Source organism: Rickettsia endosymbiont of Thecocarcelia acutangulata, from assembly GCF_964263195.1.
Taxonomy (GTDB): Bacteria; Pseudomonadota; Alphaproteobacteria; order Rickettsiales; family Rickettsiaceae; genus Rickettsia; species Rickettsia felis.
The window spans coordinates 1,209,028-1,324,370 of record NZ_OZ181652.1 but is presented as its reverse complement, the minus strand read 5'-3'; the positions used below and the strand labels follow the sequence as shown (position 1 = coordinate 1,324,370).

Here is a 115,343-nt window from a genome sequence, read left to right as displayed (position 1 = left end):
AGATGACACAAAATATATTGACGATATAACCACTAAGGTTATGTATACTAAAAAACAAGAATATGTAAATACAGATTTTCTTCCTAAAATTTCAGAAATAATGAATAAATTTAAGATAGATAAAGGACGTACAAATCTTTATTTAAAACAAATAAAAGCTGGAATAGAAGCAAAGCTTCTAGCAAGCAATAATCAAACTACTACTAAACCCTTTACTAAGCATTCTAGAACAACTACAAATACTGCAGGAACATCTTCGGGGGTTCCTTTTGACATAGGTAGAACAAAACCAGAGACAAAATCATTCGACTTTAAAGGATCAATACATAGTCTTCTAAATAGTAAACAGCAGGATCAATTAAGCAAGACTGAACAACACTTAAAACAGCAAATAAAATTAGAAGAAAATAAAGAAGAGTTTAAGGAAATTTTAACAAAAAATCTTATAGACGCATTACTATTTGCAGAACAGAGTAATTTAGGTAATTCTTTTAAACAGGAAGCTATCTCTAATATTGACTTAAGTAAGGATATAAGCAGGATATTATTTACTGTTGATGATAAAGGCAATAGAACAATATTAAATACAATATTAACTACTACTCCAGAACACAAAGATGAACTTATTAAGCAAGCTCAACACCATGCCATACAAACTTTACCAACATCTATATCTGATAAAGACGTTAGTGACAAAAAAAAATTAACGCTTGCAACACTGGCTGCAACAGAAGATAAAAAAGTACTAGAAGAAGCATTAGATAACTGGCTGAGTAATAACGGATATAAACGCAAGCCGGAAGTAAAGTCTTTAATCTCTATACTTTTATCTGATGAAACCACATTAAAAGCAGGAATAGATAAAATTTTTGAGTTACCTGTAGAAAACAATGTTAATAATAATTCAAATAAAGGTCAAAATGGCATTCCTGTTCCTCCTCCACCCCCACCTCTGTTAAATGGAACACCGACTTCTACAGCTTTTAATAATTCAAATCCTAATCATAAATTTGATTTAAAAAATTTTGAAGCTACATATCCTAGATTATATAAATCGTATAATGAATTTATTCAAAATACAACTTCAGCAAGTCAAAGTCAGGCAACCACAACGTCTAATAATATACCTGATACTAAGGCTAAAATGGGGGAATCACTTGAATTACTTAAACAGAAAGTTGCTAAGCAGAATGAGGTAATAGGCTTGATACGTAATGAAGTAACAAAATTGTATAACTTTTCTCCTAAAACTTTTGTAAATTTATTTAACACTGAGAACGAAGAGATTATCAAGAAAATTGAACAAATTGCTAAAAGAGAGGATATACAAAAAATACTTCAAGATAATGATATAAAAATAACATCTACTTTTGTAAGTAAGATTTTTAATGAATCGTTAGAACAAACGAAACAACGTCTTCATTCATCTAATATAATAAATGCAAAACAATATAAAAGGATTGAACGATATGCAAACAAACAAGAATGCGTAGCAGAATTCTTAAGAATTACAAATCCTCTAGAGCAATTAAAGTTTGCTAATAAATATATAAATATTCTTGGACAAAGTACCTTTAATGGTAAACTTAATGAATTAACAGAAAACTCTAATAGGTTAACATCCTCACAAAAAATTAATTTTGTACTTCAAGGGTATCAAGAATTAACTAGGGAAATTCCTACTGCTACAGCTAATTTAAATAAATTAAAACAAAATATTTTAGAAAAAATTGAAATTCAACAATTAATCGCAAATAAGGATATAAGCCGAAAAGATTTATTGGATATACTAAATAATAAAAATCCTGAGTTATTAAAATCACTTCTTGAAGCTAAGGTTATTTTAGAAGAGAATAAACTTAATAATTCAGCTAACGAAGTTGATTTAAAGGAAATTATACCTTTTCTTAATTATTTAACTTCAGAGCAATTAACAAGCTTAATTAATAGAATAACTATAGAAGGAGTAAAAACAGTACTTAAGGCTAAATGGGAGCAAAAAAATAAAACCGTATCTAATAATACTGAAAAGCCGCTTATTTATAATAACGGTATTCCAATGCCTCCACCTCCGCCGCCTCTTAATAGCGGTACTCCAATGCGTCCCCCGATTCCTAATGGCAATAGTAACTTTAGAACTAATGATTATCTAATTAGCATGGGTTATACACAGGAATTTATAGATAGAATGGATAAGGTAAAACCTAACAATAATTTTGGTAAAAAGAAAAATCATAATTATAAAGCTAAGGATTTTAAATCTAATGTAGGAAAAAATTATTATGAATCTACTTCAAAATTAGGAGGAACAGATATATTACTAACTGATTCACAAAAGTTAGAGAATGCTATTAAAAAAGAAGTATTAGCAAAATACATAGAAGAACCAAATAGAGATATGCAAGATGATTCTCTTTTAAAACAAGCATTTGAAGAAAAATTTTACTATGCTGAAGATAAAAATACAAAAGTAATTCCTAAACCCTCTGAAGTAAATTTTGATCCAAACTTCATAGGACCAAGAACCGAAGTAGGACAAGAGATATACGAACTTTATGAACAAGAATTTCTAAAACTTGCAAGAGATCCGGTATTTATTGAGTATGTAAAAAACAATAATAATACACAAAAAGATGAAAGAGAATTATTAATAAGCTTTATTGAACAAATAGAGTCTAAACGTCCTGAACTAGAACAAAAATACGGTAGTGAGGTTCAACCGGAAAATAGTAACAACGAAAAGAAAGTAGGACGTTTAAATATGAAACAATTCCAATCATTGTTTCAGCAAGAAAACGAAGCGACAAATGACGAATCTTCAACAAAGGATGATACACAACCTGAAGATAGTAATAAAAAGTCAGAGAAATCCGATTCAGAAACCGCTTTATCACCGAGGTTATTGAGTTCTAACGATAGCAAAAATGATAAATCATCAGATAATAAAAAATCACTTCTAGCCTTAAGATCTAGTGATGAAGAAGATAAAGGATATGAAACTGAGAAAGAATTAGAAGAAAGCAATAATACAACTGAAGAAGAATCAAAAAAAGATATAGCTTTAGAAAGCGAAGACGAAGCTATCGATATTTCATTCAAAACTGAAGCAATCGCAGAGCAAGATGAAGCGACACAGAGACAACAAGTATCTGATGACACCAGTAGGAAAGTAGCAATATTAGTTAAGGCAACTTCAACTCTTCATAAACCTGTTCACTATAATATTTTAAGTGATAGATTAAAGGTTGCTGCAATAGGTGCCGGTGATGAAGAACCAACTATCGCAAGAGGGGTATGGATTAGCGGCTTATACGGCATTAACAAACAAGGAACTTGGAAGAATATTCCAAGATATCAAGGTCGTACAACCGGTGTAACTATCGGGGCCGATGCTGAATTCATCAATAGTCATGATGTTATAGGAATAGCTTATAGCCGTTTAGAATCCCAAATTAAATATAATAAAAAACTAGGAAAAACAGCAGTTAACGGTCATCTTTTAAGCATTTACGGTCTAAAAGAACTAATTAAAGGTTTCTCATTACAGGCTATAACATCTTACGGTCATAATTATATTAAAAATAAATCTAAAAGTATTAATAATATAATTGGAAAATATCAAAACAATAATTTAAGTTTTCAAACCTTATTAAATTATAAATATCGTACAAAATACGATTTACATTTTATTCCTAATATCGGTTTTAAATATGATTATTCAAGAGCTAGCAACTATAAAGAATATAATGTAGATATAGAAAATTTGATGATTCAAAAGAAATCAAATCAATCATTTGAAAGTAGTATTGGCGGTAAAATAGTGTTTAAGCCTATAGCGACCGTAAATAATATAATATTAACGCCAAGTTTGTACGGTAATATTGAGCGTCACTTCAATAATAAAAATACAAAAGTTAATGCAAAAGCGACTTTTAAAGGGCAAACATTACAAGAAACAATTATTATACCAAAACAACCTAAACTTGGATATAATATCGGTAGTAATATACTTATGAGCAGAAAAAATATAAATGTTCTACTTGAGTATAATTATTACACTCATAGAAAATATCAAAGCCATCAAGGGCTTATTAAATTAAAAGTCAATTTGTAAAATAAATAAGGATAAGTTTCTCCTAAGAGCTTATCCTTTCTTAATAAACAAGCTTATTAACCAAAGCCAAATAGAATATCGGCGTACTAAATACGGTAAAAAATAGTTTAAATGAATAGCTATTAAGTACAAGCTGACCTAATTGGTCAAAAGGAAAAATATTAAATAAGCTCATAATCCCAATTACAATAAAAGTATCAATAAATAAAGAAATTGCCGTACTAAAATTATTTCTTATCCATAAATATTTACCTTTAGTAATTTTACGTATCCATAAATAGATATTAATATCAACAAGTTGAGCTATATAACAGGCAAAAGTTGATGCTAAAAAAGATATATGGTATGAACCAAAGACTTTATGAAAAGTTATGTTGTCAACATTAGACCAATTAGTAGCTTTCAATTTATCCATAAGACTTATTATTAAAACTATTATTATATTAAAAATAATAGCAAGTTTTACACAAAAATTGGCTCTTTCTTTACCGTAAAACTCAGCTATTAAATCCGTTAATAAAAAAGTTAACGGGTAAAAAATTGCTCCTATAGATAACTCAAGAATATAAAAATTAAAAATATTAAGGGAAACAAATTTTTGATATATTAAGTTTCCTACTATAATAAGGACTGTAAAAAAATACATAAAAAAGTGTAGAAGTCAAGATTTAATCTTACAGGCACTATAAAAATTATATCTGAATGTCTGATAAATTATGACTGTCAGATGAGTATTCAAGATATAAGATTTCATTATTCTTTTCAACAGCTAATTTCTTACTATCCTTGAAGGTCTGCATAGGATTTTTACCATAACAATATTTCCCAGAATGAGGTCTTTCATTATTATAATGTTCTAACCAAATATCAAGGTCAAGTTGTAGATCATCAAGATCAGTATAAATCTTTTTACGCATAGCCGTATCAAATAATTCTTGCTTCATAGTTTTATTAAAACGTTCACACATACCATTTGTTTGAGGAGAATATGCTTTAGTAGTGTTATGTTCAATGCCCTCAATGCTTAAGAACAATTCAAAAGCATGATGTTCTATATTTCCTTTATATTCACCACCTCTATCAGTTAGAATACGAAGCACTGGTATTTGCTGACTCTCATACCACGGCAGTACTCTATCATTAAGCATGTCAGCAGCGGTAAGAGCTGTTTTATCAGTATATAATTTAGCATCTGCGACCCTAGTATAGCTATCAATAAATACCTGAGAATATACCTTGCCTATACCTTTAAAATTACCTACATAATATGTATCTTGGCATCCTAGATAACCTGGATGCTGTGTATCAATCTCACCATGGGCTTCTTTTTCGCTACGCCATTTCTCTAATACTTGTAACTGAGCTTCGGTAAGAACAATACCATCTTGAACCATCTTTGCTTCTAATGCTTTAAGTCTTTTATTGATATTATTTAAATCATTACGTAGCCAAATCGATCTAACTCCTCCAGGTGATACAAGAATACCAGTCTTTTTAAGCTTATTTGATACTCTCATCTGACCATAAGGCTGGTATTCTATTGCCATATCTAATACTGCTCTCTCTACTGCTGGTTCAACTCTATTCGCTATAATTGGCTTCTTCCTGCTAATCTCATATAACGCCTCTTCTCCACCAGTTTCATATAGCTCTTTGAACCTATAATAACTGTCCCTGCTGTATCCCATTGCTTTACAGGCGGACGATATACTACCAAGACTCTTAGCTAATTCTAGTAATCCTATTTTTGGCTTTATTATTTTTTGATTTAGATTCATCTCTAATCCTCCATTTAATATTTATCTTATTTTACTAAATGTAAGATTAAATCTCAATTATTGCACATAAAATGATATAAATTTTTTCTTTTATATTAAATTCTATAGACATTTCTAAAATTATTTTGTGAATTATTGTCATACGGCTTTGTTGCAGGACCCGATTTTTTAATTATTTTTTTGGATTGCCACGTCGCTTTGCTCCTCGCAAGGTGTTGTTACGTGGATCAATTTCACCTCTGTCGTCCCGTGGCTTGACCACGGGATCCAGTTAAAAATACTAAAATTATTAGTATTTTTTATTGTTTTTATGGACCTAGTTAGCAAGCGAACTAGGTGACACAGTAGGTTTTACCGGTCTACGCAACAATGCCTCCTCGCAATGACTGTTCGGGTATCCATGCAACAATGCCAACAAAGATAGACAATGACAAGTATGAGAGATATTACTAAGATAAAGCTATAACTATTTAGCTATAGGTAAACTATTTTCTGCTTGATTTTCTTCAATTTCATTAATCTTAGAAACTAAATCAGATTTCTTTTTTGAGGAAAGATTAGCAAGTACTATTGCATTTATTAAAAATAATGTTGTAAGTATTATAGTGCTTTTAGTAAGAAAATTACCGACCGTTTTAGCACTGACTACTCCCATATTATTACTGCCGCTTATACTACTAATTCCATCCGATCCGCTACGCTGCATCAGAATAACTATAATTAGCAATATTGCAATAGTAATATGTACAAAAAGAAGAATGTCCATCATAAATATAAATATTTTTAGTGGTGCGGGCTAGTGTACGATTTGCTAACTACCACAGCTAAACGACAGTATATAAGCAATAGTTTTCTCATGCAACAAAATTTACAAGCAGCATAAAAATTTAAAGAATAAGGATTATCGTTGTTTTAATTTATACTTCGGCATTATCTGGGTTCATTGATCCAACTAAAACAGTCTCATTTTCATTATTATGAGTAGCTTCTTGTAATTGTGTATGAGATAATTGTGCTAATCTAATTTGCAATAATTGAGATTTAATCTTACATTTAGTAAAATAAGATAAATATTAAATGGAGGATTAGAGATGAATCTAAATCAAAAAATAATAAAGCCAAAAATAGGATTACTAGAATTAGCTAAGAGTCTTGGTAGTATATCGTCCGCCTGTAAAGCAATGGGATACAGCAGTGACAGTTATTATAGGTTCAAAGAGCTATATGAAACTGGTGGAGAAGAGGCGTTATATGAGATTAGCAGGAAGAAGCCAATTATAGCGAATAGAGTTGAACCAGCAGTAGAGAGAGCAGTATTAGATATGGCAATAGAATACCCAGCCTTATGGTCAGATGAGAGTATCAAATAAGCTTAAAAAGACTGGTATTCTTGTATCACCTGGAGGAGTTAGATCGATTTGGCTACGTAATGATTTAAATAATATCAATAAAAGACTTAAAGCATTAGAAGCAAAGATGGCTCAAGATGGTATTGTTCTTACCGAAGCTCAGTTACAAGTATTAGAGAAACGGCGTAGCGAAAAAGAAGCCCATGGTGAGATTGATACACAGCATCCAGGTTATCTAGGATGCCAAGATACATATTATGTAGGTAATTTTAAAGGTATAGGCAAGGTATATTCTCAGGTATTTATTGATAGCTATACTAGGGTCGCAGATGCTAAATTATATACTGATAAAACAGCTCTTACCGCTGCTGACATGCTTAATGATAGAGTACTGCCGTGGTATGAGAGTCAGCAAATACCAGTGCTTCGTATTCTAACTGATAGAGGTGGTGAATATAAAGGAAATATAGAACATCATGCTTTTGAATTGTTCTTAAGCATTGAGGGTATTGAACATACCACTACTAAAGCATATTCTCCTCAAACAAATGGTATGTGTGAACGTTTTAATAAAACTATGAAGCAAGAATTATTTGATACGGCTATGCGTAAAAAGATTTATACTGATCTTGATGATCTACAACTTGACCTTGATATTTGGTTAGAACATTATAATAATGAAAGACCTCATTCTGGGAAATATTGTTATGGTAAAAATCCTATGCAGACCTTCAAGGATAGTAAGAAGTTAGCTGTTGAAAAGAATAATGAAATCTTATATCTTGAATACTCATCTGACAGTCATAACTTATCAGACATTCAGATATAATTTTTATAGTGCCTGTAAGATTAAATCTTGACCTCTACAAAGCAGTGTCATTGTAAGTTGTCCTACCATGATTAATAGATTCATCGGACATTTTAGGTATAAGTAATTCACATACTTTTTCCATGTTTTGATGAATAGCATAAATTAAAGCTGTTTCACCTCTGGAGTCAATTTTGCTTAATTCGGTTGTATCCATTTCGGCAATTAACTCTAGAGCTTCTTTTGTATTTTTATTGCTTCTATTAGTTTTTCATATGAAGTTTTAGATTGTTCTTTAAGCATAACTATACCATTATTAAATTCTATAATTTTTAATATTTTGTTAAGAATGAGCTTATAGATAGAACAATAATAAAGAGCTTTAAGAAAGCAATAGAAATTTAACTAAAAGTGTGAATAAATAAATTGAGGTTGATTTAAGAAATATACAAATTTAGTTTTTTTTATAATATTTAAAATTCGGGATTTAAAAGAGATTTAATACAAAAATTAGACAATTTGGAACATAAAAGGAACATATGAATTTTAAGAAATTTTTTAAAAGCCTTGAAACCTTTATAGAAACTGGTGCTACTAGGGGGAATTGAACCCCCGACCTCTTCATTACCAATGAAGTGCTCTACCCCTGAGCTATAGTAGCTTAGAATTTTATTTTAAACTCTTTTTGCCACATATTTGTTATTAAATCAAGAAGAATTTTGAAAATTCATTTACTTTGTAATTTCTTTCATATTTTATCTAAACTTCTATTTTTGTAAAAATATAAGGCGAACAATGCAAAAATACAGCTTAATATGACGTAATAAACTGCCGAGGTTACATGCCCTGTTTTTTGTACTAAATATTCAAAGACAAGAGGCGTAGTACCTCCGAAAATACTTGTAGCAGTGTTATATGAAATAGACAGAGCGGTGTTACGTATATTTGTAGGATAAAACTCTGCTTGTAATGCCGGTTCAGGACCGATATAGCTAGCGACAAGTATAGCTAGTATAAATTGTGAGATAATTATGCTTGTAAAGTCACCATTCTCAAAATTATTAAATAAAAATGGCGTTGTTATAATAATTATTATCAGGTTAATTACAAAAATTTTCCTGCGACCTATAATATCGGATAAATAACCGCTTAATAAAGTTACGGCTATCATAATCACGTAACATACGCTAACGAGGCTATTTACTTCATTTTCAGTAAAGTTACGGCTGATTTTCAAAAACGATACCAAGTAAATTGTAGTTAAATAGAATATTATCGAACCGGGAGCATTGATAAAAATCGAGATTAATATATCAAACCAATGATTGGTAATGACTTTTTTTAACGGTGATTGTAAAATCTTTTTCTGCTCTCTTAGATTTTTAAAATTCGGTGTTTCCTGAGTATTTTTTTTAATATAAAATGCTGCAAAAAGAATAAAAAATCCAAGTAAAAAAGGTATTCTCCAGCCAAAACTATCAAATTGTGAAGCTGTTAGGATATTCTTAACGATATAAGAAACAAAAGAACCAAGCAATAAACCGGAGCATATACTAGACATTGAAATACTACCGGTAAAGCCTCGGTGTTTATGGCTAGTATGTTCAATAACAAAAGAAATAGAACCGGTCAAAGCTCCTCCCATTGATAATCCTTGTAGAATTCGTACACAAATCATTAATATAGTCGCAGTTATACCTATAGTATGGTAAGTTGGTAATATTCCTATTAATACGGTTGGGGCAGACATGCAAAATAATGCACTAGTTAAGGCTACTTTGCGTCCAAATCTATCACCAATAACACCAAAAAATATGCCGCCTAACGGTCTTGCCAAATAACCTATAGCAAATACTAAAAAAGCTTGCAGTAAAGAAGTATTAGCATCATCATTCGGAAAAAATTTTACTCCTATTATGGGTGCAAAATAACCGAATAATACATAATCATACCATTCAAAAGTATTAGCGATACCGCTTGAAAATACTAGCTTACTGCGATTCATGTTTTCTACTCATAGCTTTTTTTTCGGAGTATATTATAAATAAGGTGGCAGGAATTATTATTACTGCTCCATGAAGTGTGCTTTTATCGGGAAACTCACTAAATATGAAATATGCCGCTATTGCCGAAATCACCAGCTCTAAATATCTATAAGGAGCGGTAGCGGTTGCATCTACCATGGAAAAAGCTTTAAGTAGGAAGAATAATATTAAACTACCGCTACTACCGAGTACAAATAATAAAGCTAATTCAAAACCGCTAGGGGTTAGCCAATATTGCGATGCAACAAGCAATGATACTACAGCAGTTACTATTGCCGAATAAAATAGCATACTGATCATCGATTCTTTTATTACGAATTTTTTATTAATAATGTCAAGCATAGCAAATGAAATAGCCGCTAATACAAAATACAAAATTTCGGGGTTAAAATCCTCGGCATGAGGTTTAAGCGTAACAACAAGCCCTATAAATCCTACTACGGTAACTACCCATCTTTGCCAAATAATATTTTCGTTAAGAAAAAATACGGCAAGTATTAAAGTAAATAAAGGGATAGAAAAACTTACAACGGTTGCGGTAGTAACGGGAGCTATGGTAAGACCGTAAGTCCAGGAAGTCATACCGAAAAATAATAATAATCCTCTTAATATATGTACAAAAGGACGACTTGTTTTTAAGGTATTTTTACCATAATAAAAAACAAAAGGTAGTAAAACTATGCTACTGAAAAAGAAGCGGAAAAAAGCTACTTCAAAGCTATGTAAACGAGTCCCAAGATATTTAGACATTACATCATTGGCACTACTACTTACTAAACTAAGTAAAAACCAACCTATACCGGTTAAATATGTTTTTAATGCATCATTCATTAATATGCTCCAATAATTTCTATAATTTTACTTAAATGTCTTGACTTTTAGCATAAAAGAATTCTATCTTTTATGAAAATGGTATAAATATATAAACAAAAATTTTATATAATAATACGGTAATCAATTTTAAGCAAGTAAAGGTTATAATTAATATGTTAAGAATAGTGAAAAAATTAGGGATAATTTTGTTTGTATCCAGCATAAGTATTAATAGTTTTGCTAAAAGCATGTATGATGATGTAGATTCTGCTCCTGACTATGATAGTACACCGTATTACGAAAACGAAGGAAGTTTAGTTTTCAAGATGCGTCTAGGAGGTGTTTTTTCAAGTGCTAAGCAAAAGGGATTACCTACTCCGACCTCTCCTCAACCTGTTCCAGTAGGAGAAGTTGCAAAAAACGGTTATGGAGGTGATGCATCCACTACTATATTCTTTAATAATTATTTAGCTACTGAATTATCACTTGGCTTTAATGTTTTACGCACTAAATATACATCCCTTGCAGCCATTGCTCATAATTATGGCGTTGATAATGTCAAACTAGGAAAAAACAAACCTATTTATATGATTCCTGCAACGGTTACCGGACAATTTTATATAGCTCCTTACGGCGGGATAAGACCGTATGTCGGTGTAGGTTATCACGGTTCTTACATGCTTACTCAAGCTACCGGTCTTAAAATTAGAAACGGACACGGTCTAGTCGGACAAATAGGTGTAGATCTTTATGCTAAAGATGATACTTTAATCAATATTGACGTAAGACAATTTTTCTTAAATCCTAAACTTGAGTATAAACCGAATTTAGTAGGTACTAAAACCGTGACCTCTAAAGTTAAGCTTAATCCTTTAATAGTTTCTATAGGTATAGGATTTACTTTTTAGTATTGGTGTCATACCGTGGCTTGACCACGGTATCCAGTCTTTTTTTATTTTTTTCTGGACCCCGTGGTCAAGCCACGGGGTGACAATGAAAAAAACCTATTAATGTAATAATACCTAACGGAAATGACATTAAAAAAGTAATTCCCCTATGTCCCTACAAATTATCCAGTTATTATACTTAGTTGCGGCTGTTTGTTTTATTCTGTCGCTAAAGTTTTTATCCTCACAGAAACAAGCACGTTTAGGCAGTACCATAGGTATTTTGGGGATGGCGATAGCAGTCGGCGTTACTTTTTTCCTCCCGGATTTTAATCATAAATTACCCATTATAGCAACCATATTATTAGGCGGGATAATCGGAGGGATTATTGCACTTAAAATCTCCATGACGGCAATGCCTCAATTAGTTGCCGGATTTCACTCTTTTGTTGGTCTTGCTGCGGTATTTGTAGCTTACGCTACGATACTTGCTCCTGAAAATTTTTCTATAGGAATAGCAGGAAGTTTACCGATTAATTCATTAATAGAAATATCAGTAGGCGTCTCTATCGGTGCTTTAACTTTTAGCGGTTCGGTTATAGCTTTTCTAAAACTACAAGGCTTAATGAAAAGTAGCCCGTTAAAATTCTACGGTCAGCAATATATATGCCTATTAACGGCAATAATATTAGTTCTTCTGATAATATTATTTATTCGTTCAGAGAGTATATTTTTATTTAATCTAATAGTTTTTTTATCACTGTTAATCGGAGTATTACTAATAATACCGGTAGGCGGTGCAGATATGCCGGTTATAGTATCGATGCTAAATTCTTATTCAGGTTTTGCAGCAGCCGGTATCGGCTTTACGCTTAGCAATAGCCTACTCATTATTACCGGAGCATTGGTCGGTAGTAGCGGAGCTATACTTAGCTGTATAATGTGCAGGGCTATGAATCGTTCATTAATCAAGGTTATTTTTGGAGCGTTTTTGCCTGCACCTACCGGGATTAACAAGGATATAGACGACGATAAAATAGCAAAAACAAGCTGCCCTGAAGATGCGTCACATTTACTACTTAATGCATCATCGGTGATAATTGTTCCAGGTTACGGTATGGCAGTAGCCCAGTCTCAGCATATCATAAAAGAGATGGTTGATATATTAGAACGTTCAGACATTAATGTACGTTTTGCCGTACATCCGGTAGCAGGTAGAATGCCGGGGCATATGAATGTTTTACTTGCAGAAGCTAATATAGATTATGAGAAAGTACTTGAGCTTGAAGAAATTAATAGAGATTTCGCTACCACTGACGTAGTACTTGTGATTGGGGCAAATGACGTAACTAATCCTGCTGCTAAAAATGACCCGAGTAGTCCGATTTATGGTATGCCGGTACTAGATGTCGAAAAAGCACGTACTATTTTGTTTATTAAACGCTCTATGGCTTCAGGATATGCAGGTATAGAAAATGAGCTATTTTATCACGATAATACTTTTATGTTATTCGGCGATGCTAAGAAAGTAGTTGAGGAGATAGTTAAGTTTCTAAATGAAGATTGACTTAAATAACTCTATTTGTTATAATTTCTTAAATTAAGCCAAAAAACAATTATCATGAATTCGCAAAAAACATTACCGCTTCTGCCAAAAGCCACGGCTATGTGGTTAATTGAAAATACTTCTTTAACTTTTAAACAAATCGCCGATTTTTGCGGTATTCATGAATTTGAAATAAAAGGTATGGCTGACGGTGAAGTAGCACAATCTATAAAAGGTTTAAATCCAATTGCAAACGGTCAGTTAACTTTAGAGGAAATTGAGCGTTGCAGTAAAGATCCTAATGCTAATTTACAAATTTCATATAGCCCTGCTGATGAGTTGATGAAAAATCAGAAAAAACAGCATGCTAAATACACTCCTATAGCAAGGCGTCAAGATAAACCGGATGCTATATATTGGTTATTGTCTAATTATCCAAACATCCAAGACCATCAAATAATTAAATTAATAGGCACTACTAAGACTACTATAGATGCTATTAGAACTCGTAGCCATTGGAATATGAATTCTATTCGTCCTCATGATCCCGTATTACTGGGAATCTGTAGTCAAATAGACCTGAATAAAATAGTAGAAAGCCTAAAGCCTCCATAAAATCCTAAAAAAGAATCATAAAATTATAATAACTTCTATCCTGCGAAAAGCTTGCTTACGTGAATTATTCTTTGATTGTTATCTCGCCTATTGCGTGGATAGCAAATTATCATTGCAAGCAGGCATTGTTACGTAGATATCTTAATTATCATTGAGAGGAGCGAAGAGCGTTGTTGCAAACGGATTTTTTTATGGATTAGAAAAGTGATTATTGCCTAATAAATCGTTTATCACTAGGTAAAGTATAACTTTTATCGGTAGAACGATAGGGACAAATATCAATTCCTCCACGCCTAGTATATACTATATAAATAGAAAGAAAATTAGGGTTTATAGCATTTTTAATATCTGTAAAAATACGCTCGGCACACTGCTCTGCAAACTCATTACAATTTCTAAAAGATATTAGATATTTCAGAAAAGAATCATGTTTTAACTTTTTTCCTTTATATTTTATAACGATTGTACCCCAATCCGGTTGACCGGTTACTAAGCAATTTGATTTTAGTAAATTAGAATTAATCTCTTCTTCTACCAAAACATCTTCATACTCAATTAAGCTATTATCGGGTGGACCGTAATTATTGCATACTATATCTAAATCATCGATATTTTTACCGCTTGGAATAACAAATTCTATTTTTGTATTTATAGGAAATATACGTCCTGTTACTTTAGCGTGTGTAACATTACTTAGATCCTGCAAGATAATTCTTTCTAGTTCTTCTACTGATTCAACAACAAAGTTATTAAAAGAATTTAGATATAGTTTAAATGATTTTGATTCTACTATATTTTCAGAATCCGTCGGTATATAAAAAGTGCCTACTCCAACCCATGGCTTACTGTTCTTATTAAGACAAGATAGTTCATATGTATTCCAAATATCTACACCGTAAAACGGAAGATTATTACTATTTATTCCAAGTTCGTTGCGATTATTTATACGTGGAATTTTAAATAATAAAGTCGCATCATAACTATCTTTATAAGTACTTTTTTTACCAAGTAAAGAAGTAGATAAAGGCATTAATTATGCTCCTTGTGCTAAAATTTCTTTTTGTTGTAATTCATCATATTCTTTTAGCATATAACCGCGTCCCCATACAGTGTCGATATAATCTCTACCGCCGGCAGCATCACTTAACTTTTTACGAAGTTTACAAATAAATACGTCAATAATTTTCATTTCCGGTTCGTCAACACTACTATATAAGTGATTTAAGAACATTTCTTTAGTTAAAATGGTTCCTCTTCGGAGTATTAATAGCTCTAAAATAGCATATTCTTTGTTCGTCAAATGTACTTTTTTGCTGTCAACTTCTACAGTTCTAGTATCTAGGTTTACGCTAACCTTATCAAACCTAAATACTGATGCTGCATGACCTTTAGAACGTCTAACTATAGCTTTAATTCTAGCAATTAATTCCTCTCTTACAAACGGCTTGGTTAAATAATCATCAGCTCCAGAAGAGAAACCGATAATCTTTTGATCCGTATCCGTTAAGCTAGATAAAATTAAGATTGGGGTTTTTATTTTTGCAGCACGCAATCTTAATAATATCTCAAAACCATTAATATCCGGTAACATAAGGTCTAAAATCACTAGATCATAACCACCGACTTTACCAAGCCTTAAACCTTCTACACCAACTGAAGCTTTATCGCAAACTATACCTTCTGAAGCTAAAGTTAGCTCAATTAAGTTAGCCATTTCCGGCTCGTCTTCAATTAACAAAACTCTCATTATTTTTCTCCATAAAATTCAATTTTTATATTGTGCTATAATTTAATTACAGTTAATTATTGTTAACTAAATTATAATTTTTTATCTAGTGCTTTATACATTCATTAATTACATAAGTAAAGAATATTTAATCAAATTGATAAAATATTTACTATTAAGCTCTATCTGTGATTTAAAAACCATGGCGTTTAAAACGAAATTTATTAAATAATTAAATGATTTTCTTAGTTTTGATGCTCTGACATTTTCTTATGATATAAGGCACCAAAATCTATAGGATCAATCATTAAAGGCTGGAATCCTGCATCTTGAGTACAGCTAGCTATAATTTTTCTAGCAAATGGAAATATCATTGCCGGACAATGAACAGATAATAAAATCGGATGTTGTTCAGAATCAATATTAATTAAATTAAATACTCCGGCATATTTTAATTCTATCTGAAATAATTTATATTTTTCATTTCTTGCAGTTGCTTCGATATTTAACTCTACTTCATAGAAATTTTCTTCCGATAAATTAGTAATATTTATATCTAGAGATAAATCAATTTGAGGGCGTTGATCTAAAGCCGCAAGAGAAGACGGGGCAGAAGGGTTCTCAAGAGATAAATCTTTTATATATTGTGCATTAACGGAAATATGCGGCATTGCCTTATTAGTATCGGTGTTTATTGTACTCATAAAAATCCTTATTAAAAATTTAATATAATTTTTTAGAGCCTATTCACGATTTTATTTTGATTGATATTGATAATTAAAAAGGTTTTTAAGCAAAAATTAATAAGATTTTTGTAGGAATAGTATTCTTATTTCAAAAAAATCTTATAATTTGCGGCTAAAAAGATTTTAATTAGCTTTAAAATTAAGATCGTGAACAGGTTCTTACATAAAAAAGTTATGTTAACGGTAAAGTTACGCCTACTTGTTTCATATATTTTCCTTGGCGATCGGCATATGAATTATCACAAATTTGATCACTTTTTAAAAATAAAAACTGACAAGCTCCTTCATTTGCATATATTTTAGCAGGTAATGGAGTAGTATTAGAAAACTCTAAAGTTACATGTCCTTCCCACTCCGGTTCTAACGGAGTCACATTTACTATTATACCGCATCTTGCATAAGTGGACTTGCCGACACAAATAACTAATACATCACGCGGTATTTTAAAATATTCTATAGTTCTGCCAAGGGCAAAACTATTAGGTGGAATAATACACACATCTACTTCTCTATCAACTAAATTATATTCACTGAAATTTTTTGGATCAACCGTAGTAGAATTTATATTGGTGAATATTTTAAATTCATTAGATACTCTAGCATCATAGCCGTAAGAAGATAAGCCGTAAGAAATAATCTTTTCTTTATTATGAACTCTTACCTGCTTTTCCGCAAAGGGCCTTATCATACTTTGATTTATAACAGCTTCTTTTATCCACTTATCTGACATTATAGCCATAATCAAAACTTAATTTAATTAATAAACTAATGATTATAACTCATAATTATTTACAATACAAAATTTTTCTTTAAAACTATAAGTCTGAGGCTGCTTGAATAATGATAGTGATAATAATACAACATTGTATACTTTAAATTAAATTATTACAAATTAAAATAGTTTTTTATTGTCAATTCTGAAAAGTATTTATTATATTCTAGCGTAGTTGATTTATATTTATTAATACTAAAAATTTATTTTGTATAGTAAATTTTATTATTTAAGTTTATAGGGACTTTATTAAAGTGAAAAAATTATTATTAGCTGCAAGTATTATTTGCCTTGCATCGGCTGGTCTTGCCGAAGAAAATCCAACACCTGTTATTTCTAATTCTGATACTGAAATAAAATTAGAAGGATTTTATTTATTTGAAAGCGGTTATATTAAACAGGATCATTTAATTTTATTTGATAAAAATGTAACTGATAACAGGAAAAAGCTAGGGTTTTACACGGAAGCAGCGTTTGCGGCGACTATTTCTAAAACTATCAATGATGTAATAGCAGGTGCTAAAATAGTGCTTCAGCCTACTACAAGAGCAAAAACCTCTACAAGTTATAACGGATCACATATCTTCATTGAAACTAGTTACGGTAAAGTAGAACTCGGCTCTCCTGCTGATGCAAGTGCTAAATTGCGTATTACCGGTAGTCAAGTAACCGCAGGTACTGGAGGATGGTATAGATATGCTTTACTTGACGGTCAATATATGAGATATAACGGTTTAAAGCCGGATTTTGATACTAGTGCTAGCTTTTATCTTGAGTCATACTCTAATTCTTTTAATCAAATTAATGATAAAGCTGAGAGAGCTAGAAGATTAAATTTTTTCACGCCTAAAATGAAAGGTTTCCAAGCCGGTATCTCTTATACTCCCGATACTGCTAATACGGGTGGTAATAGAGATATAAATAATTTAACGCTTGAAAGCTCAGGAAGAAACGGAGTTAGTGTTTCTAGAACCGGAATAAAGACGGTTCCCTTAGGAAACGGCAAAACTATGACTATAAATCAGAATATTAGAGATGCTTTTTCTGCCGGCTTAACTTATGAACATGAGATTAGCGAAGATGCAGACTTAAAATTATCCGTTACCGGAGAGTATGGTAAACCTGCTCGTCGTCTTGTTCATGCTAAAATGGAAGGAATTAAGGTAATAGAAGTATTGAATACCTATAAGCTTTCTAATTTAAAAGCATATAATCTTGGAGCCGTATTTACTTATGGTAATTTCTCTTGTGGAGCTTCTTACGGTAATTTAGGTAAAAGCTTAACCGCTAAGGAATATTATAAAGTCGGTCGTGATACCTATTATTACAATGGAGCAGTTGCTTATGGACAAGGACCTATAAAAACAAGTCTTGAATATCTTAAAACTTCAAGATATAAAAACACCGTCGATGCTGTGAGCCTCGCTACTGAATATAAGATCATGCCTGGTTTATTACCATATGCTGAAATTTCTCATTTCCAAGCTAAAGGTAAACCTGTATATTACCCTGAAGCACCTAGTAAAACAACACGAGGTACTGTTGGTCTTATAGGTACAAAACTTAAGTTTTAATTATTTACAAATTAAGTTCCATTACTATAATCAAAGCTTAGAGCAATCTTATGTATAGTATTGGACAATTTTTAAAAACCTCTCTATGTCATCCCTGCGAAAGCAGGGATCCAAGCTAAAAAATCTTGATTTTAAAGATTTTTTAGGTTTTACTGGATTCCAGCTTTTGGGCGTTGTTGCATGACTCTCAAAACTCACTCAATGTCATTCCCTCGTAGGCGGGAATCCAGCGTAAAGCAAGATAAATTGAGCTTTTAAAAAATATTAAAGATCAAGATTTTATTCAAATAAAGCTTTTTAAAGGCTTTAAAATACTGGATTCCTGCTTATGCGGGAATGACATTGAGTAAAAACTTTCTGGTACTATAAATCTTATGCCTTGATTATTTCATTTTCTTAATTGAATTATCAATAAATTTTATAGCTCCATTTTCCATTGTTGTAATAATCTTGTCTTCTCTTCTGCTAATCTTTAAATCCATTCTATTAGCTTACAGCTCTCTAATTCTTGTCAAATTATGTGTATCATTTACTTAAAAATGCTGCAGCCAAGATAAATTTAAAGTTGGTCTACACAGCATAAATTACATAAGTATCGGCGAATCCTAAAAAATTCGTACTATACTGTCTTTTGATTAAATAAAATTATATATTTTACTTTTTTTATTTTTAGATATTGACTTTCTTTAATTACCATATATTGTGATGCAATCATAATATATGGTAATCATGTGATATATGATTTTTATTATTTTAAAACAGGAATAACACTATGAATCATGCTCAATTTACAAGCTCAGGATATTCCTTTGTAAATGGATTAAAAGCAGTTACAAGATATGCAACCGCTTCTAAATTATTATTTAAAGATGTATATAATTTTGTTTCTAGTCCTAACTTAAAAAAAATATTTACAATATTACATGCTTTAAATATTCAGAAAGTCTATACAAAAGACGGGGATTTTGAGGCAGCATTGAAGTTTTTTAATATGAAACAGGATAATTCTCTCAAGATAAAGATAGATGTAACTCAGAACATCAAAAAATCCGCATCAGAGGACAATGAAAATTTTTTCTCTCCTATATTAAACGTATTTTAAAAACATGATGGAAACAAGTAATAGTATAATAAATATATTACTGCAATCCCTCATTTAATGAGTATAGGTTTTACCTTAAAAAAAATTTCAAGCCCCAACCACGTTATAAGCAAATTTGATGCAATAAAGGTACCAGCACTTATGGCGGCTGCTACCGCTATAGGAAAACCTTTAATAGATACAATTAGAGAGGATTGTTCTACTATAATTCAATTTTTCAAAGATAGTAATAAGCTCTTAACCGGGGCTTATAATTTTTTCTGTAATAATAATGAAGATTTTACATATTATCAATTAGAGGAAGGTCATCAGGATAATCAGGTTGATATTATAGGAGTAGTAACATCTATTAATTTAAATAGGCAAGATGAATTTAAAAACTTTTAATAATAGAACGATACAAGCGAATTTATAGATAATTCGCTTGTATCAAACCATATAAAATATGCTGTTTTTTTGTATACACTCAATCTTTATTATAATTATGATGAAAATCTATTATTTTTAGGGAAGCCCATAGGCGGTAATTTACCGGTACTACCTCTTTTTCCTAAAAATGCAATGATGTTTTTCTCAAGTTTTACTTTTCCATTGTTGTTCCAACCTAAGCCGTCTTCTTTATTAAATATTTTAATATCAAGTAACTTTGCATTCTTAAATTTTTGCAGCGTTACGCCTTGCCCCTTTTTCATTTCCGGTATCTCATCTATATTAAATACCAGTAATTTATGGCTTTCACCAATACAAGCAATACTATCCCCGTTTACAGGTAAACACGCTATACATGTGTGACCATCAGGCACGTTCATAATTTGCTTTCCTGTTTTTGTTTGAGCCATTACTTCATTTGAATTAACCAAAAAGCCTTTACCTATACTACTTGCAAGTAATAAAAGCTGATCAGATTTATGGACTAAAATATTAGTAATATCGTTATTGCCTATATCCACAAGCAGCTTTATAGATTCTCCTGTTCCTTTACCTTTAGAAATATTATCGGCAAGCAAAGTAAAAAACCTACCCTCCGAACTTACTATTAGTATCTTATCGGTCGTGTAAGCCTCTATAATAAACTTCTCTGCGTCCCCTTCTTTATATTTGATAGTCGATAAATCAGTGTTATGACCTTTTACCGAACGCACCCATCCCATTTTTGAACAAATAATAGTAATTGGCTCTTTAGTAACAAAGGCCGTTATATCAACTACTTGATTAGTAAGGGTTACTTCTTCAAAGCTAGTCCGCCTTGCTCCTATTACTGTATTTAATCCAAATTTCGTTTGTACTGCTTTTATTTCTTTTTTAACTATTTTCCATAGTTCTTTAGGACTATTTAAAATCTCTTCTAATATAGCTTGTTGCTTCTGCAAGTTACTATGCTCATTAATAATTTCCTGCTCTTCAAGTTTACGAAGTGAGCGAAGACGGGTATTCAATATCGCTTCTACCTGTATTTCGGTTAGTTTAAACCGCTCCATCATTATCGCTTTCGGCTCATCCTCTTCACGAATAATTTTAATTATCTCATCAAGATTTAGATAAGCTATTCTAAGACCTTCTAGAATTTCTAAACGATGCTTGATTTTGTTTAAAAGATAAGTTGACCTGCGAGTAACAATATTTTGTCTATGAGCTAAAAACTCTTGTAAAACCTCTAGAATATTCATCACTCTCGGCACGTTATTACTGCCGATCACATTCATATTTAACTGAATACGGCTTTCTAAATTCGTTAGCTTGAATAGAGATTCCATTACTATTTGTGGATCACATCCCCGATCTCTCGGCTCTATAACCAATCTTATAATGTCGGTTGATTCATCTCTAATATTGCTAACAAGCGGGATTTTTTTATCCTTTAGTAATATCGCTATTTGTTCTATAAGTTTTGATTTCTGAACCTGATAAGGTATCTCAGTTACAACTATCTGATATGTACCGTAACTTAGCTCCTCTTTCTCCCATCTGCTTCTCACTCTAAAACTACCACGCCCGGTAGTATATGCAGCATTTATAAGTTCGGCTTTATCAATAATTATGCCGCCGGTTGGAAAATCAGGACCTTTAATAAAATTCATTATATCGTTAATTTCAGCTTTCGGGTGGTCGATTAAATGCATTAGAGCATCACATAACTCATGTAAATTATGCGGCGGTATATTAGTTGCCATACCGACTGCTATACCTTCCGAACCGTTAGCTAGTAAGTTCGGAAAACTTGCCGGCATTATTATCGGTTCTAAATCTGAATCGTCATAAGTAGGGCGAAAATCTACCGTATCTTTATCAATATCTACCATTAATAAAGTACATATTTCCGTCATGCGTGATTCGGTATAACGCATAGCTGCTGCATTATCGCCATCGATAGAGCCGAAATTACCCTGCCCGTCAATTAAAGGATAACGAAGCGAAAAATGTTGAGCAAGGCGTACCAAAGTATCATAAACTGCCACATCACCGTGCGGGTGATATTTACCGATCACGTCACCGACCACCCTTGCACATTTCTTATAACCGGAATTCGGCTCAAGCCTTAGCTGTAGCATTGCGTATAATAACCTACGATGTACAGGCTTAAGCCCGTCACGTACGTCAGGAAGCGAACGTGACATAATCGTTGACAACGCATAAGCAAGATAACGCTCCGATAACGCATTACCAAAGTCAATATTTTCTATTTTAGCTTCTTTCATAAGTTATTTAATTTTTATTTATCGTCATTGTTCTCTATGTCATTCCTGCGAAAGCAGGAATCCAAAAAAAAGTATAAACACAACAAATTTTTGAAATTAAAAGCTCGATTTATCTCGCTTTATGCTGGATTCCTGCTTTCGCAGGAATGACATAGAACAGGGGTCTTGAACCACGCAACAATACTCATTAGCAATGCCGGGGATATCCCAAGCGTCTTCATGCTTTATCCAATATTTAGCTTCTGCTAATCTTTTATCTGCAAGTTTTGAAAGTGCGATATCTTCCTCAATTGTAATTTCGTCAAAATCTTCTTCATCTATTATCATAAATTATTCCAATTATATTATTTCAACACACAACCTTGCTTATTATAAGCTAGTTTCTTACAGACCGCTTTGGCTTGACTAAGACTACCATAATCACCGGCTAAGATTAAATAGAAAAATTTGCCGTCGTCATATTTAACTTTTTTGGTTGTGATAACAACATTTTTAAGAATTTTCGGGAATTTCTTTTTTATTCTTTCTCCTTCTTGCATTGCTTCTGTTTCAGATTTTACCGAACCAAGCTGTATTTTATAACTCTCATTATTTTTACAATTTTTAGCATTACTAACCTTATCCTTACTTCCTTTTTCAAGCTTTATTATATTTAAATCTGTTTCATTTTTAGCGTTATTACTTGGCTCTATTAATGCAATCAAGTTAGATATTTCATCAAAAGATTCATCACTTTGACTTTGGTTACGAGAATCTATATTCATAGGTTTCTCAGGATCAGGAAGCAATTTTACGGTTTTAATATTTGTATCTTTAGCAATAAGATTTTCATATATACTACTATGTACTGCTGCTATTTGGTTATTTTCTATTATAGACGGTTTTATTTTTGTAGGCAGCTCATCAGGATAAATAGTAATTACCGGCTTACTATTCTGGTAATATTGATAACCAAAATAAATAGCGGATATACATATTAAGCACACTAGAAATATTTTAACAAAAATATTATTGATCATATTTAGTAATTTGATAATAGAAAAACGTCATTGCGAGGAAAAACTGTAAGTTTTGACGAAGCAATCTCAGAAGTACTCATGAGATTGCCACGCAGCCTACGGCTGCTTGCAATGACGATAAAAACCTAACTACATCTTTACCATAGGCTCTACGCCTATCACTTCAAGGCCGCTAGCTATAACTTTCTGTATGGCACTTGCAAGAGCAAGACGAGCAGTAGTTAATTCTTTATTGCTCTCGATTACAAATCTATAATCGCTATTTTCTTTACCAAAATTCCATATAGAATGAAATTTTGAAGCTAAGTTTATTAAATAAAATGCAATGCGATGCGGTTCAAAATATTTTGCAGATGTTTCTAATGTTTTTGTCCAGCTAGCCAAAAGTTTTATGATCTCAATTTCTTCTTCAGAGGATAATAAAGATAAATCATACTTGCCTTCTTCAAAGTCATTATAAGATTCAGTCATTAATTCTCTAGCTTTTGATAAAATAGATATTGTTCTCACATGTGCATATTGTACGTAGAAGATAGGATTTTCTCTTGATTGTTCTTTCACTTTTGCTAAATCAAAATCAAGCGGTTTGTCATTTTGCCTTGTTAACATCATAAATCTTATGATATCTTTCCCCACCTCATGATTTACATCTTGTACACTAGCAAAGCTCCCAAGACGTTTTGACATCTTAACCGGTACGCCGTTTTCAACAAAATTGACTAATTGACAGATTTTAACGTCTACTTTAACCTGTTCTTTGCCTAGAGCCTTAACTATTGCCTCAATTCTTTTAACATATCCGCTATGGTCCGCACCAAGTACATAAATTAAGTGATTCGCTCCTCTATTTATTTTATCCTTAGCATATGCAAGATCGGAAGCAAAATAAGACCAACTTCCGTCAGCTTTTCCTATAGGACGATCCTGACTATCACCATAGTCAGTAGATTTAAACAATTTTTGAACTCTGTTATCCCATTCATCGTGAACTTTACCTTTAGGAGCAGGGAGTGTTCCTTCATAAATCAGCCCCATACCGGTAAGTAATTTCACTGTTTCCTCTATTTCGCCTTTATCATGCAATGACTGTTCAGAAAAAAATATATCATGTTTAATACCGAGATCCGCTAAATCTTTTTTATTTAAATCAAGCATCTTTTCTACGGCAAAATTTTTGACTATTTTGAACCTTTCATCTTCGTTCATCGTTAATAATTTATTACCGTATTCTTTCGCCAAAATTTGCCCAAGCGGAATCAAATACTCACCCGGATATAAACCGGTAGGTATAGTAATTTTCTCGCCCAGAGCTTCTCTATAACGTAATAATACCGTACTAACTAAATCATTTATTTGCGAACCTGCATCATTAACATAATATTCTTTTGTAACGGAATAACCTACTTTTTGCAAAATTCTAGCTAGCACATCACCATATACCGCACCCCTAGCATGCCCTATATGCATTGGACCGGTGGGATTTGCCGAAACATACTCGATGTTAATATTTCTGCTTTTATCTATATCAATTTCAAAAAACTTTTCTTCGTGCTGTAGAATATCTTTAATTGCTATCTGCCAAGTTTCGGCTTTTATAGTAAAGTTAATAAAGCCGGGTCCTGCTATTTCTATACTTGCAATATAAGGTAATGTTATAAGGATTTCTTTAAACTTTAAAGCCAATTCCCGAGGAGAAATATTTTCTTTAGCAGCAATAATCATTGCAATATTACTTGATAAATCACCGTTAAAACTATCTTTCGGAGTTTCAATAGTAGCATTATTTGCTATTTCTTGATTATTATATAATTGCCTGCTTGCCGCAATTATATCTTGTTTTAATTGATTAAATATATTCATAATTAAGTTTTAAGATATTATTAAAATTCAGCAAACAAAGCTGATTATATTCTTGAATGGCAAAACGGTCGGTCATACCTGCTATATAATCGGCAATAACTCTAGCTTTACTGTATGTTTCATTAGCGTCTATTAGCATTTTCCAATTAACCGGTAATAAATTAATATCATCCATATAAACCTTAAACAGACCTTGAACAATTTTAGTACATTTAAGGCTGATGGCCGTAATTTTATTACTTTTATAAACTCGCTCATGCAGAAACTTTTTAGTTTCCATAATACGTTCATTAGTTTTTTCGGTAAAATCCACTATCTGATAATTCAAATTACGTATCTCGTCTATATTAGTAATTTTTTCTTTATTTAAATTTTCTTTTGTTTGCTGTAATAAATCGGTAATCAATTCATGTATTAGCTTACGTACTACCTCATAAATCAGACAAGAGGAGCTAATATTCTTAAATTTTGACTTGAGTTCAAAAACGTAGCTGTCAATATATTTAAGCTCAGCAAGATTATTAAAATCGATAATTTTAGCACCGATACTATCTTCCAAATCATGCGAAATATAGCTAATATCATCAGCAAGTGCTGCTATTTGAGCCTCTGCCGACGCATAAGTACTAAGCTCTAAATCATTTTGTTTATTATACTCCGCTATATATTCATTTATTTCACCAGTTATAGGACCATTATGTTTTACGATTCCTTCTAAAACTTCCCATGTTAAATTTACTCCGTTATAAGCGGCATATCTCTTCTCAAGTAGTGTTAATATTTTCAAAGATTGAGCATTATGGGAAAAGCCGTTATACTCTTTCATACATTCATTTAAAGCTCTCTCTCCCGCATGACCGAAAGGCGTATGCCCAAGATCATGAGCGAGTGCTATTGTCTCAGCTAAATCACTTGATAAATTTAAAGTATTAGCTACCGAACGCGCAACAGTTGAAACCTCTAAAGAATGAGTTAGCCTATTTCTGTAATGATCTTCCTCATGATTAATAAAAACCTGAGTTTTATATTGCAAACGCCTAAATGCATTGGTATGAATAATGCGATCACGATCACGTTCAAACTCTTTTCTATACGAAGTCGGGATTTCTTTATATAATCTTCCCCTACTTTTAAGAGGATCGGAAGCGTATGAAGCTAGCATCGTTATCCTTTGTTACTTCTTGTAAATAAATAATCGGCATACGAAGATCAACTTCAAAAAGAGCAAGGAGTTCACAAGACAAGGAGCGGAGCGTATACTTAATACGTGAGTACCGCAGTACTTGTAGAACGACGTAGCCAATTTTTGAAGTTCATCGAGTATACTTGAAAAAATATTCATTATACTATATAATTTACAAGACTTTTACAAGGTAATTTTGGTGACAATAACAATTACGGATAGAGCTTTTCAACGAGTTTGCGAGTTAATAGAGCTAGAAAAAGATAAGAATTTAGTACTGCGAGTTTCTGTTGATAGCGGCGGTTGTTCAGGACTTATGTATAATTACGAACTAGTCTCAAAAGATACTATAGAGCAAGATGATTATGTCATTACTAAACATAATGTTACAATTATTATTGATCCTATCTCTCAAAAATTTATGCTAGATTGTACTTTAGATTTTATAGAAGAACTCGGCAGTTCATATTTCAACGTTAGTAATCCGCAAGCTAAAGCAAAATGCGGCTGCGGTAATTCTTTTTCGGTGTAACGTGTCATCCTGTGATCAAGTAAGCGTTGTTGCATGGCTCAACTTCACTCTTGTCATCCCGCGACTTGATCGCGGGTTCTAGCTTAAAATACTAAATTATTAATATTTTTTATTGTTTTTATGGACCCCGTGGTCAAGCCACGGGGTGACATAGTGGGGGTTACCGATCCATGCAACAACGCCAGTCAAGCCACGGGATGACAAAATAGATTCCTGCTTTCGTAGGAATGACATCGCAACGTCAAACTTCTAGCAAAATTCACAAACATTTTCTATAATCTAATGTTACTCATTATGTTGAGAGGCAATACCAAGCCCATCAACTTCACCATTATCACCATAAGGAAGGCGGGCTACTTCATTATTATTACCGTTATTATTCTCATCTTCTTCGTCATCTGAAGCGTTACTATCTATGTTAATATAAACATGTTGTTCTTGGGCTTGTTGAGCTATTAAACTTTGTTTTAGTGTTTCAGCTTGTGAGATTTTCTTAAATTTAGTCCTTGTCCTTTACATTGCTCCGTAGTGAGAATTTCAAGACCTTCAGATTGTCTTGTTAAATTATCGCATATAAAAACTCCGCAGTCTGAAGTATTTTCTTGTTGTGGAATTCCTAAATCTCTTATTTCTGCATTAGGACAAATCTCAGTAATAAGGGTCACTAAGTCAGGACGATCATTTAACTCCCTACCTAGAGGATCATTATACTTAAATATTACCTTATTTGTATTATTATCTTTACTAATCGCCATACTTACCCAATGCCCATGCCCTGTATTAATAGCCATAAGTACAATTTTATTATTTTTAATTAAATCCTCATGCAGTCTTTCTCTAAGTGCATCTCTTACTTGTTCAGGGTGTGCTAAATCAACATGGGTAACTATAGAGAATTTATTTTTGTCTATATTTGCTTCTAATATATTTTTTATATCATCTTCAGTATACCAGTAATCCGGTTTTTGTATATTTTCTATAGTATGAAGAGGGCTGTTTTCCTGTGGCTGCGGTGGTGGTTGATGCTGTTGTGTTTGCTGCGGCTGTACTAAAGCTTTCTCTTGTTTTTGAGGCTGTGCATCCTCATTCTGTTTGGTTAATTCTTTTTGACCATTAATCAATTGCTCATTTTAATTTTGTTGTAGTTTTGGCCACTCCATAGCTTGTGGCTCCGGCAGTGTTACAAAATCATTTACTAGAGTCTGTGTATCACTGAAAAATTTTGTTCTGTTAACCTCCTTGGTAAATATACTAAGATCTTCTATTTTGCCTTTTTCAAGCATTGCACGTATAAAACCAATATTTTTTGCCATATCCGTATCAAAAGCTTTTAACGCTTTTGATACTAATTCTTGTTTTTCCTTATCATTTTTATTGATTCTACTTGCAGCTCTCAAATATTCAAGCCCTGCTTTTTGTATTAAATTTAATTTAAATAAAAATTCTGCTACAGATATATGAAGATCTTTTTCTAAAGATACATAATGTGCTTTCGTTTCTCTTTTATTTTTTAAAATACTAAAAATTTCATGCAGAATATTACTACTCTCCTCAATATCAGCTATACTTAAACTTACTTTAAAATATTTCATTGCTTCATGAATTAACTTGATAGCACTTACATTTTCATTTTTACTTTTATACCATTTCCCGAGTACTAAAAATAAGTCACCTATTTTTTTACAAATATTGCTAGAAATGTACGGAATCGTATCATGACCATAGAGAAAGTTAAAATCTTTATCAACTTCTAGGGCTTTAATATATTATCTTATCGCTTTAAACCAGTCTAATTCCGATTTACTATTTTCATAGATCATACCTAAATAATAATGAGCATTGGCTTTTATCTCATTTATAGCTATAACAACAACTTCAACTTGCGGTCCCGTAAGTTTATCAAGCCATTCTAAAGCTTCGGTATAATACTCTGTTGTTCCGTTATTTTTTAATTTTATATCTAATATAGCTTGATCTAATAAATTCTCTTCAATTAAGATTTTTTTTGCTTCATCAACTACCTCTGTCAGTGGCTGCCACTTTTGTGATTGCGGATAAAGTTTTTTACAAAAAGATAAAGCTTTCCATTGCTGATTTAAGAAATATACATAATTACCTAATATTTCTTGGAAATGAATTTTAGCACTTATATTTTTCGACTCATAAAACTTTCTTATAATTTCTAAAAATGAAGCAACCATGTTTAGGTGATCATCAGAATATTTAATATATATTTCATTAAGCTCTTCTATTTCTTTTAAAGCAGGAAAAAAACTTTCTTCAGTTTTTTGTGCCGGTGATTTATTTAATATTTTTTTTGGCAAATAAGGTTGAATTAATGAATAATTGTTTGAGAACGTGTCTGAATCTAATTCCTGATGTAAATTAAGATTATCAGAAGAAATAAATGGGCTTATTATATTATGTTTATTGACTTGAAAGAAATTTATAATAATTTTACCTATAGTTAAAATATTCTCCTTGACTTGATTAGATAAAACTTGTGATAAAATTGGCTTCTGTGTTTCTGATTTTTGCGGTTTTATATATATTTCTTTTATTGTAGCCCATTTATTTTGGCTCGAGTCCTTGGCTTGACTTAAGTCCTTAATATTAAGCGTATCTGAAAAAGGTTTTACACATAGGGACATCAATTTTTTTACTTGTTCAATAATAAGCGGCTCATATAAGTTTTTTTTACTCAAAATATCTTGTAGCTCAAATTTCAACGCAGTAGTCATGATATTTTTCTGTTCCTCAGCAGTTATAGTAGAATTTGTATTGGAAGCAGAATTAGGCAGAACATCTCCTGTGCCTTTGGAAAGGGCAAGTACATCCAAATCAGGCTGTTTCTGCCCATCTATTACAGTAATGTTAGTATTTTTTTCTTCTTCATTCTTACTCTGAGAAATAACCTCTATAGTTGTAGAAAGATTTGAATCGGAAACAGAATGAGGTAGAGCAGCTTCTTTATCTTTGAAGAGCTAGGAAAATCTGTTTTTCCTAGCTCTTCAATTATAAATTTTTGTCCTTCATCTAGATTTTGAAGCTTTGTGTCCTTACGGAGTTTACTTTCTTCTATTTTAATTTTAGCTTTTTTTTCTTCTTTAGTTTTATAATCAGCAACAGAAATTATATAAGATACAGCATCTTTTAATTGTTCTTTAATTTCCGGAGTTAACTGACCATTACTATCTCTAAAAATATTAGTGAATTGTTGATATGTAGAGTCAATAACATCATTTGCACTATTATCTCTAATTACGACTGAAAATCTAACTTTTTCAGCTAATTCTAATATTTGTCGGTAAATATATAAATTAAGAATTGTTTGAATAGAATTTATAGGTTTATTATGTGCAATAATTGAGATTTAATCTTATATTTAGTAAAATAAGATAAATATTAAATGGAGGATTAGAGATGAATCTAAATCAAAAAATAATAAAGCCAAAAATAGGATTACTAGAATTAGCTAAGAGTCTTGGTAGTATATCGTCCGCCTGTAAAGCAATGGGATACAGCAGTGACAGTTATTATAGGTTCAAAGAGCTATATGAAACTGGTGGAGAAGAGGCGTTATATGAGATTAGCAGGAAGAAGCCAATTATAGCAAATAGAGTTGAACCAGCAGTAGAGAGAGCAGTATTAGATATGGCAATAGAATAACCCAGCTTATGGTCAGATGAGAGTATCAAATAAGCTTAAAAAGACTGGTATTCTTGTATCACCTGGAGGAGTTAGATCGATTTGGCTACGTAATGATTTAAATAATATCAATAAAAGACTTAAAGCATTAGAAGCAAAGATGGCTCAAGATGGTATTGTTCTTAACGAAGCTCAGTTACAAGTATTAGAGAAACGGCGTAGCGAAAAAGAAGCCCATGGTGAGATTGATACACAGCATCCAGGTTATCTAGGATGCCAAGATACATATTATGTAGGTAATTTTAAAGGTATAGGCAAGGTATATTCTCAGGTATTTATTGATAGCTATACTAGGTCGCAGATGCTAAATTATATACTGATAAAACAGCTCTTACCGCTGCTGACATGCTTAATGATAGAGTACTGCCGTGGTATGAGAGTCAGCAAATACCAGTGCTTCGTATTCTAACTGATAGAGGTGGTGAATATAAAGGAAATATAGAACATCATGCTTTTGAATTGTTCTTAAGCATTGAGGGCATTGAACATAACACTACTAAAGCATATTCTCCTCAAACAAATGGTATGTGTGAACGTTTTAATAAAACTATGAAGCAAGAATTATTTGATATGGCTATGCGTAAAAAGATTTATACTGATCTTGATGATCTACAACTTGACCTTGATATTTGGTTAGAACATTATAATAATGAAAGACCTCATTCTGGGAAATATTGTTATGGTAAAAATCCTATGCAGACCTTCAAGGATAGTAAGAAGTTAGCTGTTGAAAAGAATAATGAAATCTTATATCTTGAATACTCATCTGACAGTCATAACTTATCAGACATTCAGATATAATTTTTATAGTGCCTGTAAGATTAAATCTTGACCTCTACAGACATTCTATAATATTAATTCCACCTTCATCATCAGATATAAAGAAATTATTAACAAGCTTATATCCATTATTTGCTTGATGATGTATTTTTTCATTATATCTCGGTTCTTTCGCATATAAAGAGCGGTCTTCATCTTCTTCTAATTTTTGTCCGCTTAAAAACAACTAAGAGTAGTCGCCCCTACTCCGTTCATCCCTACCATTACAATTAGTTTATTTATACTATTTCCTGTTTTAGTAATTTCATTATGGCTTTCTACAATTAATCTTAAAAGCTTATTACCATTCTTTATGAACGGTCTTTCCAACTCATGGTAATTTTTAAGAGGTTGTAAATTTTTATTTTCGATTTCAGAATCGAGGTTTCGAGCTTTTGTTTTCTTTAAATATGCATTTACAGAATTTTTATTTAAAATATCTATTTCGGGAATGAGCTGAAATTCTGAATTATCATTAAAATTAGGAGAGATTTCTAATTCTGCTCGCTTATATTGATTATTATGTTTTATCTCTAATAAAGTTTTTATTCCGATATTAGTTATTGCTTTATTACTTACTAAAGAAAGTTTACTTATTGTCTTGTTAAGCCTAAATATTTCGGCTAAAATTTTTACTTGCTTATCATTTATACCGCAATTGTCCAAAAATACTCGCTCGATAGTCTTATTATTCCTTAAATAATCTGCTATACATTGTATATCTTCCTTTATAAAGGGGTAGTTACTAAAATTCAAAGCGGTTATATGGATAAACTCGGCAAGTCCACTATTTGGTTTTACTAATGTTTCATTAAATATAGAACGAGTATTATTAGAGAACCAAGCTATAATATCTTTAGGTTTATACTCAGATATAAAGCTTGCGTTTGGAGTTAATATATCTTTAATATTACTTAACTTCATTAATATATTAGCTTCTTCAAGAGCAGTTAAGTTTGGAGTGTTTTTTTGTTCTAAAATATTATTAAAATACTCTGTCAAAAAATCATTTATATTTTTTAAACCTTGTTCCTGTTTGGGACTACTAAGCAATGTACTGCCAACTGCCTTTATTTGATTCCACATAATAATTATTATTATACCTATTAAATTATTTGCATTTATACAAATGAAAACATTTTTGCTCTATAAGTTGAATAAATAAATATTAATACTATTTAAAAAATTTTTCTGAATAAGTAAATTTACAACAAGGATTTAAAGGTGAATTGGTAAAATTCTGAGGATAAGAAAGTTCTATTTTTTATATTGTAAAAGATTATCAATTCTATTTTTAAATTGAATTAATAGAGGATATTTTATATATATTTTGAAAGGTAAAGTTTAAGAGGCTATCTGTAAATAAATGTTAACTGATAATTTAATTTTTTTTGCTGCAAAAATCTTATTAATTTTCGCTAAAAAAGCTCTTTAATTACTAATTAACATTTATTTACAGATAATCTTTAAGATTATTTTTCTTTTGTAATTTTATCATATTTTTTTAGTTTGATAAGAATGGACTCTAGATTATCCAACTTAATCATACATGGACCATCACTTGGAGCGTTATCTGGATCTTGATGTACTTCCATATACATACCGGCGATACCTACAGCAGTTGCTGCCTTTGCAAGCAGCTCTACATATTTTCTTTCTCCGCCAGTACTACCTCCTAGCCCTCCAGGCTGCTGAACGGAATGCGTCGCATCAAAAACTACAGGTACATTTAACTCCGCCATTATTGCAAGACTACGCATATCAGATACCAAATTATTATAACCAAAACATGCACCACGCTCTGTAAATAATATATCTTTTACCCCAAAAGCTTCTAGTTTTGTTTGTACATTTTTCATATCCCACGGAGCTAGAAACTGTCCTTTTTTTACTTTTACTATTTTACCTGTTTTTGCTGCAGCTTGGAGTAAATCGGTTTGTCTACATAGAAACGCCGGAATTTGTAAAATATCTGCTATTTCGGCTGTTTCAGTACATTGACTCTCTGAATGAACATCAGTAACAATAGGGCAATCGAATTCAGATTTTACTTTTGATAAAATTTCTAAACCTTTCTCAATACCAAGTCCTCTAATCCCATTTACGGAAGTTCTATTAGCTTTATCAAAAGAAGATTTATAAATAAATGGAATCTCAAGTTTGCTAGTTAATTTAACAAGTTTTTCTGCCATAAACAACGCATGATCTTTGCCTTCAATCTGACAAGGTCCTGCAATTAGAACAAACGGTAAATCATTTCCTATTTTAATATTGTTAAGTTTTACTACTTTTTGCATAATTCTTAGATTTAATTAATTGAGCGAGGCACGGATTAGTGTTTCTCGGTTATATTAGGTGTTGATTCATTTTCTATTAAGTCATTGTTAATTATTAGCGTATAATATTTTTCTTTTATTGTCGTTAAATCATAATTACCATGATAATAACCTTCTAGGTTAATAATTTTTTTTAAATAAAAATTTACCTGCTCTGTTTCTAACGGCTCATCTATATTTTTTATAATAGACGACTTAATATTAATTAAATATGCTTTTATTTTTTTAAATTCTTTAATAATTATAAAAATATCATGCGGTTTTGTTACCAATATTCCTACAAACAAAATTAATAATATTTGTGTTAAAGACATATTTATATTAATTTCTTATGTTTATATTTTGGATTTAAAATACTTTCCCCATTAGTACTTAGCATATATTCATGGTAATCTTGATAATTTCCTTCAAACCATGTAGCATTATTTTCTTTATCATATGATATAATATGAGTAGCTATTCTATCTAAAAACCACCTATCATGACTAATTACTAATATACAACCTGCAAAATCTAAAATAGCATCTTCAAGTGCTCTTAATGTATCAATATCTAAATCATTAGACGGCTCATCTAATAATATAACATTTGCTCCTTCTTTTAATAATTTCGCCAAATGTACTCTGTTACGTTCTCCACCTGAAAGTTGTCCAACTTTTTTTTGTTGATCACCGCCTCTAAAATTAAAAGCTGCACAATAAGCTCTACTTTTAATTATTCTATTACCAAGTTGTAATTCATCTAGACCTTCTGAAATTTCTTCCCATATAGTCTTATTATCATCTAAATGATCCCGTGATTGATCAACGTAACCTAATTTTACCGTTTGACCAATTTTAATAGAACCACTATCCGGTGTTATTTTACCTGTAATAATATTAAACAAAGTAGATTTACCTGCTCCATTCGGTCCAATAATTCCTACAATAGCTCCACGTGGAACTTTAAAACTAAAATCTGATAATAATATTTTATTATTAAATTTTTTAGCTATATGTTCTGCTTCAATAACAAGATCCCCTAAACGAGGTCCGTTAGGTATAATTATTTGAGTAGGATCAGTTTTTTGTTCTTGTTGTTTATTTAATAATTCTTGATATGCTGTAATACGTGCTTTATTTTTTGATTGTCTAGCTTTTGGAGTTTGACGAATCCATTCAAGTTCACGATTCAATTGTTTTTTTCTATCATCGTTTTCTTTACTTTCTAAAGCTAATTTTTTTTGCTTCTGTTCAAGCCAAGAACTATAATTTGATTCCCACGGTATACAATTTCCACGATCTATTTCTAATATCCATTCTGTAACATTATCTAAAAAATAACGATCATGGGTAATTACTATTACGGTACCTTCATAATGCTTTAAATAACCTTCAAACCAAGAAACTGATTCTGCATCCAAATGATTTGTAGGTTCATCAAGTAACAACATATCAGGCTTCTCTAAAAGCAATTTACATAAAGCCACTCTTCTTTTTTCTCCACCGGAAATTTTTGTAATATCTGCTTCTTTTGGTGGACAACGTAAAGCAAGCATTGCGATCTCTATTTCACGTTCTAGATTCCATCCATCACAATTGTCTATTTTTTCTTGCAATTCTGCTTGTTTATCAAAAAGCTTTTGCATTTCTTCATCAGTGATTTCAGCAGCAAATTTGTTACTTATATAATTAAATTCATCAATAAGTTTTTTCTTTTCATGAAGACCTTCCATGATATTATCAAAAACATTTTTACTAGCATCAAGATACGGTTCTTGAGGTAAATATCCTACTTTTATACCGATTTTAGCTGTTGCTTTACCTTCAAACTCTTTATCAATACCTGCCATTATTTTTAATAAAGTCGATTTGCCTGCTCCATTTGGACCTATTATACCGATTTTAGCTTTTGGTAAAAATGATAAATTTGTTTCTTTTAAAATTCGTTTACCATTTATAGTCTTGCTTAAACCAACCATTTCATAAACATATTGATATGACATAAATTACTTATTTCCTTATATTATTATTTTACACCGATAAATATATTTACTACTGCATTGTATGAATTTATTGCTCTATGATCATATAATTCAAAATTAGACATTGTAATTTCTATCATTATTTTTCTTGTTTGGGTATTTATCTTAAGAAATGAAATGCTATATATATATACTTTACATTTTAACAGTTTTTTTAATTTAATTTAAATAATATCAAGTCTAATTCTTCTAAATTTTTATAATGAAATATTAATTTCCCACCTAAAGAATAATTTTCTATTGTTACTTTTACACCAAATTTTTCTGATAAAACTTTTACTAATGATTCAAGATCATTATCGGTAGCATTGTCTTTTAAAAAACGCTTTCCTACTTTGTTACTATTGTTAGGAGATTTCGTATATTCATTTTTATACCATTGTCTTACTAGTTCTTCTGTTTGACGTACATTTAAATCATTACTTATAATATGATCGGCCATTACTTCTGCATGTTCATGATTTATTAAACATCGAGCTTGTCCCATGCTTAATATATTCTCATTTACTTTATCTTGAATAGATTGTGGCAAATTATTAAGCCTTAATAAATTAGCTATATGACTACGACTTTTGCCAAGCCTTTCAGCTAATTTTTCTGTCGTATAATTAAAATTTTCTACCAAATATTTAAAGCCACGAGCTTCTTCCATAACTGTTAAATCAGTTCTTTGTATGTTCTCAATTAATGCTATTTCCATACTCTCTCTAGCATCTAAATTTTTTATAATTACTGGTATCTCTAAAACTTTTGCTAATTTACATGCACGCCAGCGTCGCTCTCCTGCTATAATTTGGAAATTATTATCAACAATAATAGGTTGTAATAAACCATTATTCAATATAGAATCTGCTAATTCTTTTATTTTATCATATTCAAAGTTTTTTCTAGGCTGATTCTCATTCGGCCTTATTTTATCAATATTTATTATTTGTATTATTTCTGATTCTATAGAAATAACTTCTTCCCCAAGTAATGAAGATAACCCTCTTCCTAGTCCTTTATTTTTCGCCATATCTTTCTAAGATTTCTTTTGTAAGTTCTATATATGCAATTGCTCCCGAACATTTATAATCATATATAATAGCCGGTTTTCCGTATGAAGGTGCTTCAGATAATTTAATATTTCTTGGGATAACGGTTTTAAATACTAATTCTCCTAAGCATTTTCTAACATCATCTTCTACTTGTTCAGTTAAACGATTACGCTTATCATACATTGTAAATAATATACCTGCAATCTTTATCTTAGGATTTAATTTTTTTTCTACAATTTCAATTGTTTTTAGCAAGTGACTTAATCCTTCTAATGAATAAAAATCACATTGCATTGGAATCAACACTTCATCGCTTGCAACTAAAGCGTTTACTGTTAATAAATTTAATGAAGGAGGGCAATCAATAATTACATAATCATATAATATCTTTATTTCTTCCAATAGCTTCATTAAAATATATTCTCGGTCCTTTAATTTTGTTAAATCTAATTCAGCAGCAGATAGATTAGTGTTTGAAGTAATTATTTCTAAATTTGGTATGTCTGTAGAAATTATTGCATCTTTCAATTTTATTAAATTTGTTAATACTTGATATATAGTATTTTTGCGTTGTTGCTGGCTAATTCCAAAACCAGTACTACTATTCCCTTGAGGATCAAGATCTATAACTAAAATTTTTTTATTTACAGCAGCAAAAGCTGTAGCTAAATTTACAGTAGTTGTAGTTTTAGCCACCCCTCCTTTTTGATTAACAATAGCAATTACTTTCATATAATTTTTGTTAAATTACTAACTTCTAGAATTTTTCCTTCTTCACAAGTAATACTTTGATGTATTAAATAATCAAATAACCACATTTCTTTAGCTTCTACTATTTCTGTTAAATAATTTTTTCCTTTTAATAATAAAAATTTTTCTTGTACTGAAATATTTTTTATACAATTAAATATTGTATTTAATTTAGAGAAAGCTCTACAAGTCAATATACTACAATCTATTTCTACTTTTTCTATTCTTTGATTGATTATTTGTATGTTATTATTTGATATCTTTGATGCTTTTTCTAAAAATATACATTTACGTAAATTAGCTTCTATTAAACTTACTTTTGCTACCCCTGCTATAGATAATACTATACCGGGAAAACCAGCCCCACTTCCTATATCAACCAAGTGTATTTCTTTATTATCAATATATTGCATTAATTGTAATGAGTCTAATATATGACGTTGCCAAAAATTATGTATAGTATTATCCGATACAAGATTAATTGATTTATTCCATTTTTTAACTAACTTTTGAAAAATTTCTAACTTTTCAATTATTTCACGTGGAACTTTCATCACTATATTTAGTTTTTAAATAAATTATAATAGCCGTAATTGCTGCAGGTGTAATCCCTGAAATTCGACGTGCTACACCAATAGTAGTAGGTTTATGAGAAGAAAGTTTTTCCTGTATCTCTAATGATATACTTGGTATTTTAAAATAGTCAATATTTTTAGGTATTAACTGTACCTCTTCACTTTGAAATAAATTAATATCTACGTGTTGTCTAGTTAAATATGAAGCATATTTTGCTTCAATATAGAGTAATTGCAAAATATCATTATTTTGCATTTCTTTAAGCATAGGAAAAATTTTAATAGCTTGTTCAACATTAAAACTAGGTATTTTAAATAAGTCTAATACTGTTTTATATGTACCATCCTGTGCAACCTGTATACCCATTTTAGCAAGTTTACTAGTAGTTAAAGACAAGGTATTTAATAATAATTTTGTTTTTTCTATATTTTCACATTTTTTTGTAAATATTTTTTTACGTTTTTCTGATACAACACCAATGTTTATCCCTAATTCCGTTAAACGTAAATCAGCGTTATCTGCTCTTAAAGATAATCTATATTCTGAGCGAGAAGTAAACATACGATAAGGTTCTATAGTACCAAAGGTTGTTAAATCGTCAATCATTACTCCAATATAACTATTTGCTCTTGTTAACATAAACGGTACTTGATCTTTTACTGCTAAAGCAGCATTTATACCGGCTATTATACCTTGCCCTGCGGCTTCCTCATATCCTGTAGTACCGTTAATTTGCCCAGCAAAATACAATCCAGCTATTTTTTTTGTCTCTAGCGTAACACTTATTTCACGTGGATCAACATAATCATATTCTATAGCATAACCTGGACGTAAAACCTTTACATTTCCTAATCCTGGTATTGTTTTAATTAATTTATGTTGTACATCTTCAGGCAAAGAAGTAGAAATACCGTTTGGATAAATCGTATAATCATCTAACCCTTCAGGTTCTAAAAATATACGATGTTCTGATTTTGTACTAAATCTGACTATTTTATCTTCAATAGAAGGACAATATCGCGGTCCTATTCCTTCTATCTGCCCTGAATACATTGCGGATTTATTAAGGTTCTCACGTATAATATCATGAGTTTCTGAGGTTGTTTTTGTAATAAAACAATTTATCTGAGGAACATTGACAACACTTGTTAATTCAGAAAAAGGACGAGGAGTTTTATCGCCGGGCTGTAAAGCTGTTTTACTATAATCAATAGTACGCCCGTCAATTCTTGGTGGTGTACCTGTTTTTAAACGGGCAATCTTAAATCCTACTTTTTTTAATGTATTTGATAATCCATACGAAGGCTCTTCATCTACTCTACCGGCAGGAATTTTTTTTTGTCCAATATGAATAAGACCTGATAGAAAAGTACCAGTAGTTAATATAATTTTTTGACAAGGAATTTTGCTATCGTTATTTAAAATAACCGCTTCAACTTTAGAAGATTTAATTTCTATATCTTCTACTTTTCCATATAGTATATCTAGATTAGGGTAATTTGTTAATATTTGATACATCGCTTTTTTATAAAGCTTTCGATCAGCTTGAGCTCTAGGTCCCCAAACTGCCGGTCCTCTAGTCTCATTCAGCATTTTATAATGTATACCGGCTTGGTCTATAACATAGCCCATTAACCCATCAAGTGCATCGATTTCTTTAACTAATGTACCTTTTGCAATTCCACCAATTGCTGGATTGCAAGACATTTCACCTAAATTTCCCGATTTTAACGTAATTAAGAGAGTAGGAACTCCAAGACGTGCAGAAGCAGCAGCTGCTTCTACGCCTGCATGTCCACCGCCTATAACTATTACGTCATATTTTAGCATTAATTATTCTATAATTTCAGATTTGTTAAAGAAAAATTCGATTTCTCTTTTCGCACTGTTTTCACTATCTGAACCATGAATACTATTAGCCTCAATTGATTCGCCTAAATCTTTTCTAATAGTTCCCGCTTCAGCTTCAGCAGGATTAGTTGCACCCATAATGGTACGGTTTAAAATTATAGCATCTTCCCCCTTAAGAACTTGAAGTACTACCGCTCCTGAAGTAATATATTCAACTAAGCTACTAAAAAACGGTCTTGCTCTATGTTCATCGTAGAAACACTCAGCTTCATATTTAGTTAAAAATTTCATTTTCTGAGCTACTATCTTTAAGCCTGCATTTTCCAAATAAGTATTAACTTGTCCTATTTTATTCCTCTTGATAGCATCAGGCTTAATCATTGAAAAAGTATATTGTATTGTCATTTTATAACCTATTTATATAATTGTTAAATTTATTTTTTAGCTGAACGATTCCATGTTAAAGCAAATAACCCTCCTCCTAAAAGAGCAGAAATACTGAAAAATATAAATACCCCATTCCAACCGTAATTATCGCTAATCCATCCTACGCCGACTCCAGCAATAGCCGCTCCTAAATAACCAAATAACCCTGATAATCCATTAGCCGTACCGACAGCTTGACGAGTACTAAAATCAGCAGCTGCTATACCTACAAGAAGCTGAGGTCCTGAAACAAAAAAGCCTATTAAAGAAAGAATTGCTATACTTAATAATTCACTTTGAATAGGAATTTTCCAAAACAAGACTAACAATAAGCTAAGCAATACCATACATATGGATGCAACAGGACCTCGACGACCTTGAAATAGTTTATCAGATAAAACACCTGCTATTAATGCCCCTGGGATACCTATCATTTCATATAAACCGATTTGCAAGCCTGCATTTGCAAGGCTTATATTACGTAAATCTTTTAAAAATGTTGGAGCCCAATAAATTACTCCGGAACGTATTATATAAACAAACATGTTTGCTAAACAAACATACCATATTAGCTTATTACAAAAGACCATTTTAAGTAATTGAGGAGTTAATAGCTTCTCATAATCCCCTATAGCTTCAGGCGGATATTCTTTATATTCCTCTACGGTAGATAAGCCTACTTCTTTTGGAGAATTACGAATCCTATTATATAAAAAAAGCGATACTACACAAGCAACTACACCGGGAACGAAAAAAGCAGCTCTCCAATCAAATTTATCGATTAAATAACCGCAGCTTATCATAGCAAGAGCACCACCTATTTGATTAGAAGTTGCACCCATAGCCCATTTAGTTCCAAGTTCTTTTGAAGCGAACCAGTGAGTAAGCATTTTTGTTGCAGGAGGCCAACCCATAGATTGAAACCAGTTACTGGCTATCCATAAAATTCCTATAAGCCATAAAGAATCTGCAAAACCTATTAGAATAGTAATGACCCCAACAAATAAAAGACCCAAAACCATAAATATCCGAGCGTTAACTTTATCGCTAATAAACCCATTACACGCTTTACTAACTCCATACATAATAGATGAAGCAGTTAATATCCAACCAATTTGTGTTTTAGTAACCCCAAAATATTCTCTTATAGCAGGTGTTGCTATATTAAAATTCTGACGACAAAAATAAAAAGTCGCATAACCTATAATAATAGAATACAAAATCCTTATTCGCCAACTGTTATATTTTTTTACATATGGCGATCTTGGAGTTTTAATTTTGGGCTTTGTATCTGTCATATTATAAACTCTCCGACTATAAAAAAAGCAAGTTTCTTAGAAACTTGCTTTTTTATTTTAACAAACTCTATTTTTCAGTTTTATTTACCAAAACTTGATACTCTTTATTTAAACCTTTAACGGCATATATCCATAATATTACTATTACAAAGAATATAGAAGCAAAATATGGTGTTGCCTCAACAAAACCGAATGCAGGAAATAAAATAAAGAATGTGGATTGAATAATAGCACCACCCGATTTACCGAATCTTCCTCCGATAACTTCAACAGCAGCCTGTCCTTTTACTCGTAAATCCTTATCAAGCGGAATATATGCCATGTTTTTAGTGGCATCAAATAAAGAATATTTTACACCTTTACTTAAAACATTTTGAATCATACCGATCATAACAGCAAGTGCTAAAGGACCTGAAGCAAGAATACCTGTTAAATGCATAGCAATAACACTATCAAAAAAGATAAATGCAAAAAATGCTGCACCGGTAATTAACATCATTAATGGAGTTATCATAGCTGCAGCTAACCATGATACTTTTCTTAAAATATTACTACCTATAAGCATGAAAGCAATTGCAACCCAACCCTGATAAAATTGGAACTTACCCATATATATAGTATAAGCCTCTTTCGTCGGATACAATTCTTTTACTTTGGATTTCCAAACGCCTTCAACTAAGTTTACTGAAATACCATAAGCAATAAGTAACAATGCAATATAACCTACATACTTAGAGGTAAAGATCATTTTAAAACTGTCTATTAATGACATTTTAGCTTCAGCTTTCTTTTCTTTTACTAATGCCGGATCATAAAGTCTAGGATCGGTTAGAACGTTTCTATTCATCCATCTATATGTTAATATTACCAAAAAGCTACTTGTTATCATTATAACAAATAAAGGCACAAATTTTAGATGTTCTGCAACTATTTGAGTTTTTTCATGCAAGAAATATCCAATAATCACGGATGTTACAGGCAATGCTAAATTAGCAAGTAAACCAAACATTGAGTAAAAACGTTTAGCTTCATCGGTTTTAGTAATTTGGTTAGCAAACTGCCAAAATAATAAACTAAGCATCATTGTTCCCCAAAGCTCTGCCATAGTATAAAAAGATGCAAAGCTCCATTTCCCAACTATTCTTATAAACCATTTAAAATTAGGGTAAGCTAAACTTAAAGATTCTATGGTTTCAGGATCAGGATGAACTAAATCAGGGTAGGGGTAAAGAACAAACGCAAATAACACAAAATACCCTAAGAAAAATAAAGTAATAACATAAAATACATTTTCTTGCTTTAAAATATCGCAGAGCTTAACATAAATTACCATAGCGATTACGGCAGAAGGTAGTACTATGTATGTTTTTAAGAAACTTATTGCTTCTGCCCCTATATCCGTTACTACAAATCCGTCTTTAATTGAACGAAGCGTTGAGTAGTTTAATAAAATACAGAACATCATAAATGCCATAGGCAAAAACTTCTTATTTTCGTATTTTTCTATGGGCCAAATTACCTTTCTTAGTTCCGAGAGATAATTATCGCTTTTGGGAGTATTCATAAATTAAATTTTTCTATTTATTTTGAAGATAAATATTATACTAGAATATGTTAGAAAAGTCAAACCTATTGATTTTTTCTCAAAGGAAATATAAATAAATGTATTAACTCTGAGATGTATAAAAGAAATATGATAATTTATTTACTTGATTTTAATTTCTATCTATAATTTTCTATTTATAAATTATTATAATAAAATTAGGGAAGCTATATACTTGTATAACCTAAATTTTTTCGATATAATACTGTACGAGTATAGTTAAGTGTTAGATTTTAAAAGTGTTGTTGATTTATTAGAAAAATTACCTACTGAACAAAAATGCATAGATTATTTTACTTATATACGTTAGGCTAACGGAGCTTATTGTCTGCATTGCAGCAACCAAAAGATTTTTCATTATTTATCTTATAAACCCTTGGTAGTTCGACATGAAACTCAAAGTAGTTAAAAATGAAGAATTATCTTTTAACGAGGCTTTAGCAATGATAGGTCAAGCTCCGTTAAAAATTAATTCTCCAGAGATTGAAGAAGACGGAATCCCTAAACCATTTATAAAATGGGCAGGGGGAAAAAGAAGCCTTATTAAAGAGTTGTGCTTACGCTTACCTGCTAGTTACAATAATTATTATGAGCCTTTTATAGGAGGAGGAGCACTTTTTTTTGCACTCATTCCGGATAAAGCTATTATATCTGATATAAACTTAGATTTGATTATTACATACAAGGTGATTAAGGATGAAGCTCGAGCATTAATTGAGCTATTAGCTAAGCATAAAGCTAATCACTCTCAAGATTATTACTATGCTGTTAGAAAAAACACAGATAGTGATAACCCTATTGAGATAGCAGCACGTTTCATATACCTTAACAAGACCTGTTATAATGGTCTTTATAGAGTAAATAGCAAAGGAGAATTCAATGTCCCGATGGGAGTTATATTAATCCTAATATTCTTGATGAGAATAACATAATTGCGTGTAGTAAAGCTTTGCAAAATGCTGAAATAATATATCAGGATTTCGGCAATATTTTGCCTAAGCCTAAAGATTTCGTTTATATAGACCCGCCATATCAACCTATTAATCATACTTCATTTACAAAATATACAAAGCTTGATTTTACAGAAGCAGATCAGATTAAGCTTTATGAAAAATGCAGAGAATTACATAAGAACGGTGTATATTTTATGCTTTCAAATTCAGATAGCGATTTTATAAAGAACTTATACAAGTCTTTTAGTATAGATATAGTAAATGCACCAAGAAGCATAAATTGTAAATCCGACAGTAGGCAAAGAACTAATGAAGTTTTAATAAGAAATTATTAGTACAATGGTAAAACAAATTGAAATTTTACAAGCTAATAAAACTGGAAACGAACTTGAGATTTTTATACAAGATCGACTAAAAAGAGAAGGGTATTGTTTTGTACTTAATAAAAGATTTAGTGCAGCTAGAATCCTTAAACAGCCTATTTATACTAGACAGTTTGAAGTTGGCAAAAGTATTTATGGTACTAAATGGAAATGCGATTTTATATTATATCATCCAGAACGTCACCCCAATTGCCTAGTAATAGAATCTAAGTGGCAACAATCAGGAGGTTCAGTTGATGAAAAATATCCTTATCTTGTTTTAAACATAAAAGAACAAGGAATTTACGATACTATAATAATAATTGATGGTAATGGATATAAAAAAGAAGCCTTGAAATGGCTAAAGGCTCAAGTTGGCAGTAATTTAATAGAAGTTTTTAGTATGTCTGAATTTACATCTTGGGTAAATAAAAAGAAAATATAGGTTATACAAATATATAATTCCCATAAAATATATGTCCAAATTAAAAATAGCTTTTTTATTAACTGCTATAATTTTCATAACAGGTTGTAAAAGTAATATGAAAAATGAAAATAATATTTCACTACCGGAATATGTAACCTTAAACTTAGAGACTCTAAATAATTCTGAGGCAAAAACGTTAAACTTCCCTTTATCTGCAGAAGATTTACGTGATATATCTATTTTAGAAAAGAAATATGATCAAGAAGAAAATTGTGCAGGACTTGCCGCACCGCAAATAGGTATATCAAAGCGTATAATAATATTTGCAGTACATGAAAATGAAGAGTTAAAAAAATGGCGTCCTGATCTTAAGGATACAATGCCTAAAACTATATGGATTAATCCCTCATATAAACCGATAGGTATTGATAAACATGAAGATTACGAGAGATGCTTTTCTGTTGAAAATGCTACAGGTCCAGTTGCAAGATTCAAAAAGATTCATTATCACGCATATGATATAAATGGAAATCAAATCCAAGGCATTGCAGAAGGATTTTTAGCAAGAGTTATCCAGCATGAAATCGATCATCTAAACGGAAAAGTATTTTTAGATTATGTAGCTCCTGAAAAAATAATGACAAAAGAAAAATATTTAGAAAAACGTAAAAAAGCTATGGAGCAGGAAAATATAAAATCTTAGTCTTGTCTGAGTTCTCTAAACCTTATAAATATCATTTTAGCTAAAATTTAGTATGTCATAAGAGCGGCGTTGCCCTCATGACACTGTTACGTGGATGCCAAATCGTCATTGTGAGGAGGCATTGTTGCGTAGACCGGTAAAACCCACTGTGTCACCCCGTGGCTTGCTAACTAGGTCCATAAAAACAACAAAAAATACTAATAATTTTAGTATTTTTAACTGGATCCCGTGGTCAAGCCACGGGATGACATAGGTGAAATTGATCCATGCAACAATGCCTCGCAGAAATAATATCATTCCATATTAAGGCAGCGTAAATTCAGTCTATATTATTTGGTATAATAACTATTGCATCGGATACGGGACGTATTGTATGTTCGCCTAAAGCTTCATCTTCATCGCCTGTAACATTATGTGCAATAATTGAGATTTAATCTTACATTTAGTAAAATAAGATAAATATTAAATGGAGGATTAGAGATGAATCTAAATCAAAAAATAATAAAGCCAAAAATAGGATTACTAGAATTAGCTAAGAGTCTTGGTAGTATATCGTCCGCCTGTAAAGCAATGGGATACAGCAGGGACAGTTATTATAGGTTCAAAGAGCTATATGAAACTGGTGGAGAAGAGGCGTTATATGAGATTAGCAGGAAGAAGCCAATTATAGCGAATAGAGTTGAACCAGCAGTAGAGAGAGCAGTATTAGATATGGCAATAGAATACCAGCCTTATGGTCAGATGAGAGTATCAAATAAGCTTAAAAAGACTGGTATTCTTGTATCACCTGGAGGAGTTAGATCGATTTGGCTACGTAATGATTTAAATAATATCAATAAAAGACTTAAAGCATTAGAAGCAAAGATGGCTCAAGATGGTATTGTTCTTACCGAAGCTCAGTTACAAGTATTAGAGAAACGGCGTAGCGAAAAAGAAGCCCATGGTGAGATTGATATACAGCATCCAGGTTATCTAGGATGCCAAGATACATATTATGTAGGTAATTTTAAAGGTATAGGCAAGGTATATTCTCAGGTATTTATTGATAGCTATACTAGGGTCGCAGATGCTAAATTATATACTGATAAAACAGCTCTTACCGCTGCTGACATGCTTAATGATAGAGTACTGCCGTGGTATGAGAGTCAGCAAATACCAGTGCTTCGTATTCTAACTGATAGAGGTGGTGAATATAAAGGAAATATAGAACATCATGCTTTTGAATTGTTCTTAAGCATTGAGGGCATTGAACATAACACTACTAAAGCATATTCTCCTCAAACAAATGGTATGTGTGAACGTTTTAATAAAACTATGAAGCAAGAATTATTTGATATGGCTATGCGTAAAAAGATTTATACTGATCTTGATGATCTACAACTTGACCTTGATATTTGGTTAGAACATTATAATAATGAAAGACCTCATTCTGGGAAATATTGTTATGGTAAAAATCCTATGCAGACCTTCAAGGATAGTAAGAAGTTAGCTGTTGAAAAGAATAATGAAATCTTATATCTTGAATGCTCATCTAACAGTCATAACTTATCAGACATTCAGATATAATTTTTATAGTGCCTGTAAGATTAAATCTTGACCTCTATACATTATTTATAATTTTTCTGCCTATAAATAACGTAGAAGAGCCGCCGCCGTCTAAATTGATTGCCGATTCACATCCAAGGTTTAACATATAATCTGCAAGTTCTGTTTTAGTTAGCCCTATCACAGTATCATTAACAAGATGTTTTTCTAAAATTTTTAACGCTTCAGGGAGTGTTAATTCCTCAAAAGCTACTCCTTTTTCTTTTCGTAGAATTGATTTAACTTGCACAAACTTAAGGTCTTTTATGTGTTGCTTATAAATATGCTCGGCTACAACTATCACTATAGTACCGTCATTACGCACTCCTAAAGCAGTACGAGCATGAGCCGGATCATCTTGCTTTTATATTATCTACAATATTTTTACCGTTTTGAACTAATACAGGAATGCCCGTTACTACTGAAGCAGTTTTGCTTAAATTTATATACTTACCGTCTTATCAATAAATTCTAAATTCAGCTTCACGGCATCATTTATATTTACTATCGGCAAGCTTACTTCTTTTGGGAAAGATAATACAAAACCTTTTTGCGGAATTTGATTATCACCATGATTGCTTATGTCCATAATAATCAAATTCTGATCAATCAAGATTTCCTTATTAGTATATGGCGTTAATGTAGTAAGACATCCAAACATCATTATAGAAATTAATATCTTTTGAGTTTGAAAAATAATTAACTTGATTTGGAACAATAGATTTATCGCCTATTGCTACTGAAATTTTTGCTGATGCTTTAGTAATTTGAATATTACCTTGATCCATAATTAACAAGCTCTGTATCTTATTTCTAAGACTGAATAGCTTGCCGTCAACCATTAAGGTAAGGCTAGGTCTACCGTCATCGCTACCTGCAATCTCAAAGAATCCGGCATTAATAGCAGCAACTGCATTAGTGCGGCGTGCTATAGCGTCTACTGTTTCTCTGCCTATAACCTGATTATGAGCCTTGACTAATTTCAATTGAAAATTTTTAGGATCAATATTTAGCACATGAATCACATGCTTATCTTTTTCATAACGACTATATGTTAAGCCTGTATGTTCCTTTGCATATATTTTAAAACTGAATATTAAAATCACGAATAAATAAACTAGTCTGATCATATTGTTTTACCTTTTTCTAACAATAAAATTTAGCCATAATGACTCTTTACTCGGCAAGAATCTCTTACTCTTTTCCGTCCATATTTTAACTGCCTCAAAAAGCCCGTTAAAATAAGGTTTTATTGTATCTTCATTCATATTATAAAAATCACGAGCATCACGTTGTATAATATCTGAACCATATCCGTAAGAAGCATAAAAAATTCCTTCTGGCTTTAATGCAGCGTGAATTTTTTTATAAACATTGGTTGTTTCATTATAAGGTACATGGAGGAGAGTTGCTTGAGCCCAAACACCGTCAAACAACTCCTTAAAATCCATATCTTGAAAAGTTGAGTGTAGTACATTTATTTCGGTTTCTTTTGTAGCTAATTTAACCATTTCGGTTGAACCGTCAAAAGCAGTAACTTGATATCTTTGACTTAAAAAATATTTTGTATCACGACCAACTCCGCAACCGGCATCTAAAATGTGAGCCTGTTTTGGTAAATAACTTATGAATTCTTTATAATTATCGGATAAATCCGCATTGATTGTTCTGTTATAAAACTCTTGAGCATTATTATTATAATATTGTATATTTTTCATAATTTTATATTTATTCCCAACTATTAGTATATTTATACTCACCAAACAATAAAATACAAATAATTTCTATTATATCTTTTCATTGACTATTAGACTTAAAAATGGTCTACTTATTAAGAATAAGGCTTAAGGTTTATATGATAAAAAAAATAATATTTGGAATAGCTATTTTACTGAGTCTAAGCTGCTTTGCCAATAGTACAACTTCTGACGGCTCAAAAAAAGATGCAGCAAAAACCAACGACGCTACAACACAAAAAATTATAGATGATTTTTCTGCTTACGCCGGTACTATAAAACCGGAAGTACGCAAGGAAATACAAGAATATAGAGTAGAAATAGTCGATATTAATAAGAAGAAACGTGAACTATATAACAGCCTTTCCAAAGAGGCTCAAAATTTTTTAGCAGAGCAGCAAAAATATAAACAAAAACTATCCATCTTTAAACTACCTACAGAAGACGATTCTCCAAATAATACTGCTAATTCTAAAGATAATAAGGATACAGATACAAAATAAAATCTGTTATTTTGTGAACTTGTAGATGTATGGTATGGGTAGATAAAACCTGTTCCTATTCATTCCCGCAAAAGCGAGAATCCAGTACTTTAAAGCTTTTTTAAAGTTTTACCTTGAAAAAAATGATATAATAAAAAATCTTTAAAATTAAGATTTTTTATCCTGGATCCCCGCTTTTGGGCGTTGTTGCATGGCTCAAAAAACGCCCTCGATGTCATACCGTGGCTTGACCACGGCATCCAGAAAAACAACTAAAAATATCAATATTATTGATATTTTTAACTAGATCCCGTGAATAAATCACGGGATAACAGGAGGAAAATCGAACCATGCAACAACGCCCCGCTTTTAGCTAGGTGTTTCATAAATCTGCTCTACTACGCCGTCAACTCCCATTAAGAACGTATAGACCTTTAATTGAGGGAATTTTTCTTTGATTAGGTTACGTGCTTTATTTAAAATTTCCGCATGTGCTGCCGTTTCTTTTTCACGTGTGTCTAAATGTTCTTGACCTACAAGCATCTTGTAAGCTCCACAATCTCTATGGTCAAGAAACACAATTTGTTTAATATTATGTAACTGCTGTAAAATTCCTATCGTATCTTCTATTGTTTTTCCCCAGTAAGTATTTCTCATTCACGAGTGCAAGCGATGCACCGGGCAGTGATACTTTATCAAAATTATCTTCTAACCCTAATTGCTTCATTAATTTATCTGTTTCATCTATTAATCTAAAATCTACACAACTAATTAAAAGAGTAGAAGATTCATTTAATGTTTTTAAATGTTCATTACTTACTTCTACCTTTACAACTTTCTTATTGGCAATTATATCATTGTTAGCAGCGTAAAGATTTAAACTAGACACCATAATAAACCCTAAAATTATATATTTTACATATATCATAAAATTCTCCTATTTAAAAATATTTCTTACATGCTTTAAAATAAGAATAACCTGTAATGATTGTTAAAAAAGCGGCAATCCATAAAATTATTTCCCCTACTATATCTAAATAAATAATTCCTGAACCTTTAGAGCCTAATATCAATATCGATAAAGCAAACATTTGTAAAAACGTTTTTACCTTAGCGAGTCTCGATACAGGCACACTAACCTTTACTAAAGCTAAAAATTCCCGAAGGCCGCTAACTAAAAATTCTCGTGCTAAAATTAATAGACAAGGTATCTCATCTACATTATCTTTTTTTAGTAGCATTATAATAACGCAACCTACTAGTAGCTTATCTGCTATAGGATCAAACATCTTGCCAAAGCTCGTAACTAAATTATATTTTCTTGCAATATAACCGTCAAAAAAATCCGTAATACTAGCTAAAACAAATAATAATGCTCCAAGTTTACGTGCAAGTGAATTATTTATATAAAATGCCAGTATAATAACCGGAATTACCATTATTCGAGCAATAGTTAGATAATTAGGTAAATTTTTATCTATTCTCATTAATTAATTAAATTTATTAATATAATATTGTTGAATTATGGATAGAATATTATTCCAAGACCAATATATTAAAAGTCCCACAGGAAAACTACTAAACATAAATAAAAAAATTAGTGGCATAAATTTCATTACTTGAGCTTGCATCGGATCTGCAGGTTCAGAACTCATTTTTTGCTGTAAGAACATAGTAATAGCCATTAAAATAGGCCATGCTCCAATCATTAAAAATGATGGCGGCGAGAACGGTAACAAGCCGAATAAATTAAAAATAGTAGTAGGGTCAGGAGCAGATAAGTCTTTAATCCAACCGTAAAACGGTGCTTGCCGCATTTCAATAGTTACATACAATACTTTATAGATAGAGAAAAATATCGGAATTTGAACAAGTATAGGTAAACAACCCGCTACCGGATTTACTTTTTCTTTTTTATATAAAGCCATTATTTCTTGATTTAAACGTGCCTTATCATCACTGTATAAATTTTTTATCCTATCGATTTCCGGCTGTAAATTTTTCATTTTTTTCATCGAACGATAAGACTTATTGGCTAAAGTAAACATTAATAGCTTAATTATAACCGTAACAATTAATATACTAACACCGAAATTACCAACATAGCCATAGAAAAAATTCATAGCGTAGAAGACTGGCTTAGTAATTATGTAAAACCAACCGAAATCAATAGCTCTATCAAATAATTTAATATCATATTGTTTTTCATATTGATCAAGTAAGTCTACTTTTTTTGCTCCAGCAAAAATTCTGCTTTTAATGGAAAAATTTTCGCCAGGCTTTATTATTTGTACCGGTGAAATAAAATCTACCTGATATTTTTCAGTACCTTGTTTAGCAGCGTAATTAAAATTTGAGCTATAATTACTTGATTTATCAGGAATTAAAGCAGATAGCCAATATTTATCGGTAATTCCTATCCAGTCAACTTTACTTGATGCAAATTTTTCACTTTTTTTATCTTTAATATCATCATACGAATATTCTTTAAGATTCTCGTCTATACAACCGATAGGTCCTTGATGTAGTATATTTACCGCTTTTTCCACTGCGGTATATTTATGATTTATTAAACCATATGATTGGATTGGAAGCTCTTTATCGCTATTATTAACGATAGTTTGCTCTATAGTAAATAAATAATTCTCATCGATGGTAATAGTAACTAAAAATTTAACTCCGTCTTCATTAACCCAAAATAAATTAACGGGTTTTCCAGGGCTTAATATTTCACCATCGCTATTCCATATAGTATCGTTATTAGGTAATTTTATGCTAGATAGATTACTAACTAAGCCAATTTCAGCAAAATAAGCATTCTCTGTATTAGTAGGCGAAAACAATACTACATCAGGACTGTTTTTAGATAAATCCTGCTTATATTTTTTTAATATTAAATCATCAAATCTCAGTCCTTTTAATGAAATAGAACCGGTGAGTGATTCAGATTCTATTTTAATACGCTGTATCCCGCTTTCTTCTTGAACAACAATATCAATGGCAGGTTCTACTAAAGCTTTTAACTGTTGTTTCTTTAAATTTTCTGCTTTCTGCACTGCTATTTGCTGTTGCTGTTTTTTTTGTTCAGGTTTTACAACAAAATACTGCCAACCGAAAATTATACTTAAAGACAGTATAATAGCGGCTATTAAATTAATTATATTATTATTCATTCCTAGGTCTTAAATTTTCATATTTTTAAAGCTTAAAGTTTTAAAGCATTTAGAGAAAATAATCAAGTAGTATATATACTTCTTTTCTTTCAAAAATAGTGAATATCCAAGATGAAGGGTGGCTTCCATCTTGGATACAAATTTAACTTCAGATATATTATACCACTCCTACATTCTGAAATATTTTTAATTTAAATTCAGGAAGTATAGAAATTAAATGTTCAGAAATATTATCTTGTATATTTTCATAGCCTACTAAATTCACTTCTTTAACAAAGATATATATTTCTATAGGCAACCCATTAATCGTAGGTTCAAGCTGTCTTACTAAAAAAGTAAATCCTTCAGTATAAACTGCCGGATTATTTTTTAGATATTCCTGAATATATAATTTGAATAGTTTAATGTTGGTTAAATCTTTCTCTTCTTTATCAAGAGTTATTTTATCTATTACATCCTTTGATATATAAGGAGATTTTTTTAGTTCTTTTAAAATAGTAGCATCACAGAAGTTAATAGTTGCCATATTAATATTAAATACTCTCTTTACCCTTCTTGCTCCTGATTCACTAATTCCTCTATAATTAGTTACATTAGAATTTAAAATACTGTAAGTAGGAACTGTAGAAATAGATTGGTCAAAATTCCTAATTGTTACTACGGAAATAGTAATTTTTTCAACTGTTCCTTCAATTTTGCCTATACGTACCCAATCTCCAATATTAATAATTTCTTGAGTAGTTAGTTGCAAACTTGCAAGTAACCCTAAAACGGTATCTTTGAAAACAAATGTTAAAAGAGCTGCTGCCGCACCTAAACTTGTTAAGAATGTACTAAGCGAAATATTTAATATATATGAAATAGTTACCATTGCTGCAATAACTATGACAATAATTTTTAATATTTGAAAATATAAGCTAAGCGGTGCATTTTTTGTAACGGCCTTGATCCTATTGTTATACAAATCTGCAAAAGCATCTATAAGCGTTAATAATAACATCGTCACGGATATACTAGTATATAAGATTACTATAGTATCTTTGATTCCCAGTAATACATGTGCTTTAAAAGAAGTAGGATGAAAAACATTTCCCCAACCTATAAAGTAAAGTGCTAATAAAGTGTGTAATAAATAACGAAATATAGGATATTTTTTTAGTATCCTTTCATAATCATCATAATGATGTCTAGTTAAATAATTTTTTACAGGAATAAAAATTAATCTTTTAATTAGAAATACCACCGGTATAAGAGATACTAACATAACAAACAATAATACTAACTCAGTACTTGAGTTATGATATAGATCCATTAAATATTGCATATTTTACCTATCATTATTATTGTAAATATAAATCTTTTTTATTATTACTAAGAATTTTATTTTTATCAATAATTTTAACTCAAAAGAACTTGGTATTGCTAACCAAATATAGATACTGTCATTGCGAAGCCACGAAGTGGCTGTGGCAATCCATAAAAATAATAAAAAACCGGATTGCGTACGTACAATTACTTACGTAATTTTCCGTAACTCAGACGTTAAATGAATTAAATAACTTATTATGACATTTCCTAATATCAATCCCATTATTTTCTCTATAGGTCCACTTGCTGTCTCTTGGTATTCTCTTTCATATGTAGTAGGAATTTTGCTAGGTTGGTTCTATGCAAACAAAATTATAGAAAAATTTAAGCCTCAAATTACTAAAAAAAATCTAGAAGATTTCATTACTTATGCCGTTATAGGCATAATAGTCGGAGGCAGACTAGGATTTGTTTTATTATATAACCCTTCTAGATATTTTTCAAATCCAATAGATATCTTAAAAACTTATGAAGGCGGTATGTCTTTCCATGGCGGAGCTTTAGGGGTGATTATTGCTGCTTATTTGTTTTGTCGAAAATATAAAATTAATTTTTTAAGTCTCACAGATATAATAGCCCCTGTAGTACCTATCGGATTATTTTTAGGTAGAATCGCTAATTTTATTAACGGCGAACTATACGGACGTATTACAAACTCTTCTTTTGGTATGATTTTTCCTAATAGTGATTTGATGCCAAGACATCCTAGTCAATTATATGAAGCTTTTTTTGAAGGTTTAGTATTATTTTGTATCTTAGCGTATGCAACATTTAAGTACAAAACTCTTAAAAAGTACGGTTTAAACTCAGGAATATTTTTAATATTTTATTCTCTTTTCCGAATCGCTATTGAAATATTTAGAGAACCAGACATACAAATCGGGTTTATTTTAGATAGCTTAACTATGGGACAAATCTTATCTGTACCTATGTTACTTTTAGGAAGTTATTTAATATGTCAATCGAATCCAAAATAAGACAATCAATTGAACAAAACGGCTATATTACTTGCGATGTTCTCATGCATGAAGTATTACAATCAAATCCTACTTCCTATTATAAGCAAGTAAAATCATTGGCTAGCGAAGGGGACTTTGTTACGGCTCCTGAAATTTCGCAGCTATTCGGTGAAATTATCGGCTTATGGTGTATCAAGGAGTGGCAAAGAATCGGTTGCCCAAAAAGTCTTAGTTTGGTTGAGCTTGGCCCTGGTCGAGGTCTATTAATGCGTGATTTACTACGCACTGCAAAATTAGTACCGGAATTTTACAAAGCTTTATCAATTGAACTAATAGAAATTAATCAAAATTTTATTGCTCATCAAAAGGCTAATTTACAAGATATTAATTTACCGATTAGCCATCGATCATTTATAGAAGATATACAAAAAAAACCTACTATAATAATAGCTAATGAATTTTTTGATGCTATGCCGATAAAGCAATATATTAAAGTCAAGGAATTATGGTATGAAAGAATATTTGTAGTGCAACCGGTAGATGGCAGAATTAAATACGATAAAATAAGCGTTAATAAGCAATTACAAGAATATTTGCTGCGTACTCATATTGAAGCAAAAGACGGAGCAGTACTTGAAAAATCTTATAACTCAATAGAAATTATAAAATTTATAGCACAGCATCTAAAAAAACTAAGCGGCAGCTGCTTAATAATAGATTACGGCTATGATCTAGCTCCGGATAACAGAACTAGATATCAGTATAATCCAACATTACAAGCGGTTAAAAACCATAAATATTGCCCCATCCTTGAAAATCTTGGAGAAGCTGATTTATCGGCACATGTGGATTTTTATACATTAAAAACAGTAGCTAAAAATAGTAAAATAAATGTAATAGATACAATATCGCAACGAGATTTTTTAATAGAAAACGGAATCTTATTACGCAAGCAAACATTGCAAGACAAGCTTAGCGAGGAGCAAGCAAGGATAATAGAAAAACAAGTAGAAAGACTAATATCTTCAAAACAAATGGGAAAATTATTTAAAGTTCTACAAATAACGTATTAATATTAATCTCTCTGTAGAAAGTTTAATAATTTAGTTCTTATCTATATTAGTAGGAGCGTTAGAAGTGTTTTCTCCTGAAGATGTTTCTCCTAATAATTTTTTTGCCCAGTCTTGTGCATTAAAATTAGCAATTTCAGCTTCTACACTTGCATTCTTATCAGATCGCTTATCATATTGTTCTGCAAATCTCATCTCTTCTTCAGTTAGTTTATTATCTTTTGACATATAATTCCCTTTTAATCAATATTATTTTATATACTCATACCTGTAGTTTTTTAGGTGTAGGTTCTTTAACTATATTAGAAGTAGTAATTTGTCAACAAATTAACAGAATTTAATACTTCTTTTCCAATACGCTTAGCTTGATCATTAACATTAGTATACGTCACTACTATATCTTTACTATTCTCAAACTTATAAATAGGTTGTTGGTTATTATAATCATGACCATATAACTCTTCTGAACTCTTAGCATTAGGGTTAAGATTTTGCTTACGTAAAAATTTATCTAATCTTTCCCAATCATGTACTTCTATTTTTTTTTCTTTTAACTTGCCCTCTTCTATTAATATTGGCTTTTCTCCCCAATTTACGTCATTATCTACCAATTTATACTCTATATTTTTCCCGATATTTTTGTCTATAATATCGTGAAATACTTTTGCAACATTCAAATTGGAACAAATCCTTGAGCCCCGCTCTCTGCCCTCTGAAATGCTCTTTCTACACATTTTTCAGCAGGAATTGTAATAACATCTATTAGAGTTTTTCCTCCATTTTGTAATGCAACATCCAATCTGGCTTGGTTAGGCATTATAGTATCAATTAACATATCCGGTGCTTTATCTTCACTAACTTTTTTATCATAAAGGTGATATGACATATTAGAAATAAAAGCTGATTCATGATGATTAAGCTGTGTTTTATATTCTGCTTTATCAGTAGGCGTATCATTACGAACAAAATCTCTATGACTATCAGTATTAATTTTTACTATATCTGCCCAATTTTTTCCTCCTTTTAGTGCTTCTGATCTACGCATTGCAACGGAAGTACCTTTACCAGATGCAGGAGCTCCATAAAAACAATAAGTAGTTCTATCACCTCCAGAACGTGCGTTTAACTTTTCTAAACCTTGTTTTTCTGCTTCTTTTAGCAATTTCGGCTCAAGGTCCGATATTATTTCGTCTTCTAAAGTTTTCATCCTAATCTTATCATATAATATATTTTTAAAATATTGTTCCGGAGTATGTGTACGTGGAACAAGAAGTTTATTATAATTAGTTTTTATAGTATTATATAAATTTTTTGCATTTTCTTCTTCTTTACTTAAAGCTGTTGTATCGGTTTTATCAGTAGTAACTTTTAAAACTAGATTTTCAGCTTTTGCATGTGATTCTTGTTCTATTTTTTGTACTTTGTCTTTAAAATCTTGAGAATTACTATAGTTTTGAACGAAAGGCTCTAATTTTTGAAAGGCGGGTTTTAAGGCTTCTTCGTTTTCTATTTGTAGATTACAATTTATAATAGAAATAGATGCGTATTTTGCCATAAGTGTTGTCGGTAAGCTAGCCACGTCAGTTAACTCGCTAGTGCCTGTTATATTATATGTTCAGCCGTAGTCTTAGGAGAGTTTTCTGAATTTTTAACTATGGTAGGAACTTCTTGTCCCGTTTTAGTATTAGCTAAATTCTTTGCTGCCTCAACAGCATTCATTCCAGTAACTTGCCAAGCCGGCTTATTTGTATTATCTTTCATAATTTTACTTTATAGTTAAATATAAATATGCTTATATAGCCATAGGTATATTTTTATACATAGTAAAATTTTTATGATTAGTTATACATTTTTTTAAAATATGTATTTTTATCACTTTATACAAACTATTAGTCCTCTTGAATAATATTTGTTTATAAAGAGAAATTTGGAAAAAATACTTATAAGGAAAAGTTGAAAGATTAATATCACAAAGCAAATGAGAGATTGTGATTTTTTTTTGAAATTAGAAAGGACAAATAATTTTTAGCACTACCTTATTACTCTAAAATATAGCATGTATAAATAATTTACTATTCTCAATTATCTAGATTCTGAGTCTTGATTATAAAAGGACAACTTAAGTCGCCTTCTTCACATTTCAGCATGGCTTCAAATTCTTTTATACGCTCTTCGGTTTTTTCTGTAAGACACATAAGCAGTATCATTGGATATACGGAACCGCCATAAACCCCAGAACTCCGAAATTCACAATCAGCATCTCGGTACTTAATCCATAAATTTTGGGATTTTTTAAGTAAATTAACTTTTTCTTGTTCGTCTGAAATATGCTTTAATATTTCTTTATATATTTGATTTAGTTTCTTATCAACTTTCTTATATTCTTCGCCGGCACAATAATTCATGTCACCTTGTGTCATAGCATTATTACAATCAACAGCAAAAGCATAAGATATCGAACTAAGAAATAGCCAACAGAAAATAATTGTTTTTTTCATTATTTTATCATTTTTAAAAATAATTAATTAAGAATCATACGCCATGACGTTCTGCAATTAGATTTTTTATTTTACCTATAGCCTTAGCAGGGTTTAAGCCTTTAGGACAGGTTTTAGTGCAGTTCATAATCGTATGGCAACGATAAAGCTTGAACGGATCTTCTAAATCTTCAAGACGTTCGCCAGTATGATCATCCCTTGAATCGGCAATCCATCGATAAGCCTGCAATAAAATCGCAGGACCCAAATATTTATCACCGTTCCACCAATAGCTAGGACAGGAAGTAGAACAGCAAGCACATAATATACACTCATATAAACCTTCAAGCTTTTCTCGGTCTTTAATCGACTGTAACCTTTCAGAGTTTGAAGGGGTAGGGCTATCGGTTTTGAGCCAAGGTTCTATAGATTCGTATTGTGCATAAAAATGCGACATATCAGGTACTAAGTCTTTCACTACTTTCATATGAGGAAGTGGATAGATTTTGATATCGCCTGATATCTCTTCTATCGGTTTTATGCAAGCTAAAGTATTTGTGCCGTCAATATTCATCGAACAACTACCGCAAATTCCCTCTCGACAAGAACGCCTGAACGTTAGAGTAGAATCGATTTCGTTTTTGATTTTAATTAAAGCATCTAAAATCATCGGTCCGGTTTTGCTTAAATCTATCTCAAAACTATCGATAATAGGATTATCATCAAGATCAGGGTCATACCTATAAATTTTTACCTTTCTAGGTTTAAGCATTTCCTCGTGTTCTTTATGCTCTTTTCCTTTTTTTACTACTGAATTTGGCGGTAATCTTAACTCTGCCATTTAAGTACTCTCTTAAAATTTATTTTTAGTACTATACAAAATAATTAGCTAATTCACAATCTTTCATACCATTAACAAAATCTTTGATTTTTAATTTTAGTTGAATGTTATTACCGGGATGTTTAATTGAATCTTTAGGGATTGTTTTACTTAAAGAGCCATTCCCCCTTTTCGTTGAATTACAATATAATTACCTATTATAATATTACCCTTATTTGTAAAAATAATATCATAATTTAGAGCTTTTAGAACATCTTTCATTACATATATACGCATTAGTTTTTCTTCTCTTTGATATAAAACTAATAACTCTCTTGCAGTTTCATTTGAGAATGACCATTTAACCATTTCTTTTGCAATAGGCTGAAAAATTAATAACACCCTTTCTTGTTCTTCAAATGGAATTAAATTTGACTTAATATTTCTCGATTTGTTAATTATCAAATTTTGTAGATAATCTAAACAATTTAAGTTAAATGTTTTGCAAAAATTACTTATAGATGCTCTTGTAAGTTGATTATAGGCTATTGCCTGCTTATATGCCTTAATACTAACATCTATGTTATAACCGCAGCTAAAATTCATTTTAACATCAGATTTTTCTGCATATATTCCTGTGCTAATAGCATGTGAAAAATTGCCTTCTATTTTAAAAACATCTCTAATCTTATCTATTATATCAATATGTTCACTGATACTATTTTTAAAAAGAGTTTCTACATTTTTACCTATATATGCGTTTCCATTATCCATTAAACTGCTATTATTGAGTCATATATATTTGCTATTATTTGTGGAATTACTGAATTACCTAACTGCCTATAACCCTTTAATCCATATGCAACATAATGGTCTTGAGGGAAACCCATTAAATATTTACATTCATTGATTGATAGTCTTCTTATCTTATCATTTATATAATAAAGACCGGTTCTAGCACCGACACCGCCACCAAAAGCCGATAAAGTTATTGAATGACCGAAAGGGCTGTAAATCCTTTCACCTTGACCGCCTTTATTAACTTGACCAATCCTAATTGGCTTTAATTGCTTTTCAACCGGTGTTTTATCTAAAACAATATCATCTCTATTAATATATAAACTTTTATCAACATCCTTTTCTAAAATATCACCAAGAAAAATCCTTTCATAAGATTCTTTCGGCTTTACGTATTTGAGTGTATATTCACTGCTAAAATCTTTTCGTAAACAAACAAAATAAACTCTTTCTCTTGCTTGCGGTACTCCAAATAATGAAGCATTTAACACATTTCTATATACTTTATAGCCAATCTCATCTAATTTTTGATCTATAGTTTCAATTACACTGCCATTATCAATATTCAGAATATTTTTAACATTCTCAAGTAATAATATATAGGGTTTGTGATATTGTGCTATTCTGATTATTTCATAAAAGAGTCTATCGTTAATATCATCTATACCAAGCCTCTTACCTGAAATACTAAAAGATTGGCAAGGAAAACCGGCACATAAAATATCATGTTTAGGGATTTTGTTTTCCGGTATTTCAGTAATATCACCATATGGCTTATCACCAAAATTTCTTTTATATGCTTCTTGTACGTCTTTGTCTATATCAGAAGAAAAAACACATTCAAGACCCTTTGTTTCCAAGGCTTTTCAAAGCCACCGATGCCGCAAAATAAATCTATAAATTTATACATAAATTATACTATTAAACTTAGGAAGCGGAATTTTCTTTTTTAGCCTTACTTGTTTTTGTTTTCTCAGGTGATTTTTCTTTATCTATTTTTATAGTAGATGAATCATTAAAAGGAAACTTATTTTCCTCTTCTGAATCTAAAGCTCTGCCGCTAAGTAAGTTTTTAATTTGCTGACCGGATAATGTCTCATACTCAATTAAAGCATTAGCTAAAGTATGAAGCTGATCTATATGTTTTGTTAAAATATCTTTTGCAAATTCATATCCTTGCATAATAATTTTTTTAACTTCGGCATCGATTAACTCTGCAGTAGCTTCCGAGGTTTCATTACTCGGTTGTCTACCATACATATCATCGCCGCTTGAACCATGGAATATCGGTCCTATTAAATCACTTAAACCTGCTTTTGTAACCATTGCTCTTGCAATATTAGTTGCACCTTTTATATCCGATGAAGCTCCTGAGGTAACTTTATTTCTACCGAAAATAATTTCCTCTGCTACTCTTCCTGCCATATAAACTGCTATAGATGATTCCATCTGTTCACGATTCTGAGAATATTCATCAGTTTCAGGAAGTCTTTGCACCATCCCAAGAGCATTACCGCGCGGTATAATCGTAGCTTTATGAATAGGTGAGGCTGCAGGGCAATAAAGCCCGACTAACGCATGTCCTCCTTCATGATACGCAGTTAATCTTTTTTCTTTCTCCGACATTGCAATAGAACGACGTGCAACTCCCATCAGCACCTTATCTTTTGCCTCTTCCATGTCGTGCATATCTACTTCTTTCTTACCAAGCCTTGCAGCGATAAGAGCAGCCTCATTAACTAAGTTAGCAAGTTCAGCACCGGAAAAGCCCGGGGTACCACGAGCAATAATTCGTGCTAGTACCGTACTATTATATTTAATTTTCTTTAAATGTACTTTTAGAATTTGTTCACGACCGTTTATATCAGGGTTTGCAACGGCAATTTGACGATCAAACCTACCGGGACGTAGCAATGCACGGTCAAGAACATCGGGGCGATTAGTTGCTGCAATGATCACAACTCCCTCATTTGCTTCAAAGCCGTCCATTTCGACTAACATTTGGTTTAAGGTTTGCTCACGTTCATCATTACCGCCACCCATACCGATACCTCTATGGCGACCTACCGCATCAATTTCATCGATAAAGATAATACAAGGAGCATTACGTTTACCCTGTTCAAACATGTCACGCACACGGCTTGCACCGACACCCACAAACATTTCAACAAAATCAGAGCCGGATATGCTAAAAAACGGAACATTAGCCTCACCTGCAATTGCTTTAGCAAGAAGGGTCTTTCCTGTTCCAGGAGGTCCTATAAGTAAGCAGCCTTTCGGTATTTTACCCCCAAGCTTTTGGAACTTGCTTGGATCTCTTAAGAAATCTACTATTTCAGTTAATTCTTCTTTTGCTTCATCGATACCCGCTACATCTTTAAAGGTAATTTTTGGTCCTTTATCTGATAGCAACCTAGCTTTCGATTTTCCAAACCCCATGGCTTTCCCGCCTCCATGCATTTGACGCATGAAAAAAAACCAAACACCTATCAATAAAAGCATAGGAAACCAAGAAATTAAAAAGCCTAAAAAGGTATTCATTCTTGTTTCAAGAGGCACCACTTCAATATTAACGTCATTACTAGTAAGACGATTTACTAAATCAGGATAATCAGGAGCATAAGTGTTAAAAGTAGAGCCGTCATTTGAAGTGCCTTCAATTACTCTACCTTGAATTTTTACCGAATTAACGGTCTTTTCATCAACTCGTGTTAAAAAATCTGAGAAAGTTATATTATTTCTTCCGCCAAGTAAACCGTCAGATTGGAAAATATTAAAAAGTAATATTACAAAAACAAAAAGTGCTGCCCAAGCTAAAATACTTCTACCTTGATTATTCATCGATATAAAACCTAATAAAAATTTTTATCGGTATTAGAGGCGTTGTTGCATTGATCGTTTTTTTTTCATCATTACGAAGAAAAACTGCAAGTTTTGATGAAGCAATCCAGTAAAAAACACTAATTTATAGCATTTTTTTAATTTTTTATGGATTGCCGCACAGCCTACGGCTGCTCGCAATGACGATTTGGTATCCATGCAACAAAGCTAAATACCGGTGTTAGCAAAAATGGGTGAAACGAGATACAAAATTTGGAGCAAAAGATACTTCAAAGTTCCACATGTCGTTATCATAATATGATATATGTGGTATTGCTATAACTTTTTCAAGTATTTTAATGATAGGTAAGGTAAATAAAATTGCATTGTGGTTTTTGCAGGATAGATTTTTCAAAGGTTCTAGATCTAATTGTTTCTTTATCATTTTATAATCTTCTAACGATAGATGAGTTACAAAACAATTTGGAGTTTCTTGATTTCTTGTGATACAAAATCTATTATCCCAAATAACGGATTTATCCAATAATATTTTACTTTCAGGTAATTTTTTGCCGAATTCCCTGTATATAAGTAACTCGTTTTGTATACGATTAATTACACAGCCATGAAGGGTATTCTTAAAGTTTACGTCTTGAGTAATTAATTTCAAAATATGTTCTACCGAATAAAAACGAGCTGCTCTAGATTGTCCGCTAATTATTATCAGTAAAAAATTAATTATTTGTACTTTCACCTCATTTGAAAATTTATCAAATTTAACTAAATCAAGAAAAGCAAAGCCATATTCAAAAATTTTGACTGCTTCGGCTATTGCTGATATTAACTCCGGTTTAAATTTATTATCCAGTAAATCATTAATTTTAAGCTGTTGTAAGATTATATCGGCTTTAATATAATCTTCGCCTTTAGCTAATTTTTGCCTAATAATATTTCGTCTATATTTATCAGATGAATTTGACTCATCTTCAAACCACTTTATATTATGACTGACTAAATACTCTACTAATTCACTTTTTGGAATATTATATAGCGGTCTAATTATTTGTATATTATTATACCAATTAATATTACTGCTACTAAGTCCAAATATACCGCTATTACGTTCTAATCTTAAACAAAAATTTTCTAAGTAATCATCTTTATGGTGAGCAGTTAAAAGTACTAATATATCAAGTTCTAGACATAGATTTGTCATCAAATCATAGCGCCCTTTTCTTGCTCTTTCTTGTAAATTAGAAAAATTATTTTGATGATCAAAAGAGAAACTATAATGCTTGCGATTTAGACTATTACTGATATTTTGGATATAATGGGTTTCTTGCTTCGACTGTTCCCGTAAGTTATGATCAACCGATATAACAGATAATTCTATATTATTTTTTTCTGCCCAAATGTTAGCAAGATAAAGAAGTGCTACCGAATCGCTTCCACCGGAGACTGCAACCGCTATTTTAGATAAACCAAAATTACCTATTAGATTATTGATATTATACTCAAATTTTTCATATAGCATGGTTGAAAAATATTAGTATTGTTGAAAGTTATTTTTAAGGATATTGTAGTTAATTCGGTAGTATACGAATTATGTTGTTCCCTCATAGGTGGGACGTTGTTGTATGGACACCGAACCGTCATTGCGAGGAGCGAAGCATTGTTGCAATCTAGAAAAATAATTAAAAAAATTCTGTAAATCAGAATTTTTAACTAGATTGCCGCAGGAACGATGTTCGTTCGCAATAACGATAGAAAAAATTTATGCTGACTCAGCTAAATCTTCTGAAGTTTCAGTCTTTTGTTCGCGTAAATAATCTTGTGCTTCTGATTCTGATCTTGCAACAATAACCGTAACTATAGCATTAAGCTCCGCATGGAGTCTTATTTCAACTGTATAAATTCCGGTAGATTTAATTTGTTTATCAAGAATAATATTTGAATGAGCGATATTATAAGATACATTTTCAGATAATTTATCGGCTATTTCTTTGTTAGTAACCGAACCGAAAAGTTTACCGTCATCTGATGTTTGACGGATAAAAACTAATTTTTGATCTTTAATAAGAGCATTAATTTTTTCTACTTCTTCTCTTATTTGCTTATCTTTTGCTTCAAATTCGTGTTTTTGTTTCACTATTAGCTCTTTATTAGGCTCAGTAGCTCTAATAGCTAATTTTTGCGGTAAAAGATAATTACGACCAAATCCGTCTGCTACTTTGAGCATGTCGCCAATTTTACCTAATTTTCTTACGGGTTTTATTAATATAATTTCCATATATTATGCCTTTATTTAGCTTGAAATACAAAAGGTAATAACGCTAAAATTCTTGCAATTTTAATAGCATTATTTAGCTTTCTTTGTTTCTTTGCACAAACATTTGTGATCCTACTTGGTAGCATTCTACCGCCTTCAGAGACAAATTTTATTAAAAGCTCAGGATTTTTATAATCAATAACAGGTGCGTTAGGCACAGAAAGAGGGCATCCTTTACGTCTTCTAAAAAACACTTTTTTAGCAGTTTTATCTCCTACCTTGCGAGTAGCTGTTTCACTAGCATTATTACTTTTTAACATTCTTTAACCTTAATTCTTACAAATTTAATTATTAATCGTTACATCAATTACCGGAGTATTCTCTGTACTCTGATTTTTTAATATCGGTGAAGGTTCACTACTAATTGAATCTGCTTTAATTGTAAGAAATCTAATGATATTTTCGTTAAGCTTCATTTTTCTTTCTAGCTCTTCTTTTACATTACCAGTAATATCTAGACCTAAAAAATAATAATGTCCTTTTTTGTTATTACCGATTTTGTAAGCTAAAGTTCTTAACCCCCAATATTCTTTTTTTACGATAGTGCCATTATTATCTTTAATAATTTTAGCAAAATCATCAACGATTTTATCTATATCGTTTAATGATACGTCTTGGCGTATAATAAAAACTGATTCATAAAAGCTCATGATATATAAAAATCTCCAACAAACAAACTTTAAATTAAAGCTAATTATAGCAACTAAAACTATTAAATTCAAGTATTATCTTTAAAAAATTATTATTTCTTTGTTTCTTTTTATAAAAGTTTGCTATAAACCCTAATAAATCAGAAAATTATTACAAAAGTTTTTAATTATTTACTAAATATTAATGGAGATTAATTCAGTGTTTGATAAGCTATTACCTGAAGTTTTAATTATAGAAGAAAAAAATAAAAAAAGTGTTAATATTTCTTTAAGTAATGATATAGAGAGAGCAGGATTTAATATAATTAGGGCTTCAACTCTAGAAAAAGCATTAACTTATTTCTTTAGTCAGCCGCTTGCTATCATGATTATTAGTGCAGAATTACAAGAAAATCCTTTAATAACAATAAATAACGTTAGAAAAATTAATAAATTTTCTAACACGCCTATAATATTTTTATTACCAAACAAGCAATTAAATTTAACAGGAATAGACGATAACGTACTATTTTTTTATAAGCCCTTTTTATCTGAGCAAATAGTAGGTACTTTAAAGAGCTTATTGAGACGTTCTAAGTCAGTTTTACAGGATAATATTATTAAATTTAAGAATATAAATATTGATTTAAATACTGAAAAAGTATACAAAGACGGACTGAATATTCGCCTAGGTCCTACTGAGTTTAAAATTTTGCGACTTTTTTCAATTTTCAAATGAAGTGTTTTCGCGTCAAGAAATAATAAAATATTTATGGGAAAGTGAAGAGACCTTTAATGAACATCTATAAGACGTTCATATAAATAGAATTAGAGAGGCCTTAGGGAAAGACAATTTAATTATTAAAACCTTTAGTTTTATCGGTTATTGTTTAAATAAAGATAGCGACTAGAATTTTGTTGTCAAAATTTTCTTTGTATTTATGCATTAAGTATGTTAATATCTATTAATTATATTTATGTATACTATAATATAATAAGATTTTATTCGTTGCCAATTTATATATGTTTATAACTAAAAACTGTAAATTTTATGTTAAGTAAACTAAATAAGCCTGCTTTATTTGCTTTAATATTTTATCCTATTTTTATTATATCTCTTGTAGTTAAATATTCATTTGATTATGGGATAGGACTAACTGAAGTTATTTTTATAATTGCTAGTTATTATATTAATAATATTACCGTTGGGATTGGTTTGCATAGATTGTGGTCTCATAATGCCTATAAAATAAATAAATATGCCGAGTTTGTCTTAATTATGCTGTCTGCAGGAACATTACAAGGACCAGCTTTATCTTGGGCATCGAATCATTATAAACATCATAGATATACGGATCAAGACCAAGATCCGCATACTCCTTTAAAATTTGACAATAAATTTTTAGGCTTTATGTGGTCTCATATAGGATGGATGCTAGTCGGAAGCGGTAGCTATAAGTCTATTGATCGCATTACTTGGGCTAAGCACGGGAAAAACAATTTATTAAAATGGCAGCTAAAATATTATTGGCAAATAGCAGCTTTTATGAATATTGTCGTGCCTTTATTTATCGGTTACTTAGTCGGCGGTACTATATTATCAGCATATGCAGGATTTTTATTTATGGGGCTCGGTAGATTCCTACAGCAGCAAGCAACCTTCTGTGTTAATTCTTTATGCCACTTTGCCGGTAGTAAACAATATTACAAAGGTACCGCTGGAGATATTTGGTGGATGGCTCTATTTTTACTAGGTGAAAATTGGCATAATTACCATCATGCTTTTCCTTCAGATTATCGTAACGGTGCAAAATGGTATCATTTTGACGTTCACAAATGGATAATATTTTTAATGAGTAAAATAGGTTTAGCTTCAGAACTTGAACGTACTACAAAAGTACGTATACAGGCAAAAATGCAAGAAACTTTAAGCTATCTTAGTAAAAAACAAAAGCAAAAATTGACTTTAATGCAAACTAAAATAGATCATTTATTAGAAAATCTATGCTTAAAAATTAAAGAGCTTGAAGAATCATCTATTACTATTAAAGAACAATTTAAGAAATCTTTTGTAGAAATACAAGAATCACTTAAAAAGTTAGCAGAGCAAGTAAGTTCTGCAACACAAATAACAGAAAAACCTTCGGAAAAATTACTAAAAATAGTTAATAAAAAAATTATTGATGCCGAACAATCTATTTATAAGCTGTATAATCAATTAAATACCTTAAAGGTATCTAATTAAGCATTATTAAATAAAGATAAATATCGTCATTGCGAGCCAGTCTTGTTGCGTGGATATGAGTTGTCATTGCGAGCAGTCGTAGACTGCATGGCAATCTCGTTAAATATCCTGAGATTGCCACGTCGTTGCTAACGCAACTCCTCGCAATGACGGAAACGGTCTACGCAACAATGACGATTTGGTATCCACGCGGGCAACACTACTTTTTTAGCCAATACCGGTTTCAATTTGTATGACAAAAATTTTAGGTATAGAATCAAGCTGTGACGATACAGCTGTTTCTATAATCACCGAAAATCGAGAAATCCTATCTAATATAATTATTTCACAAAATACAGAACATGCAGTTTTTGGAGGGGTCGTACCTGAAATTGCTGCACGTTCTCACTTATCGAATCTAGATAAAGCATTAAAAAATGTTTTAAAAGAGAGCAACACTAAATTAACGGAAATTAGTGCAATTGCCGCAACTTCCGGTCCAGGCTTAATCGGCGGTGTTATAGTCGGCTCAATGTTTGCAAGGTCGCTAAGCAGTGCTTTAAAAAAACCATTTATTGCAATTAATCATTTAGAAGGTCATACTTTAACCGCAAGATTAACCGATAATATCCCTTATCCTTATTTACTCTTGTTAGCTTCGGGGGGACATTGCCAATTTGTAGCGGTCCTAGGGCTTGGAAAATATAAAATCCTAGGGTCTACTATAGATGATGCCGTAGGCGAAGCCTTTGACAAAGTAGCAAAAATGCTAAACTTAGCCTTTCCTGGAGGACCTGAAATTGAGAAAAAAGCAAAACTTGGCGATCCTCATAAATATAAATTTCCAAAACCTATAATTAACAGCGGTAATTGCAATATGTCCTTTTCAGGGCTTAAAACTGCCGTACGTACTTTAATAATGAGTTTAAAGGAACTTAATGACGCTGTAATTAATGATATAGCGGCAAGTTTTCAGTTCACCATAGGAGAAATTCTAAGTAGTAAGGTACAGGATGCTATTATAACATATGAACGAGTTGTAAATGATTATTACGAGAATATAGATTATACTACACAGCTAAATTTAAAAAGCTTTAGACAAGATGAATTTAAGGAAGAGCCTGCGGAGCATACAAAAGTACGTGAGCACAGGCTCTACCCACAAAATTCACTTGGATCAAGCTTTTTAAATGACGCTATAGTAATTGCCGGCGGTGTTGCTGCCAATAAATATTTACAAGAAATATTAAGTAATTGTGCTAAAACATATGGTTATCAGCTTATTTATCCGCCTATCCGTTTATGTACCGATAATGCTGCAATGATTGCATATGCAGGACTTGAGCGTTACAATAATAAGCTATTTACTCCTTTGAATTTCTGTCCAAAAGCTAGATGGAGTTTAGAGGATATCAGTAAATAAATTTTAATATTGACACTTCTTAATATAGTAGTATGATATGTAATTACCATGTTTCATGGTAATTACATATATAAAGCATTTAATTGTTTTTCAGAAGCAACCAATTCTGCCTATTCAACCGTAAATAATTTTTTAGAACTACCTAATGTATTTAATAAATATCCTACTGTCATTTCTTTAATTTTTTCTAAAACAGCAAAATTAGACTCTAATATAACCAATATAATTAAAAACGGTGTTATTATATATGAGATATCAACAACCTTAATAGGTGCCGTAAATACTTTTTATAAAGATAAAAAACTAGTCGATAAAATATTAAAAGACGGACAGAATGCTATTGATAAGCTTATTGAAACAACCACTTACTTATCGCCAATAGTTACAGATATTACAAATTCTTACTTAATTGATCCGTATAAAGAAGAAAAAACACTATTATTTGACTTACAAATTCCTAACTCTACTAGTAATGATTGTTATAAATTATCAGGTACTGAAAGTATAACATTAGCTGAAATTGAATGTTATTAACTCTAAATTGACCCGAATTATGGATAAAGATTTATCCATAATTCGATAAGTAATATTTCTTTTTTATATCAAGTTATAATATCAATTTGTAAAGCATCGGATCCTAATGTATAAGTTTCCACACTTATATCGGTATTTGTGGATACTAATTGCTCTAGGTTAGAAAGCCATAGATCAAAATTACTTTTCCATGTATCATATATGATTGGCTTGTTTTTCATACTAATACATAGAGTATGATCATCCTCGTGCTTAACATTAGTTATTTCAAATTTAGTATTTGGCGATACTACTATTTCCTTTTCTCCATCGTTTAATATAGAAGAAATATCAGCATCTACTAGAGGGGAATTCATTTCAATTTCATATTCAATATTAATTTGATGCGGTTTTAATTCATCTGACATATGATTATTAATAATACTCTGCTCAGAAGTTGTAGACATAAACCGCTCTGTAGAATATTCATTTCCTATGTTAAATATACCCACCTCTGATTTCTCTCTTGTTTCTCTACGCCAAATAGTAAGATTTTCAACTTGTCCTTGACTCATTTGGTATTGATCATTAGTTAGTATTACTAAAGCACGTTGCATTTCATAGGATTCTTTTGTTTTATCATACAACCTCATATAGCCGGTTTCTTTGAAATCTTTCAATGCAAAAAATTCTCTAAAAGTTATACTGTTATTATCATCTAATTCTGCTTCATTGTAAGCATCGACATATTCTTCAAGTTTTACTCCATCTTGTTTTTTTAATTCTTCCAGTTCATTTAAGGAGTAGATTTCTTTCAATATCTCTTCTGCTGTTTCGTAATCTATTTCATCGTCATTATACATAATGCTTCACACTTCCGTTCATTAGATTTTTATTGTATCTAACTTACTTATTTATCAAAGTTAGAAAGGTGGTTATAACAAAGTAATAGACTAGGCTCAAGAAAAAATTAATGAAAATTATGATTTATACAATAATTTAGTTTTCGTACGCAGAGCTTAATCAATTATCTTTATCCTTAGCTCTTCCTTTTCTCTAGCTATTTTCACGGTATTACCGCTACTTATTTCGCCTGCTAAAATCATTTTGGCTAAGTTATTTTGTATTTCCCTCTGGATAAGGCGTTTTAAGGGTCTTGCTCCAAAGCTTGGGTCATAGCCTTTTTCGGCTAAATAATTTAAAGCAGATTCATCAAATTCAAGAATAATATTTTGTGCTAGTAAAATTTTCTTTAAGCTTTCAAGCTGTATCTTAACTATATCATGAATATTATTACGATTTAGGCGATGGAATAATATAATTTCGTCTAACCTATTTAAAAACTCTGGCTTAAATACTGCTTTAACATATTCCATAACCTCATCTTTTACTTTATATGTATCTTCGTCCTCTTTCTGATTAACGAGTATCTCAGCACCTAAATTAGAAGTTAAAACTATAATAGTATTTTTAAAATCAACTGTGATACCCTGACTATCGGTTAATCTTCCCTCATCAAGTATTTGCAGCATAATATTAAATATGTCGGGATGGGCTTTTTCAACTTCATCAAATAATATTACCTGATAAGGGCGGCGTCTTACTGCTTCCGTTAACACCCCGCCTTGATCATATCCTATATAGCCAGGAGGAGCTCCTATTAAACGAGAAATAGCATGCTTCTCCATATATTCTGACATATCTATACGAAGTATTGCATTACGGTCATCAAAAAGAAAAGCGGCTAAGGCCTTGGTAAGCTCTGTTTTACCGACGCCGGTCGGTCCTAAGAATAAGAACGAACCAAGCGGACGATTAATATCCTGAATACCTGCACGTGATCTTCTTACCGCATCACTGACTCCTTTAATTGCCTCATCCTGTCCTATGACCGATTCACGTAGTTTCTGCTCCATTACGAGCAGACGCTCACGTTCACTAGAGAGCATAGTATCAATCGGGATTCCGGTAATACGAGAGATAATACTTGCTATATCACTTTCCGATACAATTTCTTTTAATAGCCCTTTATTATCCATACTTTCGGCTTCCTGAATCTTTTTCATAATCTCAGGTATAATTCCGTATTTTAGCTCACTAGCTTTAGCGAGATTAGCGTCACGCTCGGCACGCTCTAGATCGATTCTTGCTCGTTCTAACTCTTCTTTAAGTTTTTGGGCTTGCTGTAGTTTAGATTTTTCTGCCTGCCATTTAGCATTCATATCATATGATTTAGATTCTAACTTTTCGAGTTCCTCGGTTAAATGGATAATTTTCTTTTTAGAATGCTCGTCATTTTCTTTTTTAAGTGCTGCAAGCTCAATTTTTATCTGAATAATACGGCGATCTAGCTCGTCAAGCTCTTCAGGCTTACTTGACAATTCTATTTTCATACGGCTACAAGCTTCATCAATCAAATCAATAGCTTTATCAGGTAAATAACGATCGGTAATATAACGGTTTGATAACGTCGCTGCTGCAACTATTGCACTATCAGAAATTCGCACGGCATGATGCAGCTCATATTTTTCTTTAATTCCTCTAAGTATTGATATAGTATCCTCTACAGTCGGCTCGCTTACGTAAACAGGCTGGAAACGGCGAGCAAGTGCTGCATCTTTCTCAATATATTTACGATATTCGTCTAAAGTAGTAGCACCGATGCAGTGCAGCTCACCACGAGCAAGCATAGGTTTTAGTAAATTCGAGGCATCCATAGCACCATCGGTTTTTCCCGTACCGACTAATAGATGTAATTCATCGATAAATAAAATAATTTCACCGCTTGATTCTTTGATTTCACCAAGTACTGCTTTAAGACGCTCCTCAAATTCACCTCGATATTTAGCACCTGCTATTAATGCTCCCATATCAAGCTCAATAATACGGCAATTCATAAGCGACTCAGGTACGTCCTTACTAAATATACGTTGTGCAAGCCCCTCTATTATAGCAGTTTTACCGACTCCGGGTTCTCCGATCAACACAGGGTTGTTTTTCATCCGTCGTGATAGCACCTGCACGGTTCTTCTTATTTCTTCATCACGCCCGATTATCGGGTCAAGCTTACCGCTTTCGGCAAGCTCTGTTACGTCTCTGCCGTATTTCTTTAAAGCATCGTAACTATTTTCTGCCGATTCGGTATCTGCTTTTTTGCCTTTACGAAGCTGTAAAATAGCTGCTGCTAATTTTTTACTATTAATTCCATTATTCGTTAAAATTTTACCGGCTATAGTATTATCATAAGTTAATGCTTCAAATATACGCTCTATGGTTACAAAGCTATCCCCACTGTCTTTAGCAATGCTACTAGCTTTTTCTAAAACTTTAAGAGCTTCAGCAGAAGAATAAACTTGTCCCCCTCCTTCAACCTGAACTTTTGGGATTTTATTTAGTTCTAGCTGAACTTGATCTTTTAATAAGTTTATATTACCTCCGATATTATTAATAAGGCTTTGAATTATACCTGTTTCTTCACTTAAAAGACTAGATAATAAATGCAAAGGTAATATTTGCTGATGATCGTTTTTAGCAGCAATCGATTGGCTACTAGCTATCACTGATTTAGCATGTGCAGTAAATTTATCAATATTCATATAAATAACATATTTTAATTAATAAAGTTAAATATTTTTAACTAGACTATTTTTATATAATAATTTTTAATTAAAATAACAAGAGATGAACAACTACATATAGAATTTTATAATGCTTTCATCATTAAAAAAACAATTTGATAACGATAAGGCGTTTTTATTAAATCATACAAAAGAATTTTTAACTACATCCGGAGTAGGCGTTCCTTTAGAAACAAATAGAGCTAAAATTGAAGAAGCTGTTGAAAAAGGCAGCTTTACCTAGGCATTACAGGGTTTAGAAATTTTACGTCATGCGAAAACCGGTATAAAGCTTACTAAAATTGAAGGAAAAAATGGCGAAACTTCAATATTAATACGTGACGGTCGCAACAATCCTAATGAAAAAATTGTTTTAGGCACTGAAGCTTTTGAAATGCAATATTTAAACGCTATCAGAGGAGCGATAGACATAGCAAAGACCGAAAATAAACCTGAGCTTGTGCTGAAATTAAATAAAGAAGCAGTAAAATTTATTAATAGTTTTAATGCTTTGAATATGGAAAAATCACAAAAAAATATCTCAAAAAATATGCAAACCGAGATTGACAATGTTGCTGAATTGCTAGGAACAAACGGTATTAAAAATGCTCATAAAAAATTAAATGTTGCTAAAGATTTTCAAAATTTCAATGATGAGCATTGTAATATAGTAACTTTGTCAAAAGTCACCAATGATGAGGGAAAAGAGCATATTGTAGTCGAAGCGGAAGTAGCTTTTAAAGGCTTGACAGACGAACAAAAGCAAGAATATCAAAATAGAGAAGGTAAAAACTGGTATAATGTAATGCCTGAATGGGAGAGGAAGCTTGTTGATCGGTACGCTGATACAATTCAAAACGGTAGGCATGTTATCCCAACCCAGTTAAGACAAATTGTTGGCATGAAAAATGCCTTTGAGAAAATTGGGGCAATAACCGACAAAGACGGTAAAAATTTTGAAACATTGCTTACATCTAAACATGCAGGTACATTAGCCTCGATTTCAAATGATATAGATTCTAGACAAAAAATTACCGACTTAAATGCACGCCAAGCCCAAGAATGGCTTGAAGACGGCTTTACTATTCATACCAATACATTAAACTCAGGTCCTATAGGAGCCGGCAATGATCCCACAATTGTTGATCAGACAAAAAAATCTATGGAAAATGTCGGTGGGAAAAATACTAATACTCCTCTTAATTTATTTAGGCTTATAGGAGTAACAAATAATTTTTCAGGAGTGAGTGATACTTTAAACAAAATAGCAGAAAATTTATTAACTGAAAAAGGAATTGATGAATTAAAAGCACATATTAAACCTAGAAGCAAATTTGAACGTTTTTTTAGGATAAATAAACCTAAAGGAAATGCTGTAGAAATAATTAACAATGCAAATTTAACGGATCAGGAAAAAGAAATATTAAAAAAAGCTGTAACATTAAGAGAAAATATTGAGCAAGCAGATATTCCTTTTAGAATATCCTTCGAGACAAAACTCCCTTTTATATCTTTTGATAAAGAAAATATTAATCTAAATATATCAGATGCCTTAAGTAATTTAACAGAAAAAATAAGACAAAATAAACAAGAGAATAAAACCACTAGTTTAATAAATTTACTTCAGTAAGAAATATTAACAATGTGTGCTAGCGGTAAAGATAGAGAAGGACTTAATGAACATAATAAAATATCTCAAGCATTATCAAAATATACCGGTATAAAAATAACAGACATCGATAAACAATTACTTAAAAACGGTCATATTGCTCAGCAAGCAGGTAGTATTTATGCAGGCGGTGCAACAATAGGTTGTTACGGCACTAAAAAAGAAAATAAAAGAGCTATTCCAAAAAGTAGAAAAGAAACACTTGCTGGTATAATGGAGGTAACGGCTAAAACAAATAAAATTGAAGATAAAAAAAAGATGGATAAAAAGATAGATGCGGAATATGAAAAAAATCATCCTAAAGAATCTATCGTAATACGCAGTGATAAGAAAGTTGTTAAACCGTTAACTAAATCGGTGTCACAACTTAAACCAAATATAACCCCACCGGTTAAATCTAATAAAAGTCAAAATATAGGTATGGAGAAATAATGTCAGAACTTGCAATTGTAACAGGCGGTACTAGAGGAATAGGTAAAGCTACCGCTTTAGAATTAAAAAATATGGGTCTTACGGTAGTTGCTAATTTTTTCAGTAATTACGACGCCGCTAAAGAGATGGAAGAAAAATACGGTATCAAAACTAAACGCTGGAATGTTGCGGATTTTGAAGAATGCAGGCAAGCAGTAAAGGAAATTGAAGAGGAATTTAAAAAACCGGTAAGTATTCTTGTTAACAATGCCGGTATTACCAAAGATAAAATGCTACATAGAATGAGTCATCAAGATTGGAATGACGTCATTAACGTTAATCTCAATTCTTGCTTTAATATGTCTAGCAGCGTAATGGAGCAGATGCGAAACCAAGATTACGATCGTATAGTAAATATCAGTTCAATTAATGCTCAAGCAGGACAGGTTGGACAAACTAATTACTCTGCCGCTAAAGCCGGAATCATCGGTTTTACTAAGGCTCTTGCTTGTGAAACTGCTTCTAAAAATATCACCGTTAACTGTATAGCTCCAGGGTATATTGCAACCGAAATGGTAGGAGCAGTACCCGAAGACGTACTTGCTAAAATCGTTAATAGTATCCCCAAAAAAAGACTAGGACAGCCTGAAGAAATAGCTAGAGCCGTGGCATTTTTAGTTGATAAAAATGCCGGCTTTATAACAGGTGAGACTATTTCTATCAACGGCGGCCATAATATGATTTAAACAAATATAACTAATAATAGATTAGAATATGAAAGAGATAGTAGACCAGTTAATCTCTGAAGGAAGAGAGTTTTTAAGTAAAAGCGAATATAAAGAAGCACTTAAGATATTTACCTTAATTAAACAATATAAAGGTTTTCTACATGCCTATTATTATGAAGGCTTCACTTACTTATATTGGGGAGAGCATACTAATAATATAACTGAGCAACAACCCCTTTATCTTAAAGCAGTAGCTTCATTACGACAAGCAGCTCAATATACATCTAAGCCTAAAAATACTGATTTTTTATTAGGAAAAGCTTTTTGGAAAGCAGGCAAATTAAGCGAAGCTGGTACTGTACTTATCAAATATACACCTTGCCCGGAGCATGAGGAAGAATTTCAGAGAATTCTCAGTCAAATACCCCCAGAACCTAATAAAACTACTAATTCACCGCTGCTACCGAGAGAAAATGATTTATCTAAGAGTCAATTAATTGCACTTAATAAAAGCAACAATAACGAAGAGTTGGCGAAATCAGTAGTAATGCTAGCAAGCAGAGTAACTACACTTGAACACAAGGTTACAGACATAGAGCTAACTATTGCAGACATGAAAAAAATGTTAGCATCTGCAAATATCTCGCTTATTGCAGATATAAACAACCAAATTAAAGAATTGCAAGTCCTTAATCCTAAATTAGAAGAATATTATAAACATTTTAATATGGCTTTACACAATGTATGTATTGCTGCTAGTGCCGTAAGTAGCGGCTTAGTAGTTCCTGATTCGGGGCATTTGGAACGTATAAGTGCCTCTTCTTGGGTGAAATGGGTTTGTTATCTTGGCGACATAGCAGCGTCCGGTTTTTTTAAGTCCTATTGCCACTGCTTTAATAGCAGTTCTGCATGATGCCGGGGATAATATATTTAACTCTAAGGAAGAAAAAAAGCTAGTAGATGTACTTACTAAATTTTGTAAAATGATTAATAAACAATCTAATATGACCGTATCTATAGAACAATATTTACAGAGATTAGCTTTATTTTTTGCTAATTTAAGGAGTGCAGAAATCAAAAAAACTAATGGGACAGATTTCAGTAATTTCTTTACGACTAAACTGCCGTTGCAAGGTAATTTTTTTCGTTATGATACTAATAATACCGACGAAATGAATAGTAATCCTATGGAAAAATTAGCACTTCAAGATGCTATTTCTTTGATTGGTTATATGTATCATAATGCAGAGAATATATTAAAGAATTCTAAATCATTGTTAAACCAAATTATAACTACTGCAAAAGAGGGATTAAGTATATCATGGGAGGAGATAAGAAAAACTACTCCCGGTACTGTAGAAAATGATTTATGGCAAATGGAAAAGCAAGTACCTGAATCTGAAATAATAACCGAGAAAGCAAAAAGCGGGCAGCTGCGAAGTGTAAAAATATCTCGCTTTTCAGTTGATTTCTCAAAACCACTTTTGGAAAAAATAGGGTTTTCTTCAACCAGCATCAAAAGAGGGGTTGAAGATTTTTTTAATCAAAAATATTTTGCTGATAAATTTACTGAAGAAGAACAAGGTTGTTTTGTCTTATTTTTAGCATATAAAATATTTAGATATGGTAATAAGGCATGTCTCGAATATTTTAGTGAGCAACAGCCCGAGCTAATTACAAAAATTTTCAATGATTATCCTCATTTATTTTTTAGGAAAGAGGCAATTAACACATGTATTAAAAATGAAGATGATAGACAAAAAGCACTAGATGCAATAAAATTAACATCATCGGATAAATTTTTTATAGGCTGCTTTGACAAAGTATTCTCTAAGGTAGATGTCGTTGTAGACCTTAGAGTCGCAGAAGAATTTAAACCCGTACCTGCACCTGAAGTTGTACTTGACTTATTAACACTACCTTTAAATATGGATGAAAATTATGATGTACTACCAATAGGTATTGTAGAAGATAACACCACTAAACTTTAAAAATAGACTTCTTCAAAAACTCGCTTATAGGGAGGAATTTGAAGAAGACACGGAACGCAGAACCGCAGCGTACACTTTAGTACATGAGGATTCGAGTACCGGATCGACGTACAAATTACCCCTAGAAGTAGAGTTTCTGAAGAGGTCTAATGACTAGCATATACCACATTCTAGACTATGTTCCTGCTATCTATAAGCAGGACATGGAAATAGAGTATGAGCATTTGGCGATGCAATTAATTAAGTCCGGTAAATTACGTATAGACACCGATGATTGCTGCAATTTTGCAAGGTTTACCGAGCCTGCTCTTAATATAAGCTTAATGGTTAGTAAAGAAGAACTAACAAGCCCGCATTTAATTCCTGAAACTACCAAGCTTTTTCAAAATTTATACAAAAATTACGCTTCAGATCAGAAAATAAAATCAATTTTTGACAATTTAAAAAAGCAAATACAAAAATTGCAGCCGGTTAAGAAAGAAGTAACCGAAATGCTGGCACGTCTTTTTGTTCAGTCGGCTCATCCGATTGTAATAAGATGGCTTCTGCTTAATAAGACGGAAGTATTTCTCACCTATTCGCATAATATCGGCGATATGATGGATATGGTTAGCTGGCAACGAGTAGGCGGTAATAGCGGTATGCAAAGCACTAACGGCAAGGACGTAGCTATTTTTGTTTCATGCGGCGGTAATCCTTTTGCTGAAAACAATAAAGACTATCCTATGTACGGTAATGGCTGTCCTGCTGTTGCTAGGCTTCAGATTATCGCAGCCCAAGAGCTTGGGCATTTTGCCGATATAAAAAGAGATGATAAAGGCAAGCAAATAACTCGCCATTCGGCTAATTTTTCCGGTACTAAAGCTACCGATAAAGTACGAATTGCTAGAAAAAATGATATAATACATTGTCATAATTTGTTTAGTAAGCTCCTTAAAGCGGGTCTGAAAAAGCAGCTAGAATATGAAACGAAGCTTAAGTTTTATAATGCAAATAAAGTTAGTGGCTTAAAAGTTTATGCTATAAAATTCATGATTTTTATATATAAATTTCGGCTTTTAAATTATAGCAGTAGGAATAACCTAATATTTGTAAAAAAATTTAAAACCGACAAATATATGGCATTAATGATTGATGCTATGTTTAAAGATATGCAAGCTAATTTATCGCCCTCAGCTGACGTGTATAAAAATAAAAACCCTGAAATTGAAGAATCCATAGCCTGCATTGAGGCACTCGCTAGAGTACCGCAACAAGCCGTAAAATGGGGATATTTAACCACCAAAGAAACTATGCATGACCTTTATAAAATATATTATAACGAAGTTATATCTTCTTTAATTACTAGCTATAATGCTGTTACCGGTGAATATTATAAACGTGATTTTAAAAAACCAAAAAGCAGCTTCTTTTCTAAAATTAATATCTTTAGTAACAAAAAGCTAGTGCTAAAACCGGTTAGGGAATTATGAGCTATTGCTTTTATAAAAATTTAGTATTATATTTAATATAAAATTATATATAAAAAATGATATGACAAGCTTATCTATTACTCTACCCGATAATATAGCTAAAGCTATTAATGAAATTGCTAAAAAGCTAGGATTATCTAGAACAGCATTTATTCGTCAAGCCATTATACATGAACTCGATAATCTTCAATCTCAATTTGAACAAGACGATATCATAAAAAGCTTTAATGCAATGAAAAAATCTAAAAAATATCTAGAAGAAACGGCAGAAATTACTGAAAACTTAAATTCAGAATTACTAGAAGAAAAGGAAAAATGGTGGAACAAAAAGAAATATTAACACGCGGTGGTATTTATTTAGCTAGGCTTGATCCTGCTAAAATAAATGAAGTTGGAAAAATACGCCCTATAATAATACTAAATTCACTGTAGAGGTTAAGATTTAATCTTACAGGCACTATAAAAATTATATCTGAATGTCTGATAAGTTATGACTGTCAGATGAGTATTCAAGATATAAGATTTCATTATTCTTTTCAACAGCTAACTTCTTACTATCCTTGAAGGTCTGCATAGGATTTTTACCATAACAATATTTCCCAGAATGAGGTCTTTCATTATTATAATGTTCTAACCAAATATCAAGGTCAAGTTGTAGATCATCAAGATCAGTATAAATCTTTTTACGCATAGCCGTATCAAATAATTCTTGCTTCATAGTTTTATTAAAACGTTCACACATACCATTTGTTTGAGGAGAATATGCTTTAGTAGTGTTATGTTCAATGCCCTCAATGCTTAAGAACAATTCAAAAGCATGATGTTCTATATTTCCTTTATATTCACCACCTCTATCAGTTAGAATACGAAGCACTGGTATTTGCTGACTCTCATACCACGGCAGTACTCTATCATTAAGCATGTCAGCAGCGGTAAGAGCTGTTTTATCAGTATATAATTTAGCATCTGCGACCCTAGTATAGCTATCAATAAATACCTGAGAATATACCTTGCCTATACCTTTAAAATTACCTACATAATATGTATCTTGGCATCCTAGATAACCTGGATGCTGTGTATCAATCTCACCATGGGCTTCTTTTTCGCTACGCCGTTTCTCTAATACTTGTAACTGAGCTTCGGTAAGAACAATAACATCTTGAGCCATCTTTGCTTCTAATGCTTTAAGTCTTTTATTGATATTATTTAAATCATTACGTAGCCAAATCGATCTAACTCCTCCAGGTGATACAAGAATACCAGTCTTTTTAAGCTTATTTGATACTCTCATCTGACCATAAGGCTGGGTATTCTATTGCCATATCTAATACTGCTCTCTCTACTGCTGGTTCAACTCTATTCGCTATAATTGGCTTCTTCCTGCTAATCTCATATAACGCCTCTTCTCCACCAGTTTCATATAGCTCTTTGAACCTATAATAACTGTCACTGCTGTATCCCATTGCTTTACAGGCGGACGATATACTACCAAGACTCTTAGCTAATTCTAGTAATCCTATTTTTGGCTTTATTATTTTTTGATTTAGATTCATCTCTAATCCTCCATTTAATATTTATCTTATTTTACTAAATGTAAGATTAAATCTCAATTATTGCAGTTTTAGCGTGGCTATGTAGATTTATCCTCCTCCTGAGGGAAATCAGATTTATCCATTAAATTTTTAGCGATATTGCTTTCTGAAAATTTAGCTGATTGAAAATATTCGGAGATAAGTTTTATCACTTCATCACTAAATTCATCTTGTAGCTCTTTACTTGCAGTTAATTTTTGGTTTTGAATTAACTGTATAGCATCAGATTTTTTATGCTCTAAAAATTCTTCAATTTCTTTAGTTTTTTCTTGAATGATTTTTTTTGTAACTTCATTGCTTTCTTCTATCATTTGAGAGCATAAAGTTTCTAATTTTTGTATTTGTGCGTTGGTTTGTTCAAAGAGCAAAGCAGCATCTTTTTTTAACTTTTCAGCTTTTAGAACTTTTTCTTGGATTTCTAAAATCTTAGCATCTAAAGAATTTAAAATGGCTTTTTTTGCCGGTCTATAAATTAAATATACAAAAATTACAAAACTAACGGCAAGCCAAAAGCTTTCATCTAGGAAATTCATTATTTTACTTTTATATTTTGTAGTAAATTCATATCTGCTTTAGTTCCGGCTATTTTTTCAATAATATTAACTGCGAGCTTTAAGATTGCTTCGCTTTTATTAGTTCTAAATTGCTTAGCAGCTAAATTTATATCTTCAATATTTTGATTTATAGAGTTTTTTAAATCCTGCTCTAGATTCTTTTTTTTAATTAAAAATTCTGATTCTAAAGAGTCTATTTTTTCTTTTTTTAGCCTATCTATTTCGGTATTTGTTTTGTCTATTTCCTCGTTATAATATTTATTTAGCTTTTCTACTTCTAGGGCTAGATTATCGGCTTGCGTAATATTATCTTGAATATTTGTCTGTCTAATATTAAAAATTTCTTCGGCTTTTGGAGTGATAAATTTATAAACAAAGATATACAATAAGCCGAAAGTAACGATAAGCCAAAAAATTTGTGAATAATAGTTAGCAATATCAAATTGAGGCATCTTATTTAAAAATGAATTTTAAGAAAAAATAAGTAACATAGCAATTACAAAGGAAAAAAGTCCCATTGCTTCAGCAAGACCTGCACCGATCAGAGCCATTCTTTGTAAGTTTTCTGCAGCTGAAGGGTTTCGTGCTATTGAACTAAGTAGAGAGCTAAATATATTACTAACACCTAGAGCCGCACCGTACATGCCGATAGCCATAAGCCCTATACCAATAAATTTTAAAGAAACCATATCCATAAAAAACCTAACTTTTAATTAATCAAAAAATAAATATATACTCGCTCAATTTAAAAAATTGGCTTCGTTATTTTTTGCTTTTAATCCTCACGTACTAGTATGTACGCTGCGGTTAAAAGCTTCAAAACGCCTCGCTCTTTTTCAAATTGAGCTTCGTATACCAACTCTTCATTTACTCAAGGTATATAAATTATTACTAACCGAATAGCGAATTATGTAATAATCCGCTATTCGCATCAGTGTAAATTAATAGTATCATTAAGATACATACAAGATAAAATAGTAAAAATATAAGCTTGAAGTATTGCAACAAAAATTTCAAACCCAATTAGTATCACCATAAGAGGGATTGGCAGAAATTTCAAGTAAATCATTAATGAAACGGTAAAACCGGCTATTACTTTTAATAAAACATGTCCCGCCATCATATTAGCGGCGAGTCGCAATGATAAACTAACCGGTCTTGCTAAATATGTAAACAGTTCAATTACTATCATCAACGGTGCTAACCATAAAGGAGTACCGTGTGGTAAAAAAAGAGTTAAAAAACGTAAGCCGTGTTTTACGAAACCGACTATAGTGACCGTTAAAAATACTAGAATTGCTAAGGTAAAAGTAACGATAATATGACTAGTAGCAGTAAAGCTATAAGGTGTCATACCAAGTAAATTACAGAATAAAATAAAAATAAACAAACTAAAAACTAACGGAATAAATTTGTGTCCTTTTACTCCTATATTCTGATTTAACATATCAGCTACAAGATTATAAACTATTTCAGCACTTACTTGTAATCTAGAAGGTACTAATTTCCGGTTATAAAAAGCTAAGTAAAAATAAGTTAGAGCTAAGATGCTAGCAAGTAACATATAGATACTCGAATTAGTAAAGCTGACGTCAAAACCGAACATTTTGATGTCTATCAATTTTTTGATATCAAATTGTGCTAAAGGGCTATGAGTCATTTCCTTATTTTCTGCATTATAATGTTAAAGCCGGCAATCATTCCTATTATTGTAAATATAATAAGAAATAATGGTTTAGAATTAAAAAATTTATCCGTAAATATTCCAATTACGACACCTACCATTGTACCTGAAACTAAATCTACAGCGATAGTGAACGGGCTAATTTCTTGCCGAATTTTAGGATTAGAAAACTTAGGAGTTTTTAACTCTTTAATTCTTGCTTTGATATCTTTTAGTTTTTCCGTATTCATTAATTTATCTCCGTCATTGCGAGGAGCCGTAGGCGACGCGGCAATCCAGGAAATAATTAAAAAAATTCTGTAAATAAGAATTTTTTTTCTTCCTTGCTTCGTCAATTACTTCGTAATTTCCTCGCAATGACGGGAAAACTGATCCACTCTTCTTTTAGTCGCTCGCAATGACGACCGTATTAAATTACAAACTCATCTCATTTTTTGCTTTTTCTTTCTGCTCCTCTAAAGCTTTATCGACTGCCGTAGAAATACTATCTATACTATAATTTCCGGTTTGTACTCCGTTAACGAAGAAAGAAGGAGTGCCTATAAATTTTGGTGCTTTTGCTACAAAATTAGTATTAGCAATTAGCGTTTCAGTAATTTTATCACTATTTAAACATTGCTTATATTCTTCCGGAGGAACACCGCCAAGCTGACCTATATCAGTTAATAATTCTCTGTATTTATTGCTATATGCCCATTTATCTTGTTGTTGTAATATAATATTATGAAACTGTACAAAACTATTTATATCACCCTTGCAGCGGGCTAAAATTGCAGCGTCTAAATCTTGTTTTGTAGCAATAAATTCACGAACCACATATGCAATTTTATTAGTATCGATATATTTTTTCTTAAGTTCCGGAAAAATTGTTTGATGATAATAAGCACAATGCGGACAGGTAGGAGAAAAATACTCGACTACTATAACATTTGATTTTTTGTTACCGAGAACCATATCATTATCATCAACTTTAAAAGTAACTTTAACAGGTTTTATTTCAGGATTTTTTTGTTCTTGTGAAGGCGGCGTTGATACTTCATCAGTCTGATTATTATCGTTAGCAGGTACTATCGATTCAGCTGCATTTTCAGAATTTACTGCTTCTTGATTTATTTCTTGAGAAGTGTTGTTGTTTTGCAGAGTTTCCTGCTCTATTATTTGTTTCTCTTCTTGGTTCTTATTTTGTGTTTTTTCTTCTGAACAACTACTCAAAAATAATAAAAATATCGGCACGATAAAAATACTTCGCATAACTTTCCCTTAACTATTAACTTTCTCTACAATAAAAGCGTATCAATTTTATTTCAATAAAAATATCTACTTTATAATAGAAGCAAAATGTGCTATGCTATAGAAAATAATAGTCTAACATTAAGTTCTTAGGCACTAAAACCACTACGGAGGAATTAATAATGGCAAATACAACACAATCCGAAAATAAAACCGAACAAAAATCCGAGTTTAAAATAGGGCAGAGAATTGTCTATCCTGCACATGGAGTTGGTGAAATAACAAATATTGAATATCATACTATTGCAGGTACTGAAATTAAAGTATATTTAATTTCCTTTTCGCAAGATAAAATGACATTAAAAGTGCCTGTTAGTAGAGCTGCGGTTGTTGGTCTTAGAGCGGTTGCAAGCAGAAAAGATTTAGATGTCATATATTCAACTCTTCAAGGTAAACCAAAACAAGGAAATAGAATGTGGAGTAGAAGAGCCCAAGAATATGAAGGCAAAATTAACTCAGGTAATATTGTAGCCATAGCCGAAGTATTACGGGACTTACATAAAAATGTTGATAATGATCGTTCTTACAGTGAAAGAACACTCTACGAATCAGCTTTAAATAGACTCGCAGGCGAGCTTGCTATCCTTGAAAACATCCACCCAACCGAAGCAATTAATAAGTTAGTTGAAGTATTACGTGAAAAATTAGTAGCATAGATATACTCGGTCAATTTCAAAAATTGGCTACGTCGTTCTACAAGAGCTATGGTTCTCACGTATTAAGTATACGCTGCGATCTTCGCCTTGTGAACTCCTTGCTCTTTTTGAAATTGACCTTCGTCTACCGATTCTTCATTTTACTTCGGAGTATATTTTTTGTCATTGTGAGGAGGTCTTGTTGCATGGCTCAAAAAATGCCCTCGCTGTCATACCGTGGCTTGTCCACAATATCCAGTAAAACAACCAAAAATACTAAAATTATTAGTATTTTTAACTGGATCCCGTGAATAAATCACGGGATGACAAGAGTGAAGTTGAGCCATGCAACAATGCCGCTTTTGCAGGAATGACATAAAGAGCATTACCGGTCCAAGCAACAAAGCAGACTTGACCATGAACATTTTAATTACCCTACTAACAGATAGTTCATCCGAAATTTCTCAAGGGATGCAGTAACTACATAGTCAACAAATTCTTTTAATAGTTTTGGATCAGTTACTTCTTGCCCTTTATCGTCACGAGCGGTTAAAAGTTTTGAATTAATTTTTTCAAGAACGCCTTTCTTAATATCATCAATATTATGCGTACCGTCTAACATTTCTAAAATATATTTTTCATGTATCGGTATACCTACCATATCGTTAAGTCTATTAGTGACGCTAAACACGCTAGTTACATTATTAAAATGTGCTTGTTTTGCTTGGTATCTTGCAAACTCGCTAGTTTTGGGTTTTTCGGTGATAGTTGCTATAGCATGCGGCTTGGTCTCAAATATTTTTAGATAACCTTGAAAAATGAATGTGATAAAATGCTGTTCTAATGCTGCTAAGAAATCTTGTAATTGATATTTACCAAGCTTTTTAAAAGCTTCTTTTGCTACTTGTTCTAAGCTTATCGGATTGCTAATATTTTCAGCATATACATATAAAATAGCTTTCATAATAGGTGAAGTGGTTGAAATAAAAGGATCAGATAAATTTTCGTAATAGAAGCTAATATTTTCCTGCTCGTTAGTTAAATCAACGTCTTTTTCTGGAGTTACCGGTCTAATATTAAGGCTAGTATAAAACCCTTTTAAATTATTAAATTCAATTTTTCTGTTTATAGGTATGTTTTGATGACATAATAATGTCGAACGGAATTTTCTATTAGTGATAAAATCCATATATTGCTCTGTACGGACAATATCGTTAACAGCTTGTAGTTGTTCTGCTGCTTTAGCCGGTAAATTACCGATAAACATTGCAGTAATCGACGTATCACCTAAGTAATTTAGATGATTTTTTTGAGCTTTTTCTATGAATTGGTGAAAATATGTACCTGTATTAATTTCGCCTAAATATTCATGTAATACATACGAGTCCGTATATGCGAATAATAATTTTGTTTCATCTCGTAGGAAATTAGAATAAGGAGTTGTAGAACTTTCTAATGAGTCATTGATAAACTTTAAAAGTAATCTAGCTTGCTGTAATTTATCGTGGCTAGTATTAAATAGCTCTGAATGGAACATCATCATTTCACGTATAGTTCTCTGCATATTCCAGCCAGGCAGCGTATTATAGCTTACGAAAGCGATACCGTTTGGATTTAGCAGTTTATTATAGACTTCAAGTATTTTATCTTGTACTTCTTTAGGCACCCACGAATATACGCCGTGACAAACTATATAATCAAACTTACCGTATGACTCATCAAGGTCCAATATAGATAATGCTTTTAGTTCGGCGTTTTTTATTTTCAAATCACTGATAATTTTTTTACCTAATTCTATTTGTGTTTTGGATAAGTCAACACCTAGAGATTGTGATTTAGGATATGTTTCAGCAAAGTTAAGCAGATTAACACCAACTCCACAACCGATATCAAGTACTTTAGCAGTTTCAAGAGGCGGAGGGTTTAGTCCAAATAGCTTACCGATAGTTCTTAAATACGGTGGGGAGGTATAACTGAAAGTAAATGGAGAGTAAGGTACTTCATCGTAGGATATTTTATTAGCTTGTTTTGTCATATATTGTTCTTAAATAAAAAAATAATTCTAAGGAGTTTTAAAAGATTAAGCAATAGATTTTACATACAAAAACTTTTAAATTACTATATAACTTATTTTAGTGGTCATACTAATAATTTAAGGTAAATATTAATTTTATTCATATTATGAAAAATAGTAATGTTCAAATATCTTCTACCAAAAATAAACATACTTCTTTTATTACAACCAAAAAAAAATTGCCGGTCGATAAGATAGTACTTCTAGAGATTGATACTAAAGAAAATAAAAAAAGTTATTTTGGCTATTTAAGAGGCACTGTTAAAATTAATGATGATATAGTAAATTTTTCTTGTGAATCTGATTGGGAATGACATTCTTGTACAAACTAAATTATAATTTAATCAATTGGGCTTTATTTGCAAAATTTTCTATTCCCTCTAGATCGGTAGCGGTAACCCATAGCTGCATGTTTAAACCGGTAAAAAATTCGATTAAATACCTTCGTCTTTTGTCGTCTAGATGCACAAAAACCTCGTCTAAAAGTAAAATCGGTGCTATTTTAGTTAACTTTATAGCATAATTCATTTCAGCAAGGATTATTGCAATTAATATAGCTTTTTGTTCACCGGTAGAACAGAATTTGGCTAAGATATTTTTCTTTTGATGCTTTACTAAAAAGTCGCTTTTATGAACTCCAAAACTAGTGCGACCAAGTAGTTTATCTTTGCTTCTTGTTTGATAAAGTTCTGCAGTAATAAAATTAACAATATTTTCTTCGCCGTCTAATATTTTTTGTTCAACAATGCCGTCAATCGATAAATCGGCTTTTGGAAATTCATTTTCAAGTTCATCTATTGCTTGCTGCATAAATTCTAGGGTTTTTAAACGATTATTAGCAATATGACTAGACATATCAGCCATTTTTTCTTCGATGATTTTCAGCCAATTATCATCTCTTATATCTTCTGCTAGAATTTTATTTCTCTCATACATGTAATATTCATATTTACTAACTAATTCTGCATGCTTTGAATCAAAATTATAAACTATTCTATCAAGAAATTTTCTTCTATCACTACTACCGCTTGTAAAGATACCTTCCATTTGCGGAGTCAGCCATACCATGCTGGTAAATTTACTTAACTCATTATTGGCTATTTTACTTTCGTTATACTCGGTTATTCTTCTATTAGAGCTACGTTTAAATTGTGTGGTAAATTCTGCAAGCCCTAATTTGCTTTGCAATAGAGCTTTAACTAGACACTGATCTTCTGAAGCCTTGCATATATCGGCAAGTTTTGCTGATCGCAAGCCCCTGCATGGATAAAATAGTGATATAGCTTCTAAAATATTAGTTTTACCACTACCGTTTTCACCTATTAAAATTATTGGGGTATTATCTGTTTTTAGTTCAAGGTTTTTAAAATTACGATAATTTTCAAGAGTTAAGGAATGTAGGAAGATATTTTTCATTTTATGAAAGAGAATAATAGTTAATGATGCGCTATATTTATACTTCGAGTAAATGAAGAGTTGGTATACGAAGGTCAATTTCAAAAAGAGCAAGGAGTTCACAAGGCGAGGAACGGAGCGTATACTTAATACGTGAGTACCGCAGATCTTGTAGAACGACGTAGCCAATTTTTGAAATTCACCGAGTATATATACCGTCTAGAAATTGCCATAGTAGTTTTGCACCTTTTATCGCTCCTTGATATACTAATTTTTGTTCTTTTGAGCTTAAATTATTAATCAAATTTGCACATTCTTGTGTATGCCATTGATCAACTTTACTATGAACAATGAAAAATTGTAAAGTTCTGTAATCTGAAATTCCATAAAATTTTTGTAACCCTTGAATTTTAGAGTCAGATACTTCAGGAGTCTGACGCTCATAAGCATAAAGTGCTCCAAGACCTATAGAAAAAGATTTCTCTGTTAAGTTAAAATAACCTTGAACAAGTTTTTGAGTTGAGTTTAATTTAGGTTCTGAAGTGAGCTGGCTTCTTAAACATCCAAGCCCTTCAGCAAAACGTTTCCATAGTTCCGGATGATTTTCTTCGCCTTGTTCTTCTTCTATAAGATTACCAAGTAATATTTGCCTAGCTTGTATATCACTACATTTGGAATGTATTGCACTTATATAACGTGGGAAAGCTGTAACGTGATGATAATATTCTTTTGCGTAAATTTGTAAAGTAGAATGAGTAAGTGTTCCCATATTCCATAATTGATAAAATGGATGATTTAAAAGGTTATATTGTTCAAGATCTATATTAAGCTGTTCTAAAAATTTCATCTTACCTCTTTATTTAATGAATTTGTAAATTTGATAATCATTTGTCTTGTCTATTATTACCGAATGCCATCCTGCTAGAAAATCAATAGGAAAAAAAGTATCTCCATCATAATTTTTATTTATTTTTGTAAGTAAAAATTCATCAATAAGATTTTGTTCTAGGAAAAGAGTTGCTATTTCTGCCCCTCCAACCATAAAAATTTTCTTATCAGTAAAAGGTTTTATTACCCGCCAAAAATCATCTAAAGATTTAATAAAAAATATAATAGAACTCTTCGGATACTCTACTTCTAGGGGTAATTTATATGTCGATCCGGTACTCGAATCCTCACTTACGCTTGTGTACGCTGCGGTTCGCAGTGAAGTGTCTCCTTCAAATTCCTCCCTATAAGCGAGTTTCCGAAGAGTTCTATTATTATAAGATTGTAACGGTGTATTTCTTGAAAAAACAATACAAATACAATTTTTTAAAATCTTTGCAGGTATAGAGTCAAAGGTTTTTCGTCCCATGACTATAATATTATTTTTTACCGTCTGATAAAAATATTCAAACTCCTTAGTATAAGACCAAGGCATCTGACCTTTATTACCTATCACCCCTTGTGGGTCACATGCCATTATACCGATGATTTTTCTATTTTTCATGAGATGAATGTTTAATCATATGGTCTGTTACAAAAAATCTTTGATGCTCTATAACATTATGCACTCGTAAATAATCAGCTCCATGCTCTGTTAAATATTTTGATATTGCTATTGTTTCTAAATCTCTTTCCGATGCTTTGGAATTATAAAAAGCAGAAATATAAGATTTTCGTGAGTGTCCTACCAATATCTCACATCCTAGATTTTTAAATTTTTTAATATGTTGTAATATATATAAATTTTGATAAACGGATTTTCCAAAACCAATTCCAGGATCAAGAATGATATTTTTTCTATCAAATCCACATTTTTCTAATCTTGTTATTTCTTGCTCTGCCCATATATTTAAGCTAGCAAGCGGAGAGTTATCGAAATCAAGACATTTTTGTTTTTGCGGTGGAACGGTTAATGAGTGCATAGTAATAATTTTACAATTATAATCGGCAATTAATCGTAATGTATAATTATCTAGATTATTTTTAACCAAATTTATACAGGAAATAGGGTATTTTTTTAAAACATTTTTAATTACTTCAGGAGTAAAACTATCAATACTGACTATAACTTCTTTTTCCTTTATAACTTCCCTAAGCTCTTCAAGAACATTCACAAGCCTTGCATATTCTTCGTCTTCAGTAATAATTAAAGCAGAAGGACGTGTTGATTGTGATCCAAGCTCAATTATTGTAGCCCCCTCATTTATCAAGCGTACAAAATTTCTAACGGCATCTTCTTTATGAAAATTTAATCCTCCATCAGAAAAAGAATCAGGAGTAATATTTAAAATACCGACAAATTGAGGATTTAAAACAAGAGAGCGTATAACTCCTTGATTCTCAATTAAATGTGCTCTTTCTGCAAAGGTTTTATTGTTGTAAAAATTATTAGTCGGACATGAATAACGACATTCCAAACTTAAACCTGCAATTAGATGAATAAGAAACGGTCTGTTTAATAATTCAGGATGCGGTATTTTTAAATCAGGCAAATCTATATGGCAATTACTCCAAAGTAGGATATCTAAGTCAATAACTCTTGGAGACCATTTATCGTAAGAACTTGCTCGACCTAGTTGTTTTTCAATCTTTTTAAGCTCAATTAGAAGTTTACTAGGCGTTAAAGTACTTTTACCCTGTGCCACCATATTTAAATATGACTTATTCCAAGCTTTATCTGCATTAGGTGGTAGAATAACTTGTGTTTCAAAAATAATAGATTGCTTAAGCAATATAAAACCACAGCTTTTTAGTAAATTTAGAGCTTTTTTAATATTTAAAAGTCTATTACCTAAATTACTGCCTATAGAAATATAAATCATAGTATACTCGCTGAATTTGAAAAATTGGCTTCGTCGCTTTGTAAGTCCTTCGGTACTCACGTATTATTATACGCTCCGTTCCTCGGCTTACAATCTCCTTGCTCTTTTTCAAATTGAGCTTCGTCTACCCAACTCTTCATTGACTTGTAGTATATATCCTTTCCGGAATAAGAAAAAGAAACTCCGCCATGCACTCCTGAAACCGGTGATTTTAATTTAGTAACGGTTACGTTTAGAAAAATCTTTTCTAATTTAGATTCGATAAAATTTTGATAAATAATATCATATATTTGTGCGGCTAAATACTCGATAAGATTAAAGTGATTTTCTTGAGAAAGTTTTTGTACTAGTCGTACGATTTCTGCATAACAAACAGTATCGTTTATATTATCCGTTATAGTAGCAGGCGGAGGAGTTGATAGAAAGAGTTGTATGTTAATTTTTACAGGTTGAGCATGGTGTTTTTCTTGAGTACTGCAGCCAAGATGTACCCAAGTTATTAGTTCCGAAATATTAAGTTTACATGAATAATTTAAGTTGAAAGCTTGATACCTATCATAATATTAATGTTAGTTTATTATAAGCTCTTTATAAAAAGATACAATAGTTAAATTGATATACCGCCACTTTTTTTAAAGCCGGCATGAGCTTTTTCAAGTTTTTTAATAAGTCTAGGTGAATATGATTTAATGTCTTTTTCCTTGCCGCCTTCATATTTTTTAGCGAGTTTCATTCCCCCTCTGATCATATTATAGGCGAAGTTCATTAGCTTTGTTTCGCCTGCTATTCTTTTTGGGTTCATAAACATATAAACTTGATAAACGGCAAAGCTCTTTATTAAACGCTTTAAGTCCATTCTAGCTTGTTTGGTTATACCTTGTAATTTATCTTTTGGGTTTGCAAGGTTTTTATTAGCGTCTCTAACGATTTTAGAATGTTGATGCATTAAATAATTACTGACTTCGGCAACGTTCTTGTTAATGAGCTTCTCATCCATTTTAAGCTTTAAGTTTTTAGTTTTACCTAAATACTTACGGATTAATAAGATAATTCGGCTTTGCAGTTGAGTTAAATCCATAGTTTGTTCGTTTAAGATAGCAAGTATCCGCTCTATCTCATACTCAAACTCTTCATTTTGGCTTAATTCTTCAAAAATTTCCTCCACCTCTTTACTCTCAAGTACAAGATCGTCACTAATACCCATTAATGCATCTTTTATTTGATCGGCGATTTTTTTGGTATCTTCGGAAAATTGATTATTTGTCATAATCTAATTCATCGTTAAATATAGCTATTTTTATACTAGCACTACATTTCTACTTGTCTATAAAAATTGTATTAAGAGATATTAAATTTTTCTCATTGAGGATACTCTGAGGAATTATAACAAGCACCTAACATATTGCTAGAATCTTCATTATAATCGTTAGGTATATCCTTAAGGCTAAGTAGATATGGGTTCTCATCTTTTCCCGTATTATTAAATTGTTGAGTAAAATCTTTATATTTTGCGGCTATTTTATTAAATTTAAGCTGAGTATCAAGAGAGGAGTATAAAGTACTTAGATATTTATAAAGGTTATGTAATATTATATTATTGTTATATTCATCTATGGTTATTGTTGCCGTTATAATATCTAAAAATGCTATTCTTGTTAATTCTTGTGCATCTCCTGCTAACTTTGTTAGCCCCTTACTCTTAAAATATTTTGCTTGTTCTAAATATGCTTCAGTTAATACTAAAGATAATTTTGTTATATCTTCGATACCACCCTGTGGTATTTTGCTTATTATTTCTGATTTATGAGTATTGATTAAGCTTTCAAAAGCTTTTAATACGCCGGTTGCATCGGGAGTTAAGTGTTAAATATTTGAGAGCTTCAGAATAATTCTTCTTAGCGAGTTCTATAGCTCCGAGTTCTATATTTGCTTTAACAGAGCCAAGTTCGGCAGCTTTTTTATATAACTTTATTGATTGATTCGGCGTTATTGTGGAGATTTTGGCTTTTTGGCAATAAATTTCAGCTAATTGATGCTTAAAAAATTGTTCTTCTTTATATTCTTTGGTATCTTCATAGGTGCTTTTTAATAATTGTTCTTCCTTATGTTTTTTAGACATGTTGTCATAAGCATCTTTTAATAATGTCTCTAACTTATTATAAGTATCTATCTCTTGTTGTGGAAGTATTTTAGAAATAAGTAGCTTATTATAGATTACTATATTTATATCTTCGTCTTTAATAATTTCTGTTATAGAACCGGCAATATATTCCCATAGCGATTTAGCATCTTCTTCATTGATGGGATTTATTAGTTTTTGTAAATTAGTAATATTTTTATCTATAGATAAATTCAAAGATAAATTTATTAAATTTGATTTTAAGTTAGTTTTAATATCTTCTAAATTTTTTATATTAGCGGTTTTAATTCTTGTTAAAAATTCTCTTAGCTTAAATATATCATTAACTTCTGCAGTATCTAAAGTTTTGTTAGTTTTTATGTTATTATAAAAGTTCTGAACAGTTTCATTTAATTTTTTAAGAAACGAATCTTTAGTACTCTCTATCATTGCTATGAAAGCTACTAGTAATTCTGCATTTATATTATAGCTTGCTACATCGCTAAATAAATTATCAAACCACTCTGAAAAATTAATTAAATTTGAATTCTCTTGAAAATTATTGATATTGGAAAAATATTTCAAATAATTTATAAGAGAATTTAAACTATCTTCCGGTTTTGAAATTTGCAAAATAGAATATAATTCATCACTAACTTTAAGAAAATTTGCTATAGTCTTGTCTTTATTGTCTCTAGTTTGAGAATCATTTAGGATTTTTATTAATTGTACTAATTTTTGATTTTTAGATGGATCAAATATTGTATCTTTTTCTTTATTCCATATTTTATCTATTTCTGTTTTAAGTGCATCTATATTAGATTTTATTTCTAGATTAATCATCTTTATTGCACTTAAAATTTCTTGTGAATTATATCATTGATGGTTATTTTATTACTTTTATTAGGTGTGATATAATCTTTATCATATATTATCTTTAATATTTTTCCGTATTTTGGCTTATTATTAGGCTTAGGAAAAAAGTATGAATTGGATGTTAATTTAGCAATAATAGATTTTTGTTTTTCACTAAAGCTTTTTTCTTTAAGAGCTTCATTAAAAATATTAGATATTTGAATCTGAGTTTTCTCATTTATTGTGTCGGTAAAAATTACTAGTATCTAAAATCTTTTGTAAAAAAAATGTATTAAGAATTGACTGGGCAAATGAATGGTTGTTATTTAAATAATTACTGTTATAAATCATTAAATTCGGTTGATTTTTATTTGCAGGAACATTAAAAATGTCTATTTTATCATCATGTTTGCTTGTTCCAATAAATTCAAAATTTCCAAATTGATCACTCTTAACTTCTAATTGTTTATCTTTAAAAAATTTAGTTAGAATATTTAAATCTTCTTTGTTTGGTCCTAAGGTGACTATAGCTTTATTACTTTGATTAATAATAGGTGCATATTTCTGCTCATATTCATTTATCAGCTTAACAGGTTCTAATATTTCAAGAACAGATTTTTCTATTTCTTGCTGTTGGTGTGTTTTAGTCATTTTTGACCAATCTAACATATTAATTATCCTTATCAGTTGTTTTTTTATTTAATAATCTTAACTTTAAGATTAACTCAAAAAATTTCAACTTAGTTAATAAATTAATTAATTTATTTTAACTAAAAATATCACAATTTAGATATTACGGATATTTAATACAGTAAAAGATGATTTTTATTGCATATATGATAAGAATAAGTTTTATTATAAATATAAATAATTACTTAGGTTATGAGAAATAATAAAAACCAGATGTATATTATAAAAATTTTTATAGCCCTAGCTATGATTACGGGCATAATATTTTTATGTTTATTTTATTCTTCATTAACTCCGTCTAAGCTTAAGATTGGTGCAAAAACTAGTAATATGGACGATTCACCTAAAATTAAGTTCACTCTTATAGATCAAGAAGAAAAGAAATTTGATAGTACCCATTTGCAAGGTCATTTAAGTTTGATTTATTTTGGTACCACCTATTCTTTGTATGACAATCAAGCACTAAAAAGAGTAGAAGATACTATTAAGATTTTGAAGAAAGAGAATATTTTAGTACAAGTAGTTTTTATTACTCTAGATCCTGAGCATGATACAAGTGAGGTATTAAAAAAATATTTAGAAAAAATAAATGGTAATTTTATAGGTTTAACGGGAAGAATACAAGATATTGAACAATTAGCAGATCAATTTAAGGTCTTCTATACATCCAAAATATTTGATGTAAAAACAAACGAATATGAATTACAACATTCTAATTTTATGTATTTAATTAGCAGCCAGGGAAAATTTTTAAAGCATTATTGCTTAGGCTTACCGAAAAATGGTTAACAGATAATCTCTAAGCATTTCCTATTTGTGATGAGAAATGTATTTCATCAATGCCTAAGTGTTTTAATGCATTATGCCATTTACTTTCAGGATTATCGGCAAAAATAAATTCTTTATTACAATCCATAACCAACCATAGGTTTTTTTCTAATTCTTCTTCAAGCTGCCCTGGTTTCCATGCGGTATAACCGACAATGAATAAACTATTTTTAGGTCCTTTACCGAAAGCTATATCTTCTGAAATTTCTAAATTAGAGCTTACTGCTAAATCATTCTGGAAGTCCAATAACAAATTTTTATTATAATCGCTAGAATGAAAAAAAAAAACCTTTTTCATGTTCTACGGGTCCGCCAAAATATATAGGAACCATAACTGGGGTTGTTATTTCGTCATTTTTTATTTTAAAAAACGATTTTAAATCTATATGATTTACTAAGCGGTTAAATATTAATCCTATTGCTCCTTCTTCCGTGTGTGATAACATATAAATTAAGGATTTATGGTAAATGCCTTTTGTAATTACATGCGGTGTAGCAACGAGTGTTTTACCGGATAAGTTATGAAAAATTTTATCGCCCATAAATAAAACTTTAATTATAATATTAGAGGTGATCTATAAAGATATTTTAATTGATAATTAAAGAGCTTTTTTAGCGAAAATGAATAAGATTTTTGTAGTAATAGTAGTTCCTATTTCAAAAAAATCTTACAATTTGCAGCAAGAAAGAATTTAACTAGCTTTAAAATATCTTTATAGATCACCTCTTAAAGTATATAAGATTTAAATCCAATTATTCAATAGAAGTTAACAATAATGATCACATTTTTTGATATTACTATTTTTGCTATTATTACTCTTTTCTCATTTTTCGGCTTATATCAAGGTATAATCGGGTTTTCAACTAGAATACTCGGTTTTATTACTTCTATAATGTTAGGATATTTCTTATATCCGTATATTTCTGAACTAATCGGGAAATATATGGATAATGAGGTTATAAGAATAATTATAGCCGGTGTTATATCTTATGTTGTTTCTTTAATTTTATGTGTTTTTATAGTTTATAAATTTCTTGCTATAATTTCGTTTATGAGAAACGGTTTTATTGACAGATTCTTAGGGCTATTAGCAGGATTTGCCGTAGGTACTACTATCTCGTTAGTACTATTTTTTATAACAATGGTCTTTACTTCTGAAAATTATTTTAAAAGTAAATCTTTAAAAGATTTTGTGGTAAGTAGCAAACAAAGCAAATATGGAGGAGTGTTGAAAGTTTCCGTTACCACTGATTATTTAGATGAATTAAGTAAAAATATTATAGTTATAATTCCAAACGAAACCTTAAAATCTATTGAAATATTTGAAAATAAAGACTTAAATAATTTTAAAAACTCCCTTAAGAAATCAAATGATTCTAACGATGATGAGGATATATTTTCTCAAGAATTACAAGATGAGCTTTCTAATATAGATGACGAGTAAAATGTTATTTTAACGTCATTGCGAGGAAATTACGTAGTAATTGACGAAGCAATCTCAAGAGTTTGTTATTATTTCATGAGATTGCCACGTCGCTTCGCTCCTCGCAATGACGATTATCCATTCCCCCTACTTCCCCATAAACCAACCTATTTCCTTTAAATTTTATAAATCACTCATTCGTAATTAATTAATAAATATTAACCAATGGTAAATTTATTAATTAATTATTGTGCGTCGTAAATAAATAGTGTATAATGACCGATAAGTTAAGTGGTAAAAACATTAAAAACAATAAGTTATAGAGGAAATTATGACTAATATGAAAAAAACTTTTTTTAATAAACTTTTACTAGCAACCAGTAGCATTGGGCTACTTGCAAGCATGGAAAGCTCGGCAGCGGTTGTTGTTGCCGTTCCGCATGAGAATAATACTTCTTACGTAATGGATCCACTGCGAGGGGGAGATAGACCTCAAGATTGGAGGAGTAATAATGGAGCTCAGTACCAACCGCAAAACGGGGATGATATTATTTTAAGAAGAGCTCATTTAATTAATTTTAATCAAAACATAAATATTAATGATATTAATATTTACGGTTATAGTGCAAGTACTTTTATTGACAATTGGCATAACGGTATTAACGATCGAAGAGAAATGGGAGGAATTGCAATTACTCCCGGATTTGGTGCTAACCGTATTGTTACTATTAATAATATTATTAATAGTGATGCCAATAATTACCGTATTGCAGGCAGCAACGCTTTAGGGGAAGCATTAATATATGGTAATAAAAACGCAAAAGTGCGGATTGATCTTTTAGAATCTTTAAATGATCTTAAATTAATTATTACCGGCAATGATATTAGTGCTGTTGATTCTATAGTAATGAGCGGAGGAACTAATGAAATAATTTTCCGAAACCCTATTAAAGTAAAGTCTAAAATATACGCTAGAAATATTTTACAAGGGAAAGTAAAAATAGAAAGTAATAATATTGTTTTTGAAAGCCCTATTGGTAATGACGGGAGAGATAATCATAGTATTTCTATATTTAAAGTAGATGATAATATATCAGTAACCTTAGAAAATAACATTGCTGCCGAAGATATTAATTTAGGGAAAAATTCTACAGTAATTATAGATACTACTAAACGAAATATAGATGTACGTTCCGGAATTGTAGTCAATAATACAGTAGACAACCAAGGTATAGTTCAAGTAAGAGGACACGCAAAAAATACGGTAACTTTTCATGAAAATATAGGGGTGCAAGATTTTAGAGCTGCTGAGATACAGATTGAAAACGGAAAGAAAACTGAATTCAAACAAAAGGTATATGCAAAGAAGATTACAGTAGCAAGTAATGATGTCGTATTTGAAGAAAAACTTGATATGGCTCAGTATAATCAGAATAATAGAGGTAATAGAACTAATTTAATACATACCGGCAATTTAGAGTTTACAAATCGCGGCAAAGTAAAGTTTAATAAAGATTATGTCGGTACCATTACTACTAGCAAAGCCAATATAGGTGAAGTAACTTTTGTAAATACTCCTAATATTTATGAAGTCGGTGCAGTAAATAAAAGGATTGAGAAGTTAACATTTACGGGTAATCATGTTCGTAACTTACGTAAAAATATTTATGCTAACCAAGTTAACTTTGATGCTGGAACTTATAATGTTCATACTAATCCTGTTACAATCAACGGAAATACTAAAATTAACGGCTCAACATTTGACCTTAGACGTGACTTAATTCTTAACGGTGATGTAGAATTTTCCGGTAATATTACATTTAATGTAACCGGAGGATGTAGTGTATTTTTTCAAAATAACCTCTATAGCGTAGCCGGTACAAATATTATAATTAGTGTTAACGGTGTTCACCCTGTAGATGCAGTATCAGCATTATCTATTTTTAGGGTCAATGGCGGTGCATTTATTCCTGAAGGGCATAATTATAATCCGGCTACAGGAACTATGAACTTTAGGAACGGGTTACAAGTGCAGCAAGCAGGGCAAGCAGCAGCACAAGAGGTAGCACAGCAACAAGTAAGGGTTAATTCCCAAACACAAGCAATGCAGGCTCAAGCACAGCAAGTTCAAGCTCAAGTCCAAGCATTACAGCAACAACAGCAGCAAAAACAGTCTCAAGTTCAAGCATTCACTCAGCAACGAGACCAAGCTCAAGCTCAAGTTCCGGTACTCGCTCAGCAACGAGCGGTAGAACGTGCAAGAGTACAAGCTGATACTGAGAGATTACGTCAGCAGATGACACCACACGTACAAATAATAAATGATCGATTTGCAACTGCCTTAGAAAAACAGCAAGCACAAACTCAAATTGATTTATTACAACAACAGCAAGATGCACTTCAAGCTCCGGCTGACGCATTAAATCAACAGCGGCTACAAGTACAAAATCAGGCTCGAGGATTTGAGCAGCAACGAGTCCAAGCCAGTAGACAGCTTCAAGGATTAGCACAGCAACAACAACAAGTTCAGGATGATGCAGCAGCAGAGCAACAAGTCCAAAATGCTCATGCTCAAATATTAGCACAGGAACTAGTGCAAGGTCAGGGGCGAGCAGCACAAGCACAACAGAACCAGCAAGGTCAAGCTCAGCAAAATCAGCAGCAAGTGCAGCAACAACAAGCCCAGGCTCAGGCACAGCAGCAGAGAGCGGCCCAAGCTGCGGCGGCACAGCAACAGCAAGAAGAAGAGAGAAGAAATGAAAATGAAAGATTAGCACAACAAGAGGCTAATGAAAGAGCGATAGCCGAAGAAAATAATAGAAGAATAGAAGAGCAAAGACTGCAAGCGGAGTATCAGCAACGTCAAGCTAACGAAATAAGAGTAGCTGAGGAATATGTTAAAAAACCTGAGTCGCAAAAATTAGCTGAGGCAATCAATAATACTATCGTTGCTCATACGGAAAATACTTTTGTAGCAGAAGTGCAAAAAGAAGTGATCAGAGAAAAATCTGCACTTGTTATGAAAAATCCTGAAAAACATGCGGTAGAACTTGCTAAAGAATTAATAAATAATAAAGCTGAACTTAAAGAAGTGGCTAAAGTAGCTAATGATGATACTGTTGTAGTGAGTAAAACAAAGCAAGAGCAATCTTTATTATTCGTAGCAAACTTAGCTCAAGTTGCACCTGATAATGCAAAAAAAGTAGTAGAGCATTTAACTGAGCAAGGAACAAGATCGGTTAGTGTAGCAAATGTTACGGCTGAAGCAGTAACTGCTAATATTAATAATCACTTATCAGGCGGTACTATGATAGCTGTTGCGGCAGGTGATGAAGAAACCCCTATAATTACTAAAAAAGGATTATGGGTTGCTGGTACGTTCGGTTCAAGTACTCAAGATGCTTATAAAGATAATCCTAGCTATAAAGGCACGGTATCCGGCGGTACTATCGGCGGTGATCTTTACATCGGGGAAAATAGCCTTGTCGATCTTGCATATAGCCGTATGAACTCTGACTTTAAGTTTATGCAATAATTGAGATTTAATCTTACATTTAGTAAAATAAGATAAATATTAAATGGAGGATTAGAGATGAATCTAAATCAAAAAATAATAAAGCCAAAAATAGGATTACTAGAATTAGCTAAGAGTCTTGGTAGTATATCGTCCGCCTGTAAAGCAATGGGATACAGCAGGGACAGTTATTATAGGTTCAAAGAGCTATATGAAACTGGTGGAGAAGAGGCGTTATATGAGATTAGCAGGAAGAAGCCAATTATAGCGAATAGAGTTGAACCAGCAGTAGAGAGAGCAGTATTAGATATGGCAATAGAATACCCAGCCTTATGGTCAGATGAGAGTATCAAATAAGCTTAAAAAGACTGGTATTCTTGTATCACCTGGAGGAGTTAGATCGATTTGGCTACGTAATGATTTAAATAATATCAATAAAAGACTTAAAGCATTAGAAGCAAAGATGGCTCAAGATGGTATTGTTCTTACCGAAGCTCAGTTACAAGTATTAGAGAAACGGCGTAGCGAAAAAGAAGCCCATGGTGAGATTGATACACAGCATCCAGGTTATCTAGGATGCCAAGATACATATTATGTAGGTAATTTTAAGGTATAGGCAAGGTATATTCTCAGGTATTTATTGATAGCTATACTAGGGTCGCAGATGCTAAATTATATACTGATAAAACAGCTCTTACCGCTGCTGACATGCTTAATGATAGAGTACTGCCGTGGTATGAGAGTCAGCAAATACCAGTGCTTCGTATTCTAACTGATAGAGGTGGTGAATATAAAGGAAATATAGAACATCATGCTTTTGAATTGTTCTTAAGCATTGAGGGCATTGAACATAACACTACTAAAGCATATTCTCCTCAAACAAATGGTATGTGTGAACGTTTTAATAAAACTATGAAGCAAGAATTATTTGATACGGCTATGCGTAAAAAGATTTATACTGATCTTGATGATCTACAACTTGACCTTGATATTTGGTTAGAACATTATAATAATGAAAGACCTCATTCTGGGAAATATTGTTATGGTAAAAATCCTATGCAGACCTTCAAGGATAGTAAGAAGTTAGCTGTTGAAAAGAATAATGAAATCTTATATCTTGAATACTCATCTGACAGTCATAACTTATCAGACATTCAGATATAATTTTTATAGTGCCTGTAAGATTAAATCTTGACTTCTATACGCTAACCGCTACCTAGCAATTTCTTTAGGATCTCTTTATCATTAACACATACCCGTAATATTGAGCCATCAATAAAATATTCAGGATGTTCGTTTGTTATCTTGTTTGTTAATTCAGGATAAGTTTTAGCAAATTCTTTTACACAAGCAAAGTTTTTGCTAGGGCTGTTAATCGCTCCTAAGCAAATTGCTTCAAAGCATAACATTTTAGCTATTTCTATATTTTTAATATTAGATAAAGCTCCTAGTTGTTTTGCTAAATATCTATCGCCTAAATAGCCTTTTACCCCCCAATTTCCTAAGATTGAGAACTTACTATTCCATTTATCTTTAGCAGCACTAATATATATTTTATTTAAAACGTTCTTTTGTATTTTTTGTTTAATTTCTAATATAACTTCCTCAAAATCACCTCTTTGTAATATAAACTCCCTAGTTTCGTTATTTTTTATAAATTCCGGAGCGTTTTTCTCAAGGTAACTTTTTAATTCCTTAGTAATAGCATAATTTGAACCTAAAGTTTGCATAAACATTAAATAAGCTTGTTTTTTAAGTTCTAGAGTTTTATTTGTATCGCCTGAGTCTTGATAAGTTATACTGATATTATTAAGAGAGGTAGCAACATAAGGATGGTTACTTTGATATAAGGCTTTATACATTTTTAATGCGTCTTCAAAATATTTTAGTCCTTTAAAGATATTGCCTAATCTGTGATAGGTAAAACCGATATTACTAAGAGAGATGGCAATATCATGGTGGTTGCCTTTATATAATTCTTGCTCCATCTTTAGAGCTAATTCAAAATATTTTAATCCTTCAGAGATATTGCCTAATTTATGATAAGTCAAACCTATACTACCAAAAGATTCAGCAACCTTAGGATGATTGCCTCGATATAATTCCTGAAACAACTTTAAAGCTTCTTTTAAATATTTTAGTCCTTTAGAGTTATACCCTGAATCTCTATAAGCTAAACCAATATTATTAAGGGAGCTAGCAATATCAGGGTGATTACCTTTATATAATTCTTGCAATATTTTTAGAGCTTCTTCTAGATATTGCAACCCTTTAGAGATATCACCTAAATTTTGGTAAGCTAACCCAACGCTATTAAGAGAAGTAGCAATATTATGATGGTTACCTTGATATAATTCTTGATATATTTTTAGAGCCTCCTCGTGATATCTTAATGAATCTGTAAATCGGCATAATATACTTTCATTATAATAACCTATTTTTTGATATAAATTTGCTCTTCTAAGTTTATCTATTTTGATATCATCGTTTAATATTTTTATTATATGTGGATAAAGTAATTTAGCATTTTCCCAATTTTTATTTGGAATATCTGTTACTCGTGGAAATAAATTGTTTAGTACTTCTAATAGTCTTATATAAATTTTTTGTTCATCTATTGCATGTTCTTTATATTTATTTATAGATTGCATTAATCTATGTAATTGTAAGCCGGCTTGTTCATTTTTATACGTTAGATTCATTATTGATAATGCTTCCAACCTTTTTATAGGTTCTTGTAGCTTTTCTTCATCTATTAGAAATAATTTTTTGAAAATCTCTATGCTGATAAAATCAGGATCTAAATGTGCAGAACATTGCAATATCAACCAAGCTAAAGGTGATTTTTCTAGTAATTGTAGTAATAAAACGGTTTCTATATGATCATCTTTGCTATTTTTAAAGTAATTAATGTAATCATTTACCTTAAGTAATTTATTTTCTTTTAAATACGCTACTGCTTTAGATAACCTATAAGGTGATACAGCATCTTTACTACCAAACTCTTCTACTAATTTATAAATATCTTTCTCGTTTAATCTATTTTTTAGAGAGTTCTTTAAATATAATATTGCTTCTTCGTTGCTAAAAGGCAGTAATTTAATATTTAATATATCATCACTTAAATTATTATGTCTAGTAGTAATTATCACCTGTGCCTTATCACCAAGCACATTCATTATACCGTTAAGATAAGGTTCTATATCTTTATAATCTTCAACATTATCAAAAATAAATAATATAGCTGTATTTAAATTAGCAATCTTCTCATGGACTAATCTTATTATGTTTTCTTCCTTTTCATCTATTACGTAAATAATAAATTCTTTAGCAAGTTGTCTATATGCTTCACTAAGTTTATCACTAGAATCTGCATTAATAAAACGTACAATTTTCTTCGCTTCGCCTATTTGTTTACTGCCATAATCTATAGCTAGCGTAGTTTTACCTGTTCCGGCGAAAGCACTAACTGTTACAAATTGTTTTTTGTTTAAAGTTTCTTCTATTTTTTGTAATATTTCATCACGGACAATCAAATTATAAGTTAATAAAGACGGTAAGTTACTAGGTAAGTTACTAATTATATTTTCTGTAACTTTAATTGATTCATTAGAAGTATAAGCATTGCTATTTTCCAATACATTTTTTGCTTCCCTACTTACTTCAATTAACCTTAAAATTTGCTCTCTTAAGTAATCTACTTTAACATTAGGTGTGTTTGTGAATACATAATATTTGCCATATTGAGGTTTTATTTCATATAGTTCTTTTATTACTTTTAACTGTTGTTTTATTAAATTCGGTATTTCTTTTTTATCTATACTTAATTTGCTCAACTGTGCTAGATACCAATCACTACTACCCTTATTATTTGTATTTGCTATATCCACAGACAAATTTACTTCTTGTAAGCGGTAATGACCTTTGTAAGAAAGTTCAAATTTTCCCTCAGGTGTTATGATCTCTTTTGAAGGGTATCCTTGTGCGGCATTATTTTCTAAATGCTTATAAATTTCTAAAAATTGCTCACTTGCAATATTACCGCTTACAAGCTGATCGATTACTTCTATAAAACTTCCCAATGTTGTTGATGTAATATTTCTATGTATTAATTTACTTGCCAAATCTTTAATCGTACTACCAACAGGTATAAAATTAAGCACCTTATCTATTGCTTTCTTACCTAATGTGTCATCTTTAGGATCATATTCTATGCAAGGCCAATCTAATATTTTCTCAGATCTTATAGGCTTACCTGTTTCGAGATCAAAAGCATCTAGCATTGAATCAAGTAAATCACCATTTAATGATCGTAAAGTAATATAGCTTTTAATAGGTACAGCTTTATTTAATGTGTTTATTATTTTACTGTTATATTCAGCTGCCGTAATTTTAGGAAATAATCTATATGCTTTATGTATATGCTGGTTGCAAACATTTACAAAATTCGGAGCTGATAAATAAGTTGTTATATTTAAATTTTTTACGTCAAAGGTAGTTTCATGGCTAAGAATATTTGGTTTAAAGCTATCCATAATTTTTGCAGAACCAGGGCTATCGAATGTGATTGCCTTTGCTTTTGGATAATGAAAATCTCGATGAGCAAAATATAGGCTTAGCTCTGCAAGCCATGCACCTAAAGAATGACCGGTAAAAGATAAATTATAATTGTTCTCTTCAGCATATTTGGTAATTTCTCCTGTAGCCTCATATGCTGCTGCTTGCTGTGCAACTATCTGTCCACCTAAAACACTTTTAAAATGAGCTTTAAGCGGTGAAGTAGTTTTAAGCAAATCTAATTTTTCAAATGTAGTACCTCGATAAGCAAGCACTATTTGTTTTGTATTTTCATTTATATATGCTGCTGCATAATATCTACCTATTTCAGGTTCGTTAAATATTTTAAATAGTTTCCAGTCTTTTAATTGTTCATTTCGGATTTTTACCTTTTCACTATTTTCTTTTTCTACAGCAAATTTTACAATATCATTTTCTGTAGAATCTATATAAGCATGTAAACTAAATAAACCATGTAGAAAGTTGGTAGGGTGGTGCTTATAGTTTTGATTATTTAAGATAATTTTACTTTCGATCTTTTGTGCAAGATCACTAGAAGCATTAGGCATCTTACCCCAGCTTACATTACCGATAAAATTATTATTTTGGATTTTAGTGGCTATTTCCTCTAACTGCGGAAGCGTTAAATGTAGATTGCTAAAATCTAGATGAACAAATGAAAGGACGTTCTGTTCTAGACACGCTATAATTGTTTGATAATCACTTGTATTAACCGGATTTTTTGAAGAAAACACATTTGCTTTCATAAATATACTTAGCTCTAATTGAACTGAACTTTGCGTTTTCAACCAAACTTTTTGAAATATTATAAATTAAAAGTTATTACTTTCAATTATTATTTTTATTCTGAATTTAAAATTAGATTATTTGAGATAATGAGTTTATAGGAAAATATAGAATGGTGACCCCTACGGGACTCGAACCCGTGTTCCCACCGTGAAAGGGTGGTGTCCTAACCGCTAGACGAAGGGGCCTTCACTTTGAAAGTAGGCAAATAGATATATTAGTTATACCTTGGGGCGAGACCGGCTCAGTTTTTTTGTTGTCATTCCATGATTTATTCACGGAATCCAGTTAAAAATACTAATATTAGTTTTAGTTTTAGTTTTTTCTGGATACCGTGGACAAGCCACGGTATGACAGTGATGGAATTAATCTACGGCATAACAGTAAGTTAGAAGTTTTATACAACAACTTTGCAAATATTGCAAGTATAAAAATTATAGGTTTACCTTAAGCTTAACACTACCTTGATGGCTTCTATAATGTTTATTTAGATAATAATTATAATCCAAAGAAATAGTAGTATTCTTGATACTGCCTATAATACCCGTTCCCAAATTATAGGATGTTTTCGGTTGTTTCGGTATTGCATAATTTTGCTTAAATTCAGTATCAAATATTTTAACAACTCTATTTATTCTTTGGGTTTTCTCTTTAAAATTATGTTCTACCGATCCTTGGAATGTTAGACCTAAATTATTAAATTTTAGAACATCTTTTAAAGGTACTTTGACTTTAGTACCGACAATTCCGGACAATATATTATTCTCTTTCATTGTAAGAGCTATTTCTTGTACGTTAATACCGGTTTCATTATATACTCCATCTCGTGACTTCCCATATCTCAAGCCAATATTTGGGGTAATAACGAGCTTGTTTTGCAAAAGATAATTATAATTCAGTAATGCTTCCGCATTATAACTATGATTGCGATGTTTTACATTACTTCTAATTTTAGTATCACCATATGAATAAGTTGTCTTATCTTTAATAAAGTTTTTAGAAGCAGAGACTAAAGCTTGTAGTGCAAAATTCCTCGGTAATTCTTTTTGTCCGTAAATAGAAACCACATGACTATCAATAAGTTCTTTGTCATTATTTTTACTATTTTTAAATTTAAATACTGAATGAACATTACTGTAAGCTATACCTAGAATATTATTGTCGATTTCAGCATCGAACCCGATAGTAGCACCTTTGTTAGTACCTCTATAACCGGTCATATTTTCTACGCGTCCATGATTATTAGTGCCGTACATACCACGCATCCACAAACCTCTTTTTATATGAGACTCTTCTTCATCACCGGCTCCTACCGCTACCATATTATTAGACATATTCATAGATGCATCTAATCTATTACGAATCATATTATTTACAATAGTATTAACAACTTTCGCTTGATTTAAAGTAGGAGCATTTTCTGAAATTTGCGTTTGCATTTCTTTTTTTGCTTTCTGTTCAAGAGGAATAGCCGTATCAACTTCCGTTATTTTAAGGTTACCCCCATCGGAATTGGATAATTGCTCTATTATTTCTTCTTCCTCTTCAAATCCTGAATCATAACTTTCTTCATCTTCGCTACCATCGCCTAATTCTAATGCACACTCATTACTTGATACAGGTAGTGCAAGTAACCCTTTATCTCCTGCTTTTTGAATACCGGATTCTGTTACTTCTGTGTCTTCTTGTTCTTCATTGCCTGCAGGTAAGGTAGATTCTGATTTACCATCCGACGCTGACATTTTATCCATTTCACGATTGAATTTTTCAACCTTCTCATCTAAACTACTGACTAAAATTGCAATATCTTCGTCTGAATCAAATGCTAACGGGTCTTTTTCAGCTCTACTCAAAACCTTACTTACAAGTTCTTCTTCTTCTCTCAGCACTTCAATCTGCTGAACGATTTGAGCAGCTCCTGAGCTTGTACTTGGCAATTGTTCCAGTTCTTGCCTTTTAACTATTACTGCCATTTGATATGTCCGTAGAAGAGCTAATTTAGTTTCACTTGAATTTTTATCACTACTATTGGCTATCTTTGAGCTTGATTGGTCCGGAGTTGGACAACTATCCTCAGCTCCATATCTATGACCTACTCCTATATCTCCTGTATTATCCCCTGATAAATCTTCATTACTACCAAATATGTTTAGGCTACTAGCTGAAGATGAACGTGAAAATACCGGCTTACTCTCAGTTACCTTAGGCTTAGATTCCGTATCTAGATGCTTTATCTCCCCTTCTAACCAAATCTTTTCTTTCGACATCTCAAATACTTCGAGCATTAACTTCTTAAATTTTGGATCATCGTGATTTAAAGTATCTAACTCCAATTCCTTAGCCTTATAATCATTGGCTATTTTTTCATGTTCAGATTTTAATTTCCCTAATTTTATAACATTAGAACCGCTTAAATCCTCTAAGCCGTTAATTGAAGGTGAACGGGATAGATTTAATTCTGTATCGCTAAGTAAATCTCTTATGTCGCCAACTGAATAGGAACGTGATGATAATACATCTATGCTTGAATACCCTTCATTTAAAGAAAATGCTGCTTCTATGGCTTTCCTTTTTTCTTTTAATTGTGATTCTTTTGAAGATAAGTCTAGAACCTTTATAGCTAACCGCTTAAATTCTAGGTTTTCTGGATCTTGATTCAATATGGCAATAGCTTGCTTTTCCTTAACTCTTCTATCTTCCTCTACTTTTAGTAGTTTATCCTCTAAATCTAAATAATCTAATTTCTTATCAAGCTCAGCACTGAATAATGGTGTTCTAGCTAATTTTCGTTTACCAGTATTCTTACAACTTATAGATGGTTTAGGTTGCTCTCTATTATATATTGTTTCTGATGCTAAATTCTCATAACTAACCGGCTCATATATAGTAGATAAATTAGATAATGGCTGTGTACCTTTAATAGCACTATCAACTAAATTTAGCCTACCTTGAAATCTATCAAGTAAAGCTTCAGCTTCTCTTAGTACTTCAGGGGGAGCAGTATTATATAGTGAAGCATATACACCTGTAAGTTCTCTTACTTCTAATTCTCCTAGTTGTTTAAGTTTGCTTAATAAATAACCCCGTGTATTTATATCATGAACTCTATCAACTCTTAATACTACTTCTTGATATTGATCATTATCTAAATAAGGTAAAGATTTGATTATTGTCGGATCTATTGATTCCTTAGGTATTCCTGAAGAGCTTAGGGAGTTTATAGCATTTATTATAGCAGTTTTATGATCTTCTCGAAATTGTTGAGCTTGCGGAGAGTTATATAGTGACTCTACATTTATAGGTGGGGTTACAGCTAAATTTTTCGGTAAGCTATTCATATTAGCAGTCGGCATAGAATGACCATTCCCCCAATTTGGATTAAATCCAACATCTGCATCTGTTTCTATATTATTAAAGTGTTTATCTGCTCTGCTTTTAATAGCATCCAATTTTTTTTCTGCTTTTGCATTATGTACTTTTATATCTTCCGGTTTGTGTATTAATGCCTGTTGTAATCCTTGATAGACTTCAATTGCTTTTTGGTAATCATTTTCTATTCCCTGTAAAGCTAAATTAAGTGATTTTTGTTGTAAAGGACTGGTTGTTTGCAGTATTTCACTTCTTTTTACATCTAAGTCACTTATAAGTTGATCTGCCTTTTCTATTAATTTACTATCTACACTTAAAATAAGCTCCTTATGATGCCCATTTCCCGAACCTTGACCAAATCCTCCCTCTTTATCTACTGTTCTTTGCTTTGAGGTTTCTCCATCTCTTTTCCTTTTACTGCTTTCTGCATCATTTGTTTGTAAAATTGACCCTACTTTTGATACAGCTCTCTTTATTATATTACCTTGTTTTTTCTTACTAGAAACTGAATAAGTACTTTCTTCAGTTAAAGTTTCTTGAGGTACATTTTCAGCCTTTGTATTCATTCTTTGGTTATACGCTGCATCCCAACTCGCTGATAGTTGCTCGAAATCATAGGCTGATGACAAATTTTGACCTTCCAAACTCTTAAAGCCTGAATCCATACTTTTAAGCTGTTCTTCTTGTGAATGTAAATCTAGCCCTAGATCATTCTGCACATCTAAAGTTTCAGTACGCATTTTTTCTGATTGCAGTTGTTGCATCTCCGGAATACTTCCACTTACATTACTTTTCTTCAATGAGTCACTTTTAGCGACCGTTGGATTTTGTGTTTGCGTTATTAAACCAAGAGTTTCTATAGTTAACGTATCAGGTTGTTTTGATTTCTGAGCAAATGCGTCGCCAGCTAAATCTAAATATTCTAATCCTCTTTTGTCAGGCTCTGAACTTAAAGAATATAGTGCAGAATTTTTCCAATGTTTGTCAGATCTCAAGCTTTCATCTGTAGTCGTTGTTTGTAATAAGTTGGCTTGCTGAATTTCATATACTTTCGAGAGCAAACCTTCATTTATACCGACAAGATGTGCAATCTCCTCTAATTTTTGCTTAAATTGATCCACACTTAACTTTCTCATTTCTGTCGCTAAACTATCTATTTGAGCTTGATTTGACTGTATGCTATTCAAATAATTAATGTATTGTGGAACCTTAGCCTCGTAAATATCTTTTGAATGGCTTGGAAGCTGTTCAGATACTTTTGAACGATTTTCTTGTATTTGCTGCTGCAGTATAGCTAACATCGGATTACTTTCTAGCGAACTATTCACATTAGCAGTTTGCATATGCGGCACATTTCCCCAACCTAGATTAAATTCGGTATCTTCATCTGTTTCTATATCGCTTGGTAAGCTTCCCAAGCCTGAATCCATACTCTTAGGGTCTGCCACTTCTTGATTCGACAACATTACTGTATGAGGTTGCTGCTGAACTTTTATTGGCTTTAAGTACTTATCTTCATCCTCCGGCAAAGTTCTTTGAAGCTCATGACTTAATTGCATGGTTGACTTTGCTGTTAGCGACTGCTTAGAAATAGTAGCAGAAGAAGAAGTTGTTGACGGAGTAAGAGCTAGTCCCTCTAGTTTTTTTATATTTTCTTCAATCTTATCATTTGTTACCATTGCAACATGATTGTCCATTTGCTCTTGCAGTTTTTTTAGCTTTATTCTACTTGTTTCATTTTTTGCATCATTCAATATTTTTTGAGCTTCATCTGCCGCCGCTTTTATAGCTTTTTCTTGCTTCTTTATTTTCGATAATTGTTTTTGTGCTTCTTGTCTTTGCTTTTTATCCTCTATAGCTTCTACTTTTAATTCTAATTCTTGCAACCTGTTTGATGTTGTATTAGCATTTGATATTTGCTGCATTTTTTTTGCAATATCTTCCCTGATTCTTACTATATCTCTTGCTTTTTCTTTTTGATGATTTTCTTCTTTTCTTTTCTTTTCTCTTTCAGTTCTTTGCTTATCCTCCGCTTGTTGCTGTTTTTTTGTTTTTTCTACAGCAATATGTCGTTGATTTTGTTCTAATTGAACTCCCTCTCTTTCACTTATTAGCTCTTTGGATTCTGCACTATTTCTTTTTACTTCATTTGCTTCCACTCTCTTTTTATCGACTACAGATTGTCTAGCAGCATTGACTTTCTGCTGTTGAGTAAGCACCTCTAGTTGTTGCTGCTGATTTAAGAATGACCCAGCCGACGGCATCTCCGTAACCGGAGCTTTTCTTTGGGGTTTTGTTAAAACTATCCCACCTACTAAAACATCTATTTCTCTAGATAAACTATTTGCTTCGTTGTTTTTATTTGTTAACTTTTGTTGAAGTTCATCTATTTTTTTATTATTTTCTTTTAATTTTGCATTATCTTTATCCAATTCACGCTTATTTTTTACTCCTCCGGTCTTTTTGTTCCAATTGGCTAGACTCTTATTTTCTTCATCTAATTCTTTTATTTTTATTCCTATCTTTGCAGCTTCTAACTTTAGTACTTTCGTTTTTTTCTGTGATGAAACTATCTGTTTTTGTAGCTGTTGTAACGGTTTTTTATTTTTTTTGCCTTGGGTATTTTTAATTGTCGATTCTACTTCAACTAACTTGATTCCTAGCTTCTCATTAACTTGTAATATATTATCTACCATTTTCTTTGCAACTTCAGCACTGCTTTTTTTTGTAGGCAACGGTACAAATGTCGGCTTCGGAGAAACTTTTGGTTTAACCTGTGAGCTAGATTGTACTGGCTGTTGTTGCGGGTCGTTACTGCTAAACGATAATCTTCGTGCTGCCTTTAAGTTTGTGTTTGGCGGTGTCTTAGCTCCCAAATCATTTGGTTTAGAATCTGGAGTAGGCTGATACGAAGTACCTGCAATACTTGACGACGTATTTTGGTAAGTATGTTCCGGTGATGTTAGTGGAGTGAAGAATGTTTCATTTGGAGTGCTAGGGGTGCTAGGTACAGTATCAAAGCTATCTGAATCAAAGCTACTACCGGTAAGCGAAGACGCTGTTATTATAACCTCTGGTTTTTGAGGCGTTTGCTCTGTCGGTTCAGAAGTATAATTATTTTGATTTTGCTCTACTTTTTCAGCACCTACAAATGTTTTGCTTCTAGTAGGTGGTCGTACTTTTCTCACTTTTCCGACATCAGACTTACTACGTGCTATCTTTTTATAATGATCCTCTATAGGAATATCTTTTAATGGATTAAATGCTTTAGGTTGCTTAGATATTTCCATTTCTCTTATTTCAGATGAAGTATATGTGTTTCTTTCCGGTTCCGGTACAATCACTGTTCCTATCTGCTGCGGTGTATTTGTCGTATCTCTATTTCCGTTTGATTGTGACAATCTGAGCGATAATTTCTTTTCGAGTGTGTCACGAAATAATGCTTTTTGATTGCTGCTCGCCATACCCTCAAATGGTATTGCGATTATTGCTCCTACTGAAATAGAGGCCAGAAGAGAATATTTTAAAAATCTTGATTTTTTTAGTAAATTTTGTTCTGTTAACTTATTCATTACAAATATCTCATATTTAAATTAAAATTTTATATACATAAACGTAAACGTTGGGCATTATAATAAATAAGTTAATAAAAAGCAATATATAAGTTAATTTATCTTAACTTATAATTATGAGAGAATTTTATTCTAATTATTGAAAATATAATAGATATAACGTATAATACATTTTTAACTTTCAATTAAAAATGCTACAATATTTTAAAATAACTTTGGAAGCAGAGTATAATAATTTTAATATTTGGTATTTTGTTAGTTTTATTTACGGTATTATTGTTTATTTTTCGCTTGATTTTAAGCTTTCATTTACAACAATTTTTTTCATTTTTTGTGCTTGCCTAATATTAACCTTTACTAGAAATTCTAATATATTTTTACAGTTTACTTATTGGATGATTATTGCTTTTATTTTTGGTGCATTTATCTCTAAATATCGTGTGACAAATTTACACGGTGAAACACTTCATAAACCAATAATAACAAAAATTAGCGGCAATATAGAATCGATAAAACCGACTATTATAGGAGGACAAGTAGTATTAAGCAGCATAAAGATAGAAAAAATTAATCGTAACTTACAAAAAGTTAAAATTAGTATACCAAAAAAATATATACAAGAAATTAGGGTAAACGATAGAATATCTGTACTTGCTAAACTCTATAAACCGCAAAATGCTATACTCCCTGGGGGATATGATTTTGGTTTTTACGCTTATCTATCGGATATAGGGGCAAACGGCTATGCCATGTCGCAGCCGCAAATCATAGAACGTAACGAGACAAATTTTGATAGTTTTATTTATAGAGTGCGTATCTTTATTTATAATAATTTAATAGAAAAGCTAGGAAAAGATAAAGGGAATTTTGCAGCTGCGATATTACTCGGTGAGACGAAAGGTTTAAACAGGCAAATAATGCAGGATATGAGGCAAAGCGGTATATCACACGTGCTTTGCGTTTCAGGTTTGCATTTATCTTTAGTTGTGATGATTATTTTCCTTACTACAAGATTTTTATTAAATCTCTCAAATTATTTGGCATATAATTTCAATATAAAATTAATCTCTGCTTATTGTTCGCTAATAGGAAGCTTTGGTTATTTAGAGCTAAGAGGTATGCAAATAGCAGCAACTAGAGCTTTTATTACTGCTGCAATCTTTATTTACGGTATTATTATCGGACGCTCTTGCTTTCCTCTTCGTTCACTTGCAATTGCGGCTTTTATAATATTATCGTTAAAT

Annotated in this window: 98 protein-coding genes, 2 tRNA genes and 15 pseudogenes (2 of these 115 only partly in view); 40 read left to right on the top strand and 75 right to left on the bottom strand. The window is 31.5% G+C overall.

Going from position 1 to position 115,343, the window contains the following annotated elements; genetic code table 11:
* A protein-coding gene (locus ACE38Q_RS07140; RefSeq protein ID WP_500190854.1) for an autotransporter outer membrane beta-barrel domain-containing protein crosses the window boundary here: on the top strand, nucleotides 1-4,114 show its 3' portion. 770 nt of this gene lie to the left of the window's left edge; only the last 4,114 of its 4,884 coding nucleotides appear in the window; its start codon lies beyond the left edge, outside the window; its stop codon occupies nucleotides 4,112-4,114.
* A gap of 30 nt (nucleotides 4,115-4,144) precedes the next feature.
* Here the strand turns inward: ACE38Q_RS07140 and ACE38Q_RS07135 are convergent.
* From ACE38Q_RS07135 to secG, 3 genes and pseudogenes are all read right to left on the bottom strand, one after another.
* Nucleotides 4,145-4,801 (bottom strand): annotated as a pseudogene (locus ACE38Q_RS07135) (queuosine precursor transporter).
* Nucleotides 4,802-4,806: 5 nt separating this feature from the next.
* On the bottom strand, nucleotides 4,807-5,892 hold the full coding sequence (locus ACE38Q_RS07130) for an IS481 family transposase (RefSeq protein ID WP_500190851.1): 1,086 nt from the start codon (nucleotides 5,890-5,892) through the stop codon (nucleotides 4,807-4,809).
* A gap of 466 nt (nucleotides 5,893-6,358) precedes the next feature.
* Nucleotides 6,359-6,661, bottom strand: a complete 303-nt coding sequence (gene secG, locus ACE38Q_RS07125) for a preprotein translocase subunit SecG (protein WP_500189711.1) — start codon at nucleotides 6,659-6,661, stop codon at nucleotides 6,359-6,361.
* Between the two features lie 322 nt (nucleotides 6,662-6,983).
* Here secG and ACE38Q_RS07120 point away from each other — a divergent pair.
* A pseudogene (locus ACE38Q_RS07120) lies at nucleotides 6,984-8,070 on the top strand (IS481 family transposase).
* A 34-nt stretch (nucleotides 8,071-8,104) separates the two neighbouring features.
* Here ACE38Q_RS07120 and ACE38Q_RS07115 read toward each other — a convergent pair.
* From ACE38Q_RS07115 to ACE38Q_RS07100, 4 genes are all read right to left on the bottom strand, one after another.
* Nucleotides 8,105-8,266: a hypothetical protein gene (locus tag ACE38Q_RS07115; protein WP_500190848.1), complete on the bottom strand. Its 162-nt coding sequence runs from the start codon at nucleotides 8,264-8,266 to the stop codon at nucleotides 8,105-8,107.
* Between the two features lie 369 nt (nucleotides 8,267-8,635).
* A tRNA-Thr gene (locus ACE38Q_RS07110) sits at nucleotides 8,636-8,710 on the bottom strand.
* A gap of 87 nt (nucleotides 8,711-8,797) precedes the next feature.
* The gene (locus ACE38Q_RS07105; protein WP_500190845.1) at nucleotides 8,798-10,054 is read right to left on the bottom strand and encodes an MFS transporter; all 1,257 of its coding nucleotides are present in this window, start codon (nucleotides 10,052-10,054) and stop codon (nucleotides 8,798-8,800) included.
* Nucleotides 10,041-10,925 carry a DMT family transporter gene (locus ACE38Q_RS07100; protein WP_500190843.1) on the bottom strand — a complete coding sequence of 295 codons (885 nt, stop codon included), beginning with the start codon at nucleotides 10,923-10,925 and terminating at the stop codon, nucleotides 10,041-10,043. Before ACE38Q_RS07100 ends, ACE38Q_RS07105 begins: the two co-directional genes overlap by 14 nt.
* A gap of 155 nt (nucleotides 10,926-11,080) precedes the next feature.
* On the opposite strand from ACE38Q_RS07100, the gene ACE38Q_RS07095 reads away from it, so the two are divergent.
* From ACE38Q_RS07095 to ACE38Q_RS07085, 3 genes are all read left to right on the top strand, one after another.
* Nucleotides 11,081-11,815, top strand: a complete 735-nt coding sequence (locus ACE38Q_RS07095) for an OmpW family outer membrane protein (RefSeq protein WP_500190840.1) — start codon at nucleotides 11,081-11,083, stop codon at nucleotides 11,813-11,815.
* 148 nt (nucleotides 11,816-11,963) lie between these two features.
* A complete protein-coding gene (locus tag ACE38Q_RS07090) occupies nucleotides 11,964-13,361 on the top strand; it encodes an NAD(P)(+) transhydrogenase (Re/Si-specific) subunit beta (RefSeq protein WP_500190838.1) in 1,398 nt (465 codons plus the stop codon).
* Nucleotides 13,362-13,415: 54 nt separating this feature from the next.
* The gene (locus tag ACE38Q_RS07085; protein ID WP_500190836.1) at nucleotides 13,416-13,955 is read left to right on the top strand and encodes a cell cycle transcriptional regulator TrcR; all 540 of its coding nucleotides are present in this window, start codon (nucleotides 13,416-13,418) and stop codon (nucleotides 13,953-13,955) included.
* 208 nt (nucleotides 13,956-14,163) lie between these two features.
* On the opposite strand, the gene queF is transcribed toward ACE38Q_RS07085, so the two are convergent.
* The 4 genes from queF to dcd form a co-directional block, all read right to left on the bottom strand.
* Nucleotides 14,164-14,985, bottom strand: a complete 822-nt coding sequence (gene queF / locus ACE38Q_RS07080) for an NADPH-dependent 7-cyano-7-deazaguanine reductase QueF (protein WP_500190831.1) — start codon at nucleotides 14,983-14,985, stop codon at nucleotides 14,164-14,166.
* 3 nt (nucleotides 14,986-14,988) lie between these two features.
* Complete coding sequence (gene ctrA, locus ACE38Q_RS07075; RefSeq protein WP_500190829.1) at nucleotides 14,989-15,702, bottom strand: response regulator transcription factor CtrA; 714 nt, start codon at nucleotides 15,700-15,702, stop codon at nucleotides 14,989-14,991.
* A 224-nt stretch (nucleotides 15,703-15,926) separates the two neighbouring features.
* A complete protein-coding gene (gene secB / locus ACE38Q_RS07070; protein WP_500190825.1) occupies nucleotides 15,927-16,385 on the bottom strand; it encodes a protein-export chaperone SecB in 459 nt (152 codons plus the stop codon).
* 214 nt (nucleotides 16,386-16,599) lie between these two features.
* Nucleotides 16,600-17,166 (bottom strand): dCTP deaminase, encoded by a 567-nt coding sequence (gene dcd, locus ACE38Q_RS07065; RefSeq protein WP_500190823.1) that lies wholly within the window; start codon nucleotides 17,164-17,166, stop codon nucleotides 16,600-16,602.
* A gap of 287 nt (nucleotides 17,167-17,453) precedes the next feature.
* Here dcd and ACE38Q_RS07060 point away from each other — a divergent pair, with 287 nt between their 5' ends.
* The 3 genes from ACE38Q_RS07060 (at nucleotide 17,454) to ACE38Q_RS07050 (ending at nucleotide 20,262) form a co-directional block, all read left to right on the top strand.
* Complete coding sequence (locus tag ACE38Q_RS07060) at nucleotides 17,454-18,773, top strand: porin (protein ID WP_500190820.1); 1,320 nt, start codon at nucleotides 17,454-17,456, stop codon at nucleotides 18,771-18,773.
* A gap of 772 nt (nucleotides 18,774-19,545) precedes the next feature.
* Entirely contained in the window at nucleotides 19,546-19,875 is a 330-nt protein-coding gene (locus ACE38Q_RS07055; protein ID WP_500190817.1) for a hypothetical protein, read from the top strand.
* Nucleotides 19,876-19,932: 57 nt separating this feature from the next.
* Nucleotides 19,933-20,262, top strand: a complete 330-nt coding sequence (locus ACE38Q_RS07050; protein ID WP_500190815.1) for a hypothetical protein — start codon at nucleotides 19,933-19,935, stop codon at nucleotides 20,260-20,262.
* 95 nt (nucleotides 20,263-20,357) lie between these two features.
* On the opposite strand, the gene parC is transcribed toward ACE38Q_RS07050, so the two are convergent.
* The 5 genes from parC to ACE38Q_RS07025 form a co-directional block, all read right to left on the bottom strand.
* Nucleotides 20,358-22,571 carry a DNA topoisomerase IV subunit A gene (gene parC / locus ACE38Q_RS07045; RefSeq protein WP_500190812.1) on the bottom strand — a complete coding sequence of 738 codons (2,214 nt, stop codon included), beginning with the start codon at nucleotides 22,569-22,571 and terminating at the stop codon, nucleotides 20,358-20,360.
* Between the two features lie 96 nt (nucleotides 22,572-22,667).
* On the bottom strand, nucleotides 22,668-22,898 hold the full coding sequence (locus ACE38Q_RS07040) for a hypothetical protein (RefSeq protein WP_500190809.1): 231 nt from the start codon (nucleotides 22,896-22,898) through the stop codon (nucleotides 22,668-22,670).
* 17 nt (nucleotides 22,899-22,915) lie between these two features.
* On the bottom strand, nucleotides 22,916-23,590 hold the full coding sequence (locus ACE38Q_RS07035; RefSeq protein ID WP_500190805.1) for an SPOR domain-containing protein: 675 nt from the start codon (nucleotides 23,588-23,590) through the stop codon (nucleotides 22,916-22,918).
* A gap of 129 nt (nucleotides 23,591-23,719) precedes the next feature.
* A complete protein-coding gene (gene argS / locus ACE38Q_RS07030; protein ID WP_500190803.1) occupies nucleotides 23,720-25,450 on the bottom strand; it encodes an arginine--tRNA ligase in 1,731 nt (576 codons plus the stop codon).
* Nucleotides 25,437-26,612, bottom strand: a complete 1,176-nt coding sequence (locus ACE38Q_RS07025) for a deoxyguanosinetriphosphate triphosphohydrolase (RefSeq protein ID WP_500190801.1) — start codon at nucleotides 26,610-26,612, stop codon at nucleotides 25,437-25,439. The genes argS and ACE38Q_RS07025 overlap by 14 nt, the downstream gene beginning before the upstream one ends.
* A gap of 220 nt (nucleotides 26,613-26,832) precedes the next feature.
* Between ACE38Q_RS07025 and ACE38Q_RS07020 the strand changes: the two genes are divergently transcribed.
* Nucleotides 26,833-27,165, top strand: coding sequence for an iron-sulfur cluster assembly accessory protein (locus ACE38Q_RS07020; protein WP_500190799.1), 333 nt, complete (start codon nucleotides 26,833-26,835; stop codon nucleotides 27,163-27,165).
* Nucleotides 27,166-27,632: 467 nt separating this feature from the next.
* Here ACE38Q_RS07020 and ACE38Q_RS07015 read toward each other — a convergent pair whose 3' ends face one another.
* The 3 genes from ACE38Q_RS07015 to ACE38Q_RS07005 all read right to left on the bottom strand — a co-directional run bounded on the left by ACE38Q_RS07015 (nucleotide 27,633) and on the right by ACE38Q_RS07005 (nucleotide 30,005).
* Nucleotides 27,633-28,286 (bottom strand): Ulp1 family isopeptidase, encoded by a 654-nt coding sequence (locus ACE38Q_RS07015; protein ID WP_500190797.1) that lies wholly within the window; start codon nucleotides 28,284-28,286, stop codon nucleotides 27,633-27,635.
* A gap of 9 nt (nucleotides 28,287-28,295) precedes the next feature.
* Nucleotides 28,296-28,757, bottom strand: coding sequence for a hypothetical protein (locus ACE38Q_RS07010; RefSeq protein WP_500190795.1), 462 nt, complete (start codon nucleotides 28,755-28,757; stop codon nucleotides 28,296-28,298).
* A 174-nt stretch (nucleotides 28,758-28,931) separates the two neighbouring features.
* Entirely contained in the window at nucleotides 28,932-30,005 is a 1,074-nt protein-coding gene (locus ACE38Q_RS07005) for a hypothetical protein (protein WP_500190793.1), read from the bottom strand.
* A 583-nt stretch (nucleotides 30,006-30,588) separates the two neighbouring features.
* On the opposite strand from ACE38Q_RS07005, the pseudogene ACE38Q_RS07000 reads away from it, so the two are divergent.
* Nucleotides 30,589-31,674, top strand: a pseudogene (locus tag ACE38Q_RS07000) (IS481 family transposase).
* 34 nt (nucleotides 31,675-31,708) lie between these two features.
* Here the strand turns inward: ACE38Q_RS07000 and ACE38Q_RS06995 are convergent.
* From ACE38Q_RS06995 to tlc1, 12 genes are all read right to left on the bottom strand, one after another.
* Complete coding sequence (locus ACE38Q_RS06995) at nucleotides 31,709-31,879, bottom strand: hypothetical protein (protein ID WP_500190791.1); 171 nt, start codon at nucleotides 31,877-31,879, stop codon at nucleotides 31,709-31,711.
* Nucleotides 31,870-32,778 (bottom strand): hypothetical protein, encoded by a 909-nt coding sequence (locus tag ACE38Q_RS06990; protein WP_500190789.1) that lies wholly within the window; start codon nucleotides 32,776-32,778, stop codon nucleotides 31,870-31,872. Before ACE38Q_RS06990 ends, ACE38Q_RS06995 begins: the two co-directional genes overlap by 10 nt.
* 386 nt (nucleotides 32,779-33,164) lie before the next feature.
* Nucleotides 33,165-33,989, bottom strand: coding sequence for a 3-deoxy-8-phosphooctulonate synthase (gene kdsA, locus ACE38Q_RS06985; RefSeq protein ID WP_500190787.1), 825 nt, complete (start codon nucleotides 33,987-33,989; stop codon nucleotides 33,165-33,167).
* A gap of 35 nt (nucleotides 33,990-34,024) precedes the next feature.
* Nucleotides 34,025-34,342, bottom strand: a complete 318-nt coding sequence (locus tag ACE38Q_RS06980) for a DUF2672 domain-containing protein (RefSeq protein WP_500190785.1) — start codon at nucleotides 34,340-34,342, stop codon at nucleotides 34,025-34,027.
* 2 nt (nucleotides 34,343-34,344) lie between these two features.
* Nucleotides 34,345-36,012: an energy-dependent translational throttle protein EttA gene (gene ettA / locus ACE38Q_RS06975; protein WP_500190783.1), complete on the bottom strand. Its 1,668-nt coding sequence runs from the start codon at nucleotides 36,010-36,012 to the stop codon at nucleotides 34,345-34,347.
* 193 nt (nucleotides 36,013-36,205) lie between these two features.
* Nucleotides 36,206-37,066 (bottom strand): ParB/RepB/Spo0J family partition protein, encoded by an 861-nt coding sequence (locus ACE38Q_RS06970; protein WP_500190781.1) that lies wholly within the window; start codon nucleotides 37,064-37,066, stop codon nucleotides 36,206-36,208.
* Nucleotides 37,053-37,820: a ParA family protein gene (locus ACE38Q_RS06965; RefSeq protein WP_485441161.1), complete on the bottom strand. Its 768-nt coding sequence runs from the start codon at nucleotides 37,818-37,820 to the stop codon at nucleotides 37,053-37,055. The genes ACE38Q_RS06970 and ACE38Q_RS06965 overlap by 14 nt, the downstream gene beginning before the upstream one ends.
* The gene (rsmG, locus tag ACE38Q_RS06960; protein WP_500190777.1) at nucleotides 37,817-38,392 is read right to left on the bottom strand and encodes a 16S rRNA (guanine(527)-N(7))-methyltransferase RsmG; all 576 of its coding nucleotides are present in this window, start codon (nucleotides 38,390-38,392) and stop codon (nucleotides 37,817-37,819) included. Before rsmG ends, ACE38Q_RS06965 begins: the two co-directional genes overlap by 4 nt.
* Nucleotides 38,376-40,244: a tRNA uridine-5-carboxymethylaminomethyl(34) synthesis enzyme MnmG gene (mnmG, locus tag ACE38Q_RS06955; RefSeq protein WP_500190775.1), complete on the bottom strand. Its 1,869-nt coding sequence runs from the start codon at nucleotides 40,242-40,244 to the stop codon at nucleotides 38,376-38,378. Before mnmG ends, rsmG begins: the two co-directional genes overlap by 17 nt.
* Before the next feature lie 3 nt (nucleotides 40,245-40,247).
* Entirely contained in the window at nucleotides 40,248-40,670 is a 423-nt protein-coding gene (gene ndk / locus ACE38Q_RS06950; protein WP_500190771.1) for a nucleoside-diphosphate kinase, read from the bottom strand.
* 29 nt (nucleotides 40,671-40,699) lie between these two features.
* On the bottom strand, nucleotides 40,700-41,989 hold the full coding sequence (locus ACE38Q_RS06945) for an MFS transporter (protein WP_500190769.1): 1,290 nt from the start codon (nucleotides 41,987-41,989) through the stop codon (nucleotides 40,700-40,702).
* Between the two features lie 67 nt (nucleotides 41,990-42,056).
* Nucleotides 42,057-43,553: an ATP/ADP exchange transporter Tlc1 gene (gene tlc1, locus ACE38Q_RS06940; RefSeq protein ID WP_500190766.1), complete on the bottom strand. Its 1,497-nt coding sequence runs from the start codon at nucleotides 43,551-43,553 to the stop codon at nucleotides 42,057-42,059.
* A 428-nt stretch (nucleotides 43,554-43,981) separates the two neighbouring features.
* Between tlc1 and ACE38Q_RS06935 the strand changes: the two are divergent.
* The 5 genes and pseudogenes from ACE38Q_RS06935 (at nucleotide 43,982) to ACE38Q_RS06915 (ending at nucleotide 47,603) form a co-directional block, all read left to right on the top strand.
* Nucleotides 43,982-44,195, top strand: a pseudogene (locus tag ACE38Q_RS06935) (hypothetical protein).
* A pseudogene (locus ACE38Q_RS06930) lies at nucleotides 44,144-44,880 on the top strand (DNA adenine methylase). Before ACE38Q_RS06935 ends, ACE38Q_RS06930 begins: the two co-directional pseudogenes overlap by 52 nt.
* Before the next feature lie 4 nt (nucleotides 44,881-44,884).
* Nucleotides 44,885-45,352 (top strand): PD-(D/E)XK nuclease superfamily protein, encoded by a 468-nt coding sequence (locus ACE38Q_RS06925; protein WP_500190763.1) that lies wholly within the window; start codon nucleotides 44,885-44,887, stop codon nucleotides 45,350-45,352.
* A 31-nt stretch (nucleotides 45,353-45,383) separates the two neighbouring features.
* Entirely contained in the window at nucleotides 45,384-46,037 is a 654-nt protein-coding gene (locus ACE38Q_RS06920; RefSeq protein WP_500190760.1) for a peptide deformylase, read from the top strand.
* Between the two features lie 480 nt (nucleotides 46,038-46,517).
* Nucleotides 46,518-47,603 carry an IS481 family transposase gene (locus ACE38Q_RS06915; protein WP_500190757.1) on the top strand — a complete coding sequence of 362 codons (1,086 nt, stop codon included), beginning with the start codon at nucleotides 46,518-46,520 and terminating at the stop codon, nucleotides 47,601-47,603.
* A 34-nt stretch (nucleotides 47,604-47,637) separates the two neighbouring features.
* On the opposite strand, the gene ACE38Q_RS06910 is transcribed toward ACE38Q_RS06915, so the two are convergent.
* From ACE38Q_RS06910 to ACE38Q_RS06895, 4 genes are all read right to left on the bottom strand, one after another.
* On the bottom strand, nucleotides 47,638-47,946 hold the full coding sequence (locus tag ACE38Q_RS06910; RefSeq protein WP_500190756.1) for a phosphodiester glycosidase family protein: 309 nt from the start codon (nucleotides 47,944-47,946) through the stop codon (nucleotides 47,638-47,640).
* Between the two features lie 117 nt (nucleotides 47,947-48,063).
* The gene (locus ACE38Q_RS06905) at nucleotides 48,064-48,210 is read right to left on the bottom strand and encodes a hypothetical protein (protein ID WP_500190754.1); all 147 of its coding nucleotides are present in this window, start codon (nucleotides 48,208-48,210) and stop codon (nucleotides 48,064-48,066) included.
* Nucleotides 48,211-48,244: 34 nt separating this feature from the next.
* Nucleotides 48,245-48,751 (bottom strand): hypothetical protein, encoded by a 507-nt coding sequence (locus tag ACE38Q_RS06900; RefSeq protein WP_500190751.1) that lies wholly within the window; start codon nucleotides 48,749-48,751, stop codon nucleotides 48,245-48,247.
* Between the two features lie 6 nt (nucleotides 48,752-48,757).
* Nucleotides 48,758-49,339 (bottom strand): class I SAM-dependent methyltransferase, encoded by a 582-nt coding sequence (locus tag ACE38Q_RS06895; protein WP_500190749.1) that lies wholly within the window; start codon nucleotides 49,337-49,339, stop codon nucleotides 48,758-48,760.
* Between the two features lie 137 nt (nucleotides 49,340-49,476).
* Between ACE38Q_RS06895 and ACE38Q_RS06890 the strand changes: the two genes are divergently transcribed.
* Together ACE38Q_RS06890 and ACE38Q_RS06885 are read left to right on the top strand one after the other, a co-directional pair.
* Entirely contained in the window at nucleotides 49,477-49,860 is a 384-nt protein-coding gene (locus ACE38Q_RS06890; protein WP_500190746.1) for a hypothetical protein, read from the top strand.
* A 186-nt stretch (nucleotides 49,861-50,046) separates the two neighbouring features.
* A pseudogene (locus ACE38Q_RS06885) lies at nucleotides 50,047-50,143 on the top strand (permease); the annotation flags it as partial.
* Nucleotides 50,144-50,208: 65 nt separating this feature from the next.
* On the opposite strand, the pseudogene ACE38Q_RS06880 reads toward ACE38Q_RS06885, so the two are convergent.
* The 4 genes and pseudogenes from ACE38Q_RS06880 to ACE38Q_RS06865 all read right to left on the bottom strand — a co-directional run bounded on the left by ACE38Q_RS06880 (nucleotide 50,209) and on the right by ACE38Q_RS06865 (nucleotide 54,336).
* Nucleotides 50,209-50,767 (bottom strand): annotated as a pseudogene (locus tag ACE38Q_RS06880) (carbonic anhydrase).
* Between the two features lie 13 nt (nucleotides 50,768-50,780).
* Nucleotides 50,781-51,326, bottom strand: coding sequence for a CDP-diacylglycerol--glycerol-3-phosphate 3-phosphatidyltransferase (gene pgsA, locus ACE38Q_RS06875; protein WP_202069581.1), 546 nt, complete (start codon nucleotides 51,324-51,326; stop codon nucleotides 50,781-50,783).
* 3 nt (nucleotides 51,327-51,329) lie between these two features.
* Entirely contained in the window at nucleotides 51,330-53,012 is a 1,683-nt protein-coding gene (gene yidC, locus ACE38Q_RS06870) for a membrane protein insertase YidC (RefSeq protein WP_500190743.1), read from the bottom strand.
* 157 nt (nucleotides 53,013-53,169) lie between these two features.
* Nucleotides 53,170-54,336: a mechanosensitive ion channel family protein gene (locus tag ACE38Q_RS06865; RefSeq protein WP_500190741.1), complete on the bottom strand. Its 1,167-nt coding sequence runs from the start codon at nucleotides 54,334-54,336 to the stop codon at nucleotides 53,170-53,172.
* A 241-nt stretch (nucleotides 54,337-54,577) separates the two neighbouring features.
* Here ACE38Q_RS06865 and lgt point away from each other — a divergent pair, with 241 nt between their 5' ends.
* Nucleotides 54,578-55,357, top strand: a complete 780-nt coding sequence (gene lgt / locus ACE38Q_RS06860; RefSeq protein ID WP_500190739.1) for a prolipoprotein diacylglyceryl transferase — start codon at nucleotides 54,578-54,580, stop codon at nucleotides 55,355-55,357.
* The gene (locus ACE38Q_RS06855; protein WP_500190736.1) at nucleotides 55,336-56,412 is read left to right on the top strand and encodes a class I SAM-dependent methyltransferase; all 1,077 of its coding nucleotides are present in this window, start codon (nucleotides 55,336-55,338) and stop codon (nucleotides 56,410-56,412) included. Before lgt ends, ACE38Q_RS06855 begins: the two co-directional genes overlap by 22 nt.
* A gap of 30 nt (nucleotides 56,413-56,442) precedes the next feature.
* Here ACE38Q_RS06855 and ACE38Q_RS06850 read toward each other — a convergent pair whose 3' ends face one another.
* The 13 genes from ACE38Q_RS06850 to rpsF form a co-directional block, all read right to left on the bottom strand.
* Complete coding sequence (locus ACE38Q_RS06850; RefSeq protein WP_500190734.1) at nucleotides 56,443-56,637, bottom strand: hypothetical protein; 195 nt, start codon at nucleotides 56,635-56,637, stop codon at nucleotides 56,443-56,445.
* A gap of 74 nt (nucleotides 56,638-56,711) precedes the next feature.
* Entirely contained in the window at nucleotides 56,712-57,086 is a 375-nt protein-coding gene (locus tag ACE38Q_RS06845) for a hypothetical protein (protein ID WP_500190732.1), read from the bottom strand.
* On the bottom strand, nucleotides 57,083-57,964 hold the full coding sequence (locus ACE38Q_RS06840) for a hypothetical protein (protein WP_500190730.1): 882 nt from the start codon (nucleotides 57,962-57,964) through the stop codon (nucleotides 57,083-57,085). Before ACE38Q_RS06840 ends, ACE38Q_RS06845 begins: the two co-directional genes overlap by 4 nt.
* A gap of 47 nt (nucleotides 57,965-58,011) precedes the next feature.
* Entirely contained in the window at nucleotides 58,012-58,170 is a 159-nt protein-coding gene (locus ACE38Q_RS06835; RefSeq protein WP_500190728.1) for a hypothetical protein, read from the bottom strand.
* A gap of 317 nt (nucleotides 58,171-58,487) precedes the next feature.
* On the bottom strand, nucleotides 58,488-58,829 hold the full coding sequence (locus ACE38Q_RS06830; protein WP_500191374.1) for a lysozyme inhibitor LprI family protein: 342 nt from the start codon (nucleotides 58,827-58,829) through the stop codon (nucleotides 58,488-58,490).
* A gap of 112 nt (nucleotides 58,830-58,941) precedes the next feature.
* Complete coding sequence (locus tag ACE38Q_RS06825; protein ID WP_500190726.1) at nucleotides 58,942-59,727, bottom strand: succinate dehydrogenase iron-sulfur subunit; 786 nt, start codon at nucleotides 59,725-59,727, stop codon at nucleotides 58,942-58,944.
* A 150-nt stretch (nucleotides 59,728-59,877) separates the two neighbouring features.
* Nucleotides 59,878-60,480, bottom strand: a complete 603-nt coding sequence (locus ACE38Q_RS06820) for a hypothetical protein (protein WP_500190724.1) — start codon at nucleotides 60,478-60,480, stop codon at nucleotides 59,878-59,880.
* On the bottom strand, nucleotides 60,480-61,364 hold the full coding sequence (locus ACE38Q_RS06815) for a DNA cytosine methyltransferase (RefSeq protein WP_500190721.1): 885 nt from the start codon (nucleotides 61,362-61,364) through the stop codon (nucleotides 60,480-60,482). Before ACE38Q_RS06815 ends, ACE38Q_RS06820 begins: the two co-directional genes overlap by 1 nt.
* Before the next feature lie 67 nt (nucleotides 61,365-61,431).
* The gene (gene ftsH, locus ACE38Q_RS06810) at nucleotides 61,432-63,345 is read right to left on the bottom strand and encodes an ATP-dependent zinc metalloprotease FtsH (protein WP_500190719.1); all 1,914 of its coding nucleotides are present in this window, start codon (nucleotides 63,343-63,345) and stop codon (nucleotides 61,432-61,434) included.
* 220 nt (nucleotides 63,346-63,565) lie between these two features.
* The gene (tilS, locus tag ACE38Q_RS06805) at nucleotides 63,566-64,858 is read right to left on the bottom strand and encodes a tRNA lysidine(34) synthetase TilS (RefSeq protein ID WP_500190717.1); all 1,293 of its coding nucleotides are present in this window, start codon (nucleotides 64,856-64,858) and stop codon (nucleotides 63,566-63,568) included.
* Nucleotides 64,859-65,098: 240 nt separating this feature from the next.
* A complete protein-coding gene (gene rplI / locus ACE38Q_RS06800) occupies nucleotides 65,099-65,614 on the bottom strand; it encodes a 50S ribosomal protein L9 (protein WP_500190715.1) in 516 nt (171 codons plus the stop codon).
* 11 nt (nucleotides 65,615-65,625) lie between these two features.
* Entirely contained in the window at nucleotides 65,626-65,913 is a 288-nt protein-coding gene (gene rpsR, locus ACE38Q_RS06795; RefSeq protein ID WP_010420625.1) for a 30S ribosomal protein S18, read from the bottom strand.
* Between the two features lie 24 nt (nucleotides 65,914-65,937).
* Entirely contained in the window at nucleotides 65,938-66,303 is a 366-nt protein-coding gene (gene rpsF / locus ACE38Q_RS06790) for a 30S ribosomal protein S6 (protein WP_041078796.1), read from the bottom strand.
* Nucleotides 66,304-66,502: 199 nt separating this feature from the next.
* On the opposite strand from rpsF, the gene ACE38Q_RS06785 reads away from it, so the two are divergent.
* The 4 genes from ACE38Q_RS06785 to ACE38Q_RS06770 all read left to right on the top strand — a co-directional run bounded on the left by ACE38Q_RS06785 (nucleotide 66,503) and on the right by ACE38Q_RS06770 (nucleotide 70,463).
* Nucleotides 66,503-67,021, top strand: a complete 519-nt coding sequence (locus ACE38Q_RS06785; RefSeq protein WP_500190712.1) for a response regulator — start codon at nucleotides 66,503-66,505, stop codon at nucleotides 67,019-67,021.
* A 312-nt stretch (nucleotides 67,022-67,333) separates the two neighbouring features.
* Entirely contained in the window at nucleotides 67,334-68,527 is a 1,194-nt protein-coding gene (locus ACE38Q_RS06780; RefSeq protein WP_500190710.1) for a fatty acid desaturase, read from the top strand.
* A 232-nt stretch (nucleotides 68,528-68,759) separates the two neighbouring features.
* Nucleotides 68,760-69,929 (top strand): tRNA (adenosine(37)-N6)-threonylcarbamoyltransferase complex transferase subunit TsaD, encoded by a 1,170-nt coding sequence (gene tsaD, locus ACE38Q_RS06775; protein WP_500190708.1) that lies wholly within the window; start codon nucleotides 68,760-68,762, stop codon nucleotides 69,927-69,929.
* A gap of 48 nt (nucleotides 69,930-69,977) precedes the next feature.
* Nucleotides 69,978-70,463 carry a DUF5424 family protein gene (locus tag ACE38Q_RS06770; RefSeq protein ID WP_500190706.1) on the top strand — a complete coding sequence of 162 codons (486 nt, stop codon included), beginning with the start codon at nucleotides 69,978-69,980 and terminating at the stop codon, nucleotides 70,461-70,463.
* A 68-nt stretch (nucleotides 70,464-70,531) separates the two neighbouring features.
* Here the strand turns inward: ACE38Q_RS06770 and ACE38Q_RS06765 are convergent, their stop codons facing one another.
* Both ACE38Q_RS06765 and clpB read right to left on the bottom strand, forming a co-directional pair.
* On the bottom strand, nucleotides 70,532-71,305 hold the full coding sequence (locus ACE38Q_RS06765) for a hypothetical protein (RefSeq protein ID WP_500190704.1): 774 nt from the start codon (nucleotides 71,303-71,305) through the stop codon (nucleotides 70,532-70,534).
* Between the two features lie 156 nt (nucleotides 71,306-71,461).
* Entirely contained in the window at nucleotides 71,462-74,038 is a 2,577-nt protein-coding gene (gene clpB, locus ACE38Q_RS06760; RefSeq protein ID WP_500190702.1) for an ATP-dependent chaperone ClpB, read from the bottom strand.
* Nucleotides 74,039-74,150: 112 nt separating this feature from the next.
* On the opposite strand from clpB, the gene ACE38Q_RS06755 reads away from it, so the two are divergent.
* The 9 genes and pseudogenes from ACE38Q_RS06755 to ACE38Q_RS06715 all read left to right on the top strand — a co-directional run bounded on the left by ACE38Q_RS06755 (nucleotide 74,151) and on the right by ACE38Q_RS06715 (nucleotide 80,670).
* Entirely contained in the window at nucleotides 74,151-74,303 is a 153-nt protein-coding gene (locus tag ACE38Q_RS06755) for a hypothetical protein (protein WP_500190699.1), read from the top strand.
* Between the two features lie 150 nt (nucleotides 74,304-74,453).
* The gene (locus ACE38Q_RS06750) at nucleotides 74,454-75,689 is read left to right on the top strand and encodes a hypothetical protein (protein WP_500190697.1); all 1,236 of its coding nucleotides are present in this window, start codon (nucleotides 74,454-74,456) and stop codon (nucleotides 75,687-75,689) included.
* Nucleotides 75,690-75,701: 12 nt separating this feature from the next.
* Nucleotides 75,702-76,160, top strand: coding sequence for a hypothetical protein (locus tag ACE38Q_RS06745; RefSeq protein WP_500190694.1), 459 nt, complete (start codon nucleotides 75,702-75,704; stop codon nucleotides 76,158-76,160).
* Nucleotides 76,160-76,885 (top strand): SDR family oxidoreductase, encoded by a 726-nt coding sequence (locus tag ACE38Q_RS06740; RefSeq protein WP_500190692.1) that lies wholly within the window; start codon nucleotides 76,160-76,162, stop codon nucleotides 76,883-76,885. Before ACE38Q_RS06745 ends, ACE38Q_RS06740 begins: the two co-directional genes overlap by 1 nt.
* A gap of 28 nt (nucleotides 76,886-76,913) precedes the next feature.
* A complete protein-coding gene (locus ACE38Q_RS06735) occupies nucleotides 76,914-77,780 on the top strand; it encodes a tetratricopeptide repeat protein (protein ID WP_500190689.1) in 867 nt (288 codons plus the stop codon).
* Nucleotides 77,781-78,331: 551 nt separating this feature from the next.
* Nucleotides 78,332-78,858 (top strand): annotated as a pseudogene (locus ACE38Q_RS06730) (hypothetical protein).
* On the top strand, nucleotides 78,839-79,015 hold the full coding sequence (locus ACE38Q_RS06725) for a palindromic element RPE1 domain-containing protein (RefSeq protein WP_500191371.1): 177 nt from the start codon (nucleotides 78,839-78,841) through the stop codon (nucleotides 79,013-79,015). Before ACE38Q_RS06730 ends, ACE38Q_RS06725 begins: the two are co-directional and overlap by 20 nt.
* Nucleotides 79,008-80,330 (top strand): DUF2748 family protein, encoded by a 1,323-nt coding sequence (locus tag ACE38Q_RS06720; RefSeq protein ID WP_500190687.1) that lies wholly within the window; start codon nucleotides 79,008-79,010, stop codon nucleotides 80,328-80,330. The genes ACE38Q_RS06725 and ACE38Q_RS06720 overlap by 8 nt, the downstream gene beginning before the upstream one ends.
* 61 nt (nucleotides 80,331-80,391) lie before the next feature.
* Entirely contained in the window at nucleotides 80,392-80,670 is a 279-nt protein-coding gene (locus ACE38Q_RS06715; protein ID WP_500190685.1) for a ribbon-helix-helix protein, CopG family, read from the top strand.
* Nucleotides 80,671-80,796: 126 nt separating this feature from the next.
* Here ACE38Q_RS06715 and ACE38Q_RS06710 read toward each other — a convergent pair.
* The 7 genes and pseudogenes from ACE38Q_RS06710 to ACE38Q_RS06680 all read right to left on the bottom strand — a co-directional run bounded on the left by ACE38Q_RS06710 (nucleotide 80,797) and on the right by ACE38Q_RS06680 (nucleotide 85,411).
* Nucleotides 80,797-81,883, bottom strand: a pseudogene (locus ACE38Q_RS06710) (IS481 family transposase).
* 77 nt (nucleotides 81,884-81,960) lie between these two features.
* A complete protein-coding gene (locus tag ACE38Q_RS06705; RefSeq protein WP_500190683.1) occupies nucleotides 81,961-82,455 on the bottom strand; it encodes a F0F1 ATP synthase subunit B in 495 nt (164 codons plus the stop codon).
* A complete protein-coding gene (locus ACE38Q_RS06700; RefSeq protein ID WP_500190680.1) occupies nucleotides 82,455-82,928 on the bottom strand; it encodes a F0F1 ATP synthase subunit B family protein in 474 nt (157 codons plus the stop codon). The genes ACE38Q_RS06705 and ACE38Q_RS06700 overlap by 1 nt, the downstream gene beginning before the upstream one ends.
* A gap of 18 nt (nucleotides 82,929-82,946) precedes the next feature.
* Nucleotides 82,947-83,171: a F0F1 ATP synthase subunit C gene (locus ACE38Q_RS06695; RefSeq protein ID WP_010420727.1), complete on the bottom strand. Its 225-nt coding sequence runs from the start codon at nucleotides 83,169-83,171 to the stop codon at nucleotides 82,947-82,949.
* Nucleotides 83,172-83,407: 236 nt separating this feature from the next.
* Nucleotides 83,408-84,136, bottom strand: coding sequence for a F0F1 ATP synthase subunit A (locus ACE38Q_RS06690; RefSeq protein ID WP_500190677.1), 729 nt, complete (start codon nucleotides 84,134-84,136; stop codon nucleotides 83,408-83,410).
* Nucleotides 84,133-84,390 (bottom strand): AtpZ/AtpI family protein, encoded by a 258-nt coding sequence (locus ACE38Q_RS06685; protein ID WP_500190675.1) that lies wholly within the window; start codon nucleotides 84,388-84,390, stop codon nucleotides 84,133-84,135. Before ACE38Q_RS06685 ends, ACE38Q_RS06690 begins: the two co-directional genes overlap by 4 nt.
* Before the next feature lie 184 nt (nucleotides 84,391-84,574).
* Entirely contained in the window at nucleotides 84,575-85,411 is an 837-nt protein-coding gene (locus ACE38Q_RS06680) for a DsbA family protein (RefSeq protein WP_500190673.1), read from the bottom strand.
* 161 nt (nucleotides 85,412-85,572) lie between these two features.
* On the opposite strand from ACE38Q_RS06680, the gene ACE38Q_RS06675 reads away from it, so the two are divergent.
* Nucleotides 85,573-86,106: a CarD family transcriptional regulator gene (locus ACE38Q_RS06675; protein ID WP_500190670.1), complete on the top strand. Its 534-nt coding sequence runs from the start codon at nucleotides 85,573-85,575 to the stop codon at nucleotides 86,104-86,106.
* A gap of 409 nt (nucleotides 86,107-86,515) precedes the next feature.
* On the opposite strand, the gene ACE38Q_RS06670 is transcribed toward ACE38Q_RS06675, so the two are convergent.
* Nucleotides 86,516-88,120 (bottom strand): class I SAM-dependent methyltransferase, encoded by a 1,605-nt coding sequence (locus tag ACE38Q_RS06670; RefSeq protein ID WP_500190668.1) that lies wholly within the window; start codon nucleotides 88,118-88,120, stop codon nucleotides 86,516-86,518.
* 146 nt (nucleotides 88,121-88,266) lie between these two features.
* Between ACE38Q_RS06670 and ACE38Q_RS06665 the strand changes: the two genes are divergently transcribed.
* Nucleotides 88,267-88,473: a type II toxin-antitoxin system Phd/YefM family antitoxin gene (locus ACE38Q_RS06665; protein ID WP_500190666.1), complete on the top strand. Its 207-nt coding sequence runs from the start codon at nucleotides 88,267-88,269 to the stop codon at nucleotides 88,471-88,473.
* 19 nt (nucleotides 88,474-88,492) lie between these two features.
* Here the strand turns inward: ACE38Q_RS06665 and recF are convergent, their stop codons facing one another.
* The 8 genes from recF to ACE38Q_RS06625 form a co-directional block, all read right to left on the bottom strand.
* Entirely contained in the window at nucleotides 88,493-89,575 is a 1,083-nt protein-coding gene (gene recF, locus ACE38Q_RS06660; protein WP_500190664.1) for a DNA replication/repair protein RecF, read from the bottom strand.
* A gap of 178 nt (nucleotides 89,576-89,753) precedes the next feature.
* Nucleotides 89,754-90,401, bottom strand: a complete 648-nt coding sequence (locus tag ACE38Q_RS06655; protein WP_500190662.1) for a CADD family putative folate metabolism protein — start codon at nucleotides 90,399-90,401, stop codon at nucleotides 89,754-89,756.
* Nucleotides 90,402-90,410: 9 nt separating this feature from the next.
* A complete protein-coding gene (locus tag ACE38Q_RS06650) occupies nucleotides 90,411-91,046 on the bottom strand; it encodes a dihydrofolate reductase (RefSeq protein ID WP_500190660.1) in 636 nt (211 codons plus the stop codon).
* On the bottom strand, nucleotides 91,036-92,364 hold the full coding sequence (gene folP, locus ACE38Q_RS06645; protein ID WP_500190658.1) for a dihydropteroate synthase: 1,329 nt from the start codon (nucleotides 92,362-92,364) through the stop codon (nucleotides 91,036-91,038). The genes ACE38Q_RS06650 and folP overlap by 11 nt, the downstream gene beginning before the upstream one ends.
* Before the next feature lie 56 nt (nucleotides 92,365-92,420).
* Nucleotides 92,421-92,864 carry a dihydroneopterin aldolase gene (locus ACE38Q_RS06640; protein WP_500191367.1) on the bottom strand — a complete coding sequence of 148 codons (444 nt, stop codon included), beginning with the start codon at nucleotides 92,862-92,864 and terminating at the stop codon, nucleotides 92,421-92,423.
* A gap of 107 nt (nucleotides 92,865-92,971) precedes the next feature.
* Nucleotides 92,972-93,631 carry a DUF5394 family protein gene (locus ACE38Q_RS06635; RefSeq protein WP_500190656.1) on the bottom strand — a complete coding sequence of 220 codons (660 nt, stop codon included), beginning with the start codon at nucleotides 93,629-93,631 and terminating at the stop codon, nucleotides 92,972-92,974.
* 555 nt (nucleotides 93,632-94,186) lie between these two features.
* Nucleotides 94,187-95,326, bottom strand: a complete 1,140-nt coding sequence (locus ACE38Q_RS06630) for a hypothetical protein (protein ID WP_500190653.1) — start codon at nucleotides 95,324-95,326, stop codon at nucleotides 94,187-94,189.
* A 246-nt stretch (nucleotides 95,327-95,572) separates the two neighbouring features.
* Nucleotides 95,573-96,007: a hypothetical protein gene (locus ACE38Q_RS06625; RefSeq protein ID WP_500190651.1), complete on the bottom strand. Its 435-nt coding sequence runs from the start codon at nucleotides 96,005-96,007 to the stop codon at nucleotides 95,573-95,575.
* A 213-nt stretch (nucleotides 96,008-96,220) separates the two neighbouring features.
* On the opposite strand from ACE38Q_RS06625, the gene ACE38Q_RS06620 reads away from it, so the two are divergent.
* Entirely contained in the window at nucleotides 96,221-96,817 is a 597-nt protein-coding gene (locus ACE38Q_RS06620) for an SCO family protein (protein WP_500190649.1), read from the top strand.
* Nucleotides 96,818-96,827: 10 nt separating this feature from the next.
* On the opposite strand, the pseudogene ACE38Q_RS06615 reads toward ACE38Q_RS06620, so the two are convergent.
* A pseudogene (locus ACE38Q_RS06615) lies at nucleotides 96,828-97,398 on the bottom strand (YqgE/AlgH family protein).
* 234 nt (nucleotides 97,399-97,632) lie between these two features.
* Between ACE38Q_RS06615 and ACE38Q_RS06610 the strand changes: the two are divergent.
* The 3 genes and pseudogenes from ACE38Q_RS06610 (at nucleotide 97,633) to ACE38Q_RS06600 (ending at nucleotide 102,958) form a co-directional block, all read left to right on the top strand.
* Nucleotides 97,633-98,301: a CvpA family protein gene (locus ACE38Q_RS06610; protein ID WP_500190646.1), complete on the top strand. Its 669-nt coding sequence runs from the start codon at nucleotides 97,633-97,635 to the stop codon at nucleotides 98,299-98,301.
* 319 nt (nucleotides 98,302-98,620) lie between these two features.
* Nucleotides 98,621-101,815, top strand: coding sequence for a hypothetical protein (locus ACE38Q_RS06605; protein WP_500190645.1), 3,195 nt, complete (start codon nucleotides 98,621-98,623; stop codon nucleotides 101,813-101,815).
* 57 nt (nucleotides 101,816-101,872) lie between these two features.
* Nucleotides 101,873-102,958: pseudogene (locus tag ACE38Q_RS06600) on the top strand (IS481 family transposase).
* A gap of 41 nt (nucleotides 102,959-102,999) precedes the next feature.
* Here the strand turns inward: ACE38Q_RS06600 and ACE38Q_RS06595 are convergent.
* The 4 genes and pseudogenes from ACE38Q_RS06595 to ACE38Q_RS06580 form a co-directional block, all read right to left on the bottom strand.
* A pseudogene (locus ACE38Q_RS06595) lies at nucleotides 103,000-104,268 on the bottom strand (DUF2225 domain-containing protein); the annotation flags it as partial.
* Nucleotides 104,269-104,961: 693 nt separating this feature from the next.
* Nucleotides 104,962-106,920: pseudogene (locus ACE38Q_RS06590) on the bottom strand (lipase family protein); the annotation flags it as partial.
* Nucleotides 106,921-107,271: 351 nt separating this feature from the next.
* Nucleotides 107,272-107,346 (bottom strand) — tRNA-Glu (locus tag ACE38Q_RS06585).
* Nucleotides 107,347-107,592: 246 nt separating this feature from the next.
* A complete protein-coding gene (locus ACE38Q_RS06580) occupies nucleotides 107,593-114,099 on the bottom strand; it encodes an autotransporter outer membrane beta-barrel domain-containing protein (RefSeq protein ID WP_500190643.1) in 6,507 nt (2,168 codons plus the stop codon).
* 191 nt (nucleotides 114,100-114,290) lie between these two features.
* Between ACE38Q_RS06580 and ACE38Q_RS06575 the strand changes: the two are divergent.
* Nucleotides 114,291-114,800, top strand: a pseudogene (locus ACE38Q_RS06575) (hypothetical protein); the annotation flags it as partial.
* A 225-nt stretch (nucleotides 114,801-115,025) separates the two neighbouring features.
* Nucleotides 115,026-115,343: pseudogene (locus ACE38Q_RS06570) on the top strand (ComEC/Rec2 family competence protein) (its annotated part continues 423 nt past the right edge of the window); the annotation flags it as partial.

Coding starts and splice junctions, on each gene's coding strand:
- ACE38Q_RS06835 (WP_500190728.1), bottom strand. CDS start 58,170: ATGAAAGATAATACAAATAAGCCGGCTTGGCAAGTTACTGGAATGAAT.
- ACE38Q_RS06690 (WP_500190677.1), bottom strand. CDS start 84,136: ATGACTCATAGCCCTTTAGCACAATTTGATATCAAAAAATTGATAGAC.
- ACE38Q_RS06745 (WP_500190694.1), top strand. CDS start 75,702: ATGTGTGCTAGCGGTAAAGATAGAGAAGGACTTAATGAACATAATAAA.
- ACE38Q_RS06820 (WP_500190724.1), bottom strand. CDS start 60,480: ATGGATAATGGAAACGCATATATAGGTAAAAATGTAGAAACTCTTTTT.
- mnmG (WP_500190775.1), bottom strand. CDS start 40,244: ATGCTAAAATATGACGTAATAGTTATAGGCGGTGGACATGCAGGCGTA.
- ACE38Q_RS06825 (WP_500190726.1), bottom strand. CDS start 59,727: ATGGCAGAGTTAAGATTACCGCCAAATTCAGTAGTAAAAAAAGGAAAA.
- ACE38Q_RS06700 (WP_500190680.1), bottom strand. CDS start 82,928: ATGCCTCAATTTGATATTGCTAACTATTATTCACAAATTTTTTGGCTT.
- dcd (WP_500190823.1), bottom strand. CDS start 17,166: ATGGCTATAATGTCAGATAAGTGGATAAAAGAAGCTGTTATAAATCAA.
- folP (WP_500190658.1), bottom strand. CDS start 92,364: ATGATTTATATTTCTATAGGCAGTAATTTAGGTAATAGACTTTTAAAT.
- ACE38Q_RS07090 (WP_500190838.1), top strand. CDS start 11,964: ATGTCCCTACAAATTATCCAGTTATTATACTTAGTTGCGGCTGTTTGT.
- ACE38Q_RS06740 (WP_500190692.1), top strand. CDS start 76,160: ATGTCAGAACTTGCAATTGTAACAGGCGGTACTAGAGGAATAGGTAAA.
- ACE38Q_RS07010 (WP_500190795.1), bottom strand. CDS start 28,757: ATGAAATATTTTAAAGTAAGTTTAAGTATAGCTGATATTGAGGAGAGT.
- ctrA (WP_500190829.1), bottom strand. CDS start 15,702: ATGAGAGTTTTGTTAATTGAAGACGAGCCGGAAATGGCTAACTTAATT.
- yidC (WP_500190743.1), bottom strand. CDS start 53,012: ATGAATAATAATATAATTAATTTAATAGCCGCTATTATACTGTCTTTA.
- ACE38Q_RS06650 (WP_500190660.1), bottom strand. CDS start 91,046: ATGAAAAATAGAAAAATCATCGGTATAATGGCATGTGACCCACAAGGG.
- tlc1 (WP_500190766.1), bottom strand. CDS start 43,553: ATGAATACTCCCAAAAGCGATAATTATCTCTCGGAACTAAGAAAGGTA.
- ACE38Q_RS06625 (WP_500190651.1), bottom strand. CDS start 96,007: ATGTTAGATTGGTCAAAAATGACTAAAACACACCAACAGCAAGAAATA.
- ACE38Q_RS07035 (WP_500190805.1), bottom strand. CDS start 23,590: ATGATCAATAATATTTTTGTTAAAATATTTCTAGTGTGCTTAATATGT.
- parC (WP_500190812.1), bottom strand. CDS start 22,571: ATGAAAGAAGCTAAAATAGAAAATATTGACTTTGGTAATGCGTTATCG.
- ACE38Q_RS06675 (WP_500190670.1), top strand. CDS start 85,573: ATGGCAAATACAACACAATCCGAAAATAAAACCGAACAAAAATCCGAG.
- ACE38Q_RS06580 (WP_500190643.1), bottom strand. CDS start 114,099: ATGAATAAGTTAACAGAACAAAATTTACTAAAAAAATCAAGATTTTTA.
- argS (WP_500190803.1), bottom strand. CDS start 25,450: ATGAATATATTTAATCAATTAAAACAAGATATAATTGCGGCAAGCAGG.
- ACE38Q_RS06735 (WP_500190689.1), top strand. CDS start 76,914: ATGAAAGAGATAGTAGACCAGTTAATCTCTGAAGGAAGAGAGTTTTTA.
- ACE38Q_RS07115 (WP_500190848.1), bottom strand. CDS start 8,266: ATGGATACAACCGAATTAAGCAAAATTGACTCCAGAGGTGAAACAGCT.
- ACE38Q_RS06920 (WP_500190760.1), top strand. CDS start 45,384: ATGTCCAAATTAAAAATAGCTTTTTTATTAACTGCTATAATTTTCATA.
- rpsR (WP_010420625.1), bottom strand. CDS start 65,913: ATGTTAAAAAGTAATAATGCTAGTGAAACAGCTACTCGCAAGGTAGGA.
- ACE38Q_RS06705 (WP_500190683.1), bottom strand. CDS start 82,455: ATGAATTTCCTAGATGAAAGCTTTTGGCTTGCCGTTAGTTTTGTAATT.
- tsaD (WP_500190708.1), top strand. CDS start 68,760: ATGACAAAAATTTTAGGTATAGAATCAAGCTGTGACGATACAGCTGTT.
- rsmG (WP_500190777.1), bottom strand. CDS start 38,392: ATGAAAGTTCCACGTGAAATAATTGAAAAGTTAGAAATTTTTCAAAAG.
- ACE38Q_RS06765 (WP_500190704.1), bottom strand. CDS start 71,305: ATGTATAATGACGATGAAATAGATTACGAAACAGCAGAAGAGATATTG.
- ACE38Q_RS07130 (WP_500190851.1), bottom strand. CDS start 5,892: ATGAATCTAAATCAAAAAATAATAAAGCCAAAAATAGGATTACTAGAA.
- ftsH (WP_500190719.1), bottom strand. CDS start 63,345: ATGAATAATCAAGGTAGAAGTATTTTAGCTTGGGCAGCACTTTTTGTT.
- ACE38Q_RS06755 (WP_500190699.1), top strand. CDS start 74,151: ATGCTTTCATCATTAAAAAAACAATTTGATAACGATAAGGCGTTTTTA.
- ACE38Q_RS06630 (WP_500190653.1), bottom strand. CDS start 95,326: ATGATTAATCTAGAAATAAAATCTAATATAGATGCACTTAAAACAGAA.
- ACE38Q_RS07085 (WP_500190836.1), top strand. CDS start 13,416: ATGAATTCGCAAAAAACATTACCGCTTCTGCCAAAAGCCACGGCTATG.
- ndk (WP_500190771.1), bottom strand. CDS start 40,670: ATGACAATACAATATACTTTTTCAATGATTAAGCCTGATGCTATCAAG.
- ACE38Q_RS06695 (WP_010420727.1), bottom strand. CDS start 83,171: ATGGATATGGTTTCTTTAAAATTTATTGGTATAGGGCTTATGGCTATC.
- ACE38Q_RS06655 (WP_500190662.1), bottom strand. CDS start 90,401: ATGAAATTTTTAGAACAGCTTAATATAGATCTTGAACAATATAACCTT.
- ACE38Q_RS06665 (WP_500190666.1), top strand. CDS start 88,267: ATGAAAAATAGTAATGTTCAAATATCTTCTACCAAAAATAAACATACT.
- queF (WP_500190831.1), bottom strand. CDS start 14,985: ATGCCTTTATCTACTTCTTTACTTGGTAAAAAAAGTACTTATAAAGAT.
- ACE38Q_RS07095 (WP_500190840.1), top strand. CDS start 11,081: ATGTTAAGAATAGTGAAAAAATTAGGGATAATTTTGTTTGTATCCAGC.
- ACE38Q_RS06990 (WP_500190789.1), bottom strand. CDS start 32,778: ATGTGGAATCAAATAAAGGCAGTTGGCAGTACATTGCTTAGTAGTCCC.
- tilS (WP_500190717.1), bottom strand. CDS start 64,858: ATGCTATATGAAAAATTTGAGTATAATATCAATAATCTAATAGGTAAT.
- ACE38Q_RS06685 (WP_500190675.1), bottom strand. CDS start 84,390: ATGAATACGGAAAAACTAAAAGATATCAAAGCAAGAATTAAAGAGTTA.
- secG (WP_500189711.1), bottom strand. CDS start 6,661: ATGATGGACATTCTTCTTTTTGTACATATTACTATTGCAATATTGCTA.
- ACE38Q_RS06770 (WP_500190706.1), top strand. CDS start 69,978: ATGTTTCATGGTAATTACATATATAAAGCATTTAATTGTTTTTCAGAA.
- ACE38Q_RS06610 (WP_500190646.1), top strand. CDS start 97,633: ATGATCACATTTTTTGATATTACTATTTTTGCTATTATTACTCTTTTC.
- ACE38Q_RS06715 (WP_500190685.1), top strand. CDS start 80,392: ATGACAAGCTTATCTATTACTCTACCCGATAATATAGCTAAAGCTATT.
- ACE38Q_RS06680 (WP_500190673.1), bottom strand. CDS start 85,411: ATGCGAAGTATTTTTATCGTGCCGATATTTTTATTATTTTTGAGTAGT.
- ACE38Q_RS06605 (WP_500190645.1), top strand. CDS start 98,621: ATGAAAAAAACTTTTTTTAATAAACTTTTACTAGCAACCAGTAGCATT.
- ACE38Q_RS06890 (WP_500190746.1), top strand. CDS start 49,477: ATGATAAAAAAAATAATATTTGGAATAGCTATTTTACTGAGTCTAAGC.
- ACE38Q_RS07055 (WP_500190817.1), top strand. CDS start 19,546: ATGAATCATGCTCAATTTACAAGCTCAGGATATTCCTTTGTAAATGGA.
- ACE38Q_RS06830 (WP_500191374.1), bottom strand. CDS start 58,829: ATGACACAAGGTGACATGAATTATTGTGCCGGCGAAGAATATAAGAAA.
- ACE38Q_RS06900 (WP_500190751.1), bottom strand. CDS start 48,751: ATGATCAGACTAGTTTATTTATTCGTGATTTTAATATTCAGTTTTAAA.
- ACE38Q_RS06635 (WP_500190656.1), bottom strand. CDS start 93,631: ATGACAAATAATCAATTTTCCGAAGATACCAAAAAAATCGCCGATCAA.
- lgt (WP_500190739.1), top strand. CDS start 54,578: ATGACATTTCCTAATATCAATCCCATTATTTTCTCTATAGGTCCACTT.
- ACE38Q_RS06720 (WP_500190687.1), top strand. CDS start 79,008: ATGACTAGCATATACCACATTCTAGACTATGTTCCTGCTATCTATAAG.
- ACE38Q_RS06855 (WP_500190736.1), top strand. CDS start 55,336: ATGTCAATCGAATCCAAAATAAGACAATCAATTGAACAAAACGGCTAT.
- ACE38Q_RS07040 (WP_500190809.1), bottom strand. CDS start 22,898: ATGATAATAGATGAAGAAGATTTTGACGAAATTACAATTGAGGAAGAT.
- rpsF (WP_041078796.1), bottom strand. CDS start 66,303: ATGAGCTTTTATGAATCAGTTTTTATTATACGCCAAGACGTATCATTA.
- ACE38Q_RS07025 (WP_500190801.1), bottom strand. CDS start 26,612: ATGCTAGCTTCATACGCTTCCGATCCTCTTAAAAGTAGGGGAAGATTA.
- ACE38Q_RS06780 (WP_500190710.1), top strand. CDS start 67,334: ATGTTAAGTAAACTAAATAAGCCTGCTTTATTTGCTTTAATATTTTAT.
- ACE38Q_RS06620 (WP_500190649.1), top strand. CDS start 96,221: ATGAGAAATAATAAAAACCAGATGTATATTATAAAAATTTTTATAGCC.
- ettA (WP_500190783.1), bottom strand. CDS start 36,012: ATGTCATATCAATATGTTTATGAAATGGTTGGTTTAAGCAAGACTATA.
- ACE38Q_RS06895 (WP_500190749.1), bottom strand. CDS start 49,339: ATGAAAAATATACAATATTATAATAATAATGCTCAAGAGTTTTATAAC.
- kdsA (WP_500190787.1), bottom strand. CDS start 33,989: ATGCAAAAAGTAGTAAAACTTAACAATATTAAAATAGGAAATGATTTA.
- pgsA (WP_202069581.1), bottom strand. CDS start 51,326: ATGAGAATAGATAAAAATTTACCTAATTATCTAACTATTGCTCGAATA.
- recF (WP_500190664.1), bottom strand. CDS start 89,575: ATGAAAAATATCTTCCTACATTCCTTAACTCTTGAAAATTATCGTAAT.
- ACE38Q_RS06750 (WP_500190697.1), top strand. CDS start 74,454: ATGCAATATTTAAACGCTATCAGAGGAGCGATAGACATAGCAAAGACC.
- ACE38Q_RS06965 (WP_485441161.1), bottom strand. CDS start 37,820: ATGAAAGTAATTGCTATTGTTAATCAAAAAGGAGGGGTGGCTAAAACT.
- ACE38Q_RS06670 (WP_500190668.1), bottom strand. CDS start 88,120: ATGACAAAACAAGCTAATAAAATATCCTACGATGAAGTACCTTACTCT.
- ACE38Q_RS06915 (WP_500190757.1), top strand. CDS start 46,518: ATGAATCTAAATCAAAAAATAATAAAGCCAAAAATAGGATTACTAGAA.
- secB (WP_500190825.1), bottom strand. CDS start 16,385: ATGAGTACAATAAACACCGATACTAATAAGGCAATGCCGCATATTTCC.
- ACE38Q_RS06905 (WP_500190754.1), bottom strand. CDS start 48,210: ATGGACATAAGCAATCATGGTGATAATCAAATTCCGCAAAAAGGTTTT.
- rplI (WP_500190715.1), bottom strand. CDS start 65,614: ATGGAAATTATATTAATAAAACCCGTAAGAAAATTAGGTAAAATTGGC.
- ACE38Q_RS06980 (WP_500190785.1), bottom strand. CDS start 34,342: ATGTCTTTAACACAAATATTATTAATTTTGTTTGTAGGAATATTGGTA.
- ACE38Q_RS07100 (WP_500190843.1), bottom strand. CDS start 10,925: ATGAATGATGCATTAAAAACATATTTAACCGGTATAGGTTGGTTTTTA.
- ACE38Q_RS06970 (WP_500190781.1), bottom strand. CDS start 37,066: ATGGCGAAAAATAAAGGACTAGGAAGAGGGTTATCTTCATTACTTGGG.
- ACE38Q_RS06945 (WP_500190769.1), bottom strand. CDS start 41,989: ATGACAGATACAAAGCCCAAAATTAAAACTCCAAGATCGCCATATGTA.
- ACE38Q_RS07050 (WP_500190815.1), top strand. CDS start 19,933: ATGAGTATAGGTTTTACCTTAAAAAAAATTTCAAGCCCCAACCACGTT.
- ACE38Q_RS06850 (WP_500190734.1), bottom strand. CDS start 56,637: ATGTCAAAAGATAATAAACTAACTGAAGAAGAGATGAGATTTGCAGAA.
- ACE38Q_RS06925 (WP_500190763.1), top strand. CDS start 44,885: ATGGTAAAACAAATTGAAATTTTACAAGCTAATAAAACTGGAAACGAA.
- clpB (WP_500190702.1), bottom strand. CDS start 74,038: ATGAATATTGATAAATTTACTGCACATGCTAAATCAGTGATAGCTAGT.
- ACE38Q_RS06865 (WP_500190741.1), bottom strand. CDS start 54,336: ATGCAATATTTAATGGATCTATATCATAACTCAAGTACTGAGTTAGTA.
- ACE38Q_RS06840 (WP_500190730.1), bottom strand. CDS start 57,964: ATGGCAAAATACGCATCTATTTCTATTATAAATTGTAATCTACAAATA.
- ACE38Q_RS07105 (WP_500190845.1), bottom strand. CDS start 10,054: ATGAATCGCAGTAAGCTAGTATTTTCAAGCGGTATCGCTAATACTTTT.